The organism is Paenibacillus pinistramenti, from assembly GCF_005869875.1.
Lineage (GTDB): Bacteria > Bacillota > Bacilli > Paenibacillales > Paenibacillaceae > Fontibacillus > Fontibacillus pinistramenti.
Map to the genome: position 1 here is coordinate 1 of NZ_VAWG01000007.1, position 115,343 is coordinate 115,343.

The 115,343-nt window shown below is 54.4% G+C and carries 104 protein-coding genes, 1 pseudogene and 1 CRISPR repeat array (1 of these 106 running past the window's edge); of the genes and pseudogenes, 30 read left to right on the plus strand and 75 right to left on the minus strand.

Going from position 1 to position 115,343, the window contains the following annotated elements:
* Positions 1-7 precede the first annotated feature (7 nt).
* A CRISPR array of direct repeats spans positions 8-1,856; the repeat unit is 33 nt; unit sequence ATTTCAATCCACGCACTCCATGCGGAGTGCGAC.
* Between the two features lie 194 nt (positions 1,857-2,050).
* The 11 genes from cas2 to FCN15_RS10295 all read right to left on the minus strand — a co-directional run bounded on the left by cas2 (position 2,051) and on the right by FCN15_RS10295 (position 13,871).
* Positions 2,051-2,341 (minus strand): CRISPR-associated endonuclease Cas2, encoded by a 291-nt coding sequence (gene cas2, locus FCN15_RS10245; protein ID WP_138494918.1) that lies wholly within the window; start codon positions 2,339-2,341, stop codon positions 2,051-2,053.
* A gap of 10 nt (positions 2,342-2,351) precedes the next feature.
* Entirely contained in the window at positions 2,352-3,383 is a 1,032-nt protein-coding gene (cas1c, locus tag FCN15_RS10250) for a type I-C CRISPR-associated endonuclease Cas1c (protein WP_138494919.1), read from the minus strand.
* The gene (cas4, locus tag FCN15_RS10255) at positions 3,380-4,039 is read right to left on the minus strand and encodes a CRISPR-associated protein Cas4 (RefSeq protein WP_138495051.1); all 660 of its coding nucleotides are present in this window, start codon (positions 4,037-4,039) and stop codon (positions 3,380-3,382) included. The genes cas1c and cas4 overlap by 4 nt, the downstream gene beginning before the upstream one ends.
* Positions 4,026-4,889 carry a type I-C CRISPR-associated protein Cas7/Csd2 gene (gene cas7c, locus FCN15_RS10260; protein ID WP_138494920.1) on the minus strand — a complete coding sequence of 288 codons (864 nt, stop codon included), beginning with the start codon at positions 4,887-4,889 and terminating at the stop codon, positions 4,026-4,028. The genes cas4 and cas7c overlap by 14 nt, the downstream gene beginning before the upstream one ends.
* Positions 4,890-4,894: 5 nt before the next feature.
* On the minus strand, positions 4,895-6,775 hold the full coding sequence (gene cas8c, locus FCN15_RS10265; protein ID WP_138494921.1) for a type I-C CRISPR-associated protein Cas8c/Csd1: 1,881 nt from the start codon (positions 6,773-6,775) through the stop codon (positions 4,895-4,897).
* Positions 6,772-7,491 (minus strand): type I-C CRISPR-associated protein Cas5c, encoded by a 720-nt coding sequence (cas5c, locus tag FCN15_RS10270; RefSeq protein ID WP_138494922.1) that lies wholly within the window; start codon positions 7,489-7,491, stop codon positions 6,772-6,774. The genes cas8c and cas5c overlap by 4 nt, the downstream gene beginning before the upstream one ends.
* Positions 7,492-7,527: 36 nt before the next feature.
* Positions 7,528-9,957 (minus strand): CRISPR-associated helicase Cas3', encoded by a 2,430-nt coding sequence (gene cas3 / locus FCN15_RS10275; RefSeq protein WP_138494923.1) that lies wholly within the window; start codon positions 9,955-9,957, stop codon positions 7,528-7,530.
* Between the two features lie 374 nt (positions 9,958-10,331).
* On the minus strand, positions 10,332-11,339 hold the full coding sequence (uvsE, locus tag FCN15_RS10280) for a UV DNA damage repair endonuclease UvsE (protein WP_138494924.1): 1,008 nt from the start codon (positions 11,337-11,339) through the stop codon (positions 10,332-10,334).
* 19 nt (positions 11,340-11,358) lie between these two features.
* Positions 11,359-11,679, minus strand: coding sequence for a hypothetical protein (locus FCN15_RS10285; protein WP_138494925.1), 321 nt, complete (start codon positions 11,677-11,679; stop codon positions 11,359-11,361).
* 33 nt (positions 11,680-11,712) lie between these two features.
* Positions 11,713-12,810, minus strand: coding sequence for a D-alanine--D-alanine ligase (locus FCN15_RS10290; protein WP_138494926.1), 1,098 nt, complete (start codon positions 12,808-12,810; stop codon positions 11,713-11,715).
* Positions 12,811-12,857: 47 nt separating this feature from the next.
* Positions 12,858-13,871, minus strand: a complete 1,014-nt coding sequence (locus FCN15_RS10295) for an amidase domain-containing protein (protein WP_138494927.1) — start codon at positions 13,869-13,871, stop codon at positions 12,858-12,860.
* A 218-nt stretch (positions 13,872-14,089) separates the two neighbouring features.
* Here FCN15_RS10295 and acnA point away from each other — a divergent pair, with 218 nt between their 5' ends.
* The 3 genes from acnA to FCN15_RS10310 all read left to right on the plus strand — a co-directional run bounded on the left by acnA (position 14,090) and on the right by FCN15_RS10310 (position 18,594).
* The gene (gene acnA, locus FCN15_RS10300; RefSeq protein ID WP_138494928.1) at positions 14,090-16,807 is read left to right on the plus strand and encodes an aconitate hydratase AcnA; all 2,718 of its coding nucleotides are present in this window, start codon (positions 14,090-14,092) and stop codon (positions 16,805-16,807) included.
* Positions 16,808-17,080: 273 nt separating this feature from the next.
* Entirely contained in the window at positions 17,081-17,485 is a 405-nt protein-coding gene (locus tag FCN15_RS10305) for a GntR family transcriptional regulator (protein WP_138494929.1), read from the plus strand.
* On the plus strand, positions 17,482-18,594 hold the full coding sequence (locus tag FCN15_RS10310) for a DUF1648 domain-containing protein (RefSeq protein ID WP_138494930.1): 1,113 nt from the start codon (positions 17,482-17,484) through the stop codon (positions 18,592-18,594). The genes FCN15_RS10305 and FCN15_RS10310 overlap by 4 nt, the downstream gene beginning before the upstream one ends.
* 67 nt (positions 18,595-18,661) lie before the next feature.
* On the opposite strand, the gene FCN15_RS10315 is transcribed toward FCN15_RS10310, so the two are convergent.
* Positions 18,662-19,093 (minus strand): hypothetical protein, encoded by a 432-nt coding sequence (locus tag FCN15_RS10315; RefSeq protein ID WP_162515340.1) that lies wholly within the window; start codon positions 19,091-19,093, stop codon positions 18,662-18,664.
* Positions 19,094-19,293: 200 nt separating this feature from the next.
* Here FCN15_RS10315 and licT point away from each other — a divergent pair, with 200 nt between their 5' ends.
* The 3 genes from licT (at position 19,294) to FCN15_RS10330 (ending at position 23,700) form a co-directional block, all read left to right on the plus strand.
* Positions 19,294-20,142 (plus strand): BglG family transcription antiterminator LicT, encoded by an 849-nt coding sequence (gene licT, locus FCN15_RS10320; protein ID WP_138494932.1) that lies wholly within the window; start codon positions 19,294-19,296, stop codon positions 20,140-20,142.
* Between the two features lie 124 nt (positions 20,143-20,266).
* Positions 20,267-22,168: a beta-glucoside-specific PTS transporter subunit IIABC gene (locus tag FCN15_RS10325; protein ID WP_138494933.1), complete on the plus strand. Its 1,902-nt coding sequence runs from the start codon at positions 20,267-20,269 to the stop codon at positions 22,166-22,168.
* A gap of 89 nt (positions 22,169-22,257) precedes the next feature.
* Positions 22,258-23,700 (plus strand): glycoside hydrolase family 1 protein, encoded by a 1,443-nt coding sequence (locus FCN15_RS10330; RefSeq protein WP_138494934.1) that lies wholly within the window; start codon positions 22,258-22,260, stop codon positions 23,698-23,700.
* Between the two features lie 252 nt (positions 23,701-23,952).
* Here the strand turns inward: FCN15_RS10330 and FCN15_RS10340 are convergent, their stop codons facing one another.
* A complete protein-coding gene (locus FCN15_RS10340; protein WP_138494935.1) occupies positions 23,953-24,696 on the minus strand; it encodes an IclR family transcriptional regulator in 744 nt (247 codons plus the stop codon).
* 288 nt (positions 24,697-24,984) lie between these two features.
* On the opposite strand from FCN15_RS10340, the gene FCN15_RS10345 reads away from it, so the two are divergent.
* Together FCN15_RS10345 and FCN15_RS10350 are read left to right on the plus strand one after the other, a co-directional pair.
* Positions 24,985-25,938: an alpha/beta hydrolase gene (locus FCN15_RS10345; RefSeq protein WP_420819566.1), complete on the plus strand. Its 954-nt coding sequence runs from the start codon at positions 24,985-24,987 to the stop codon at positions 25,936-25,938.
* 84 nt (positions 25,939-26,022) lie between these two features.
* Entirely contained in the window at positions 26,023-27,252 is a 1,230-nt protein-coding gene (locus FCN15_RS10350; protein ID WP_138494937.1) for a Fe-Mn family superoxide dismutase, read from the plus strand.
* Positions 27,253-27,255: 3 nt separating this feature from the next.
* Here FCN15_RS10350 and FCN15_RS10355 read toward each other — a convergent pair whose 3' ends face one another.
* The 5 genes from FCN15_RS10355 to FCN15_RS10375 form a co-directional block, all read right to left on the minus strand.
* Positions 27,256-28,065 (minus strand): lipoate--protein ligase family protein, encoded by an 810-nt coding sequence (locus FCN15_RS10355; RefSeq protein WP_238996616.1) that lies wholly within the window; start codon positions 28,063-28,065, stop codon positions 27,256-27,258.
* Between the two features lie 109 nt (positions 28,066-28,174).
* Positions 28,175-28,768, minus strand: coding sequence for a GTP cyclohydrolase I FolE (gene folE, locus FCN15_RS10360; RefSeq protein ID WP_138494939.1), 594 nt, complete (start codon positions 28,766-28,768; stop codon positions 28,175-28,177).
* 45 nt (positions 28,769-28,813) lie between these two features.
* A complete protein-coding gene (locus FCN15_RS10365; protein WP_138494940.1) occupies positions 28,814-29,059 on the minus strand; it encodes a YneF family protein in 246 nt (81 codons plus the stop codon).
* A 129-nt stretch (positions 29,060-29,188) separates the two neighbouring features.
* Positions 29,189-30,997: a tRNA epoxyqueuosine(34) reductase QueG gene (queG, locus tag FCN15_RS10370; RefSeq protein WP_138494941.1), complete on the minus strand. Its 1,809-nt coding sequence runs from the start codon at positions 30,995-30,997 to the stop codon at positions 29,189-29,191.
* Between the two features lie 74 nt (positions 30,998-31,071).
* Positions 31,072-31,506: a GNAT family N-acetyltransferase gene (locus tag FCN15_RS10375; protein WP_138494942.1), complete on the minus strand. Its 435-nt coding sequence runs from the start codon at positions 31,504-31,506 to the stop codon at positions 31,072-31,074.
* A 488-nt stretch (positions 31,507-31,994) separates the two neighbouring features.
* Here FCN15_RS10375 and FCN15_RS10380 point away from each other — a divergent pair, with 488 nt between their 5' ends.
* Positions 31,995-32,606 carry a superoxide dismutase gene (locus FCN15_RS10380; protein WP_138494943.1) on the plus strand — a complete coding sequence of 204 codons (612 nt, stop codon included), beginning with the start codon at positions 31,995-31,997 and terminating at the stop codon, positions 32,604-32,606.
* Between the two features lie 131 nt (positions 32,607-32,737).
* Here FCN15_RS10380 and mutY read toward each other — a convergent pair whose 3' ends face one another.
* From mutY to FCN15_RS19180, 3 genes are all read right to left on the minus strand, one after another.
* Positions 32,738-33,976 carry an A/G-specific adenine glycosylase gene (mutY, locus tag FCN15_RS10385; RefSeq protein ID WP_138494944.1) on the minus strand — a complete coding sequence of 413 codons (1,239 nt, stop codon included), beginning with the start codon at positions 33,974-33,976 and terminating at the stop codon, positions 32,738-32,740.
* A gap of 37 nt (positions 33,977-34,013) precedes the next feature.
* On the minus strand, positions 34,014-34,409 hold the full coding sequence (gene acpS, locus FCN15_RS10390; protein ID WP_138494945.1) for a holo-ACP synthase: 396 nt from the start codon (positions 34,407-34,409) through the stop codon (positions 34,014-34,016).
* 76 nt (positions 34,410-34,485) lie between these two features.
* Positions 34,486-34,683 carry a hypothetical protein gene (locus FCN15_RS19180; RefSeq protein WP_162515341.1) on the minus strand — a complete coding sequence of 66 codons (198 nt, stop codon included), beginning with the start codon at positions 34,681-34,683 and terminating at the stop codon, positions 34,486-34,488.
* Here FCN15_RS19180 and FCN15_RS10395 point away from each other — a divergent pair.
* A complete protein-coding gene (locus tag FCN15_RS10395) occupies positions 34,682-35,611 on the plus strand; it encodes an AraC family transcriptional regulator (RefSeq protein ID WP_162515342.1) in 930 nt (309 codons plus the stop codon). The genes FCN15_RS19180 and FCN15_RS10395 overlap by 2 nt on opposite strands.
* A gap of 122 nt (positions 35,612-35,733) precedes the next feature.
* Here the strand turns inward: FCN15_RS10395 and nadE are convergent, their stop codons facing one another.
* The 3 genes from nadE to FCN15_RS10410 form a co-directional block, all read right to left on the minus strand.
* Entirely contained in the window at positions 35,734-36,543 is an 810-nt protein-coding gene (gene nadE / locus FCN15_RS10400) for an ammonia-dependent NAD(+) synthetase (RefSeq protein ID WP_138494947.1), read from the minus strand.
* A 118-nt stretch (positions 36,544-36,661) separates the two neighbouring features.
* Positions 36,662-37,096 (minus strand): BrxA/BrxB family bacilliredoxin, encoded by a 435-nt coding sequence (locus FCN15_RS10405; protein ID WP_138494948.1) that lies wholly within the window; start codon positions 37,094-37,096, stop codon positions 36,662-36,664.
* Positions 37,097-37,216: 120 nt separating this feature from the next.
* Positions 37,217-38,923 carry a two-component system sensor histidine kinase NtrB gene (locus FCN15_RS10410; RefSeq protein WP_138494949.1) on the minus strand — a complete coding sequence of 569 codons (1,707 nt, stop codon included), beginning with the start codon at positions 38,921-38,923 and terminating at the stop codon, positions 37,217-37,219.
* 261 nt (positions 38,924-39,184) lie between these two features.
* On the opposite strand from FCN15_RS10410, the gene FCN15_RS10415 reads away from it, so the two are divergent.
* Entirely contained in the window at positions 39,185-40,465 is a 1,281-nt protein-coding gene (locus tag FCN15_RS10415; protein ID WP_138494950.1) for a BaiN/RdsA family NAD(P)/FAD-dependent oxidoreductase, read from the plus strand.
* Positions 40,466-40,587: 122 nt separating this feature from the next.
* Complete coding sequence (locus FCN15_RS10420; RefSeq protein WP_138494951.1) at positions 40,588-40,812, plus strand: hypothetical protein; 225 nt, start codon at positions 40,588-40,590, stop codon at positions 40,810-40,812.
* 12 nt (positions 40,813-40,824) lie between these two features.
* Here FCN15_RS10420 and FCN15_RS10425 read toward each other — a convergent pair whose 3' ends face one another.
* The gene (locus FCN15_RS10425) at positions 40,825-42,216 is read right to left on the minus strand and encodes an MFS transporter (protein WP_138494952.1); all 1,392 of its coding nucleotides are present in this window, start codon (positions 42,214-42,216) and stop codon (positions 40,825-40,827) included.
* Positions 42,217-42,478: 262 nt separating this feature from the next.
* On the opposite strand from FCN15_RS10425, the gene FCN15_RS10430 reads away from it, so the two are divergent.
* Positions 42,479-42,946 carry a MarR family winged helix-turn-helix transcriptional regulator gene (locus FCN15_RS10430; RefSeq protein WP_138494953.1) on the plus strand — a complete coding sequence of 156 codons (468 nt, stop codon included), beginning with the start codon at positions 42,479-42,481 and terminating at the stop codon, positions 42,944-42,946.
* A 169-nt stretch (positions 42,947-43,115) separates the two neighbouring features.
* On the opposite strand, the gene FCN15_RS19305 is transcribed toward FCN15_RS10430, so the two are convergent.
* The 6 genes from FCN15_RS19305 to FCN15_RS10455 all read right to left on the minus strand — a co-directional run bounded on the left by FCN15_RS19305 (position 43,116) and on the right by FCN15_RS10455 (position 47,627).
* A complete protein-coding gene (locus tag FCN15_RS19305; protein ID WP_203232123.1) occupies positions 43,116-43,292 on the minus strand; it encodes a hypothetical protein in 177 nt (58 codons plus the stop codon).
* Between the two features lie 22 nt (positions 43,293-43,314).
* Positions 43,315-43,659: a hypothetical protein gene (locus tag FCN15_RS10435; protein ID WP_138494954.1), complete on the minus strand. Its 345-nt coding sequence runs from the start codon at positions 43,657-43,659 to the stop codon at positions 43,315-43,317.
* Between the two features lie 54 nt (positions 43,660-43,713).
* On the minus strand, positions 43,714-45,381 hold the full coding sequence (locus FCN15_RS10440) for an ABC transporter ATP-binding protein (RefSeq protein WP_138494955.1): 1,668 nt from the start codon (positions 45,379-45,381) through the stop codon (positions 43,714-43,716).
* A gap of 1 nt (position 45,382) precedes the next feature.
* Positions 45,383-45,994, minus strand: coding sequence for an ECF transporter S component (locus FCN15_RS10445; RefSeq protein ID WP_138494956.1), 612 nt, complete (start codon positions 45,992-45,994; stop codon positions 45,383-45,385).
* 137 nt (positions 45,995-46,131) lie between these two features.
* A complete protein-coding gene (locus tag FCN15_RS10450) occupies positions 46,132-47,046 on the minus strand; it encodes an energy-coupling factor transporter transmembrane component T family protein (RefSeq protein WP_138494957.1) in 915 nt (304 codons plus the stop codon).
* Between the two features lie 2 nt (positions 47,047-47,048).
* A complete protein-coding gene (locus FCN15_RS10455) occupies positions 47,049-47,627 on the minus strand; it encodes a GNAT family N-acetyltransferase (RefSeq protein ID WP_138494958.1) in 579 nt (192 codons plus the stop codon).
* A 422-nt stretch (positions 47,628-48,049) separates the two neighbouring features.
* Here FCN15_RS10455 and FCN15_RS10460 point away from each other — a divergent pair, with 422 nt between their 5' ends.
* On the plus strand, positions 48,050-49,108 hold the full coding sequence (locus tag FCN15_RS10460; RefSeq protein WP_138494959.1) for an alpha/beta hydrolase: 1,059 nt from the start codon (positions 48,050-48,052) through the stop codon (positions 49,106-49,108).
* A 248-nt stretch (positions 49,109-49,356) separates the two neighbouring features.
* Here the strand turns inward: FCN15_RS10460 and FCN15_RS10465 are convergent, their stop codons facing one another.
* Positions 49,357-49,587 (minus strand): aspartyl-phosphate phosphatase Spo0E family protein, encoded by a 231-nt coding sequence (locus tag FCN15_RS10465; RefSeq protein ID WP_138494960.1) that lies wholly within the window; start codon positions 49,585-49,587, stop codon positions 49,357-49,359.
* 213 nt (positions 49,588-49,800) lie between these two features.
* On the minus strand, positions 49,801-50,112 hold the full coding sequence (locus tag FCN15_RS10470) for a hypothetical protein (RefSeq protein WP_138494961.1): 312 nt from the start codon (positions 50,110-50,112) through the stop codon (positions 49,801-49,803).
* A gap of 193 nt (positions 50,113-50,305) precedes the next feature.
* On the opposite strand from FCN15_RS10470, the gene FCN15_RS10475 reads away from it, so the two are divergent.
* Complete coding sequence (locus tag FCN15_RS10475) at positions 50,306-50,794, plus strand: GAF domain-containing protein (RefSeq protein ID WP_138495052.1); 489 nt, start codon at positions 50,306-50,308, stop codon at positions 50,792-50,794.
* A 58-nt stretch (positions 50,795-50,852) separates the two neighbouring features.
* Here FCN15_RS10475 and FCN15_RS10480 read toward each other — a convergent pair whose 3' ends face one another.
* Positions 50,853-52,847 (minus strand): endonuclease MutS2, encoded by a 1,995-nt coding sequence (locus FCN15_RS10480; RefSeq protein ID WP_138494962.1) that lies wholly within the window; start codon positions 52,845-52,847, stop codon positions 50,853-50,855.
* Positions 52,848-52,895: 48 nt separating this feature from the next.
* Here FCN15_RS10480 and FCN15_RS10485 point away from each other — a divergent pair, with 48 nt between their 5' ends.
* The 5 genes from FCN15_RS10485 (at position 52,896) to FCN15_RS10505 (ending at position 58,064) form a co-directional block, all read left to right on the plus strand.
* Positions 52,896-53,084 (plus strand): hypothetical protein, encoded by a 189-nt coding sequence (locus FCN15_RS10485; RefSeq protein WP_138494963.1) that lies wholly within the window; start codon positions 52,896-52,898, stop codon positions 53,082-53,084.
* Between the two features lie 394 nt (positions 53,085-53,478).
* Positions 53,479-55,326 (plus strand): LTA synthase family protein, encoded by a 1,848-nt coding sequence (locus FCN15_RS10490; protein ID WP_138495053.1) that lies wholly within the window; start codon positions 53,479-53,481, stop codon positions 55,324-55,326.
* 269 nt (positions 55,327-55,595) lie between these two features.
* Positions 55,596-56,510 carry an oxygen-dependent tRNA uridine(34) hydroxylase TrhO gene (gene trhO / locus FCN15_RS10495; protein ID WP_138494964.1) on the plus strand — a complete coding sequence of 305 codons (915 nt, stop codon included), beginning with the start codon at positions 55,596-55,598 and terminating at the stop codon, positions 56,508-56,510.
* A 2-nt stretch (positions 56,511-56,512) separates the two neighbouring features.
* Entirely contained in the window at positions 56,513-57,208 is a 696-nt protein-coding gene (locus FCN15_RS10500; RefSeq protein WP_338044372.1) for a helix-turn-helix transcriptional regulator, read from the plus strand.
* 247 nt (positions 57,209-57,455) lie between these two features.
* Positions 57,456-58,064, plus strand: a complete 609-nt coding sequence (locus FCN15_RS10505; protein WP_138494965.1) for a superoxide dismutase — start codon at positions 57,456-57,458, stop codon at positions 58,062-58,064.
* A 112-nt stretch (positions 58,065-58,176) separates the two neighbouring features.
* Here the strand turns inward: FCN15_RS10505 and FCN15_RS10510 are convergent, their stop codons facing one another.
* The 8 genes from FCN15_RS10510 to FCN15_RS10545 form a co-directional block, all read right to left on the minus strand.
* Positions 58,177-59,268: a glycoside hydrolase family 18 protein gene (locus FCN15_RS10510; RefSeq protein ID WP_138494966.1), complete on the minus strand. Its 1,092-nt coding sequence runs from the start codon at positions 59,266-59,268 to the stop codon at positions 58,177-58,179.
* A 24-nt stretch (positions 59,269-59,292) separates the two neighbouring features.
* Positions 59,293-62,109 carry a transglutaminase domain-containing protein gene (locus FCN15_RS10515; protein WP_138494967.1) on the minus strand — a complete coding sequence of 939 codons (2,817 nt, stop codon included), beginning with the start codon at positions 62,107-62,109 and terminating at the stop codon, positions 59,293-59,295.
* Between the two features lie 5 nt (positions 62,110-62,114).
* On the minus strand, positions 62,115-63,155 hold the full coding sequence (locus tag FCN15_RS10520; protein ID WP_138494968.1) for a carbohydrate-binding family 9-like protein: 1,041 nt from the start codon (positions 63,153-63,155) through the stop codon (positions 62,115-62,117).
* A 27-nt stretch (positions 63,156-63,182) separates the two neighbouring features.
* A complete protein-coding gene (locus tag FCN15_RS10525) occupies positions 63,183-64,583 on the minus strand; it encodes an alpha-L-fucosidase (protein WP_138494969.1) in 1,401 nt (466 codons plus the stop codon).
* Between the two features lie 153 nt (positions 64,584-64,736).
* Positions 64,737-65,969, minus strand: coding sequence for an alpha-L-fucosidase (locus FCN15_RS10530; protein ID WP_138495055.1), 1,233 nt, complete (start codon positions 65,967-65,969; stop codon positions 64,737-64,739).
* 177 nt (positions 65,970-66,146) lie between these two features.
* Positions 66,147-67,769, minus strand: a complete 1,623-nt coding sequence (locus FCN15_RS10535) for an extracellular solute-binding protein (protein WP_138494970.1) — start codon at positions 67,767-67,769, stop codon at positions 66,147-66,149.
* 35 nt (positions 67,770-67,804) lie between these two features.
* Positions 67,805-68,710: a carbohydrate ABC transporter permease gene (locus FCN15_RS10540; RefSeq protein WP_138494971.1), complete on the minus strand. Its 906-nt coding sequence runs from the start codon at positions 68,708-68,710 to the stop codon at positions 67,805-67,807.
* A gap of 19 nt (positions 68,711-68,729) precedes the next feature.
* Positions 68,730-69,674 carry an ABC transporter permease gene (locus tag FCN15_RS10545; RefSeq protein ID WP_238996628.1) on the minus strand — a complete coding sequence of 315 codons (945 nt, stop codon included), beginning with the start codon at positions 69,672-69,674 and terminating at the stop codon, positions 68,730-68,732.
* 526 nt (positions 69,675-70,200) lie between these two features.
* Here FCN15_RS10545 and FCN15_RS10550 point away from each other — a divergent pair.
* On the plus strand, positions 70,201-72,531 hold the full coding sequence (locus FCN15_RS10550) for a helix-turn-helix domain-containing protein (protein ID WP_138494973.1): 2,331 nt from the start codon (positions 70,201-70,203) through the stop codon (positions 72,529-72,531).
* A 109-nt stretch (positions 72,532-72,640) separates the two neighbouring features.
* Here the strand turns inward: FCN15_RS10550 and FCN15_RS10555 are convergent, their stop codons facing one another.
* The 5 genes from FCN15_RS10555 to FCN15_RS10575 all read right to left on the minus strand — a co-directional run bounded on the left by FCN15_RS10555 (position 72,641) and on the right by FCN15_RS10575 (position 78,086).
* Positions 72,641-73,525: an ABC transporter permease gene (locus tag FCN15_RS10555; protein ID WP_138494974.1), complete on the minus strand. Its 885-nt coding sequence runs from the start codon at positions 73,523-73,525 to the stop codon at positions 72,641-72,643.
* Positions 73,522-74,466, minus strand: a complete 945-nt coding sequence (locus FCN15_RS10560; RefSeq protein ID WP_138494975.1) for an ABC transporter ATP-binding protein — start codon at positions 74,464-74,466, stop codon at positions 73,522-73,524. Before FCN15_RS10560 ends, FCN15_RS10555 begins: the two co-directional genes overlap by 4 nt.
* On the minus strand, positions 74,463-75,824 hold the full coding sequence (locus FCN15_RS10565; RefSeq protein WP_162515343.1) for a hypothetical protein: 1,362 nt from the start codon (positions 75,822-75,824) through the stop codon (positions 74,463-74,465). Before FCN15_RS10565 ends, FCN15_RS10560 begins: the two co-directional genes overlap by 4 nt.
* Before the next feature lie 12 nt (positions 75,825-75,836).
* On the minus strand, positions 75,837-76,397 hold the full coding sequence (locus tag FCN15_RS10570; protein ID WP_238996617.1) for a sigma-70 family RNA polymerase sigma factor: 561 nt from the start codon (positions 76,395-76,397) through the stop codon (positions 75,837-75,839).
* Positions 76,398-76,661: 264 nt separating this feature from the next.
* Positions 76,662-78,086 carry an MATE family efflux transporter gene (locus FCN15_RS10575; RefSeq protein ID WP_138494978.1) on the minus strand — a complete coding sequence of 475 codons (1,425 nt, stop codon included), beginning with the start codon at positions 78,084-78,086 and terminating at the stop codon, positions 76,662-76,664.
* Positions 78,087-78,249: 163 nt separating this feature from the next.
* Between FCN15_RS10575 and FCN15_RS10580 the strand changes: the two genes are divergently transcribed.
* The 3 genes from FCN15_RS10580 to FCN15_RS10590 all read left to right on the plus strand — a co-directional run bounded on the left by FCN15_RS10580 (position 78,250) and on the right by FCN15_RS10590 (position 80,495).
* Positions 78,250-79,128, plus strand: a complete 879-nt coding sequence (locus FCN15_RS10580) for a helix-turn-helix transcriptional regulator (RefSeq protein WP_138494979.1) — start codon at positions 78,250-78,252, stop codon at positions 79,126-79,128.
* A 177-nt stretch (positions 79,129-79,305) separates the two neighbouring features.
* On the plus strand, positions 79,306-79,749 hold the full coding sequence (locus FCN15_RS10585) for an SH3 domain-containing protein (protein WP_138494980.1): 444 nt from the start codon (positions 79,306-79,308) through the stop codon (positions 79,747-79,749).
* Positions 79,750-79,787: 38 nt separating this feature from the next.
* Positions 79,788-80,495, plus strand: a complete 708-nt coding sequence (locus FCN15_RS10590; RefSeq protein ID WP_138494981.1) for an AIM24 family protein — start codon at positions 79,788-79,790, stop codon at positions 80,493-80,495.
* 67 nt (positions 80,496-80,562) lie between these two features.
* On the opposite strand, the gene FCN15_RS10595 is transcribed toward FCN15_RS10590, so the two are convergent.
* The 10 genes and pseudogenes from FCN15_RS10595 to FCN15_RS10640 form a co-directional block, all read right to left on the minus strand.
* Entirely contained in the window at positions 80,563-81,375 is an 813-nt protein-coding gene (locus FCN15_RS10595) for a PP2C family serine/threonine-protein phosphatase (RefSeq protein WP_138494982.1), read from the minus strand.
* Positions 81,376-81,482: 107 nt separating this feature from the next.
* On the minus strand, positions 81,483-82,040 hold the full coding sequence (locus FCN15_RS10600; protein WP_138495056.1) for a DEAD/DEAH box helicase family protein: 558 nt from the start codon (positions 82,038-82,040) through the stop codon (positions 81,483-81,485).
* Position 82,041: 1 nt separating this feature from the next.
* The gene (locus tag FCN15_RS10605) at positions 82,042-82,854 is read right to left on the minus strand and encodes an alpha/beta fold hydrolase (RefSeq protein WP_138494983.1); all 813 of its coding nucleotides are present in this window, start codon (positions 82,852-82,854) and stop codon (positions 82,042-82,044) included.
* Positions 82,855-83,008: 154 nt separating this feature from the next.
* Complete coding sequence (locus FCN15_RS10610) at positions 83,009-83,344, minus strand: GNAT family N-acetyltransferase (RefSeq protein WP_138494984.1); 336 nt, start codon at positions 83,342-83,344, stop codon at positions 83,009-83,011.
* Positions 83,345-83,429: 85 nt separating this feature from the next.
* Positions 83,430-83,885 (minus strand): HAD family hydrolase, encoded by a 456-nt coding sequence (locus tag FCN15_RS10615; RefSeq protein ID WP_138494985.1) that lies wholly within the window; start codon positions 83,883-83,885, stop codon positions 83,430-83,432.
* Positions 83,882-84,391, minus strand: a complete 510-nt coding sequence (locus FCN15_RS10620; RefSeq protein WP_138494986.1) for a P-loop NTPase family protein — start codon at positions 84,389-84,391, stop codon at positions 83,882-83,884. The genes FCN15_RS10615 and FCN15_RS10620 overlap by 4 nt, the downstream gene beginning before the upstream one ends.
* 125 nt (positions 84,392-84,516) lie before the next feature.
* The gene (locus FCN15_RS10625; RefSeq protein ID WP_138494987.1) at positions 84,517-85,104 is read right to left on the minus strand and encodes a GNAT family N-acetyltransferase; all 588 of its coding nucleotides are present in this window, start codon (positions 85,102-85,104) and stop codon (positions 84,517-84,519) included.
* Positions 85,105-85,186: 82 nt separating this feature from the next.
* Positions 85,187-85,792, minus strand: a complete 606-nt coding sequence (locus FCN15_RS10630; protein ID WP_138494988.1) for a histidine phosphatase family protein — start codon at positions 85,790-85,792, stop codon at positions 85,187-85,189.
* 70 nt (positions 85,793-85,862) lie between these two features.
* Positions 85,863-86,114, minus strand: a pseudogene (locus tag FCN15_RS10635) (GrpB family protein); the annotation flags it as partial.
* A gap of 388 nt (positions 86,115-86,502) precedes the next feature.
* Positions 86,503-87,618 (minus strand): phosphodiester glycosidase family protein, encoded by a 1,116-nt coding sequence (locus tag FCN15_RS10640; protein ID WP_138494990.1) that lies wholly within the window; start codon positions 87,616-87,618, stop codon positions 86,503-86,505.
* A 244-nt stretch (positions 87,619-87,862) separates the two neighbouring features.
* Here FCN15_RS10640 and FCN15_RS10645 point away from each other — a divergent pair, with 244 nt between their 5' ends.
* Entirely contained in the window at positions 87,863-89,200 is a 1,338-nt protein-coding gene (locus FCN15_RS10645) for a 5'-deoxyadenosine deaminase (RefSeq protein ID WP_138494991.1), read from the plus strand.
* 108 nt (positions 89,201-89,308) lie between these two features.
* Here the strand turns inward: FCN15_RS10645 and FCN15_RS10650 are convergent, their stop codons facing one another.
* From FCN15_RS10650 to FCN15_RS10675, 6 genes are all read right to left on the minus strand, one after another.
* The gene (locus FCN15_RS10650) at positions 89,309-90,763 is read right to left on the minus strand and encodes a SulP family inorganic anion transporter (RefSeq protein ID WP_138494992.1); all 1,455 of its coding nucleotides are present in this window, start codon (positions 90,761-90,763) and stop codon (positions 89,309-89,311) included.
* A gap of 138 nt (positions 90,764-90,901) precedes the next feature.
* Positions 90,902-91,372 carry a GNAT family N-acetyltransferase gene (locus tag FCN15_RS10655; RefSeq protein ID WP_138494993.1) on the minus strand — a complete coding sequence of 157 codons (471 nt, stop codon included), beginning with the start codon at positions 91,370-91,372 and terminating at the stop codon, positions 90,902-90,904.
* Positions 91,373-91,513: 141 nt separating this feature from the next.
* The gene (locus FCN15_RS10660; protein WP_238996619.1) at positions 91,514-91,939 is read right to left on the minus strand and encodes a universal stress protein; all 426 of its coding nucleotides are present in this window, start codon (positions 91,937-91,939) and stop codon (positions 91,514-91,516) included.
* 93 nt (positions 91,940-92,032) lie between these two features.
* A complete protein-coding gene (locus FCN15_RS10665; protein WP_138494994.1) occupies positions 92,033-93,244 on the minus strand; it encodes an MFS transporter in 1,212 nt (403 codons plus the stop codon).
* An 80-nt stretch (positions 93,245-93,324) separates the two neighbouring features.
* Positions 93,325-93,768: a MerR family transcriptional regulator gene (locus FCN15_RS10670; protein ID WP_138494995.1), complete on the minus strand. Its 444-nt coding sequence runs from the start codon at positions 93,766-93,768 to the stop codon at positions 93,325-93,327.
* Positions 93,769-94,098: 330 nt separating this feature from the next.
* A complete protein-coding gene (locus FCN15_RS10675; RefSeq protein ID WP_138494996.1) occupies positions 94,099-96,018 on the minus strand; it encodes a bifunctional 2',3'-cyclic-nucleotide 2'-phosphodiesterase/3'-nucleotidase in 1,920 nt (639 codons plus the stop codon).
* Between the two features lie 292 nt (positions 96,019-96,310).
* Here FCN15_RS10675 and FCN15_RS10680 point away from each other — a divergent pair, with 292 nt between their 5' ends.
* The 4 genes from FCN15_RS10680 to phnE (FCN15_RS10695) all read left to right on the plus strand — a co-directional run bounded on the left by FCN15_RS10680 (position 96,311) and on the right by phnE (FCN15_RS10695) (position 99,775).
* Positions 96,311-97,234 (plus strand): phosphate/phosphite/phosphonate ABC transporter substrate-binding protein, encoded by a 924-nt coding sequence (locus tag FCN15_RS10680; RefSeq protein WP_138495058.1) that lies wholly within the window; start codon positions 96,311-96,313, stop codon positions 97,232-97,234.
* 152 nt (positions 97,235-97,386) lie between these two features.
* Positions 97,387-98,157 carry a phosphonate ABC transporter ATP-binding protein gene (phnC, locus tag FCN15_RS10685; RefSeq protein WP_138494997.1) on the plus strand — a complete coding sequence of 257 codons (771 nt, stop codon included), beginning with the start codon at positions 97,387-97,389 and terminating at the stop codon, positions 98,155-98,157.
* A gap of 101 nt (positions 98,158-98,258) precedes the next feature.
* On the plus strand, positions 98,259-98,984 hold the full coding sequence (phnE, locus tag FCN15_RS10690; RefSeq protein ID WP_238996630.1) for a phosphonate ABC transporter, permease protein PhnE: 726 nt from the start codon (positions 98,259-98,261) through the stop codon (positions 98,982-98,984).
* Positions 98,981-99,775, plus strand: coding sequence for a phosphonate ABC transporter, permease protein PhnE (phnE, locus tag FCN15_RS10695; RefSeq protein ID WP_138494999.1), 795 nt, complete (start codon positions 98,981-98,983; stop codon positions 99,773-99,775). The genes phnE (FCN15_RS10690) and phnE (FCN15_RS10695) overlap by 4 nt, the downstream gene beginning before the upstream one ends.
* A 174-nt stretch (positions 99,776-99,949) precedes the next feature.
* Here the strand turns inward: phnE (FCN15_RS10695) and FCN15_RS10700 are convergent, their stop codons facing one another.
* The 4 genes from FCN15_RS10700 to FCN15_RS10715 form a co-directional block, all read right to left on the minus strand.
* Positions 99,950-100,585 carry an NUDIX hydrolase gene (locus FCN15_RS10700; RefSeq protein WP_138495000.1) on the minus strand — a complete coding sequence of 212 codons (636 nt, stop codon included), beginning with the start codon at positions 100,583-100,585 and terminating at the stop codon, positions 99,950-99,952.
* A 34-nt stretch (positions 100,586-100,619) separates the two neighbouring features.
* On the minus strand, positions 100,620-102,587 hold the full coding sequence (locus FCN15_RS10705) for an ATP-dependent DNA helicase (RefSeq protein ID WP_138495001.1): 1,968 nt from the start codon (positions 102,585-102,587) through the stop codon (positions 100,620-100,622).
* A gap of 96 nt (positions 102,588-102,683) precedes the next feature.
* Positions 102,684-104,420, minus strand: coding sequence for a glycerol-3-phosphate dehydrogenase/oxidase (locus FCN15_RS10710; protein WP_138495002.1), 1,737 nt, complete (start codon positions 104,418-104,420; stop codon positions 102,684-102,686).
* Between the two features lie 261 nt (positions 104,421-104,681).
* On the minus strand, positions 104,682-105,254 hold the full coding sequence (locus FCN15_RS10715; RefSeq protein ID WP_138495059.1) for a glycerol-3-phosphate responsive antiterminator: 573 nt from the start codon (positions 105,252-105,254) through the stop codon (positions 104,682-104,684).
* A gap of 200 nt (positions 105,255-105,454) precedes the next feature.
* Here FCN15_RS10715 and FCN15_RS10720 point away from each other — a divergent pair, with 200 nt between their 5' ends.
* Complete coding sequence (locus FCN15_RS10720) at positions 105,455-106,579, plus strand: NADH:flavin oxidoreductase (RefSeq protein WP_138495003.1); 1,125 nt, start codon at positions 105,455-105,457, stop codon at positions 106,577-106,579.
* A 143-nt stretch (positions 106,580-106,722) separates the two neighbouring features.
* Here the strand turns inward: FCN15_RS10720 and FCN15_RS10725 are convergent, their stop codons facing one another.
* The 8 genes from FCN15_RS10725 to FCN15_RS10760 all read right to left on the minus strand — a co-directional run.
* On the minus strand, positions 106,723-107,379 hold the full coding sequence (locus FCN15_RS10725; RefSeq protein ID WP_138495004.1) for a ThuA domain-containing protein: 657 nt from the start codon (positions 107,377-107,379) through the stop codon (positions 106,723-106,725).
* A gap of 66 nt (positions 107,380-107,445) precedes the next feature.
* Positions 107,446-108,171 carry an SDR family NAD(P)-dependent oxidoreductase gene (locus FCN15_RS10730; RefSeq protein ID WP_138495005.1) on the minus strand — a complete coding sequence of 242 codons (726 nt, stop codon included), beginning with the start codon at positions 108,169-108,171 and terminating at the stop codon, positions 107,446-107,448.
* A gap of 119 nt (positions 108,172-108,290) precedes the next feature.
* Positions 108,291-109,271 (minus strand): aldo/keto reductase, encoded by a 981-nt coding sequence (locus FCN15_RS10735; RefSeq protein ID WP_138495006.1) that lies wholly within the window; start codon positions 109,269-109,271, stop codon positions 108,291-108,293.
* A gap of 157 nt (positions 109,272-109,428) precedes the next feature.
* On the minus strand, positions 109,429-111,102 hold the full coding sequence (locus FCN15_RS10740; RefSeq protein ID WP_138495007.1) for an ABC1 kinase family protein: 1,674 nt from the start codon (positions 111,100-111,102) through the stop codon (positions 109,429-109,431).
* Between the two features lie 65 nt (positions 111,103-111,167).
* Positions 111,168-111,569: a phasin family protein gene (locus tag FCN15_RS10745; protein WP_203232125.1), complete on the minus strand. Its 402-nt coding sequence runs from the start codon at positions 111,567-111,569 to the stop codon at positions 111,168-111,170.
* 147 nt (positions 111,570-111,716) lie between these two features.
* The gene (locus FCN15_RS10750) at positions 111,717-112,430 is read right to left on the minus strand and encodes a copper homeostasis protein CutC (protein WP_138495008.1); all 714 of its coding nucleotides are present in this window, start codon (positions 112,428-112,430) and stop codon (positions 111,717-111,719) included.
* Positions 112,431-112,557: 127 nt separating this feature from the next.
* Positions 112,558-113,613, minus strand: coding sequence for a glycoside hydrolase family 53 protein (locus FCN15_RS10755; RefSeq protein ID WP_138495009.1), 1,056 nt, complete (start codon positions 113,611-113,613; stop codon positions 112,558-112,560).
* A 266-nt stretch (positions 113,614-113,879) separates the two neighbouring features.
* Positions 113,880-115,343 carry the 3' portion of a beta-galactosidase gene (locus FCN15_RS10760; RefSeq protein ID WP_138495010.1) on the minus strand. It continues 612 nt past the right edge of the window, so the window shows 1,464 of its 2,076 coding nt (coding positions 613-2,076); its start codon lies beyond the right edge, outside the window; it ends in the stop codon at positions 113,880-113,882.

A 115,343-nucleotide genomic window follows, 5' to 3' on the forward strand; every position in this document is an offset into this window, starting at 1 on the left:
CACCGCCTTTTCAATCCACGCACTCCATGCGGAGTGCGACTATCTATAAACGTGAGTTAGTTTTTGAATACATGATTTCAATCCACGCACTCCATGCGGAGTGCGACCTTTTTCCAGTTTTTTGGTGCTCGATGGCAAGAATTTCAATCCACGCACTCCATGCGGAGTGCGACTCTATTGCAAGATTAGAGAACGCTATAAGTAAAGAAATTTCAATCCACGCACTCCATGCGGAGTGCGACTGCATGAACGGATAGTCAGGGACAAGGCGCTGATGCATTTCAATCCACGCACTCCATGCGGAGTGCGACATACAGCCCTCCGCTTAAAGGGGAAGAAGGGGTAATTTCAATCCACGCACTCCATGCGGAGTGCGACAAATAACAGCCATCTGCCTGTCCCCCTTTAGTCAAATTTCAATCCACGCACTCCATGCGGAGTGCGACGGTTATCGGGACCGGTACTTCACACCAGGAGCTAAATTTCAATCCACGCACTCCATGCGGAGTGCGACAAAAGGCGGGATTACGCAGCGGCGGATCGATGTGAATTTCAATCCACGCACTCCATGCGGAGTGCGACAAGGAGATAATAATCATGACAGTAAACTTTGAAGATTTCAATCCACGCACTCCATGCGGAGTGCGACATTTTTCCGGCCAACCTGCCAATATGCCTTTCGATTTCAATCCACGCACTCCATGCGGAGTGCGACATCCGTCACCAGCGAGAAGTGGGCGGCAAAATCGACATTTCAATCCACGCACTCCATGCGGAGTGCGACGGCGTAACGTGATCGTTCCGCTTAAACGGATGCTATTTCAATCCACGCACTCCATGCGGAGTGCGACATCGCGTATTGCTGGCCAACAAATGCCCCCGATATTTCAATCCACGCACTCCATGCGGAGTGCGACTCGCTGAGCACATCACCAGCTACAATAAGTCCAGCGATTTCAATCCACGCACTCCATGCGGAGTGCGACGTTGGTAGCACCGTCAGGCCATTTTGCTATCCGCATATTTCAATCCACGCACTCCATGCGGAGTGCGACTTGCATTCTTTTTTATAATCTGGGCTTCCTCTGCTATTTCAATCCACGCACTCCATGCGGAGTGCGACGACCCCCACGATTAAAAATGCGTCGCGGATCGAGATTTCAATCCACGCACTCCATGCGGAGTGCGACCGAGTCCGTTATTGACGAGGCGAACATCTGGCTATTTCAATCCACGCACTCCATGCGGAGTGCGACGTTGATAACATGCAGTTAACCTATGCCCAGAATATTTCAATCCACGCACTCCATGCGGAGTGCGACACGAAAAGCACCGGTTAGGGTTATAAATACAAGCCATTTCAATCCACGCACTCCATGCGGAGTGCGACGTTTTGCCTGGATTAAAGTCCTCCCAAGCTTTCTATTTCAATCCACGCACTCCATGCGGAGTGCGACTCTTTTCCGCAGCTGCCGCATAAGGTAAAAATCATTTCAATCCACGCACTCCATGCGGAGTGCGACTCGCATGGCACTGGGATAAGCAAGGGGAGAAAAAATTTCAATCCACGCACTCCATGCGGAGTGCGACATGAGACCAATCATTTTTAGAGGTAAAAGCATTATTTCAATCCACGCACTCCATGCGGAGTGCGACTTGACAATATTAAAATGATAATGTCCAGGTGAATATTTCAATCCACGCACTCCATGCGGAGTGCGACGGCTGCAAATTCCGGCCGCGCATCCACCGGCCAATTTCAATCCACGCACTCCATGCGGAGTGCGACGATCAGTGCTTGTATGCCAAGCAATCGCCGCAAGATTTCAATCCACGCACTCCATGCGGAGTGCGACAGCGAAAATAGCTCGAATCAATCCATTAATAAGATCGTTCTCCTATATTTTCGTTATAATCCATACTTATTACATATGAGATTGTACTTTTTTTACTTGTATCCCTCATACGATTCGGTTTATTCCGACAAATTCTGAGGTGCGAATGAACCGGAGAAATCATGGGAGCTTCACATTCGCACCAGATTTTTCTCTTATAGAATTAGAGGGCCTTCCATATCATACGAGCTTTTTGCACCCACATGTTCAACTTTGGTTTTGTATTTATCACCTAATTTATAGTAGCGTATGCTATCTGTGGTTTCGTCGATGATAGCTTCAAGTTCAAACCTGAGACGGCGGAATTCAGTAGCGTCCAGAATACATTCAAAGACAGAATTTTGCACTCTTTGACCGTAATTCAAACATTTCTTGGACACCTGGCTGAGCCGTCTTCTGCCTTCTCTGCTTGTTGTACTGACATCATACGTAATCAAGACCAGCATTGTAAATCACCTACTTCCATAGAAAAGGCGGGTACTCGTCCAAATCACCGCGTATATATCGTGCTAACAAGATTGCTTGGGAGTAAGGTACAAGCCCCCAGGAAATACTCTCGTTCAGATACGGATGAGTGATTTTCTCCTGTTTGCGTTCCTGCCACGCCTGCAGCACTTGCTTTCTTGCCGAGTCCTCCATGATGACTGCACCATTTTCTTTCTGGTAAAAGCCCTTGCCGGTTATCAGCCGCTTATTAATTAAAGAAATAACAAACCGGTCGGCAATAACACTCCTCAGCTCCTCCATCAGATCCAGCGCAAGCGAAGCCCGGCCGGGCCTGTCCCTGTGCAAAAATCCTACATAGGGGTCAAGTCCAACTGCTTCTAAAGCAGCTTGAGTATCATGGGATAACAGCGTGTAGACAAAGGACAGCAGGGCATTAACATTATCAAGAGGAGGCCGCTTATTACGTCCACGGAAGAAGAACTCTTCCTTCTGCTGTAAAATCAGTTCATCCAGTACCGAAAAATATTGAACTGCAGCAGACCCTTCCAATCCCCGCAGCTGCTCCAGATCTTCCGCCTTTTGGACTAGCTTCATGGTTTCGGTCAGAGATGCCGTGACCCGTTTGATCCGCTCTACATCCATCCGAAGGGCGTGATCTCGGGTGGCACGCTCTAGGACCCATTTGCTGTTGAACATTTTTCCCAGGATCATATTCCTTGAAATTAATGAACTTCTCAGCTCGTTATCTGAAATACGGTACTGCTCTTTCCTCAGAATCACATTCCCTTTGCTTTCCCCGACCACGCGGGCCAGAAAACGTCCTGTCCGGGTCATAAACGTGAGGGCGATATTTCGCTCTGCACAAGCCCCCATTAATGCAGGACTCGCCCCGGTATACCCAAACGTACATACCCCTTCCAAATTATGAAGCGGAAAGCGCCCCAGAATGCTGTCTTCATTTTTAATGACAATATTCTCTCCATCTAAATGAAGATACGAATCCGGAGTCGTGACGAACAGCGTATTCAGCAGCTTCTTCATTCCTTTAACCTGCCTTCAATGTAACTGGATACCGGTCTGCGCTGCATAAGCTCCGGGAGACAGACCAGATTTAAAGAACAGCTCTGACAGTGGCGCCCCGTTTTAACCTTTGGGGTATAGCGTCTATCAAAATGCTGGTGCATTTCGAGAATGATGCGTTCAACCTGCTCACGATCCGTTTGAGTCACGGGTAACTCTACCCGGTGTTTAATCTCGTTATAATACAGAAATCCGTGGGAAACGTGGCAAGCAAGCATTTCTTCCAGACATATCACCTGAGCAATGAGCTGAGAACGGTCGGAATCATCCCGCTTAGGTTTGCCCCGCTTATATTCAACCGGGACAGGAAGGTAAAGACCTTCCTCCCCGGCAAGCGGTATTCCAGCAGGATCGCGAATGAACTCTACAACATCACAGATTCCAGTGATTCCTAATCTTCGGGAGTGAACCGGTAAAGCCCGTACGACCAGCTTATCCCCTCTCTTCTCTCGAAGAATGGGGTTATCAGCAACCCGGTGAACATGGCTCCCCTCCAGGGTTCGTACATTTTCAGCCCACTGCTGCTCAATATGAATTAAAGCCCACTGCCTGCGGCAAAAGTTAAAATGCTGGATGCCGGACAGCATCAAATAGTCGTCTTCGTTATATTCCGTCAATGACTTCAACCTGCAAACCTTCTAATGGATACAGCTCGACTGCATAATCCTCAAAGGCTTTAGGTTCTTCGCTTCTTGCCTTAATCACAAGGGAGCGGTGTACTTTGGCAGAGGAATACTGCCCCAGCTTGGAGGCATGTTCCCACCAATACACTTTGTGCACTTCCATACTTCCATCGGGTCTGGCCGAAGAAGCATCATTTTCAAATAAGGTCACGAGTGCCTGCTTCAGCTTCTCAGCATCTTCATTACTGAATCCGGTCTTCTCTGCCAATTGGGTGTTGATGCTTCCATAGAAGACATACAGGCCGTAATCTACCCGGTGCTTCATGCCCATCGTGTCCGAGCCCCGGTCTTTGCCGGGTTCAGAATTGACGCTTTTCGTAATCTGCATGCTGGTAATATCAATAGGCTGAATGCTCGTCGCAGTGTGGATCGAAACAGGTCCTCTGACTCCAACGGATACACCTGCACCCTTGTCAGAGCTCTTGAAGGCGAATACCTGGCCAAAGCTGCGAACATCGACCCATGCTTCACAGGCCACACGCGCGAATTCATCACTTGAGCTTGTTTTGGATTTCAAAATCTTGTTCAACTCTGCATTTGCATCAGCACGCTCTCTTAAGCTTCCGTACTCATCATCCTTGCGGTCATTGGACTGGACGAAGACAGCTTCTCCCATGTCCTGAAGACGATTCCGAATTTTCCGTTTGATCGCCACATCTGAAATTTCCCCGTGTCCATCATAGTTTTGACGCGGACGATTCCCATTCAGAGGATCGCCATTGGGATTGGCATTTTTGACGGACAAGACAACAGCAAAATCAATTTTGTGATCCAGAGCAGACATTATTTTCACTCCTCAGCAGTCGTATTTTCATTGGAATCTTTCTTCTGATAAAGCTCATGTCTTTGGCTGTAAAAACCTAATAAATATTTTCCGGACAGCGGACGGTTATTAAAATCTTCCACTTTGAATTTAGAAGCTATTTCATCAATGATTTTAGATAAATACACAGCCTTGCTTCCCAGCCGTGCCTGGTAAGGCTGCAGGCTCTTTTGGATGGTCATCCAGGTTCTTTCCGGATGCATGGAGAAGGAATTCATATAACGAATAGCATTGCTGGAGCGTGTCTCTTCCCCTAAAGCCCTTCTTTCCAATACATCTGCGACCGCTAACAGCCGGCCAAATAAATAACTTCGGTCATTGGTTTCTGTATCGAGTGCCAACTTCAAGCCCTCCTCCCGATTAATCAGCGCGCAAGTGATACTTAACGTCTTTTCCCATTCCCATTTCTCTAAAGCTACCGGATTTGAAGCACGCTGGATGGCGCTTGTCACAATATCCCGCGGTATTGGCGTATCGTCTACAATGCAAGGAAGCATCCGTTCCATCAGACCTTTGACCAGCTTCTCATTTGCCCGGGGACCGTAGGCTGCGAATGCAATGTCTTTTGTAGCTGGCGCACCCCACAAGAAGACTGCTTCCTGGTTATTTCTTTGATAACGCTGCTGCCAGACACAGGTGGAATGCCACTTCTTGAGCTTGTCCAAATAAAGGTCCTTATCCATATTGCGGTAATAAAGGACACCCATACGCCCCGTTGTCGCCGAGTCCAGCACCATGATATTGACATCGGACTTCGAGGATAGATCGCTGCGGTATCCATCCAGGGCTTTGTCTACTTCAAGCGCAAAAGGCTGATTAGTGTTTGATTTGACTACTGTTCTGGCAGGTGATGCTGTATTGATTGCAAAGCTGTCCTCGGTCGGATCGGGAATATACAGCGCATCATTTCCCCAAACCAGAAATACCCGCTGATCAATCACTTTCCCCTGGCGGTTAATGAGCCATTTCAAGGCATTATGAGCCTTCTGGGAGACTTCATAGCTGATGCTGGCCGCTTCATTGCTTTGGGTAAAACGCCCGCGATACGTAAATCCGCTGGAATCGTTGGCCGATATGAGCTTGGCCTTGTCCGCCGAATTCCGGATCTTGTTCGCATGTTTATCCGTAGCAGGCAGCTGCTTTCCGGTGACGTAGCAAATATCTTCATTGCCGAGCAGCTCCTGATAGAAGCCGATAAAGGAGTCGTACATCTCCTGGTCTTTCCATACAGCAGTCAAGATTTCATCTGGTGAATATACATTAAAACGAACAAAGGCACTTTCCTGCCCTCCGGCAACTACAGCGAAGATAGCCGGTTTTTCCGAGGCTGAGGGACCATCCTTTTTATCCCATTTATCAAGCAGCCTGCCATTTGCATCCACGCAGAGGATCCGATGATCTACTAAATCCTGAATCAGCCGGCCTTGGCTCAGGTAGTTAAAGATGCTCTTCACTTTTGGGACTGCATACGGCGATCCCGCCCATTCTTCTAACTGCTTGATATAGGCTAAGAAGGATTCTTTATCTGCAGAGGAACCGGCATACTCAGAATAGTCACCTGCGACATACACCAATTTGTCGTGCAGCGGATAAGGCGAAATAACCTTTCCCGCCCGGCTGGCGGATTTCTCCGTGCATGGAATCAGCGTGCTTGCGTCACTTTTATCGACGACCTTCGCAGAGTGAAAGCGCCCATCCTGCGTAACGGCTACTTCAATATGGGCATTTTGTGTCGTATGGGAGACCGGCAGTAAAGTAAACTCCTGATCGTTATACTTCTTCTCAATTTCACCAACCCGGTCCAGATTGGATTCATAGGTCTTATACAGATTTAACAACCAGCTCATGCATTCTCACCCTCTTCCAATTGAGCCAAACATTCATCGGCTGATTCCACATTGGTATGATCAAAATGTTTAGGTTTCATATCAGTGATCCTGCGGACTTGACTGCACTCTTCAGGCCGGATGAAATCAATAACGCCGTTGCGCATAACCGGACTCCATAAACGGACTTCCATCTGATCCCTGCCTGTCTCGTCGGGATAATTAATGCCGTGCACCATATTTCCTAAATAAATGTCGCCGTATTTGTCATAGAATCCTTCGCCTGATCCAAATTCACAAGGTTCTACATACGCCTGGCATTCTCTTGTTCCCAGAAAAATATCCCGGCGCCCGCCGGCCCGAAGACACCGCAGCATGATATTGTGATGCTTGTGTTCATTACGGTCATGGGCGAGGTCAGGCCGGTGCATATTAAATTCAAAATGCGCCCTGACCTGGTAGCTCACATCCTTGAGATACGTATAGTTGGCAAGCGTATTCCCGCCTCCATATTCAATAGGGCGCACTCCCTTGGACTCCATCCGTATCGGATTCATCACCCGGATCGAATCTACTACCATCAGCAGCGTCGGTTTCCAATAAATGCTCTCTACAATTCCTTTAACAGCCTGGTATGTGGGAACTTGATAGGTCAGCTTCTCGCCGCCAAGCTTGGTAAGCGGATCAGTAAACAGGGCATAGGCGCCTTGAACTTGAAACTCGATTGAATTTCGCATTTTCTCACCTCCTTCCCCGTGCAGAAGAAATTCAATCTAACAGATACTCAGATCAAATCCGCTGTCATTCTCAAGATCCAGTCCGAACTCTTTGCTGTATGCGCCTTCTTTAAGCACCAGAACCCTGCCATCCAGACAGCTTTCCAGGCCCCCATTGGCATCTAATTGACTTAATTCGTGGTTAAATAATGGAATGCTGTATTGCTGGGACCCCTTTAACAGCATGGAGAGTTCACGGATCCCTTTCTCACCGTTCAACTCCGCAATGAGTTCTCTCCCCTTCGCACCGTAAGGAACAAGGACGGTCGTCGTTTGGCTGTCGATCACCTGAAAATGTTCAGCCGCTGTTTTGTAGCTGTTTGTCAAAAATAAGGGAATCGGCGACTGATGCTTACTGTAATAGGCTTGAAAATAGGAATCTTCATCGGCTTTGCTGCCTGACAGAAGCTCGATCAAGTTCTTATGCAGCTTGGGAACGAAGTAGTCAAGATCGCTATTAAAGGCTGTATAGAACTCTTTAAAATATCGTTCCATCGCCTGAACCGATAACAGATGGCCTCCATGACTGGCGGTCTCCCGTTTAAGATCCAGCAAAATTTTCTTGGCGATTTCCTTGCCCCGCTTAATCTCCTTGAGATGCTTCAGATTCTCTTCCGCATGGTCAATAACGTAAACCTGTCTAAGCTCCTGCTCCCCGTGCCGGTTGCATCGGCCTGCCGCTTGGGCAATGGAATCCAGTCCAGCCAGAGAACGAATCACACATTCAAAGCTTACATCGACTCCCGCCTCGATTAACTGGGTGCTGATGCACAGGATTTTGTTCCCCTGGATCAAGTGATCGCGAATTTCATCCAGCAGATCCTTACGGTGGGCAGGGCACATGGACGTGCTTAAATGATAGACAGGAATGTCTGATCCGGCTTCTTTTACCATTTGGTACAGCTGTTTAACAACCGTCTTCGTATTCAGTATGACAAGCACACTGTTAACTTCCTCAAACCGGTCAAGGATGAAATCACACAGCTGCCTGTTATTGAAGGTTTGATCAGCAGCCTGATCCACAATTTCCACCCGTTTGAAAGCATCTACGACGTTAGGGAGATCCTCAATGATCTCGGCTTTCGATGGCAGATGAAGCTTATGCTCGACATAGTCCAAAGCAGGCTGGGTAGCCGTACAGAGCAGCAGGCTGGAATTCCCGTAGACAGACAGAAAATTCAGAGCTTCATTAAACAGCGAAACACAGGAAACTGGTACCTTTTGAACCTCGTCAAAGATAAGAACGGACTCGCACAAGTTATGCAGACGCCTGATATTGCGGCTCCCCTTGGCATAGAAGACATTCAGAAACTGGACCATGGTTGTAAAAATCACCGGAGAGTCCCAATTGTCCTTGGCGAGCCGCAGCTTCTGCCGGACGTTAATGAGGCCATCCTCTTGTTCATCGTTCATATCATGATCTTCAACGACATTGGAGTGATGCTCCAGCAGGCGGGCATCATCTTGAATGATTCTGCGGACTTCAGCCGCATTCTGCTCAATAATCGTGGTGTAAGGGACGACGTAAATGATGCGCTTCTTGCCATAGGTGACTGCATGCTTTAAGGCGTAGCGCAGACTGGCCAGCGTTTTCCCGCCCCCGGTTGGGATGGAGAGGGTATAAATCCCGGAAGGCTGTTCGGCAAAACGATCGCACTGCGCGGACATTTCCTGTCTTAAACGGTTGATTGGCGTGTCATGGCCGTCCTTTTGCAAAGCGTTCACTTTATCCATTAAGCGGTCATAGTATACAGAAAAGAGCTTGGCCTGCTGAAGCGGTGCTTCATCCGCAGTGTTCTCTTCAAACTGGCGCGTGTTTGTCCGGTCGGCATCAATCAAGGCACTGAAAATGAATTTGGACAGGAACATGAGTTTCTTTTCCGATGATGAACCCGGATCTTTCGCCATATACGCCTCCAGCTCAGCGGCTGCCCGCTGGACATAGGCATCGAGCTCCTGCCTGGTTATGACTTGTTCAAAGAAACATTTCTCCGCATGTTCAAACTCTTCCAACTCAGTGTCCCTTACGCGTCTTAAATAGCTTGATTGAAGCTCCGGATTCAGAAAATCCTGGAGGTAGGCGTGATGCGAGATGATCGCATTGCCTACAATTTCGGCGAGCAGCCCCTTATAACGCTCTATCTTGCCTTGGTGGTACAAGTTATACAGCAGCTTCCCGCCAGCCGTGGAATGGTCTACACTCCCTCTTCTTGGGGGAGCGTCGGGATTAGCCACCGCTTCAAGCAGATAATTCCTAAACGCTTCCGTGTACTTCCCCATGTCGTGCAGCATTCCGGCCAAGCCAGCAATATGAGACACACCCAGTTTGGCTCCAAAGGATTCCGCCAAGGCCCTTACTCCGAGCAGATGCTCCTCAACGGTCTGCTGCTGCTGATCGGAAGCCCGGATATGCGCGATATACCCCATCCTTTCTCCTCCTCATGACCCGAAGTTAGATAGAAACCGACTTTTTTTTCCTATTTTCTTCCCTATTTTCTTTCCTATTTTCTTTCCTGTTTCCCTCACTATTGGAAGCCCTTTCAATTAAACATACTGACCCCTTCTAGTTCTAACAACATAGTGATAGGGTTAAAAGACCTATAAGTTAAAATTCTCCAATTCTCCGCTTGATTCCTCCTTAATTTTACAATTTTCACTATTTAGAAAAACTTTGTCGCCGCACAAAAGAACACAATAGAATACAAAAGGAACGGTTAACGTAAAAAAAGAGCCCGAGCAGCCCCACGGCCTGCTCAGACTCTTAGATCCCGTTCCTTATTTCATTCGAGCCCATCAATCACTCAAGGCAAAATCCGGACGGACGCCTTATCCAGCACTTCAACGCCGTCCCCGCTGTATTTCCCAAGCTCGTCCATCAGCGCAAACAATGCGCCGTCTTTGAGCTTCGCCTCCAGCATGACATCCACCGCATCCGTCCCCGGAGCAATACGCCGGAGGAAATCAAGCAGCGGCCCCGCCTCCACCCCGTCCGCATGGCTGCGGCGGTCGGTTTCGCTCTTGGGGCTCGAGGCGTGGATCTTCGGCGGCAGCGGCCGGTCAGCCGGAGAATCAGCCTGGGCATAGTCTGAGTCCCAGGTCCGCAGTACCCGCGGCCACAGCTCGGCCGGAGCTTCTCCCTGGTTATTCACCCACTGGTGGTGAATGTCCAGCACCATCGGCAGGCCCAGCCGCTCGCACATCTCAAGCGTCTCGACCGCGTCGAACGTCTTGTCATCGTTCTCAAGCGTCAAGCGGCGCTTGAACACCTCCGGCAGATTTCGCACGGCCTCTGCGAAACGTTCGCCCGCCGCCAGCTTGTCCCCGTAGGCTCCGCCAATATGGATGTTGTTCTTCGCCCGGCAGTCCAGCCCCATCGCTTCCAGCATCGACACATGGTACTGCAGGTCGCGCACCGAGCTCTCCAGCACCTCCGGACGGGGCGTGCTCAGCACGGTAAAGTGGTCCGGATGGAAGGACAGGCGCATCTTGTGCTCCTTCGCATAGTCGCCGACCTCCCGGAAGGAATCCGTAAGCGCAGCAAACGGATTCCAGTCCGCCAGATCCTGGTGGGTCGCCAAGGGAATGAGCTTGGAGGTCAGCCGGTAAACCTGAATATCGTTGTACATGCAGTGCTTAAGCAGCCTCAGCGTGTTGTGCAGGTTCCCGGCCGCGATCTGCTCCAGCTTGCGGAGCCCTGCTTCCCGGTCGGCAAGCTTCGCAAAGCTCTTCATGGTCATGGTCTTGGAAGGCGAAACGCCCTTCATGACTTCCGCCGTTGACATCGCTACAAATCCGAAACGGACAATCATAAGCCGCACCCGCTATACATCAGGCATGCGCCTCGCCAAAGAACATTTCATAAGCAAGTGCAGTCTGAACCCGCGATTCCTCTTCGGTCAGCTCGCGGATGAGCTGAAGCTCCACTTCCGTGACCTCGTGGCCCTGGAAGTTAATCTCCGCAATGCAGCCGGTGATCTTCACGATCGCTGCGGCGCGGTTGTCCGGCGTATAAGCGATGACCTTCTGTCCGGTCGGGAAGACCCGCAGACCCGATTTTGTCATTTTGCAGCGGCCGTATTCCAACAGATCATAAAATTCCTGCTCATTCTTGAATTTACATACGGAATTGAATTCAGTCTGGAACCCCATGGACGACTCCCTCTCTAGCCTGTGAATGTGAGCTTATTGTACGCCGTTCTCAAAATCCAGATTCTGACGCGCCTCAAACCGCTGAACCGCAAGCTCGATCAGACGATCCAGCAGCGCGGTGTAAGACATGCCGGTCTCGCGCCACAGTAACGGATACATGCTGAACGGCGTAAAGCCAGGCATCGTATTTACTTCATTAATAAGAAGCTCCCCGGTGTCTCTGCGGAGGAAGAAATCCGCACGGCACAAACCGCTTCCCTCTATAGACTTAAACGCTTTGACCCCAAGCTCACGCACCCGCTCCGCAACTTCTGTATCGAGCTGGGCCGGAATAATCATCTGCGACTTGCCGTCGAGATACTTGGCCGAGTAATCATAATATTCACTGGAAGACACAATTTCACCCGGCACGGAAGGCAAAGGCTCATCATTTCCTAATATCCCCACTTCAATTTCGCGCGCATCCACAAATTCCTCTACAACCACCTTCAGGTCATAACGGAGCGCATGCTCAACCGCCCGGATCAGCTCTTCACGGCTGGATGCCTTGGAAATGCCGACGCTCGAGCCCAGATTGGCCGGCTTAACAAAGCAAGGATATCCCAGCTCGCTCTCCACATGCTGAATGTGGTCATGGCTGTTGTTCGCCCATGAAGCTGCCGTGAAATAGCAGAATTTGCACTGCGCAAGACCGGCATCCGCAAACAGCTTCTTCATGACGGCTTTATCCATGCCTGCTGCGGAAGCCAGAACACCCGCGCCGACATAAGGCAGGTTCGCCATTTCAAACAGTCCTTGAATCGTGCCGTCCTCCCCATTTGTACCGTGAAGCAGCGGAAAAATAACGTCCAGCTCTCTGCCGCCGCCGCCCAAGCCTTTAAACAGCAGCTCAACAGCCGCAGAGGTATCCCCTGCTTCCTGCTCAAGCTTTAAGCGTTCAACTGAAGCAAGCGGAGCCGAAAGGCGTCCGCCCACTCTCCATTCACCCTTTTTCGTAATGAAAAAAGGAATGATCTCGTATTTCTCGTAATCAAAAGCGTTCATGACAGCCAAAGCTGTTTGCAGCGATACCTCGTGTTCGCCCGATTTACCGCCATATACAAGTCCGACGGTCATTTTGTCCTGTCCCATGATTTACCTCTCTTCATCTATTGTCTGTCTGTCTCGCTAGTATAGAATCAGAACCGGTCCGCAATGTGAAAAAAACGGTATCTCGTGCTCTCCGTCCAGGCGTACGAATCCTTGTAATCCCAGTATCTGTGGCGGCTGCTTACTGTATGCGCGTTGACGAGCGGCATTCCGCCGGCGTCAAAGGCCGTCACAATCGTACTGTGCTGGTAAGCGCCGTCGCCGTCCCAGTCGTAAATGATCACATCGCCCAGCTCAAGCTGCTCCGCACGATCCACAAGTTCGGCCCGCAGACTGGAACGGCTCGAACTAAGGTAACGTTCAAGACTGCCGGCCACCGACCAGCTGTAGCTCCAGCCCTCCTGGCCGCCGATGTAACCTTTGTACCACCAGCCCGATTCTCTTTTCCCAGTATAGTTTATTGGCGCTCCGCCTGCAAAGAGACATTGGGAAATGAAATTCGTGCAGTCCACCTCAAAACCGGTGAACTCCGGATTATAAGCATCCCACCATTCATCTGCATATCTGGCGGCATCTTCCCTGCGGTATACAGGCCCTCTCGGAATCCCGCCGGCGCCGAGCACCTCCCGGTTCAAATAGGGCCCTCGTCTGTCCAGCCTGTGAGGCGTATCCCCAGGCAGGCCGCTGCCGGGATAAGCCCCTGCAAGCACCGGATTACGCTCCGGAACCAGCTGGGTCACAGTCTCGATCAGCCAGTCAGAACCGCTGCGGACGAGATGCAGACGCTGATGGTCGAGCCGGTCCTCCCGGTGCTTGACCCCGGATTTCTCATAATAGATCTTCCGCCGCAGCTGCAGCTCGACCTCCACTTCACCCGGCGTTTCCACAGGGTCGCCCACCAGCTTGGCTTTCGTTTCACTGCGGAGCGGGGATGCGCCGCGCTCCTGGTACCATTTTTCCATCCGTAATTTACGCTCTCCCCGGCGCAGCAGGTAATCGAGATCCGTCACCACCGTCTGCCCGCCGCGCGGCCGGTAGTCCACCTCGTCCTGATTCTGCTGTAAAATATAGGTTGAGAGCACATTTTTCCACTCATCTGCCATCCTTATTCCCCTCCTGTTCCCGCATCGCTTCCTGTACCGCTTAATGCCTCTCTTCCTGCTTCTCTTTCCTGCATCATTCCAATAGATATGCAGGAAAAATAGGCAATATGAGCATTAAAAAGTGCTTTACGAGCCTTAACCAAGGAAGTATACTTAAGGCATAAGATAAATTTTGAAATGTGGTTTCACAGAATGAAACTCGGGAGGAACGAATTATTATGCCGCTTAACAATCAGTTCTCCGCCCTCCGCAGTCTTGAAGTCGGAGGCAAAACCTACCGTTACTATGATTTGAAAAACCTGGAGGCGCAAGGTTTAGGCAGCGTTTCCAAACTTCCTTTTTCCATTAAAGTGCTGCTTGAAGCAGCGATCCGCCAGTACGACGGACGGGCGATCACAGACGAACACGTCAAGCAAATCGCCGGCTGGGCAGAAGGCCGCGATGACAAGGAAATTCCTTTTATTCCTGCGCGTATCGTCCTTCAGGACTTTACAGGCGTGCCTGTCGTTGTTGACCTTGCGGCCATGCGCGATACGGTGAAGAAGGCCGGCGGCGATCCGAAGCAGATCAACCCGCTCGTTCCTGTCGATCTCGTTATTGACCACTCCGTTATGGTCGATGCTTTCGGCACGCCGGAAGCGCTTGAATACAACATGAAGGTTGAATTTGAACGGAACGAAGAACGCTACCGGTTCCTGCGCTGGGCGCAGACAGCGTTTAACAACTTCCGGGCTGTGCCGCCTGCTACAGGTATCGTTCACCAGGTGAACCTGGAATATCTGGCATCCGTTGCAGCTACCAAAACCATAGACGGCGAAACCGTCGTATTCCCGGATTCCCTCGTCGGCACCGACTCCCACACCACCATGATCAACGGCCTTGGCGTTGTAGGCTGGGGTGTAGGCGGAATCGAAGCGGAGGCCGGCATGCTCGGGCAGCCGCTCTATTTTGTAACCCCTGAAGTCATCGGCTTCAAGCTGACCGGCAGCCTGGCAGAAGGCGCTACGGCTACCGACCTTGCGCTCACTGTTACACAGATGCTTCGCAAGAAGGGCGTTGTCGGCAAATTCGTCGAGTTCTATGGCCCGGGTCTGGCCAACATCAGCCTGGCTGACCGCGCAACCGTCGCCAACATGGCACCGGAATACGGCGCTACAATCGGCTACTTCCCGGTAGATAACGAAACGCTGAACTATCTGCGCAGCACCGGCCGCACCGATGAGCAGGTAGCGCTTGTTGAGGCTTACTACAAAGCCCAGGGCATGTTCCGCACGAGCGACACCGAGGATCCGCAGTTTACCGATCTGATCGAGCTTGACCTTGCATCCGTAGTGCCAAGCTTGGCCGGACCGAAGCGTCCGCAGGACCGCATCGAGCTCAGCAATATGAAGGAGAACTTCAACAGCATCATCCGCACGCCTGTCGATAAAGGCGGATACGGCCTCAGCGATGAGAAGATCGCCGAGAAGGTTGCGGTCAAGCATCCGGACGGCCGGGAAACAGTTCTCGGTACCGGCGCTGTCGTTATCGCGGCGATCACGAGCTGTACGAACACTTCGAACCCAAGCGTTATGCTGGGCGCAGGCCTGCTGGCCAAGAAAGCTGTTGAGCGCGGCCTGACCAAACCGGCCTACGTGAAGAGCAGCTTGACACCAGGCTCCCTTGTCGTTACGCAGTACCTGGAGAAAGCCGGCCTGATCGCGCCGCTGGAGCAGCTTGGCTTCCACGTTGCCGGTTATGGCTGTGCAACTTGTATCGGCAACTCCGGCCCGCTGCCTGACGAAGTCAGCGCGGCTATCGCCGACAACGACCTGACGGTCGCTGCTGTTCTGTCCGGCAACCGGAACTTCGAAGGCCGCGTCCATGCCCAGGTCAAAGCGAACTATCTGGCTTCTCCGCCGCTTGTAGTAGCTTATGCTCTGGCAGGAACGGTTAACATCGACCTGCAGAACGATCCGCTCGGCTACGACCAGGCAGGCGAACCGGTCTATCTGAAGGACATCTGGCCTTCTTCCGAGGAGATCAAACGAGCAGTCAGCCTGTCCGTCAGCCCGGAAATGTTCCGCAGCAAATACGAAAATGTCTTTACACAGAACGAACGCTGGAACTCCATCCCTGTGCCGGAAGGCGAGCTGTACGAATGGGATGAGAAATCCACTTATATCGCCAACCCGCCGTTCTTCGAACACATTGCGGACGGCCTGAAGGATATCGGTGAAATCCGCAAAGCCCGTGTTCTGGCCCTGCTCGGCGATTCCGTTACAACCGACCATATCTCGCCTGCAGGCAATATTTCGCCAAGCAGCCCGGCCGGCCTCTATCTGACCGAGCATGGCGTAGACCGCAAGGACTTCAACTCCTACGGGTCCCGCCGCGGCAACCACGATGTTATGATGCGCGGTACATTCGCCAACATCCGGATCCGGAACCAGGTGGCTCCAGGCACAGAAGGCGGCGTGACGAAATATCTGCCGACTGATGAAGTCATGTCCATCTATGACGCTTCGATGAAATATCAGAACGAAGGCAACAACCTCGTTGTCATCGCCGGCAAGGAATACGGCACAGGCAGCTCCCGTGACTGGGCGGCCAAAGGCACTTACCTGCTTGGCGTGAAAGCCGTCATCGCCGAAAGCTTTGAACGGATTCACCGCAGCAACCTGGTCGGCATGGGCGTGCTTCCGCTTCAGTTCCAGGAAGGCTCCAGCTGGCAAGCCCTTGGCATCGACGGCACAGAAACGTTCGATATTCTCGGCCTCAGTAATGACGTGAAGCCGGGCGAAACCCTGACTGTTGTTGCTACACGGACAGATGGCACTCAATTCGAGTTCCCTGCCATTGCCCGCCTCGACAGCATGGTGGATGTCGACTACTACCATAACGGCGGCATCCTGCAAACCGTCCTGCGTCAAATGATTCAGGTTGGTGTGAACTAATTGTCTATTATAAAAGTACACATGTAAGTAATGTACAAATGTAAGTAATGTACAAATGAAAGTTCATTTACAGAGACCTCTGACAGCTGCCGCATGGCTGTCGGGGGTCTCTTGTTGCTTTTTATGCCGTTCTTCGCCACTCCCGTCTTCCGCCCCGTCCTTAATCGCGTCTGCCCGGGGCCTCTCCCCTATTTTATCTGTCCCTTTACATCTCCTGTTTTAACTGTTATATTTGTAGTATAACAGCTATACGAAAGGACGGTGATCCTCGTCATGATTATTCAGCTTGATATGCAGTCCGACGTTCCGATTTACACCCAGCTCATGAACCAGATTGTTGAAGGCATTGCCGGCGGCAGCCTGAAGCCCGGCGAAGCCCTCCCCTCTGTGCGGAGCCTCGCCTCGGATATCGGTGTGAATCTGCACACGGTTAACAAAGCCTATACCCTGCTCAAGCAGGAGGGATATATTCAGATTCACAGGCAGAAAGGTGTCGTCGTTCAGCCTGACGGCCTGCCCGGCCTGACGCCGGAATTTCTGGCCAAACAGCAGGAGCAGCTGCGCCCGGTTATCGCCGAATCGATTTTGCGAGGAATGAATTTAAGCGACTTGCTGGAGCAAGTGAAGAAGCTTTATGAACAAATTTCCCCCTCGTCCGGAAAGGAGTCCATGCCATGACATTCGCTAATCTTCTGCTTGTCTGCCTGATCTTTGTACCGATTATGGTCATGCAGGTTGCCCTGCCCTATTTGACCCGGAAGACCGTCAGCTTCGGCATCACCATCAGTGAAGAGGTCTGGAGGAGCCCGCAAGTGGCCCGCATGCGGAAAAGTTATGCGCAGCTCAGCCTTCTGCTGTGCCTGATCTTCGGTGCCGCCTTCATTGCCGCCGCCCTGCAGGGGGATGATGATCTCTTCGCGGCAGGCATCGTTGGATTGACCTTCGCTATTCTGATCGGCACCTTCCTGCTGCATCTCTATTTTTACGGCAAAATGAAAGCACTCAAGGCTTCGCTCCCTGCCCAGCCTAAACCGGATAAATCCGCTATGTCCATCGATACCTCTTTCCGGAAGCAAAAGCTCGTCATGTCCGCAAAATGGTACCTGATTCACCTGGTGCTCATTATCGCCTGCGCGGTGTTCGCCTTGGCACACTATGATAATCTGCCGGACCGGATTCCGATGCATTACGATCTTCAGGGACATGTCGACCGGATGGGAACCAAGTCGATCCGCCTGCTGCTGCTGCCAAACCTGCTTCAGCTGTTCATTACAGGCCTGCTCCTGTTCATCAACAGCATCATTTATAAATCCAAGCAGCAGCTGAACCCGGCCAATCCGGAGGCCTCCTCCCGGAACAATGCGGCTTTCCGCCGGCGCTGGTCGCTGTTCAACTTCTTTATGAGCCTGATGCTCGTCCTGCTCTTCTTCTTTATGCAGCTCACCATGATCTACAGCATCAACCCGAAATGGGTCGGGCCTATAGCTCTGCTTGTGCCGATCCTGATCGTGGCCGGTTCCATCTGGCTGTCCTTCTCCACCGGACAAAGCGGCAACCGGATCTCCAGGGAAACCCCGCAGGACGGCAATCCGTCAGCAGCGCCGCTGGATGACGACCGCTTCTGGAAGCTTGGCGGCAGCACGTACTACAACCCGAACGACCCTTCTGTGTTTATTGAAAAAAGAGTCGGCATCGGCTGGACCGTCAACTTCGCCCGCCCGATGGCCTGGGTGTTTGTGCTTGCTCCGCTTGCCATTATTGCGCTGCTGATTATTTTTACTTCCTGAAGCAGACGAAAAAATAAAGGGACTGGATGAAACCTCCAGCCCCTTTTCGCTTTAAACCAAGCTTAGCTTACTCAGATGGCAGACCGCTGCTTCTTGACCCTTTTAACTCCATCGTAATGGCCTCCGCTTCCTCCCGGTTTGCTGCCGGGGCACTGATGATAAGCGGTGAATCCTGCGCATCATCCAGGGAAGTCAGCTGTTTATACAGCTCCGGGTCCGTAATTTCCAATGATACCTTTAGATCTGCCGAATCGAACAAAATTTGGCCGATAACCTTTCTGTCGCTCCCCTTATAAGTGACCAAGCCTGAACCGGGGGAAAAAAGGACGGGATCAAACCGGTATTGCTCCGCCAAAGTAAGCGATCCCTTGAAGCTGTTCTTTGTCCGGTTATATTGTCCCTGCAGCGAGAATTCGACTTCTTGGCTAACGCTGTTCCCATACATAAAAGCAGCATTGCTGATGCGGATCTCCTGAGCCGGTTTTGAGCAGCTTGTCAATAATATGTCCGTGTATAGCGGTCTCCCGGCTAATTCGAACCCGGATTATTTTTCGGACAGGACCCTTGCAATATCGAAAATAGGGTGCTATCCTTAAGTAAGCGTATACAGAACGGGTTGTTACTGTTAGATCAGGCAAAACCGTAACCTTTCGCAGGTTGGGTTTTGTCTTTTTTTTGTTGAGTAAAGAGGGTGACGTCTTGAAGATCAAGAAAATATTGAACAATAATGCAGTCGTAGCGTCCAAAGACGGCCAGGAAGTGATCGTGATCGGACGCGGAGTCGCCTACAACAAACGAGTCAGTGATGAAGTCAGCGAAGAGACGATCGAGAAGATTTTTACTCCGGAAAATGAAGAAATGAACAGCAAGTACAAAGCGCTTATCGCGGATATGCCGATCGAATATTTGCAGCTGTCCGAGCGGATTATCGCTTATGCGACGCTGAAGCTGGGGAAGAAGCTGAACGAAAGCCTCTACATCCACCTGACGGATCATATCCATTTTGCGGTGGAGCGGACGAACAACGGGCTGACCATCAAGAACGGCCTGCTCTGGGAGACCAAGCAGCTGTACAAGGAAGAATACGAAATCGGGCTTGAAGCGCTGAACATGATTTTGGAGCAGTTTGGCGTGATTCTTCCCGAGGACGAAGCCGGTTTCCTCGCACTGCATATCGTTAATGCCGAGATGAATGAAGAAATGCCTGTCGTCAAGAAGATGACGAAGATTATGCAGGAGATTTTGACCATCATCAAGTATCATTTCAAGGTCGAATTTGACGAGGATTCGCTGAGCTATTACCGGTTCATTACCCATCTGAAATTTTTCGCGCAGCGGCTCGTCAAGGGCACGCATTACAACCGCGACCAGTTCGAGGATATGCTATCGGTCGTCCGCGGGAAATATGCGGGGTCCTACGAATGCGCCTTGAAGATCCGCAAGTTCGTCGAGAACCAGTACAGCTATCAGCTGTCAGACGAAGAATTGATGTACCTGACGATCCACATTCAGCGGGTCGTTCATAAGAAAGATTCACAAACCATTTAGGGTGTTACCGCAAGGGCAAGCCTGAATTGAACCGCAGGGGTTCGATTTGGGCTTTTTTTGTACCCTTTTTACCTGATTCATTTGCTTAATACGTCAACACGTATCCAATAAGGAGGCATTTCCGATGAAATATGAAGAACTCGCGCATGAGATTGTGAAGCTGGTCGGCGGACGCGAAAATGTAAACGGGCTGGTTCACTGCGCAACCCGGCTCCGCTTCACTTTGAAAGATGATTCCAAAGCAGACAAGGAAGCGCTGCTCGGCACCAAGGGAGTGCTGACCGCCCAGTCGGCCGGAGGTGAATTCCAGGTCGTTATCGGCCCCCATGTATCCGAGGTCTATGAGACCATTCTGGCCCGTGAAGGCGTTCGCGGTGCTGGAGGAACCGGAGACGCGGCGGGCGCGGGCAAGCCGAAGGAGAAGCTGTCCAACCGGATCTTCGGTGTGATCTCCGGCAGCTTTGTGCCGCTGCTCGGCGCGATGGCCGGTTCCGGCATGCTGAAGGCGCTGCTCATTATTCTGGTTCAGGCCGGCGCGCTCACCGAACAAAGCTCTACGTACCTTATTCTTCAAGCGGCGGCGAACGCGGTGTTCTACTTCCTGCCGATCTTCCTCGGCATTACGCTGGCAACGACGCTTGGAGCCAACGGTTATGTAGGCGGGGTCATTGGCGCAGCGCTGCTTGAGCCGAACCTGACCGGGCTGGCATCGTTCAAAGGAGCCGTGACGTTCCTCAGCATTCCGGTTACAGTCGCCGATTACTCGTCGACGGTATTCCCGGTCTTTATCGCCGTATGCTTCTATGCCCTGCTGAACAAGCTCCTGAAAAAGATTATTCACCGGAATGTGCAGCTGTTCCTCGTTCCCATGCTCTGCCTGCTGATCATCGTGCCGCTGACGGTACTCGTATTTGGACCATTTGGCGTTTATGCCGGCAATGCGATCGCTTCGGCGGTTACGTTCCTTGCCGATAAGAGCGGCTGGCTGGCCGGCCTCGTTCTGGGCGGAAGCTGGATGTTCCTGACGCTGCTAGGCATTCACAACGGAATCATTCCGATCATCATTCAAAATCTGGGCAAAGGCGGCGATCCGCTGAGCGCCATGTTTGCAACCGCCGTATTCGCAGAGATGGGTCTGGCTGTAGGCATCCTGCTGCGTACCAAGGACAAAACGACCCGCACGCTGGCAAGCTCGACTGCCATTCCGGGACTGCTGGCCGGCGTGACGGAGCCGATCATCTACGGCTTCATCCTTCGTTACAAGCGCACGATTCCGTATGTTGTTATCGCAGGCGCCATCGGCGGTGCAATCTCAGGCGGACTTGGCAGTAAATCGGTTGCTTTCGCGTTCCCGAGCATTTTCTCGATTCCGGTCTTCACTCCGCTGGCCCCTTACGTAATCGGAATTACCGTTTCGTTTGTGCTGGCCGCAGTGCTGGTGTACTTCTTTGGTTATGAAGACAAGAAACAGCTGAAAGCCGCTGCCGCGGCTGATTTGGCTGATGGTACTGGGGCTGCTGGTTCCGGCTCCGCTCAGGAAGCCCAGTCCGGTGCCGCTGTTAACGCCAGCAAGCAGGAAACGGTGCTCAGCCCGCTGTCCGGTACGGTTAAGCCGCTGAGCAGTGTCAGCGACGGGGCTTTCGCCTCCGGCGCCATGGGACAGGGACTGGCCATTGAGCCGGATGCCGGGGAAGTGACCTCGCCGGTGAACGGCATTGTCACGAACGTCTTCCCTTCCAAACACGCCATCGGAATCACATCCGACAGCGGCGCGGAAATTCTGATTCATGTCGGCATTAATACCGTGAAGCTGAAAGGCGAGCATTTTACGGCAGTAGTCGAACAGGGTGCCCGGGTATCGGCCGGTGATCTCCTGCTGCGCTTCGAGCTTGAGAAGATCCGCGAAGCCGGATTTGAAACGATCACCCCGGTTATCGTTACGAATCCCGATCAGTATCTGGATATCCTCACAACGGAGCAAAAGCAGGTCGGCGCTGCCGATAAGCTGATGACGATTCTTTTTTAAAAATCAGCTGCTAACGATTCTTGACCAGACATTTAATTCAGACATTAATTCAGACATTTGATCCAAACACTATTTAAGGAGATGACAATATGACAGCTGCAACGTTTCCCGAGAATTTCCTGTGGGGAGGTGCGGTGGCGGCCAACCAGGTGGAAGGCGCGTACCGCGAGGGCGGCAAAGGGCTGAGCACGGCAGATGTGCTCCCCCCTGCTTCCGCCCGCTTCAAGCTTCTGTTTCACGGCAAAGGCGAAATTCCGCAAATCGAGCCGGGCACTTTTTACCCGTCGCACGAAGGGATCGACTTCTATCACCGGTACAAGGAGGATATCGCCCTGTTTGCCGAAATGGGCTTCAAAGTGTTCCGGACTTCGGTCGCCTGGACGAGAATTTTCCCGAATGGCGATGACGAAGCTCCGAATGAGGAAGGTTTGAAGTTCTACGACAATGTGATCGACGAGCTGCTGAAGCACGGCATTGAGCCGCTGCTTACGATCTCCCACTTCGACATGCCGCTTGCCCTGCTGGAGAACTACGGCGGCTGGCGCAATCGTGAGCTGGTTAAGCTGTATGAACGGTACGCCCGAACACTGTTTGAACGCTACAAAGGCAAAGTGAAATACTGGATTACGTTTAACGAGATCAACATGCTGGCGCATATTCCGTTTATCAGCGGGGGAATTGTCATTGCGGAAGGTGAAAATAAAGCTCAGGCCGTCTACCAGTCCGCGCACCATCAATTTCTTGCAAGCGCACTGGCCGTCAAGGCGGCGCGGGAGCTGAGGCCGGAGGCGATGATCGGCTGCATGGTGGCAGGCGGCGCGACCTATCCCCTCACCTCCAAACCCGAGGATTCGCTTGAAGCGATGGAGCACGACCGGATCACCCAGCTGTTTACGGACGTAATGGTGAAGGGCAGCTACCCGTACTACGCTGCGGACTTTTTCCGGAAAAAGAACGTCCAGCTGCAAACCGAGCCGGAGGACGCGGAGCTGCTGCGCCGGTACACGGTTGATTTCATCTCGTTCAGCTATTATACAAGCACGGCGGTCAGCAGCGATCCGGAGCATCCTGACAAGGCGTCAGGCAACCTGTTCGGCGGGGTCGTCAATCCATATCTGAAAGCAAGCGACTGGGGCTGGCAGATTGATCCGCTCGGCCTGCGCTATGCGCTGCACCAGCTGTACGAGCGTTACGGGAAACCGCTGTTCATTGTGGAGAACGGTCTCGGCGCGTCGGATGTGCTGGAGCCGGGGGATGTCGTGAACGACGACTACCGGATTGATTACCTGAACCGGCACCTGGCCGAAGCCCGGAAGGCGATTGAGGAAGGCGTCGAGCTGATCGGCTACACGAGCTGGGGCTGCATCGACCTGATCAGCGCTTCCACAGGCGAGATGAAGAAGCGTTACGGCTACATCTATGTCGACCGCGATAATGACGGAAGCGGCAGCCTGAGACGGGTGCGGAAGAAGAGCTTCCACTGGTATAAACAGGTGATTGCTACCAACGGCGCTTCTTTAAGCGAAGAATAAGGTTTGATCTTGGGCTCACTCTCTGATACTGATACGCCCTTTTGAAAAAAAACCTAAACCCATGCAGATACCATTCAAACGCAAAAATCAAACGCAAAAATTAAAAAGCTGCGCAGCAGGCCTTACGGCCCATGCGCAGCTTTTTGTTGTCCGGCTTCTTGTTGTCCGGCTTCTTGTTGTCCGGTTTCTTGTTGTCCGGTTTCTTGTAGTCCGGCTTGTATCTTATTTCTTTCGGGATGAGTTTATTCTTTATTACGGCAGCATATAACCCATTTCCCGCGCCGCTCCGGCCAGGACCGGGCCCAGCTCCTCCAGCTTCTCCCGGTTCAGCCGGCTGACCGGGCCGGATACGGAAAGGGCCGCAGCCAGCTGGCCGGAACGTCCGAAGATCGGCGCGGCCACCGCCGAGGCCCCGGGCTCCCGCTCTTCGTAGCTGGTCGCGTAGCCCTTCTCCCGGATCTCCTCCATCTGCCGGAGATACCCGTCCTTGTCTATGACCGGCGGCCAGTCCGGGCAGCCCAGCAGCCCCTCTATAAAGTCCTCCCCTGCAAAGGCTACAAGCACCTTGCTGGAGGCGCCGACGTACAGCGGCAGCCGGGCGCCTACGGGCGCTACCCGGCGGATGGCCTGATTGCTCTGCACCGCCTGAATCCGGAGACGGTCATTACCGTCCCGCAAGTAGAGACTCACCGTTTCGCCCAGCGTATCCCGCAGCTTCTCCATGCCCGGCAGCAGCAGCACTGCCGGGTCGTCATTGTGCGCCAAGTGGGCGGACAGCTCCCAAATCTTCATCCCCAGCCGGTATTTGTCCGTCGCGTTGTCCCGGATGACGAAGCCCCGCTCCTCGAGCGTGGTCAGCAGCCGGTGCACCGTGCTTTTGTGCAGGGCAATCTCCGCCGCAATCTCCGTCAGGCCCATTTCCTCCGATTTGGTAAAACACATCAATATATCAAGCGCTCTCTCTACAGCGCGGACCGTCAGCTTCCGGTCTTCCATCTCCTCGCCCTCCGTTTCATACTATGAAACATGGTTACATAAATTATAAACGTAACCGGCAAATCCGTCCATAAGACATACATCCTTCCAAATACCTATTCCTCATTGACTTTGCCGTTCCCCCAGCTTACGATTACTAATATCTGAAACGCATAAAGCGCTTTTATTCGACATTTCCCAGATGTCTTCGATTGCTTATCGGCCAAGGAGGGCAGTATGAATAAAACCGCAGACCAAGGCGAACTCGCCGGCCGGGAAGCGGGCATGAAATCAAGCCCGCCAGCGGAGATGGCACATGTTCTCTCACCAAGACGAATCAAATTCAGGCATATTCTGATCTCATTAGGAATGTCGGTCCTGTTTTTCTTTATATTCTGCTTTATTGTCCTGCACGGCTTTATTGCGTGGGTCTTATCGAATCCTACCGTTGCGCCGCTGTATTCCAATCCGAAGCTTGCCAAGAATATGGAATACGAGGATGTCTCCTTTCAGGCGCTCGACAACAGCCGCACCATGCACGGCTGGTACATTCCCGCAGCAGGCTCGAATAAAACCATTGTCTTCAGCCACGGATACGGAGCAAACCGCGAGGAAACCTGGATTCCGATGTATGACCTGGCCCATTTCGCCCACCAGCTGAACTTTAATGTGCTCATGTTTGATTACGGCTTCGCCGCCCAGAACAGCAAAGAAGTCGCTACCGGCGGCAAGAAGGAGGCCCAGCAGCTGCTCGGCGCCATTCAGTACGTGAAGCAGAAGGGCGCGAAGGAAATCGTCGTCTGGGGCTTCTCCATGGGCGCCGGAACCGCTCTGCAGGCCGGGCTTAAGACGCATGACGTCAGCGCCATGATTCTGGACAGCACTTTCCTGCTCGAGCCGGATACGCTGTACCACAATCTCAAGCAGCAGCTGCCGCTGCCGGAGCATCCTTCACTGGAAATACTGGAGGTGCTGCTGCCGGTGCTGAACGGAACAAGCCTGCGGCAGATTCCGTATCCTGAGGTGAAGAAGGAGGACTATCCTTTTCCCATTTATTTCATCCACGGTACTGAAGACGAGAAAGCCCCTTATCCAATTGCGGAGAAACTTGCCGCCAACCAGACGAGCCCGATCTCCGGCGTCTGGATTGTGCAGGGCGCGCATCACGAGCTGATCTTCCGGGAGCATTCCCGGGAATACCTGCGGCGGGTTTCGACTTTTCTAGCCCAGGTCAACGCATCCTTGAGCCAGGCCGCCAAATAAATTCCATAAGCTCCGGTAATGAGTCAACCCCTTCCAAGCATAATTCTGAAATATGAACCTATGCCGGAAGGGGTTTTATTATCCATGTTATTTATTTATGGCCCTTACCTGCCGATCCGCGTACTGGAGGAAATCCGGTTCTGGAAGCAGCAGGAGAAAGAGCATGTTGATGTCATAAAAGCCATTGTCCCGTCTCTCGAGGCCGTCTATGTCAAACTGCTGGATGATTGGGCAAAAGTATTCAGCGATACGGAAGCCGCAGCCGATTCCCTGCTGCAGTATGCGCTCTCCGCTCCCGCACATGCGCCGCTGAGCCCGGAGCTGGTCAGGCAGACGGAACGCCTGCTGGCCGCTTCCTTCCGCCAGTCCCAGGAATGGATCCGCCAGCTGGACGCCATTCTGCACCAGTCCCAGGCCGTTCAAGCCGTTCCTTTGGCCAAGGTTGTCCTGCTCCATATCATCCGGGAATCGGAATATTTCCTCGCTGTGCTGGAGACGCTCAATCAGCCCGGCCTGATCTCCCAGGCGGCTTCCAAGGTTCCGCCTGCGCCCGACCCTTATCATCACCAGCCCAAACCAGGTATCGAATTTTATTCCCGCAAGCTGGAGCAGAGCCTGACGCGGGAGGCGGAGGAGCAGGCCTCAGCGGAGGCGGCTTTGTCGCCGGGACAGCGGAACAAGGACGGTGCCGTTCCGATCGGCGGTCATCAGCTGCCGCCGCTGCCTTACCCGTATAACGGACTGGAGCCCTATATTGATGAAGCCACGGTACGGATTCACCATGACAAGCACCACCAGACTTATGTAGATGACCTCAACAAAGCGGAGAAGAAGCTGGAGGAAGCCCGCCAGTCCGGTGATTTCGATCTGATCAAACACTGGGAGCGCGAGCTTGCCTTTAACGGGGCCGGCCATTATCTGCATACGATCTATTGGGATACGATGAATCCAAAAGGCGGCGGCAGCCCGAGCGGCGCCCTTCTGGAGCAGATCAGCCGGGATTTTGGCAGCTTCGAAGCCTTCAAGGCCCAATTCTCGAAAGCTGCGGAGAAGGTGGAGGGCGGCGGCTGGGCCATTCTCGTCTGGAGCCCGCGGGCCCGCAGGCTGGAGATCCTGCAGGCCGAGAAGCACCAGAACCTGTCCCAGTGGGATGTCGTGCCCCTGCTGCCGCTTGATGTCTGGGAGCATTCCTATTACCTCAAGCATCAGAACAAACGGGCGGACTATATCAAGGACTGGTGGAACGTCGTTTATTGGCCTGCCGTGCTGGAGCGCTTCAAGCAAGCCCGCCAGCTTCAATGGACGCCTTATTAAGGCTCAGCCGTCATATTTCCGGCGCATGCCGGCCTTCAGCTCCTCGAGGATGCCGGCTGGCACCGCAAGCCGGGCCAGCGCCTCCGGCGCGGCCTCGGCGGCGCCGAACCGCTGCATCGCGGTCTGCTTCAGCGATGCGGTAAAAGCTTCGGCGGAAGGAACGCCGGCCAGCTCCTGCAGGCTGGCCATTGTTCCGCCTCTCACAACCGGGAAGCCCTCCTGCTGTCCGCAGGAGGCTTCCTCATAGAAATGGCGGACAAGCCCCGCCATTTCATCGCCCTGACCGCTTACGATCACGAAAGCGGTCAGGATGTACGCCTTCAGCTGGCGGCGCTGCGCAATGCCGCAGAACTTCCGGCCGCCGATGCTGATGTCGTAGTCGCCGGGACAGAAGGCCCCGGCGATTTCGCCGGCAGCGGCGGCCCCTGACCACGGCTGCACCGCGCCGCGGATAAACCCGGCCATCCGGGCAAAATCACGGTGAATGTTCAGATCCCCTGCCGCATGCGGCAGGATGATCGACACATTCACAACTCCCGGATGCAGCACTACGGCTGCGCCGCCGGACGGTCTGACGCAGACCGACCAGCCCTCGCTCCGCAGCCGCTCCATGGCTGCCGGCGCCCCCGGCAGCCTCCGGTCACGCAGGCCGAGCACCATGGCCTGCGGGTGCCGCCATAGATGAAGCAGCGGCGGCCCGCCTTCGCCGACTAATCTGCAGTAATATTCCTCCCTGGCAAAGTGGTCCAGGATATCCTCTCCCTGCAGCAGCGGGGCTTCAACGATGATCATTTCTTCAGGCAGCTCGCTCATGCCGCTCATCACATCACAACCTTTCCTTCCTCTTTCATTCTGCTCTTTCGTATGTAATAAAAAAAGGCCCTGCCCAAAAGGCAGGACCTCCTTCCGCCTGCCGGAAGTATTAATCCCTGATCAAAGATAAGAATTCCGAACGCGATGCCGGATCTGTACGGAAGGTGCCGCGAACGGCTGACGTAATTGTTCTGCTGCCGGGCTTCTTCACGCCCCGGGAGCACATGCACAAGTGTTCGCCTTCCACTACAACCATAACGCCCTGCGGCTTAAGCACCTCGTCCATCAGATCCGCGATCTGTGAGGTGATGCGTTCCTGCACCTGCAGCCGGCGGGTCACCGCCTCAACCAGACGGGCAAGCTTGCTGAGTCCCGCGATATGACCGCTTGGGATATAGCCGATGTGCACTTTGCCAAAGAAAGGCGCCATATGGTGCTCACATTGACTGTAGTACACGATATCCTTCACGATAACCAGTTCCTCATGATTCTCCTCGAACGTCACGCCGAGCACCTCACGGGGATCGACTTCATAGCCTGCAAAAATCTCTTCGTACATCCGGGTTACCCGGGCCGGAGTATCCAGCAGGCCTTCGCGTTCCACATCCTCGCCAATCAGCTTCAGAATCTCGCGGATATGATCCTCGATTTTTTCACGGTTCCTGCTTACCTGTGTGTTCAAATAATCTTTAACGCCTGCCATCACTGTCCCCCCTTTTCTCGTCATTCCTAAAAGAACAAAGCGGTATTATTTATTTTTCTTCCGGCCTGCTCCAGGCTTCGGCATTTGATGCTGCTGTTTCTTCATCATCTGCTGCGCACGCTGCATTTGTTTGCCGTTCAGGTTATACCCCATTTGTTTAGCCATTTGCTGCAGCATCTGCGGATCGTTCTGCATCTTGGTCAGCTGCTTCCGGAGATAGAAGACCCCGATTGCAAAACCGCCGGCCAGACCGACGATCAGTGTAAGAATTGGAATAATAATATTCCACATGGATAAGCCACCCCTGTATTATTCAAAATTCATAGTTGTACCGGGCATTTGTGCCGGGCACTAGATTTTATAATAGCATTCTTTGTCCAGCCGTAGCAAATGCAAATTAAGCCTGATTCCCCTCGGAGTTCAATTCCTCTGCCGCTCTATAGCGAGCAGGCTTTCCTTAACGCCAATGCCCCCGGCGTAGCCGGTCATTGCGCCGTTTGCACCCACAATCCGGTGGCAGGGAACAATGACGGGAACCGGGTTGCGGTTGTTCGCGCCGCCTACTGCCCGGACCGCTTTAGGCTGGCCGATCTGTTCGGCAATCGTCTTGTAGGACGCCGTCTGTCCGTATGGTACCTGAAGCAGCGCCTCCCACACCTTGAGCTGGAACGGGGTGCCTTTGAGATCAAGCTTCAGGTCAAAGGCCGTCCGTCTGCCCGCAAAATAATCGCCGAGCTGCTCCAGGCACTCCTTGAGCTCCGCGGAAGAACGCACAAGGCTAACGCCCGGCATATATTTGGCCGCCCACTTCTGTCTTGATTCACCGGTGGCTTCAGCGCCCCCAAATTGGATCAGGCAAATGCCCGCGGCGCTTCCGGCAACCGTCAGCAGCCCGATGGGCGAAGACATTTCTTCATAAAAAAGGGCTCCGCCTGCTTCCCGGGTCAGCTCTTCAGTACGTTGTCCAGCAGGCTGATCCATACTTTGTTCAGTAAGCTCCCGCTCAGCCGCTTCCCGCAGCTTCGCTTCGGCTTCTCTAATATAAGTCAGCACCATCTCATCACACTCCTTCTCCAGCGCCTGATTGATCGCTTCCAACGCCTCTTCTCCTCCAATCCGGCTGATCGCCCATGCCGCTGTTCCCCGGAGCTCCGGTCTCGGATCGTGAAGCAGCACTTCCATTAATTTCGGCAGGGCAGCACGGTCTTTAAAGTTGCCGAGCGCAATGACCGCATTGCGCTGGATCGGCTTCTTGCCGCGCCAGGCGGCCGCGGTCGGCCCAAAGCGGTCTTTGAAGTCCCGGTTGCTGATGTCAAGCAGCGGCTGCAGCAGCGGTTTAGCAATTTCCGGGTCAGGCTGGAGCTCCAGACGGTGGTCCCAGTGCTTGCCCCGGTTCTTCGGGCAGACCATCTGGCACGTATCACATCCGTACAAGCGGTTGCCGATCTTGAGCATAAACTCTTCGCTGAGAAAGCCTTTGGTCTGAGTCAAAAAGGATACGCAGCGCTGGGCATTCAGCATCCCGCCGCCGAGCAGCGCTCCTGTCGGACAGGCGTCCAGGCATTTGGTGCACTCTCCGCAGTCTTCGAGAACCGGCGGGTCCGGTTCAAAGGGCAGGTCTGTAATCATTTCGCCGAGATAGATCCAGGAGCCCCAGTCCGGCGAGATGATCAGTCCATTTTTCCCGGCAAAACCGATTCCCGCCCGCTCGGCCACCGCCCTGTCATTCAGCACCCCGGTGTCGACCATGCTCTCAATCCGGACGTCCGGCACCCGCTCTTTAATGAAAGCGGCCAGCTTGTCCATCGCTTCGCGCAGAACGGTATGATAATCCCTGCCCCAGGCCGACCGTGCCAAAATGCCCCGCGTTCTGCCCGGCTCCGATTTCGGCGGGTTGACCATCTTGGAGGGATAAGCCACTGCGACGGCAATAATGGATCTGGCTTCGGCCATCGTCAGCTTGGGATCCACCCGTTTATCTATATCTTTCTCCTCAAATCCGGATTCATAGCCTTTAGCCCTGATCTCCTCCAGAATCGGCTTCAGCGACAGAAAGGGATCTGCCGTCGTAAAGCCGACCTGGTCAATCCCGAGCCCGGAGGCCGCGGATTTGATCTCTTCCTTCAGCCATCCCCAGTCCTCAGCAGGTGTTGTATTCTTTTGTTCACGGGGATTATGCACGTTCAATCCGGTCACCTCTTTAAAGTAAGCATAATAATAGAAAAGCATATCTCCCCGCCCTTTGCAACGGCATGGAAGATATGCTCTATTAATTGTAAAATCAGGTATTGGCGTTCTTCATTTTATCTCAGCACAGAATGGACTGCGGCAATACTCAGCTTCTGGAAAGCTTCCAGCATCCGGCCTGCGTACCCCATTGCTTCATAAAGCGGCATAGCAGCCTTGTTATGTTCATCGCCTGCAATCATGATGCTGCTCACATTGCGCTGCTGGAACCGCTGCTCCATAGCCTGTACAAGAGCTTTCCCTACACCGCGCCGGCGGTGTTCAGGATGAACGGCAACCCGGTAAATGCAGCCCAGGTTCTGGTCAATCGTTCCGATTAACGCACCGATAATTCCCTCTTCCTCTTCCACAACCATAATCAGTTCTGAATCGAAAGACAATTGTCTTGCAAAAGCACGTCTGGTGTCTTCGTAACATTCTTCAGACAATGAAACCTGCAATAGGTCTGTCACCTTGGTGACATCGCTCAACTGAAAGGAACGAACGCGCATGCTTCTAATCTCCCTCTTCTTGTGCATGATAGATTTATGTAAAAATACAGGACGACCTTTACACAAATCAGAACCGGAAATCGTGACAAAAACCGATAAATATCGGTGTCTATAGTAATTAAACCATACTTATCTCCCGATTACACGCTTTTTCTTCTGAAAGCGCTTTATATTAAACGCTTACATTTTCTGTGAGGATTAACTCGATGTTAATAAAGGAATTGGCGGAAAAATACGGCTTTTACACTCTATTAACATTGGGATAACAAAGGTGATCAGCGGCGGGGCAACCAGCTGCGAAGCTGCATTTTTTTCTGCGGGGAAAAAGGCAGTCAGCGCCTCTAAATGGTTTGGATTTCCTGAAATTTGGTTAATATAATGAAGGCCTTTTTTCCAGATATGGATATCCGGCCGCTCTGGGGACGCCTGCCTAAGGCACGCTCCTTGAGAGTTAATCAACCTATTCCAAAGCTCAGGAGGTATTCGCAATGGCTTATGAATTACCGGCACTTCCTTATCCTGCAAACGCACTTGAACCTCACATTGACGAGCAGACGATGAATATTCACCACGACCGCCATCACAATACGTACGTAACGAACCTGAATAATGCACTCGAAAGCGCACCCGAGCTGCAGAGCAAAAGCGTCGAAGAGCTGATCGCAAATCTTGGCACGGTTCCGGAAAATATCCGCACAGCCGTCCGCAACAACGGCGGCGGCCATGCCAACCACTCCCTGTTCTGGACTGTGATCGGTCCAAACGGCGGCGGAGCGCCGACCGGCGAGGTAGCCGCAGCAATCGACAGCGATTTGGGCGGCTACGACAAATTCAAGGAGGAGTTCACCAAAGCGGCTACGACGCGCTTCGGCAGCGGCTGGGCGTGGCTGGTCGTAGGCAAGGACGGCAAGCTGGCCGTAACCAGCACACCGAACCAGGACAGCCCGCTGATGGAAGGCCTGACGCCGATCCTCGGCCTTGACGTTTGGGAGCACGCCTACTATCTGAAGTACCAGAACAAACGCCCGGATTACATCGCAGCCTTCTGGAATGTGATCAACTGGGATGAAGTGAACAAGCGTTATCTCGCGGCGAAATAAGCCTGCTTGGAAGCGGGAACGCGTATGCGGCTGAGCGTATGCGGCATAATAAGGAAGGCCCTCATCTCCTGTGGATGAGGGCCTTTCCTGTATGTCGATCGCCGAGATGATCTCGGGCTTATCCGATAGCTCTAAAGCTCTTCCCCGCTCTCTTCCTGCTCATCGAAATAGTGATTCAGAATCCGCAGGAAGACGTTGGGGAACGCCAGCTCTTCCATATCCTCGCGCGTAATCCAGCGCGAGGGGGAGGGCGGCGTAAGGGCAGGGGCAGCAGAGCCGCCCGCGGGGCTGCTGTCCCCCCGGCCTCCGCCGCCGGCTTCATAGGCCGCGCCTGCTTCCGCGGCCATCAGCCCCAGGGAAGCGTCACACGCTTCAGCCTGCTGGAACCTGAACACGCGCAGGTTCCAGTGGATATGGCTGAAGGTGTGCTCCGCTTCCATATAAAGGCCGAGCGGCCGGGCCGGAAGCCCTTCGGCCGCAAGGGCGGCGGCCAGCCGGTCCATCGCCGGACCTTCCGGCAGGCCGCCGCCTTCCCCTGGCTGGTCCTCCGCAGCCAGGACATGGGGCAGCTCCCACATGCGTGCGAGCAGCCCCGAGGCCGCGCGCTGACGCACCAGCACGCGGCCGGCCTGCGCGCCGGTCCCCTCGACCAAAGCCGCCAGCCTGAACTCCGGGCGCGGCTTCTTCGCTTTGGTCTTGACCGGCAGCTGCGCTTCCATGCCGGCGATCCGCGCCTGGCAGTGCTCCATCACCGGGCAGGTGAGGCAGTGCGGCGACTTCGGCGTGCAAACCAGCGCGCCAAGCTCCATCAGCGCCTGATTGAAGTCGGACGCCCTTCCCTCCGGGATCAGCCGCGCTGCCAGCGCCTCCATCTTCACGCGTGCTGCCGGCTTGGCGATGTCATCCTCAAGCAGGAAATAGCGGGACAATACCCGCATGACATTTCCGTCGACCGCCGGCTCCGGCTGGCCGAAGGCGATGCTGAGGATGGCACCGGCCGTGTACGGCCCAACTCCTTTTAAAGCTGAAACAGATGCTTTGTCGTCCGGCACCCTGCCTCCATGCAGCTCCACTACCTGCCGGGCAGCTGCCTGCAGATTGCGGGCACGGGAATAATACCCCAGCCCTTCCCAGCATTTCAGCACTTCTTCCTCCGGGGCCAGGGCGAGATCCGTCAAGGTGGGAAACCGTTCAATAAACCGTTGAAAATAAGGAATGACCGTATCCACCCTGGTCTGCTGCAGCATAATCTCCGATACCCAGATATAATAAGGGTCCCGCTGTCTGCGCCAAGGCAGATCCCGTTTGGCGGTCTCATACCAGTCCAGCAATTTATGACTGAAATACTGCTCTATATTCGTTTCGGACACTCTGTCTGTTCGCTCCCTTTGATGATAATCTTGCATGCTAACGCTGCTCCACCACACAGAAGGCTGAAGCCAGGCTGCGTTCATGCGTAATGCTGATATGAATGTTGAAAAGCTCCCGGCCGCTCTCGCCCCATCCGAGCCTTGCCCAGGCCGCCGCGCTGAGCGCAGCCGATGGTTTGCCCGAGGCATCGGGCAGAATTTCTATATCCTCAAAGCCCAGCTTGCTTCCGATCCCGCAGCCGAAAGCTTTGGACACCGCTTCCTTCGCCGCAAATCTGCCGGCCGCAAATTCGGCCGTTCTGCCGGCCGCTCCCGGCAGCGCACGCTCGGCTGGCGTCAGTATCCGCTCCAGAAAGCGGCCGCCCGAGCTGCGCTGCAGAATTGTTCCCATCCGCGCAATCTCGACCACATCATGGCCAATCCCATATATCAAATCCAGCACTTCCTCCCAGAACCGGCATCCACGCACGCAGTCCAGATAAATAAGTCAACCTTCCGCAATCTACGCTTCATTGTAGCAGGACAAACCGGGGGATGCGAGCCCCCGCAGGGCGCATGGTATAATTAACCAACAGATTTTTCCCGAGGCTTTGGTCGCCTTGCGCAGCCTTGAACAGACAGCCTGAAACCGTATCAGCAAAAATCGTCAAGAAGCCGCCTTCCTCTTCTTCTATACTAGAACCATGACCGGTCTGGAGGATGTTCATGAACAACAAAGCGATTATACAGGGCATCATCAACTACATCGAGAGCCATTTATCGGATGAGCTGACGCTCAGACGGCTTGCGGAGCTGGCGCATTATTCGGAGTACCATTTTCACCGGTTGTTTCAATTCTTTACCGGTATGACAGTCATGTGCTACATCCGCAGCAGGCGGCTGGTCCGGGCTGCTTCCCTGATCAGGGAGACCGACCGCAAGCTGCTGGATATTGCGCTGGAATGCGGCTTCCAGAGCCCGGAGACCTTCTCGCGCAACTTCCGCAAAGCCTTCGGCATCATGCCGTCCGACCTGCGCAGAAACGAAGCTGCCGTCACGCTGCCTCACGCCCTGCTTGCACTGCCTTCCCCCATAAATCTGATGGCGGCCGCCAAAGACGGCCGGCTGTCCCGCGATTGGAGAGATTGGAATATGGATTATAAGCTCGTCACTTTGCCGGCTTCCCGTATCATCGGCTACCGGATCGAAACCACCGTGGATAACTCGCAGAACAACAAGGACATCCCCGCCTTCTGGCAGCACTACATGAAAAATAAGCTGTGGGAGAACATCCCCGGCAAGCTCCGGAACGTTGAGCTCGGCGTCTGCACGGAAAGTACCGAAGACGGCAGGTTCGGTTATGTAATCGGCTATGAGGCAGCTCCCGGAACGGCAGTTCCGGACGGCCTGGTGGAATATCATCTTCCGGAGCACGAATATGCCGTATTTACGACCCCTGAGGCGGATGCGGACCAGTTCACGGATACGATTCAAAACACCTGGAATTACATTTTCAGCGAATGGTTCTCTTCCTCCGGGTTTGAGCATGCCAAGGCGCCCGAGATTGAATGGTATGACGAGCGCTGCATGACCGAGACCGGCAAGCAAATGGACATTTATGTTCCGGTTAAGCCTGCCGCCAATACGGTCAGCTGAGTCCGAACGGTCAACTGAGTCCAAGCGGTCGCTTTCATACACTTGATCAAGCCGGCGGCAGCGCCCGCATTAAAAAAAGCTTCCCGCATAATTGCCGGGAAGCTTTTCACCTTTTTATTCAATTAAATCCCTGGAATGGTGCTCCGCTTGTGCTCTGTCCGCTTATAGAAGCTCTCCAGGATTTCTTTGGCCTTCGGATTGATCTCCTTGCCCTCCAGATAATCACTGTTGTCGTCGTAGCTTACGCCGAGCTCTCCCTCGTCGGTTTGGCCTTCCCAAAGTCCGGCAGTCGGGGCCTTATCCAGCACGGACTGCGGAACACCCACATACGCAGCGACCTGACGGATTTGGCGTTTATTGAGGGAACTGAGCGGTGTAATGTCAACGGCGCCGTCGCCCCATTTGGTGTAGAAGCCGGTCAGCGCCTCGGAAGCATGGTCTGTGCCGACAACGAGCAGATGAAGCTCAAAGGCAAGAGCGTACTGCGCTACCATCCGCATCCGGGCTTTAATGTTGCCTTTGCCCTGGTAGGTCATATGACGGGACTGGCCGAGCTTCTTCAACCCATGCTCCACCTCCAGCGCCACTTCATCGACGGCTTCCTGAATATTGGTCTCCGCCACGTTCTTCAGGTTAAATTTCTCCGCCACAGCGTAGCTGTCCTGGATATCTACCTGCTCTCCGTACGGCTGGAAGACTCCCAGCGTGATATATTCCTCGCCTTGTTCAGCCGTCAGCTCGTCAGTAGCCTGTTTGCAAAGGGCCACAGCTACTGCGCTGTCAATGCCGCCGCTGATGGCAATCAGCAGCCCCTTCGTATTGGAGCGGGTTACATATTCTTTGAGAAAATCAACACGTTTGCGTACTTCAGCTGCCGGGTCAATGCTTGGCTTCACGCCCAGCTTCTCAATAATCTCCTGCTGCAAGCTCATTACGGCTCACTCCTTATCCTTATCATTAAGTGTATATGTATAACTTAACGCCCTGCCGCAGCATGAAACAGAGATCATGCAGAGGGCAGGGCGCATTATGATATTCAAGGCAGTTTATTTATTTGCAGAAACGATCGAAGGCCGCTGTCAGGTCACTTGCAATTTCAAGCGCAGAGTGGTCTTCAATTTGATGACGCTCGATAAAATGAACGAGCTCTCCGTCTTTCATCAAGGCTACGGATGGAGAAGACGGCGGGTACGGAGCGAAATATTCGCGCGCTTTCGCAGTGGCTTCTTTATCCTGTCCGGCGAACACGGTATAGAGCTGGTCCGGCACAACACTATGCTGCAGCGCCTCCACTACTCCCGGACGTGCCTGGCCTGCGGCGCAGCCGCACACCGAATTCACGACTACCAGAGCCGTACCCTTCATGGAGGAGAACTTCTCTTCCACTTCATCAGGGGTGCGCAGCTCTTGAATTCCGGCAGAGGTCAACTCGTCTCTCATCGGTTGAACCATATCTCTCATATATTGGTCAAAAGACATTGCCATTTCAATATCACTCCTTATGCTTGGCTTGCCATACTCCGGCAAAGTTTTATTTTGCCGATTCTATTTTATTATACCTTCATAAAAGAGGAAATCAACTCATCCATCCTCTTACAGCAGGGCTCAGTTTGGCCGGCCCGGATCGGGGAAAAGAACCGCGAACGTCGTACCGACGCCAACCTCGGATTCGACGCTCACCCGGCCGTTGTGACGTTCCACAATGCTTTTGCAGAGCGCCAGGCCAAGCCCTGTCCCCTTCGCTTTCGTCGTAAAGAACGGCTGGAACAGATTCTCCCGCTTGTTCGGCGGGATGCCCGGCCCGGTGTCGCTGACCAGCAGCTCAACGCCTGCCGCAACCTTCCGCGTCTCCAGCGTTAGCAGCCCCTTGTCCTCCATGGCCTCCATGCCGTTGCGGCACAGGTTAAGGATAAGCTGCTTGATTTCTTTCGGATTCAGCTCCAGCAGCGGAACTTCCTCGTCCAGCTTCACCTCGATGCTCTGTCCCCTTAAGTTGGCGTCCGCCCATAATAAAGGGGTCAGTTCGTGGATGATGGCATCCAGCGAGGTCGGTTCCTTCCGGACAGGCCGGTTCTGGGCCAGCGACAAGAAGTCGTTGATAATTCCGTTCGCGCGGTCCAGCTCTTCCAGTACAATCCGGTAATAATGGTCCAGGGAATCGGGACTCTTCTCCCTCATCAGCTGCAGAAAGCCCCGCACCACGGCCATCGGGTTCCGGATTTCGTGCGTAATCCCGGCCGCCATCTGCCCTACCAGGCTCAGACGGTCCACGTGCCTGAGCTCAAGCCGCAGGGTCTCCAGCTCCGTAATATCCTGCACCACGACGACTGCCCCGATCGCTTCATCAGAATGCCTTTTGAGGATAGGGGAAATACTGGTAAACAGAGTGGTGTCCTGAATCTGAACCAGCTCGCTCACGGGGGATTGACTCCTTATCAGCGCTGCAAGCCCGTCCTGCAGCTGCTTGGTCTTGATCTGCAGGGATTCCAGCACCGGCTCCAGCGGAAGCCCCAGCAAATCTCTGCCTGAGGCGCCCGGGTCCGTTTGGCGGAGCAGCTTCAGGAAGGTCTGGTTCAGCATGGTAACGCGGCCCTCCCGGTCCAGCAGCACCACTGAAAGAGGCGCGGCGTCCATCATCTGCTGCATCTTCTCCTCTTCCCGGTAATACCGGCTGGACAATGCTTCGACTTGAAGGCGACTCTTATGCTTATCTAATGTATCTTCAATAATATAAACCAGAATAATTCCCGCCACGATCATGAGCAGTATATTGGAATAGAGCGCAAAAGCTAAAGAAGAGTGATTTGCCAAGCTCTCCTTATGTAAATAAAAAGGGGATGTTGCCGACAGCAGTGAACCGACTAAAATAAATATAGCCAGCATGCCTGACTTCCCTGTGCGGGTCAATACAAGAAACCTGGTTCGCGACATCAGCACGAGCGGGAAGATCAGCAATCCCGTGTCCAGCAGAAAATTCGATAAGGTCCAAAACTCCTGAAAAACCGTGAATAAGACGAGCTGCAGCACGGCCAGAACAGCCGAATAAGCGAACTTCTCATATAGCATAGCTGTAAAGAGAGGGACCATTCCATAGGACAGCGGAATAATACCGAAAAGTTCTGTGGTGTATATGGAGGAGAAAATCATACTTATCGCACAGGTTACCGCCAGTACAACGTGATAGCCTCTTTGCCTGTCCAGTCCAGGTTCTCTCAGGAACAAGGCATCTGCCCTCTCAAACAGCAGCGGGAACAAGATTCCCGGCGTCAGAGCGAGCAGAAACAGAAACAGCATTTCCTGAACTGCGCTCAATAATTATCCCTCCTTAAACGGGATGTATAGACACCTATTCAATTGAATTAAAGCACAAGCGACAATATTTTACAATAATACTTACTCCAGAAGACAGGAAAATTAACAAAGGCTGCTTTATCCAGGCGTGGTTGTTATTATAGCTGTCAGGGTTGACTTTATCCGGGTTATTTGGAACCATCTAATCAGATCATCAAAGTTTGCCGGACTGGCCGAATTGGTCTTCAGGATGGCTACACTTCAACAAGGAAAGGATTATGTATGAATAAATACGATGTAATCGTGATCGGGGGAGGCCCCTCAGGGCTTATGTCTTCCATAGCAGCCGCGGAGCAGGGGGCATCGGTCCTTCTGCTTGATAAAGGAGACAAGCTGGGCCGGAAGCTTGGCATTTCCGGCGGCGGCCGCTGCAATGTAACCAACGCTAAAGATACGGATGAACTGATCCGGTTTATTCCCGGAAACGGCCGTTTCTTATATAGTTCACTTAACCGATTCGGAAGCTCCGAAATCATAGACTTTTTCGAAGGCTTGGGGATCCGGCTGAAGGAAGAGGATAACGGCAGAATGTTCCCCGTATCGGACAAGGCCAAGACGGTGGTGGAAGCCCTGATTGGCAAAGCTTCGGCCTTGGGGGTGGAGATGCGCGTGAACTCTCCTGTAAAAAGCCTATTATACGGCGAAGAGGGCATCCAGGGCGTAAAGCTGCAGGATGGCGCGGAAATCGGCGCTGCTGCCGTTATCGTGGCTACAGGCGGCCGCTCCGTCCCTCACACCGGCTCTACGGGAGATGGCTACCCTTGGGCGGAAGCCGCCGGCCATACGATAACCGAGCTTTATCCGACAGAGGTTCCGATCACTTCGGCAGAAGCTTTTATCCAAAACAGGGAGCTGCAGGGCCTGTCGCTTCGCGACGTCGAGCTTGCGGTGCTGGACCCTAAAGGCAAGAAGGTTATCGCGCACCGCGGGGATATGATCTTCACGCATTTTGGAGTATCCGGCCCCATCGCGCTGCGCTGCAGCCAGTTTATCCGCCAGGTCCGCAGAAAGCACCGCATTCCGGAGGTGACGCTGGCGATTGACCTGTTCCCTGACCGCTCTCCGGATGAAGCCGGCTCCTGGCTGCGCGGGCTCGTTCAGGCGGAGCCGAAGAAGACGCTGAAGAACGTCCTTAAAGGCACCATTCCCGAGCGGCTGCTGCCTGTTTTGTTCAAGAAAGCGGAGCTTTCGCCGGATACGACCTTCGAGCATCTGCCGAAGGAGCCGTGGCAGGCGTTTGCAGCTGCCGTAAAATCTTTCCGCCTCCAGGCCAGCGGCACCCGGCCGTTTGAAGAGGCCTTCGTGACCGGCGGCGGCGTCCATTTGAAGGAAATCGACCCCGGCACGATGCAGTCGAAGCTGATGCCCGGCCTCTATTTCTGCGGGGAGATCCTCGATGTCCACGGCTATACCGGCGGCTATAACATTACCGCAGCGTTCTCAACCGGACATGCGGCCGGCGCCCACGCCGGGGAAGCGGCTTTGAGCCGGGGGCGGGGATAACCTCTCCCCGGCCCGCTTCTTTCCCCTATTCTTTCCCCTATTCTTTTCCCTCTTCTTCCTTTCTTCCTTTTTTCCCTTCCCCTGCCTTAAATCCGCCATGCTCACGATCTCTCCCGCGCGTTATGGCGCAGCTGAATGATAAAAGCGATCCCGGCATCCGCAAAAGGCAGGATGCCGGGATCGCTTTTATGGCGGTGCTTTTTCCGGTGCGGTTAGGCGCGGTTAGTCCGGTCAGACGATCAATCCGGTCAGACGATCAATCCGGTCAGACGATCAATCCGGTCAGACGGTCAGCCCGGTCAGACGGTCAGCCCGGTCAGACGGTCAGCACGAACGGCTTGACCTGAGGCTGGATCTGCTTAACCTGCATGCCCCGGAACGGCTGCTGCAGCCTTCTCTCCCTCCAGCTTAACTGCAGCCATTTGATCTTTCTTCAGAATAACCGCTTTGCCGCCCAGCAGCACGAGGCCCAGCAGAGCGACCAGCATCCCCGAGATTTTAAACGCCGTGAAAGCACCGAAGGCGGTAACCAGATAGCCGCCGATCAACGGCCCGACGAGGGAAGCGGAGGATATAACGCTGTTGACCGTGCCAAACACGCGGCCTGTCAGCCGTTCCGGTGTCCGTTTCTGCAGCTCCGTCTGGAAGGGAATGAAGGTCATGCCTGCCCCAAGCCCTACAACCATAAAGGAGAGAATCATTTCCGCCATTCCGGTCCAGCTGCTGAAATCGCCATACTGGGCAAGCAGGCTGGCCAGATAGAACACAACGCCCATCAAGGCCGAGCCAAATCCCATCTTGGCCAGCGGCGACCAGGATTTCAGCAGGCGGACGATGACGGCAGCAGCAAGGGTGCCGACGCCGCTTAACGCGATGCACCAGCCCAGCATGTCGTCCGGCACATTCGGAATCTCACGGAACAAGACGACCGTCTGCGAATCCGCAATCTGCAGAACCGCCAGCACCAGCGCCAGCGCAGCCAGTCCATAGGCGATTACAGGAATAGCGGCGATGGTCCGCAGACCGCCGGCCAGTTCGCTCAGGAAGCTCTGCCTGCTCTTGCCGGCATCCGCTTCTCTGCCCAAATGCTGCGCCCGGCCGGACTCTCCTGCCCCGGGCAGCGCCAGCTGGCTGCGCACAGGCACCCGGAATAAGAATAAAGCTGAAATCAGGAAGGTTAACGCGTTCAGCATAAAGCAGGCCTGAAGGCCAAAGAGAGCGGTCAGCAGGCCGCCAAGGGCGGGACCGGCGATTTTGCAGCTCTGCTCGATAATGGCGCTGTAGGATACGGCCTGCTCCAGCTGTGCGCGGGGGACGATTTCCTTGATCTTGCCGCTTTTGGCAGGCCCGAACATGACGTCAAAGGCGCTCTTGGCAATCAGCAGCAGATACAGCTGCCACAGCTCCTGGACAAAAGCCATTCCAAGCACCACAAAAATCCGGATCAAATCCGCCCAGATCATGATCTTCTTGCGCTCAACCCTGTCGGCCAGCATGCCTGCGAGCGGCCCGCCGATCAGCACGGGGAGCAGCATGCACAGCGTGACGCCTGTTATCTGCCATGGGGTAGCATCCCATTTTAATCCGACCAAGGTCAAAATCGCCAGAATCGTCAGCCATTCGCCGAGATTGGACACGATCTGCGAGCCCAGCAGCGATAAGTATTTGCGGTTTTTGAGCAGCGGCTCCGCAGCCAGACTGCCTTCCGGTGCATGGCCTCCTGCCGAACTGTCATCATTAGCGGTATTCATCCGAAAATCCACTCCCGTTTGATTGATATCCCCATTGTAGGAAGATTTCGGAAAGTATCCATCCGTCCGGGGGCGGATTTGGCGGGACCTGGAGGCTGTATTTTTACACCGTCTGAAGCTAGAAGGTCTGTGAAAAAATATTTAGCCCAAATTGTGATAAATTATATTTTTCCAACCCGGGGCTCTGAATTAAGATACAGGTACAAAAGCTCTAACAACCTTTGTTCAATTAAGGGAAAACTTTAAATAAGGCGGGATTAACATGTTGAAAACTGAGGAGCAACAAGCGGAATTGTCTCTGCATTTGTACAGGGTCCTTGCAAAGTCTTTCAAAAGCGTGAACGAGCATGCCGTAACGGCCAGCAAGCTTCAGGGCTTTAACCCTACGGCTTTTTCCGTGCTGGAGGTTCTGTACTACAAAGGGCCGCAGCCGATTCAGCAGATCGGGGCCAAGCTCCTGCTTCAAAGCGGAAATGTTACGTATGTAATAGACAAGCTGGAAGCCGGGGGACTGCTGCACCGCACTCCTTGTGCGCGCGACCGGCGCGTGATTTTTGCTGAATTGACGCCAAAAGGCAAAGAGCTGATGGATCAGCTGTATCCTGAATTCGAGGACCGGATTGACCACGCCCTGAGCGGCCTGAACGACAGTGAGAAGAAAGTGATGATCGAGCTGCTCAAGAAGATGGGTATGGAAGCCGAGAAGCTGCCGCCCCTGCCCCGCAAATAAGACTGCGAATAAGACTGCAAATAGACTGCTGCCTGCCGCCAGGCCAGACCACATCTCTGACTGACGGGCTGCAGGACCTGCTGATCTGCTAAAAAAAATCCTCCGGACTTTGAGATCCGAAGGATTTTTCCGTTATTTTCCGCTAAATGAGCGGGGTTAAGCCTTTCAATCAGGAATGCGACGGGTCCAGATCGGTGTTCTTGTCCCGGTGCTCGCTGGTGATGTGCCTGCGGTCATTGCGGTCCTGATTGAGCTGCTGGGCATGATGGCTGTTCACTGCGGTGATCTCCAGCGCTTCCACTTCGTTCTGCAGATTCTTGTCGACTCCGCCTTTGGCTTTGGTCATGATGGGTCTCCTTTGCTCCAGTTTAGGAAGGATCGGTAACGTTATGCAGCACTTGGGCGCATTCATGGATATGGCGTCTGTAGTCGTTGACCAGCTCCTTAACCGTAGCGTTATGCTCGTCGATGGAGCGTCCGGCCTTCTCGACGTCGAGCAGCGCCACGTTTACCTCTCTCGTATCCTCATAAGTGCATCTGAAGTCCAATCCATACATTTGATGGCCTGCGGCATTAATGTGCACGCAGATTGCCTGCGGGTTCGCGTTATCCGCCAGAACCTTCATGGAATCGCCGGGCCCGAGCATTTTGGGCAGCTGCTCCTGCCAGGCCTGAACGAGCGTATGCTGATCCATTTGCAGCGGTTTATCCAATATATCCACCTCCCCTTTTTCTATAAAATGCGGAGAGGCGGCTGATTTTATGCGTCAGCGCAGCCGGCCCTTATCCAGCTGAAACCTTATATCGGCATATTCGTTAAAAAGCTCCGGCTCATGCGTAATGAGCAGCAGTCCTGCGCCTTCATCCGCCGCCTGGCGGCAAAGCCGGGCGAGCAGGCCGGCCGAGGCAAAGTCCGTCCCTGCTGTCGGTTCATCGAGCACATACAGAAGCTTGGGAACCATAAACTGGACAACCGCGCCCAGCAGACGCTGCTCACCGCCGCTGAGCAGATAAGGGGACAAGTACGCCTTTGAGGAAAGCCCCGCCTCCCTGAGCAGCAGTCCTGCCCGCTCCAGATACGGCTTCAGCGCAGGCTGCTCCTGCGCCCATTCCAAGCGGCTCCCCGCATCCCCCTGCCACTGCTTCGGCACGCGGAGCTTCAGCAGAGACAGCGGCTCAAAGAGCATCTCCTCCAGCACGCTTCCGGTCACAAACTGATGCGCAGGCTCCTGAAAAACATAGCCAACATGGCGGGCAAGCTGCGCCGCCTTCATCCGGCCGATGTCCATCCCGTCCAGGAACAGCATGCCTTTGGGTGCCCGAAGCAGGCCGATCAGCAGGCGGGACAGCGTAGTCTTGCCGGACCCGTTCTCGCCGCAGAGCAGCCCCATCTGCCCCGCGCCAAGGTGCAGGCTCACGCCCCTGAGCGCCTCAGCGCCCGAAGGGTACTGGAAGCGCAGGCCGCGCAGCTCCAGCAGCCGGTCTGCCGGGGTAGCGGCTGAGGGGGGCTGCGGCGGCGGCGAGGATGCAGGTGCGGATGATGGCGGCGGCGATGAGTCCAGCGAGGGTGCAGCTGGCGAGGACGGCGGCGGCGAGAACGGTGAGGATGCCGGCTTGGCCGAGGGCCGTGACGCCGTTGGTGACGGCGATCGCGGCGGCGATGCCGAGGATGCCGACGGCGGCGCAGCCGGAAGCACGCCGAGCGCGGCGAGGCGGGCGCGGGCCTCCCCGCTGCGCAGCAGCACGGCGGGCGTGCCCTCCAGCACGGCACGCCCGCCGTCCAGCACGACCAGCCGCTGCGCCGCGGCGGCGGCTGCGTCGATCCGGGCCGACACCGTAATGACGGTGCGGCCCGCGGCGCTCAGCCTGTCCAGCAGGCTGAGCAGCTGCTGCTGCGCGGCTTTGTCGAGCCGCGCGAAGGGATCGTCCAGCACCACGATAGGCGTGTGCATGGACAAAACAGCTCCGGCGGCGGCGCGCTGCCGCTGGCCGCCGGACAGCTCGTGAACCCGGCTGTGCCGGAGCGGCACCAGGTTCACGCCGCGCAGCACCTCTTCGACCCGCTGCCTGATCTCCTCTGGCGGCACCTGCATATTTTCCGGACCGAAGGCGATTTCGTCCTCCACAATCCCCTGGACCAGCTGGGCGTCAGGATCCTGAAACAAGGCGCTGATGACCTCTGCCCTGCCGGCAGTTCCAGCCATGGCGGGGTCAATGCCCCCAACCCGGATCCCGCCAGTCAGGCCGTCCTTCCCGGCATGCGGGAGCTGTCCGGTCAGCAGCTGAAGCAGCGTGGATTTGCCGCTGCCGCTTCGTCCGGCGATATGGACTCTTTCACCCGCCCGGATATGCAGAGAAAGGCCGTCCAGAATGAACGGCCCCTCTCTATTGTAAGAGTAAGTAACGTCTTCAACGCTGATTTCTCCGCGGTTCATATCAGGCCCCTTCGCGTTTGGCCGCTGCAAAACGAAGCAGCAGTCCCGATTTCACCAGCCCTGTGCCGAGCCACTTTGTCAGCAGGCCGCAAAGAACGGCTCCGCTCAGTATCCGCACAACCAAAGCGATGAGCAGCACGCTGGTATCCCACTTCGTATAGCCGAACATGTGGGCCGCGACATAGAACCAGATCGGCACGAGCGCCGCGCCGGCGCCCATCAGTACCCCGAGATTCCATTTCCGGTAGCGTGTCAGCGCAAAATATACCTCTGCGACGACCAGATAACAGGCCGCAGCCGCAAAGCAGGAGGCGATTCCGTAAGCCGAGCCCATAAAGGCCTGCACGACGCCGCCGATGCCGTATGTAATAAGCGCGGTCCCGGGTTTGCGGATAATATAAACCGCCAGCAGACCGTAGACCATGTATAAACCGGTTGTGGTGGAGGTGGCGATCGGCCCGCCGAGGCTGTTAAGCAGCTGGTTGACCTGAGACAAATACACCGTCATGACGGCATTTGCAGCCGCCAGCATCGCCATAAGGACGATATCCAGAGTTGTAAACCGGGCAAAAAATGATTGAGAAGATGGCTGATTGCTCAAAGATTGATTCATAATGCGCCTCCCGTTTTCCAATTGTTAACCACTGCGTATAATTTAGGTTAACAATCAAGAGGCGTCAAGACCTATTTTTTAAAATTCAAAGGAATTCGGAAATCTCCCCGTGGAAAAAGACAAGCCCGTCATACGGCTCATACGACGGACCAAAACCCGATTGTGGCTGCCAAACCGCAAATCGCAGCACTTAAACCCCAGCGCGAAAGCGTGATTTCATGCAGAAAAGTCCTTTGTTCATAGGCCCCGAAGCCTTTCACATCCATCGCCCCGGCAGTCTGCTGCACCCGGCGCACGGAGGCTGTGAACAGCCCGCCCGCCAAACGGCGCATCCGCGCAATCCGCTCCTTCAGCCCCTCCGGCGGACGGCCGCTCCGGATAGCCGAGGCTGCTGCAGCTACTCTTCCTTCCTGCTCAAGGAGAGGGATAAAGGCAAGCGCAACGGAAATGCCGAAGGCAAGCCGGTAAGGAACCCTAAACCAGCGGGCCAGCATATATATAAAATCCCTGGGCTCGGTTGTCTCAATATAGATCATCGAGGATAGAAACAGCACGCCCAGCCGCAAAGCAACGGTCAGGCCGTCCTCCACACCGCCTGAGGTTATCTCAACCGGACCGATTCCGGCGTATAATCTGCCCGAGGGAGACGCAAGCACCGTCAGCACAAACAGCGGCACGGCAAACAGGGCGATGACCGCCATTTTTGAAGCGGTATTCCTGAGCGGCATCCGCGCCAGCCAGAACGAGGCCGCCCACAGGAGGCCCAATAATACCGCCGAAGCCAGCGGCCGGCTGATGTGAACGGCAAGCGCAGCGGCGCAGAGCAGCATAATCAGCTTGCTGAGCGGGTCCGTCCGGGACAATAGGGAGCGTTCAGCGGCATTTCTTCTGTCTCCCGGTCCGCTCTGACCGGCAGCGTTCATCGGCAATTTTTCACCTGATTCCTGGTCCGGTGTCTTGTCCGGTGTCTTGTCCGGTGCCTGATGCAGCCCTCGGTGCGATGCCTGATTCTGATTCAGCTGAGTTAAATCCGAATCTGCAGCCCTCGTCATTTTTAATCAACCTCCCGTTCCCGTTCCCATTCCCTGCGAAGGAGGGAGAATATGAATAAATCTACAAACCGGTCCCCGTCCTTCTGATACTCCCGGAGCAGCCCTTCACGGCTGAAGCCCAGCTTCTGCAGAAGGGAGATGGAGGCGGTATTTTCCGGAAAAGTCAGGGCTTCAATCCGGTTCAGCCCCATCGTTTCAAAGCCAAACCTGAACATGGCCTCGAGCGCTTCAAACATATAGCCCTGCTGCCAGTATTCACGGCCGAGCTCATAGCCGATCTCCGCGCGGTACGTACCCGACAGCTGCCAGGTATTATATCCGCAGCTCCCGATCAGCCTCCCGGTTGATTTGACCTCAATGCCCCAGCGGAGGGTATCCTCCGTCTCGGCCAGCAGGTTGAGCCACCGGATCATTTCCTGCGTGTCTGCGGCATCCGCAAAAGGAGGCACGTTCATAAATTTGACGACCTCCGGATCGCTCCAGTATTTGTACAGCTGCTCCGCATCGGATTCTTCCAGCCGGCGCAGCACCAGCCGCGTACTCTCAAGCACCGGGATTTGTCCGTTACAGCGATACTCCATATCAGCGGCGCTCCTTTACTTAAGACTGCTATTGCAAATTCAAACATATACAGGGACGGCACGTCAAAGGGTGAAAATCTGATGACTGTAGAATGTCGCCAATCCTCTGCGGCTTTGTTACAATAGTTAAAAAGTCCAAGGCTTGGCAGCCCATGGACTGAAGAAAATTCCGGCGCCTTGAAGCCGCCGCTGATCCGCATCAAATTCCGCAACAAATTCCGATCTTTGTCTGCACCTGTACCTGAGTCTGCTCCTGCATCTGCTCCTGTAACTGCACCTATGTCTGTCCCAATATCTGTACCAATGTCTGTACCTAATGCTGCATCCGGCACCGCAAAGAACGGTCAAAATACGTGAAATAAAGTTCCTTATTTTGGGCATGAATATGTGATGAGCTTGTGAGAATAAAGGGGGATTGTTCTATGATTGCCGCCATCGCCGCCGTTTGCCTGATTGCCCTCTGGCTGTTAATCAGCGGAATTACCCGCTACGCGTTTCGTATGGTCACCCAAATGCGCCTGTACCGTTATCCCGACGAGAGCCTGCTTGACTACCTGCTCAGAACAGGCCTGTTTACCAAGGAAAAATATGATTCGATGGCGTCAAGAGAAGTCCAGACCACCTCTGCCGACGGCCTAATGCTGAACGCGCAGCTGTTCCATCCTTATCCAAATTCGGACAAATGGGTCATCATCGTCCACGGCTATACGATGTCTCTGCGCTCTTCTCTCGAATTCGGGGCTATGTTCGAAGAGAAAGGGTTCAACCTGCTGCTGATCGACCAGCGCAGACACGGAAAGAGCCAGGGCAAATACACCACCTACGGCTTCCGGGAAAAATATGATCTGCAGGCCTGGGTACACTGGCTGCACGCCCATTACGGGCCTGACATCCGAATCGGCCTGCACGGCCAGTCTCTTGGCGGAGGCACGGTTCTGGAATATCTGAGCATAGCCGACCCGGCTGTCAAATTCGCCGTAGTCGACTGTCCCTATTCCGATCTGCACAAGCTTATCCGCTACCAGGTGACCAAGATCGCCCGGCTGCCGGCCTTTCCTTTTATCCGCCTGCTGAACCGGAAGCTGCAGGCCAAAGCCGGATTCCGGCTTGAGCAGGTAAGTCCCATTCAATCCGTGCAGCAGTCCAGGCTGCCTGTGCTCTTCATCCACGGCACGAGCGACCGCTACGTTCCGCCGTCCATGAGCCAGGAGATGTATGAAGCCAAGCCGGGGCCCAAACGCCTTGTCCTGATTCAGGGAGCCACCCATGCTACCTCCTACCCGACCGATCCCAAACGCTACAAACAGGAGCTTCAGTCCTTTGCGGAGGAATGCCTTGAGGAGGATCGCCTGATGGCCGATAAAGCCGGGAAAGCGGAGAAGGCCGGTAAGGAGGCACTGGCCGAAACGGGAACCGGCGGAAAGCCTTGTGTGGCTGCAGTCCAGCAGGCCTGGCAGACCCGCACCCAGCTGGAAGGCTGAAGGAAGCCGGTGCGGTAAGCCCAGCGTCAGCCGGCCTGCCCGCTTCCGCAGCTGACAGCGGGCAGGCCGGAAGCTCAGGCAGCACAAGAACCTGCGGCCGTTAGATGCGCCGCAGGTCTTTTACCGCCCGATTCCCTGTCTGGGTCCGGACGTTGTGAATCTATTCTTTTCCGTATTCCATACTTTGCTCGAATCCCCTCAAGCAGTCAAACCAGCTTCCCCGTAAACTTCTATATGTATCCAAACGATTAATGTTCAAGACCAGTCCTGCGTTCCACCTTCATCTGTCTTTGGGCAAGGACGATATACTTATCCAGACGCTGACTCAGTTCCAAAACAATATCACTGGTGAATCCGCTGGTTGCCGAAACCTCAACGAGTTCTCTTCTCAGGCTTTCAATTATGCAGTTCAAATCCTCGCTGACCCGGCTCTTGTACCTATTCGGCTGAAATGCGGAATAAGGGGTCTGGGCAGTCATGATTCATCCCTCCCTTCCTAAATGGACTTGCCTCCTCCTAATTATAAACGCTTATGCCAAAAAATCACTTTTCCCGAGATAAAAAAAATATAAAGCACCCCGCACGGAGTGCTTTTGGTATTCCGAGCCCCGATTTCCGGGCCTTCCGGTTCTTCCAGGCCATCCGGTTCCCCCGGGCCTTCCTGCTTATTTTCCGATGTTTATTCCGCTCTGTTATTTCCCGCTGTTCAGGGCGGCTGTTTGCGATTCCTCGCCCTCAAGAACAGAGCTGCTGAGCTCAGCCAGCGCTGACTGGATTTCCTTCAGCTCCTCAATACCGGCTCCTGTAATAGAAAAAAGATCGTCATGTGGGGTCAAAAAGTTGTCTTCTACCAGCTTCTCCAGCTCCAGCTTCACTTCGCGCTCTCCAATCCGGTAGCCGCGGCGTTCCAGTGCCAAAAGGGTATCGTTAACTTTCAAATCCTCCTCTTTGGCATCGTGAAGCATTTGAATGCGAATGAACAAATTCTGAATATCAGCCCGCATGATCCGGCTCCTTTCCCTATGGCTTCATTATGACAACTATTACCCTCTGGAGTCAGTCAGGAAACATTCTCCTTTAAAGTCCGGACAGCGGCCGGGGATGATAGGACAGCACTTTTCCGCAAGGTTGACAGACCCTGCAAACCTGTATAGTGTTTACTATTACAGGTTACATTTCGAAAGTGAGGGATTGATGATGTTTCATGCTGCAGCTCCAGCCGGCGACCGCGGGCAGGTCTATGAATCTGCTTTAGGACAGCTTAAAGGCCTCATTTATGATGAGCCCAGCGTAATAGCCAATTTAGCCAACGCCTCCGCTCTGCTTAACTTTACCCTGCAGGATATTAACTGGGCGGGTTTTTATTTATATGACGGACAAGAGCTTGTACTCGGCCCTTTCCAGGGGCTTCCCGCCTGCATCCGCATCCCGCTTGGACGCGGGGTCTGCGGAACCTCCGCACAGAACCGCGAAACGGTTGTAGTGGAGGATGTGAACCTGTTCCCGGGCCACATCGCCTGCGACGCGGCGTCCAACAGTGAGATTGTGGTGCCGATTGTGCAGGACGGCAGACTGATTGGCGTGCTGGATATCGACAGTCCGCTGAAAGGCCGGTTTGACGAAACGGACAAACACTTCCTTGAAGCCTTTGTACAGGTGCTGGTCGAGCACGTTAAGTTTGATTGAGTAAAAAGAATACCCGCTCCGGCGTTTGCCGGGGCGGGATTTTTTGTGCCAAGGGCTCCTATTCGCTTTCTTTAATAATGGCTCTTCCTTCCACATGCCGTTTGCCGAACTGCTTCTTCAGCTTGCGGTGCTCCTTGGATTCAAAGACGATATCCAGGTCATAATCTTCCCCGGGGTACAGCTCACTCCGGCTGATATAGGGCTTCAGGCGTTTATGGCTGATTGTCATCTTCTGCTTCTGCACCTGAACGCCGAGCATCCCCCGGCTGTCCTCCAAAGCGCAGATAATGCCCACTCTGTTCAGCGAGGTCACCCATACGGCATCTCCCACCTGAAATGGGAGTCTGCCCTGCTTCTCCTCCACCGGGGCTTCATCCCCTGAACCGGCTGCGGCCGGAACTTCTTCCTGGGCTTCCGGCGGACTGCCTGCCTCTGACCCAAAATGGCTCCCGTCAGTCCGGTCAGACACCATTTCTTCATCCCGAAGCTTCTCTCCGGGGACAACCGCCTGCCCGCTTCCATCCGCAGCCGGCCGCTGCATCAGCTCGCGCGACCGCCGGACGACTCCTTCGCTCATGCCGAGCCGCCGGGCGATTTCAAGCGCGTAGCTCTGTCCTGCTTCACCGAGGGTGAGCCGGTACAGCGGCTTCAGAGACACCGGATCAAATTCCATCCGGGCGTTGCGGAACCCCGGCGTTCTCGCCGCAAACTCCTTCAGGCCGTTAAAATGGGTGGTCACCGCGATAACCGCCCCCTTGGCCCCAAGCTCCTCCAGAATGGCGATGGATAATGCCATGCCCTCCGCCGGATCGGTCCCTGCCGCCAGCTCATCAATCAGCATAAGACTTGCGCTGTCGGCTGTCTCCAGCATCTGCGCCAGGCTGGCAATCTGCGCGGAGAAGGTGCTTAGAGACTGCTCCAGGCTCTGTCCGTCGCCGATGACGGCTCTGATGTTCCGGAATACCGCAAGACAAGAGCCCTCCTCCACCGGTACAAGCAGCCCGGACTGGGCCATTAAAGTCAGAAGGCCTATCGTCTTCAGCACGACCGTTTTCCCGCCGGTGTTGGGCCCTGTAATGATCATCCCTTTGGCTGAGCCTCCAAGTGTGACATCAAGCGGCACCATGGACTGCAGCAGCTTGGGGTGTCTCCCTCCTGTGATGCGAATCATGCCCTCCCGGTTGAGCGGAACGTTCCGCCCGCCGATGGCCGCGCCGTATTTTCCCTTGGCAAAAATAAAATCATACATCCCCGTAATCTCGATGTTCTGCTTGAGCTGTGCTGCCGAGGATTCCAGAAGCGCCGACAGCATCGCCAGAATTTTCGCCTCCTCTTTGGCTTCTTCACCGGCCAGCATATTAAGCTCAAACTGCATGGATGAAATTTCATCGGGCTCGACGAAGACGGTCTGCCCGCTCGTGGATTGATCCAGCACCGTCCCTTTGACCTGCCGGTAATATTCTTTCTTCACCGGAATCACATAGCGTCCGTCGCGGGTGCTGACGAGGTGCTCCTGCAGAATGGAGCTGTACTTGGACAGAACAGTCTGCATCCGTTTCTGTATACGTTCCTTCAGCGTATCCATCTTGCGGCGGACCTTCTCCAGCTCTCTGCTGGCGCTGCTCTCAATCCGGCCATGGCGGATACAGCGGCTGATCTCGCTTTGAAGCTGCTGCTCTTCATATAAAGACAGCGCGTAGGAAGCGATGACTGGCGCGAGCTCATTTTTGCCTGCCATGTACTTCTTCAGCTGGCCGCAGCTGTGCAGAAACTGGCTGACTGCAGTGAAATCCTGCTCGCCGAACAAATAGCCGCTGCCGAGCAGGGAGACGACAAATTCAATCCCTTCAAGCGAAGGAAGCGGGACGCTTGCTCCTTTCATAAGAATGGCCGCCGCTTCTGCCGTCTCAGCCAGCCTGCGCCCGGCGTTCTCCAGCTGCGTCTCCGGAGCAAGCGCGGCCGCTCTCCGGCGTCCTTCATAAGAAACCGCGTACCGCGCCACTTCCTGCACTACCTCTTCGTAACCAAGTGTCTGCAGCGTTTGCTGATCCATGTGCCGTAATCCTCCTTTAATGTTCGACAAATAAAAAAAGGGCAGAGAATGAACGAATTCATTCCCTGCCCCTTTAAACCTCAAGCTTATGAATGGGGTACAGCCCTGCACCTAAATCCAGCCCTGCAAAAAGACAAAAAAACCGTGCTGCAAAGACAGCACGGTTTGCCGGATGGATTCCCCAATGATCATAAGCCGCTAATAGGCGACAATGATGCTCCGTGTGTTCTTAACTAATTTCAGGATGAATTCGGGCATAGGAAAGCCAGGCTTCCTTCATCGAACTCATCGTTATGAAATTGCTTAGTTAAGAACGTTCACCGTCATCAAAATCTCTCCCATTCAGTAGGTTACCGTAACTGTACCAATTCCTCCCTGCAGCGTCAATAGGCGGAAACCTGTATAGCCATTTATTCCAATTCTTTTCCATTCCCAGAAGTTAACAGGCGCTGCAGCCTGTTTTCAGCGAATAAAGCTGATCTTCTGCCCTTTTACGTATGATTTGAACGTTTAATGACGCTAACGCTCATTTTATTGTCATTCCCATTTGAAGTATGATAGATGTATTGTTTTTTTATTCTTTTTGGAAAGGCAGGTTACCCAAGTGTTATTACAAAACCGTCTCTTCAAGATGCTCAGCGGCCTGAAAGTGTTCTGGATATTCTCCCTGATCATGATTGTGAAGAGTTATTTAGCATGGACGGCTGTCTTTGACGGAATCCCTCCGTTGTCCCCGATCCTGAAGGAGGTTCCCTTCGTCTGGATCACGTTCTGTCTGGTTGAATACTTTGCCTCCAAACGCAAAATGTTATATTACCTGATCGTCAATCTTCTGCTTACAGGGCTATTCTTTGCGGTCATTATTTATCACAAATACTACGGGGTCATTGTAACCTATCATGCGCTGCAGCAGGTGAATCAGGTCACCGCCGTCAGCAACAGCGTGTTCTCCCTGCTTGCCCCGTATTATCTGCTGATCTTCCTTGATATTGTAGTGATCGGCATTTATCTGATCTACCGGCTTCGTGTCCGCAAGCGGCTGGGCATCAGAGCGCAGGCGCCGCGGCGCACAAACAGAGCGCTGGTATCCGCAGTTATCGTGCTTTCTCTGGCGCTGTGCCTCGTCAACACCTGGCCAAACCGGGCGAGCATGAACGAGATCAGAAAAGCGGAAGCGATGGGCATTCTGAATTACGAAGCCTACACGCTCTTGTCCAGCAAGAAAGAGAACTTAGTGGACAGCAACCAAATCACCCAGGACACCATTGATAAGCTGAAAGGCGTCTCGGGCCTAGAGAACCCCGTCTACTTTGGCAAAGCCAAAGGCAAGAACCTGATCATCATTCAAATGGAATCGCTGCAAAATTTCCTCATCAATCTAAAGATTGACGGACAGGAAATTACGCCGAACCTGAACAAGCTGGCGAGTGAAAGTCTTTATTTTCCAAACTTCTACCAAATGGTAGGCCAGGGGAACACTTCGGATGCGGAGTTTGTAGTGAACACCTCCTTCTATATTCCGCCGAATGAGGCGGCAACGCAGAATTATCCGGACAAACAGCTGCCCAGCCTGCCGAAGCTGCTCCAGGCGAATAACTACGATACCGCAACGTTCCATACGAATATCGTAGAGTTCTGGAACCGCGGCGAGCTGTACAAAGCGCTGGGCTGGAACCGCTACTATGACCAGGAATTCTATGGCACTGACAACACTGTATTTTTCGGGCCGGTAGATGAAGTTCTGTATAAAAAGACTTTGCCTGAACTGCAAAAAATGGATGCGGCTGACCAGCCGTTCTATGCCCAAGTCATTTCCATGACGGCGCATCATCCTTTTACCATTCCGCATGAGCTGGATAAAATCCAGCTGCCGGAGCGCTACCAGGACACCATGGTCGGCGACTATATCCGTTCGCAGAACTATGCCGACTGGGCGCTGGGGCAGTTCATCCAGGAGCTCAAGGATACCGGCATCTGGGATAACAGTGTCATTATGCTGTACGGCGACCATCAGGGGCTGCCGAAATACTCTCTGACCAATGCCGAGATGGACCTGATGGAGGAAATTTACGGCCACCCTTACGGCAACCTGGATATGATCAACATTCCACTGATCGTTTCCGTTCCAGGAGTGGAGCCGCAGGTCATCGACCATGTCGGCGGCGAAGTGGACATTTTGCCTACAGCAGCCAATCTGCTGGGCGTGTCCCTGGACAATCAGATTCATTTTGGCGAAGACATCCTGAATCAGTCCTATAATCTCCTGCCGGAGCGCTATTACCTGCCGTCAGGCTCATTCCTGAACAACAAGGCGCTGTTCGTACCGGGCGTCTGGTACAGTGACGGCGAAGAAACGCCGCTGGCAAAGGACAGCGCTGCGCAGGCGCTGACGAGCGAAGACGAGTACGAACGGGCGCTGAAGCTGCTGCAGCTGTCAGACAGCTATGTGAAGCAGCTGCCGGACCGTACGGACAAGTAAGCTGCACTTCTCTTCACTTTTGCACTTATCAATTATCCGCTCATCATGTATCTGCTTATCATGTATCTGCTCATCATGGGAACGTTCGAATGCTGCGAAGGCGGCAGCCGGACGTTCTTCTTTTTATATGAATGGATGGAGCGGCTGCCAATTTTACACTTATTAAACTTAAACGTTGACTATCTATATTTATTGTCATAAAATCGTTCATTATCACTTCAAGAGCAAGATCTAACAGGATAAAGAACAAGAATAAGGAGCCAAACATTTTGACTAATTCAGCTTACCGTGTGTTGTTATATTATAAATTCGTCCGGATCGAGGATCCTGCGGCCTTTACCGCCGAGCATCTGCAGTACTGCAAAGACCTTGGCCTCAAAGGGCGCATCCTGATTGCCGCGGAAGGCATTAACGGGACTGTGTCCGGCACCTGGGAACAGACCGAGCAGTATATGAATGACCTGCGCAGCAACCCGCTGTTCGCAGATATTGTTATTAAAATCGACGAAGCCGAGGGCCATGCCTTCAAAAAAATGTTCGTCCGCCACAAGCAGGAGCTTGTCACCTTCCGCTACGAGAAGCCGCTTGATCCGAATACGAAGTTTGGCAACCGCCTTTCTCCGAAAGAATTTTACGAGCAGCTGCAGCAGGAAGACGTAGTCGTCATCGACGGGCGCAACGATTATGAATATGAAATCGGCCATTTCCGCGGGGCAATCCGCCCGGATGTGGAGTCCTTCCGCGAATTTCCGGATTGGATCAGAGCCAACATGAGCCAGTTCAAGGACAAGAAGGTGCTGACCTACTGCACCGGCGGCATCCGCTGTGAGAAGCTGACCGGCTTCCTGATTGACGAGGGCTTCCAGGATGTCAACCAGCTTGAAGGCGGCATTGTCACCTACGGCAAGGATTCTGAGGTGCAGGGCCGTTTGTTTGATGGAAAATGTTATGTCTTCGACGAGCGGATCTCCGTGCCGATTAACCGGACGGAAGAGGACGTCGTGATCGCCGAGTGCTACCACTGCGGCAAGACGCATGACCGCTATATCAACTGCCCGACCTGCAACCTGCAGCATGTCTGCTGCGAGGAATGCGAAGAGACGCATCACAACTTCTGCTCTTCCGAATGCCGGGAGCATGCGCCTGCAGATTACATTTATGAGAAGACGGGGGTTTCTCTTTGAACATGATGAAAGAACTGCCGACTCGCGAGCATCTGCTCCATCTGCTGAAGACCCGCGGGCCCTTAACGGCTAAGGAAATGTCGGCCGAGCTTCGCATTACCGAAATGGCGGTGCGCCGCCACCTCGGAACGCTTGAGCGCGACGGGCTCATCGAGCCGCGCCTCCAGCGGCAGACGATGGGCCGTCCTACGTCCGTTTATGCGCTGACGGAGGAAGCGGAGAGCTTGTTCCCAAAGACGTATCATAAAGTAGCTTTGGATCTGCTCGGCGAGCTCGCTGAAGAGGCCGGACCTGACATGGTGAACCGCCTGTTCGAGCGCCGCAAGCTGAAGCTGATGCGCAGCTATGAGCCGAGAATGGCCGGCGAGGACCTTCGCGGCAAGGTCCGGCTGCTCGCCGAAATGCAGAATGACGGCGGCTATATGGCGGAATGCGAGGAAATGGATAACGGACAGTTTATTCTGAAAGAATATAATTGTCCAATTTATCAGGTTGCGAATACCTACAATCAGGCCTGCAGCTGTGAGCTGGAGCTGTTTCAGTCCCTGCTCGGGACGGACGTGCAGCGGACCGAATGCCTGGCCAAGGGCGGCAGCTGCTGCACGTATGTCATCTCGCAGGAGGCCCCTGCGGATTCGGCGGAAGCAGGAAGTACCGGGGATGCCGGGATTGCTGGAGGCAGCGGGAAGCAGGGGTAAGACCGAGCTGCCGCGGCGATCAGAAGCAGCGGTAAACCCCGGCTGCGGCGGCCGGAAACAGGAGTAAGACCGAGCTGCGGCTGCACCGATCAGAAGCAGCTTCATGACGGAGCCCGGCCGCGGCCGGGCCCGGAGCTGCCCGTGAAACCCCAACTTATGATACATATTTGTTGACTAAGTTGGAAAACTTTTTTACAATGGCAGATGTAAGTAAGTTTGAACCCACTTTTAAGGAGGAATTTTAATCATGGCTCATCAATTGCCAGCATTGCCTTACCCAGCTAACGCTCTGGAACCTCATATCGACGAAACGACTATGAACATTCACCACGACCGTCACCATAATACATATGTGACTAACCTGAACGCTGCTTTGGAGAGCGCTCCTGAGCTGCAGGACAAATCCGTTGAAGAGCTGATTGCTAACCTGGACGCTGTTCCTGAAAGCATCCGCACAGCTGTCCGCAACAACGGCGGCGGCCATGCGAACCACTCCCTGTTCTGGGAAGTGATCGGACCAAACGCCGGCGGCGCTCCTAAAGGCAACGTTGCTGCTGCGATCGACAGCGAGCTTGGCGGCTTCGACAAGTTCAAAGAAGATTTCACTAAAGCAGCTACTACACGCTTCGGCAGCGGCTGGGCCTGGTTGTCCGTGAAAGACGGCAAACTGGTGGTTTCCAGCACACCTAACCAAGACAGCCCAATCATGGAAGGTGCTACACCAATCCTTGGTCTGGACGTTTGGGAGCATGCTTACTACCTGAACTACCAAAACAAACGCCCTGACTACATCGGAGCTTTCTGGAACGTAGTGAACTGGGACGAAGTTGAGAAGCGCTACAACGCTGCGAAGTAATTAAAGAGCCCTGCAGGCTGCGGCTGAATAAGCCGTAGACCGGGTATAGTAAAAACTCCTCTTCCGGATTTCGGGAGAGGAGTTTTTTTGCGTTATTTTACAGGAAACCATTCTAGTTAGAAACGGGACTGCTCTGAGGGGAAACTGCCCGGTGGATGGCGTCCAGCAGGGTGCGGCCAGGGTCGCATTTATATTCCCAGAACATGATTCCGCCCAGCCCCTGCTCCTTGATGTATTCACATTTGCAGGTGATCGACTGCTCATCGTCATAGGTGATGAACGTGCTCCCATTGAACAGATACGGCGCTTTGGCTTCATCGTCCCAGTAACGGAGGTAGCCATTTTTGCCGATGTATTCAGCCTCCAGCTCACCGTAATCCGGTCCGTAGCCGCCGAAGCTCCCGGTCATCTGGCAGAGGCCGTGGTTGTTGTCCGGAACGTCCTTCCACATCCGGGAGTAAAAAGCCGCGCCCAGCAGCAGCTTCTCCTTCGGCACGCCTGCCCGGATAAACATCTGGGCGGAAGCGTGGGCGCTGATCCGGAACAGGTCTCCGGTGGCGGTATATAAATTGGTATGATGCCCGGTCAGCGTCTGAAAGCCGCCGCGCATGTCGTAGGTCATCAGCTGAACATAATCCAGGTACCGCGCAGCCTGATCCATTTCCGTGCCGTCCAGGTAATACTGGTCCGCTCCGGCGGCGATGGTCAGGAGGTAATGGCTTCCGTCCTTCCGCCCTTGTTCGTCCAGCCCTTCACGGATTGCTGCAAGCAGCAGCGTGAAGTTTGTCTTGTCCGCAGGACTCGACGCGATGCCGGCTTCCGGGTAGCAGGGATACTCCCAGTCCAGGTCAATGCCGTCGATGGCATAGTTCTCCACGACTTTGACGGCCGATTTCGCCATCCGGCTTCTGCCTTCAGACGTGGAAGCCGCCTCCGAGAAGCCCCCGGCGCTCCAGCCGCCGACGGACAGAAGGATGGTTAAGTCCGGATTCATCTTTTTCAGGTCCGGCAGCTGCTCAAGGCTGATCAGATGTGCGGTCTGGATCTCATCGTCCTTGACGTGTCCGAAGGCGATATTCAAATGCGTCAGCTTCAGGGCATCCTCCCGGCTAAGGGATGAAATATCCCGGTCGCCGACGTAGCCGACAACACGGCAAGGGGGGATGCCTGGCTGTGGTTGTAGCGGGTTGTTTTCCTGTTCCATGATTCTGTCTCCCTCTCTTTCCGCTTAGTTGGATTGCGGTTGGATGCCTGTAAGCACTCCTAGCGCTTCTTTCCCGCTGCCCGGCTTATAGCCGGATTCCCGGTAACGGATGCGGCATTCGCCGTCCAGCACAAATAGATGCGGATAACCAGCGCTGCCGAGCGGGACTGCTGCTGCAAAAGCCTGCAGGGCTGAGCCATCTTGGTCAAGCACAAAGGCTGCAGTTGACGGCAGGTCCGGGTAAGAGGAAGCATTCAAGCTGCTGCCCTCCCCGGCCGCATCCGGCTCTCCTATCACAAAAATCACCGGTGCCCCGCAAAGCTCAAAAGCTTCCGCCAGCTCCGAGGTTTCCCGCAGCAGATGTTTGGTCGGCTCCCGCTCTGGTTCCAGGAAAGCAACCAGTGCGCCTCTGGTCTGGCTAGTATTTGTGCTGCTGCTGATACCCGTGCTTGTGCTGGTGCCGTTATGGCTTAGGCCGCTGACCGCTTCAGCAAGCGTAAATGTGCTGCCGTCTGCTCCTTCAAACCGCGTCTGCGGCTCCGCCTGTCCCAGCACCGGAATCTCTTGGTCCGGCTGCTGGAACGTAATCGGCACGGCCGTCTCCCGGCCCGGCAGAACCTCAAAATAAGCGAACCGGCCAAGCACGGTGCCGTCTTTGAGCCGGATGCCGGTGGTCATCCGGTATTGGCCGGCCTCTGCTTCCAGCGGGCCGTCGTAGAAATCCTTTTTCGCGTGGGGGTAGACCAGGGTTTTGTAGCTCCCGTTCTCCAGCCTGGCAAGGGTGAAGTTCTCCCCGTAAGAGGGTTCCGGCGCAGTTGAATTTGAGGGTTCCGGCGCAGCTGATTTTGGGGGTTCCGGCGCAGCATTCTGCCCGCCTTGAGAATCTCTGTCCACAATCCCGTCCGCATACTGAAGAAACCGGATGCTCCCCGCTCCGTCGATCCCGGCCGGCTGCTGGCTGGTCCGCGGATGTCCGTCAAACTCCACGTTATGCCAGCCGTTCTCATCTTTGAACTGCGGGTACAGCTCGCTTGGATGAAGTCTGGCCGGAATGCCGAGACTGCGGCAGACCGCCACAAAGCAAAGATCAACGGAGACAGAGTCCCCCTTCTTCAGCGCAAAGGTGCCGGAAGGGGCCGCTTTGCCGCGCAGGTGGGTCAGTTCGTCCCGGATTTCCCATTCGCGGTTCAGCCGCTCGGCCAGGGCGAAAGGATTTTTGCGGAAGGCGGCAGTCTCCTCATCGGTAAAAGCGCTGCGAATCGCCTTGCGGTAAGGCATCAGCATCTCAAACAGCACCCTTGGCCGCAGAATATACCGGATAAAGCTTTCCTCTTCCTCTGCGTCAGCGTCTGCGTCAGCGTCTGCTTCTGCCTCCCCGCTCAGAACAAGCAAAGCTCCCTCCAAATGATCCTTCAGCACCTCCCGCCCGGTGTCGGTCAGATCCTTGTCATTCAGCGCCTCCAGCAGATTCAGCGGCCATACGCCGTGCTCAAGAGAATATTCCTCCAGAAACAGGGCGATCTCGCGGCTGTTCCCGCGGGCTTTCTGCAGCACGCTCCATACGCGGTCCTCCGGCAGCTTCAGCCCCCGGGCAAGCTCCGCCGCGTCGGCTTCGCTCATAAAGCCGGCCTCATAAGCGGCCCGGAAGGCGGCCCCTTCAGCCACCCGCTCCTCGTGGCGCCTCTTCGCTTCCCCGGTCAGCGGTTCCCGCTCGGGGTCCGGGATTTCCGGAGGCGGCACCAGGGTGAAGTCCTCCGACCCCAGCGGCTGGCCTGTCTGATCCAGCACGACTTCTAACCGGCTGGCCCCCTCAGCTGTTAACTGAATCTGCCCCCAAGCCTCCTCATGGACAGCGCGGACAAGGAGCTCGCCAAAGCCTGTCTTGAAGCTGGCTTCCCCCTGTCCGTCTGTCTTCAGCTGGGCAAGGGGAAAGAGCTCCGCATAATTATAGAGCTGGAACTGCACCTCGGCGCCCGTAACCGCTGCACCTGCAGCATCCTTGACGCAGACCGTGATGATCCGGGTAGGCGCATAATTATCGAGCAGATTTATTTCCGTATGCCACTGGTCGGAATAGGTAATAGCCTCCGGCCCTCCATACTGGGCGGGCACGCGGGAATGCACCAGCATGGCCCGCCGCGCCGGGCCGCTGAACCAGCCCTGATCCAGCCGCGCTTCCGGCTCACAGGCGCCGATGTAGTGCCATGTGCCGTCCGCCCAGGCCTCGACCCAGGCGTGGTTGTCGTCACAGTGCGCCCACCTTGGGGTGTAGCACTGCCGGGCCGGAATGCCGATGCTGCGCAGAGCGGCGACAGCCAGCGTGGACTCTTCGCCGCAGCGTCCCCTTGCATTGCGGATCATGCCGAGCGGCGAGAGCGTTCTGGCGTCGCTGCCGGTGTAGGTCGCTTTTTCATAACACCAGTAATTAGTCTCAAGAATCGCCTCCTCCATCGGCAGTCCCTGAACACGGGGAGCGAGCTCCTCGTAAATCACTCCGCGGTAGTCCTCGATATTCTCATTGTTCACCCGGTAAGGCAGCACAAAATGCAGAAAGACAGAATCCGGAATCCGGCTGCCCCAACCGGTCTGCTGCCGGGCCGCAAGGGCGTGGCGGACATGAGAGAGGAACAAAGCACCGTCATAATCGGCCATATCGTTAAGCGGCATGTAGGCATACAGAAACCGAAGCGCAAAACGCTCTTCGGGCGTAAGCGGCTCATCAAAAATGCCAAACAGCTCCTGCCTGCGCGCGGCGCCGATTTCAAGCTTTTCCTTAAACCGCTGCTCCATGTTCTCCAGCTCCTGTTCACTCAGCGCAAACACCGGGGTTTGCAATTCCATGCGGCTCACTCCCTCCACAATTTTCCGTCCTCACGAATATAAAAAGTCCCCGTTCCATCCGCCGACGGCGCGGAAATCTGGAACAAACGGCTTGTGAGCTCAATGCGCGGCTGAATCCGCTGAACCTCCTCCAGAAAACCGTCTGCAAGCAGGGCTAGATCACCTGAAAAAGCTCCCGTCTCCGCAAACACGCTGCGCTGGCGGTAATAAAGGCGTCTCAAATTCCACTTGATGGATTCATCCTCGGGAATTTCAAACGGCCCGGGGCCTTCCTGCTCCGCCGTGAACACGACGTACCCCCACAGCTCCGGATAGTGCATGTTGATCAGCCCCTGCGGCGACCAGACCCAGTTATCCTCCGGATACGGCCTGCCGGTATCGGGATTGAGCACTTTTTCATACCGGCCGTCCCGGACCTCCGTCCTCCACTCCACCCGCGAGAAGTTCACACGCCAGTGCTGCCCGGGTTCCGGCGGTGCCGGGGCTTGTTCTCCCGCACACTCCTTCAATGCAGACCACGGCATGGCGACCTCCACGCTCCACATCCGGTTTGCCGCGCCCGGGTTGTTCAATTCCCCGTCAATATAGACGGCGGTCTGCAGCCCTTGAATATCCCAGCCGTTGACCGGCGGCCCCCCGTCCCGGTAGGGCTTGACGAGCAGCAGATCCCAAACCGTATTCAGCGCGTTGATCTCGAACTCGTAATACTGATGGCTGTCGCCGTCCGGATCAATGAAGATTTCAAAGTCGTTATCGTAAAAAATAACCGAATCCCGCTCCGTCAGCGTCGCCCAGATCTGATCCTCCATCAGCTCGGCCCCAAAGTAAAAATATTCCTCGTCCCACAGCATCTTGACCCGGGTGCGCTTGGCCGGCTTCGGGCGGAGATCGCCTTCAATATCTACAAAATCGTCCGTCCACTCGGCCTGCTCCCAAAAAGGCTTATCCAGCCGCCCGTCCAGCGCAGGCTTCCCGGCCGCTCTGCGGCACAGGTAATGCTTGGGTGCAAACGTCAAATTGGGCTCCGGCACTCCGCTTAAGTGCATCTGCTCTCCTCCCTTCGTTCATTCCTCTTATTGGATCCGGAAAACATGCGCAATCGGGGCTTCACCGCTTCTGAGGCCTTCCGGAAGCACAACTTCAATCCCGCCGCCCGCTGCGCTGAATTCCAGATTGTCCGGCCCGCCGATCAGATCGACGCGCTGCGCATCCGGCTTCACCGGAAGCAGCAGGCGGTCCGGGATGGGCGACTGCTCATTTGGATAGAGGTGAATCGCATAAACCGTATCGCCTTTGCGCGTAAACCGCAGGTCGCCCGCCGAATAAGGCTCGCAGATCCGCGTGCCGTAAATGGCTTCCCCGTTGACCTTCAGCCAGGCGCCGAGCCCCTTCATGCCGGCAATTGCACCCTTCGGCAGTCTGCCGTCCGGCTGCGGGCCGACGTTCAAGGCCAGGTTGCCGCCTTTGGCCACGATCTCCACCAGCAGGTGAACGAGCTGCCGCGGGGATTTGTATTTGTCCTCAAAGCCGAAGGAGAAGGAGGTTCCGAGGGTAATGCAGCTCTCCCACGGCACCTGCATCGGTTGCTCCGGCAGCGTCTGCTCCGGCGTGATCAGATTCTCGTAAGGTCCCCCGACTGTGCGGTCGGCCGTCAGCAGCCAAGGCTGAACTTGGCGGGCCTTCTCCACCACCTCGCCCAGCCGGATGTTCTGGCCGCGGCGCCCATTCACCCAGCCGGCATCCAGCCAGAGCACGTCAATCCGCCCGTACCGGGTCATCAGCTCCATGATCTGGTCGTGCGTAAACTGGACGAACTGCTCCCACAGCCAAGGGTATTTATCCGGGTCATACGAAGGGCCGCGCCACATGTGGCTTCCTCTCTCCATGCCCGGCGCCCAGTAGTACGGCGTATGCCAATCCGCTTTGGAAAAATAAGCCGAAATCGCAAGTCCCCTGGACCGGAAAGCGTCAAACAGCTCCCTGCAGATATCGGCATATTGGTGCGTGTGGAACGGACATTCCGGCCCCGTGATCCGGTAATCGGTCGTATGGGTATCCCACATGCAGAAGCCGTCATGGTGCTTGGTCGTGAACGTCAAATATTTGAAGCCGCTCTCTGCTGCAAGCTCCGCCCACAGCTCCGGCTGGAAGCGGATGGGGTTAAAGGTCTTGTTCAGCGCAAAATACTCCCGCTTCAGCTCCTCGCCGTCTACGCCCCAGTCAATATCGTTCCTGGCCCAGTCGGCGTCGCCGTCGCTGAGCGCCCAGGATTCCACCAGCCCGAGCTGGGAATACGGGCCCCAGTGCATCATCAGGCCAAGCTTCTGGTCTTTGAACCATTCCAGCCGCTCGAGCAGCAGCGGGTCTTCCGGCTTCACCCAGTCGCGTTCGCTGCTGTAGTTATGGACGCCTTCCTGGACGGCGGGCTCCTCCTGTAGAGCTGGTTCGGCTTCTGTTGTCTTTAAATCGCTCATGAATGTCCCTCCTGAAAAAAATGTCTGCTGATGCTAACTTCAGCGGAAGCTCCGATGCTTAATGTTCCGCGGGGGATCCCATGCTGGCGATAGCTCCGATGCCGATGGTTCTTACGGCCGCTGTTGTATCCGGATGCCTGCCAATCCAGCCAGCTACTCCCCCCACTCCACCTCCAGCTCGATCACGGTGTCGATGTCGTCATCGGATTCGGCGCCGGGGAGGTGGATGAAGGCGCCGCCGGCGGTGTCCGAATACTGCTCCGCCATCCAGGGGGTCGTGACCTGGAGCTCGGAGCCGTCTGACAGCAGCCTGGCGCGTTTAATCCGGTCCTTGAGGCCGGCAAAATAAACCGGGCCGATGCCGCGGTCAAAGACATGGGCGTACAGCAGATTCCCTTTCCGGGTGTACCTGCCCCATTCCGGCTTGGGAAGGTCTGCGGCGGTGCAGCCGTAGATGCTGTCCCCGTTCCGGGCCATCCAGCGGCCTATTTTGCCGAGTACATGAAGGGAAGCCTCCGGGATTTCGCCTTTGGCGTCCGGGCCGACATTGAGCAGCAGGTTGCCGTTCTTGCTGACACATTCCACCAGAGCCCGGATGACCTGACGGGCGGATTTGGTATTGCGGTCGCCCGCATGATACCCCCAGTTGTCGTTCAGCGTGATGCAGGCCTCCCACGGGAGGGGCTGCCCGAGCTCGTTCACTACGCCGCCCGGCGGAACAATCTGCTCCGGCGAGTAGAAATCGCCGGCGTAGATTTCAGGCTCCGCCGCCTTGATGCGGCCGCCAAGCCGGTTGTCGATCAGAATGTCCGGCTGCAGGCGGCGGATCATGCGGACAAGCTCGGAGGCGTTCCATTTTTCCCCAGTCATATCGTCGTAGGAGAAGTCAAACCACATGATGTCGATGGTTCCATAGTTGGTTAGAAGCTCGCGGACCTGGCCGTGCATGTACTCCAGATAACGCTCGAATTGCTGCAGTTTACCGCGGAAAGCTTCATTACTCCGCATCGGGTGAATCCGGTCGCCGAACGCGGGATAGTCCTCATGGTGCCAGTCGATAAGCGAATAATAAAAGCCCACACCAAGCCCTTCCTCCCGGAAGGCATCGGCAAACTCCCGCACCAGATCGCGCCCCGCCGGCGTGTTCGTCGCTTTATAATCCGTAAGCTTGCTGTCAAAGAGACAGAAGCCGTCATGATGCTTGGTTGTAAGAACGGCGTATTTCTGGCCGGCTGCTTTGGCCGCCTTCGCCCACTCTTTCGGGTTATAGCGGACCGGATTAAATTCGCGGAAGTACGGCTCATACTGTTCATTGCTGATCTGCTCATGGCTTCTGACCCATTCGCCCCGGGCCGGAATGGCATACAGTCCCCAATGGATAAACATGCCGAAGCGATCATCCCGAAATCGGGCCGTACGGCTCCATCTGTCGTCCAAAACGGTTCACCTCTCTAATGAAAAAGGGGGGTCTCCCCCCCCTCACTCTGATTCTGTACTCTGATTCTGTACTCTGATTCTGTATAGATTATCAGGCATCAGGCTGTGCTTGCCTTAAAGTCCGGCTTACTGGTTCTGGTTCCAGCGGTCATAAGCCGTCTGGTAAACCTCGCGCACCTTGTCTGCGCCCATTTTTTGCAGCTGGCTTACGTATTTATCCCAGTTGGACAGCGGCTCCTGGCCGGTTACAAACTTCGCTTCCATTTGCGTCACGTAAGTTCTCAGGTCGGACAGCAGTGCGGAAACCTCGGTCTGCTCGTCGTTGGTGAGATAAACGTTCGGGAACGGAACCTTGCCGATCGGCACAAGCTTCTGTTCATTCTGCTCTTGAATCCAATCGTCGAAATCGGATCGGAGACCGTTGGTCATTTCTGCCAGGTTCACACCAGGCGTCAGGATGCCGTAGTTAGGCGTAATTGTGCCGCGGTATTCCTCGCGGTCGCCGCCGCCCGGCACCGGCAGCCATTCTTTTTCATGCGTAGCTTCGTCTTTATATTTCCAGAGCGTGCCTTCAGGACCTTGTGTCCAGAGTGTTGCACCTTCATAACTGTATTGGTAATCGATCCAGCGCATTGTGGCTTCCGGATTTTTATTGTTCTTCGTAATCGCGAACGTGCCGTTTGCAGACATGCCCGGATGTTTGCCGTATACCGGCGTACCCGCGATTTCGCTGGATACCGGCGTCATCATCGGATCGTCTTCGCTTGGCTCACCGCCGAGCGTGAAGTAAGCCATGTAGTCGCTGAACAGCAGCACCTGGTTGTTTTTCCCTTTGGCTTTCTTCTGGTCGTCGGTTTGCGAGAAGGTTTCATGATCCAGCAGGTCTTCATTCCACAAGCGGTTCATGAAGGTCAAATAACCTTTGTAGCCTTCCTCCTGCGGCGAATAGTGGACTTTTCCATCCTTATCCGCATAAATCTCGGTATCGTACATGCCCCAGAAGCCGAAGAAATACATGCGCAGATCGTCAAGCTTTACGGAAGTGAGCGGAATTTCGTCCGCTTTGCCGTTGCCGTTCGGGTCCTCTTCCTTCACGCGTTTGAGGAGCGTGTACAGCTCTTCGGTCGTTTTTGGCTCGCTGGCGCCAAGCGCTTTCAGGAACTTGCCGTTATACCACATCGGGCCGCGGTACCAGACCGCTGCGGTGTCAATGAAAGGCAGGGCGTAAATATGGCCGTCCGTTGTGGTGATATTTTTGCGGATGTTCGGATTCTCGTCGAGAATCTTCTTCAGGTTTGGCGCATAGTTGTCAATTAGATCCTCCAGCGGAACCAGCACGCCCTGGCTGCCGTATGTCACCTGCTCGGCCGGAGTCAGAGCTGCGGCATAGAGCATATCCGGCAGGTCACCGCTGGCAAATACGAGGTTTTTCTTGGTATCAAAGCTGTCGAGCGGAGCTGTCTGGAATTCGACTTTGATGTTGGATAGCTTCTCCATCGCCTGGACAACAGGCATCTTGCTCCAGTCTGCCATACCCGAATCCGGAGCGAACATCGTTAAGGTGATTTGCTTGTCGACAATCGGGAATCCGTCTTTCTTCACTTCGCTGGCGGTTGCGGAAGAATCCGAGCCGCCGCCGCTGGCAGCACCTTCAGCTGTCTTGTCATTTGACGAGCCGCAGGCTGACAGCAAGGATACAAGCAGGATAAGACTAAGCATGAGCGCCCCTCTTTTTTGCAGCTTTTGCATAAACGTACCTCCTATTTGTATTATCTATGGCAAAATCAGCCCTTAACGGAGCCAATCATGACACCTTGCACAAAGTAACGCTGCAGAAACGGATACACGATGATGACCGGCAGGGTCGAAACGATGATGACTGCATATTTGACCAGCGCAGCCACCTCCGCTTTGTTGTTGAGTGCTGTTGCCGTAGCAGAGTTTAACGCGCCTGACTCGGCAGACATCTCCTGCAGCACCAGAATCTGGCGCAGCACCAGCTGAAGCGGATATTTGGCATCATCGTTCAAATAAATCATCGCCGAAAAATAGTTGTTCCAATGGGCCACCCCAAAGAACAGGGCCATAACGGCCAGTATGGAGCTGGACAGCGGCAGAACGATTTGAAAGAACAGCCGGAAGTTGCTGCAGCCGTCGATCTCCGCGGCCTCCTGAATCTCTTTGGGAATAGAGCTCTGGAAGAAGGTGCGGCAGACAATCAGATTCCAGATGGAGGTTGCCCCCGGCAGAATCAGCGCCCACATGCTGTTCACCAGCCCCAGATTCTTCACAAGCAGGTAAGTCGGGACAAGCCCGCCGCCAAAGAACATCGTGACCATGAACACCGCCATAAAGAAGTTGCGGCCCACAAAATCCTTCCGGCTCAGCGCATAAGCGGCCGGGATGGTTACCGCCAGGTTAACCAGGGTTCCTACTACGGTATATAGAATCGTATTGCCGTAGCCGACCCAGATTTGGGTATCGCGGAACACCCGCTGATAACCCTCAAGGGTGAAGCCTTTCGGCCACAGCCACATCTCCCCGGAGGACACATAGCTCGGTTTACTGAAAGATGCGCTGAAGATGTAAATGACTGGGTACGCTACGACAACGAAAGCAATAGCAAGAAAGATATAGTTGCAGGCCAGAAAAATTCGGTCCCGTTTGGTCTCTTTGATCGCTGAAATCACTGTTCCTCACCCCCTCTTTCTACCACAAGCTGTTCTCGCTGGTCCGCCGTACAATCTGGTTCACCAGGATCAGCAGGATCGCATTGACTACCGAGTTAAACAGACCAACCGCCGTCGAGAAGCTGTACTGCGCATCCAGCAGACCTGAACGGTATACAAAAGTTGAAATGACATCGGAAGCTTCCATGTTGAGCGGATTTTGCAGCAGCAGGATCTTCTCGAAGCCAACCCCGAGCAGACTGCCCATGTTCAAAATCAGCAGGATCGTTATCGTCGGAATAATGGTAGGGATGTTAATGTGCCGGATGCGCTGGAAGCGGGAAGCCCCGTCCAGAATTGCCGCCTCATGCAGACCGGGATCGACGCTGGTCAAAGCAGCCAGGTAGATGATCGTCCCCCATCCCGCACTCTGCCAGACATCCGAGAGCACGTACATCGTCTTGAACCATCTCGGGTCGGTCAGGAAATCAGGCGCCTGTAAGCCGAATGCTTCAATGATATTCACGATCATGCCCGACGAAGGTGAAAGGAACGTAATGATCATGCCCGCCATAACAACCATCGAAATAAAGTGCGGCGCATACGTTACCGTCTGAACCGTACGTTTGAACAGACCGTCTTTGACCTCGTTAAAGGCAAGCGCCAGAATGATCGGAATCGGAAAGCCCACCACCAGGCCATACAAGCTGATACTCAAGGTGTTCCACAGCAGGTCCCAGAAGTAATAGGAATTAAAGAAACGAACGAAATGGTCAAATCCGACCCACTTGCTTCCCCAAATACCGTCTACCGGGACAAAATTCTTGAATGCGATTTGAATCCCGTACATTGGAATGTAGCTGAAAATGATGATGCTTAGAAAAGCCGGGGCGATAAACACATACAGCTGCCAATTGCGGAGAATGTTCCGCCAGGTTTTGCTTTTTGCTTGTTCGGTACGGATAACGGGAGCTGGAGCTTCCATTACTGCTTGCGCGCCTTCCTTCATCATCCCACTCCTTTCTGGTTGCCTTTCTGGTCACTTTCTGGTCAATAGATAGCTTTCCATCTGTAAGAATGCCTGACACCCTAATGTGTTCTAATGGTTTCGCGGATCCTTACATTCCGGTTTTGTTAAGCCGGTGTTAGCCGGTTGTTAACACGAAGTCTATAGAACGCTGTCCATTTCGTAAATATGTAGTTTTGGCCTTCTTCACCAGACAGGGGGGCGATTTTGACAGTTTTAATGTCACTAAACATAACCTGACCAGTGACCCTATTCGGAAAAGAATATGTATTTTTTGCTTCAAAAATTGACTGTAAACGCATACAATAAAGATAACACGAGTCTAGCTATGTAGGGTTTATGTTACGGTATCTGCTCGGTTCGGAAAAGCTTCCATCAAAAATGACACATTGGACACCCCAATAGAAGTTGTTTATACGCCTTGCTTTATGCTGGAAACTCTATTACATTTTTATTTAAAAATAGTGACAAGGGGGAAATGGAAATGAAGCTCAACTACTTCAAATCACGTTTGTTCCTAAAGTACATTTCGTCCTACTTGTTAATCCTGATGCTTCCTCTCGCGCTGCTGACTGTCATCATCTATAACAGTGCGGTTAACAATCTCCGCGGGGAAATTGAACAATCTCACCTTAATCAGCTGAACCAGACCAAATCCAATGTGGATCATCTCGTCCAGCAGCTCTACGATATTGCCTCCCGTGTCTCCTATGACGAGCAGTTGACCCGCTACCAGGCCCATGACCCCTACTATGGCAGATACGCCATTAATGCCCTCGAAAATTACAAATCAGCCAATTCGCTGATTCATGAAATGTTTCTTTATTTTCACAATGACAACAGCATCTTCTCGCCCTCCGGAATGTCCGGACTTCAGGTGTTTACAGATAAGTTCAGCTTCCGGAACTGGGACAGCGAAAGCGTGCTTCAGGATTTGAATGAAGTGAAGTTCCCTTCTGTACGTCCTGTAACTCTCGCAGGCAAGAACGGCTCCTTAAACCAGTCCATGCTTGCTTTTCTTGTGCCTATTACTCCGAACAGTCCGAACCCTCATGGAACCTTGATGTTTCTGGTGAAAGAGTCCGAGCTTACTGCGCTGATTAATTCGATCCTGGGAAATTATCAGGGCTCTTCGTTTATTTTTGATAACAACGGCCAGGTCCTGGCCTCCAATTACAACCATGAAGGAGCACTGTCTGAGCCGGATTTGAAATCTTTAACCTCGTTAACGCCGGGTATTCACAGCATCCGTCTGGGCGGAGAGGCCAATTCCGTCGTCTCTGTAAAGTCCGGGCAAAACGGCTGGGAGTTTGTAACCCTGATGCAGAGCTCCCAGTTCTTCAGCAGTGTCCTTCATATCCGAAGCCTGATCCTGATGATCTTCTTCGCCGTCCTTGCGGCCGGTTCGCTGGCTGCACTGCTGCTGGCCCGTAAGCAATACAACCCGATCTTTGATCTCGTCCAGTTTGCCAATTCCAAAGGGGATCAGGCTGCGGAGCAGATTCTGCACCACCCTGGCAGCGGAAAAAATGAGCTGGACCGCATAAAATCCGCTCTGCATGAATACAGCTCCCGCGCGGATCTGCAGGAGCCGTATGCCCGGAATCATTTTCTGCTGATGCTGCTGAAATATGGCAATCTGGAGAGCCTGCCGCCGGAATTGGCTAAGTCGATCAAGCTTCATTTTAAAGGCAGCAGGCATGTTGTCATCGTAGCCGGCCGCAGCATGCTGGGGGAAGGCTCCTCCGGACTGTCAAACGGGCAGTCGGTTATCTCGGCTCTCTGCGCTTCCGATTTCGGCGAGTATAACGCCTGCGTTCACTGCGTGGAGCTGCCAAAACCGGATCAGATCGCGCTGATTGTCAGCTTTAATCCCTTCGTGGAAACCTCCGAACAGGACCAGGTACGCCTTATCGCCCAGGCCATTCAAGAACGGATCAGCTCTGCCTTTGAACTTCATTCGTACATGGGGGTTGGAAGCAGCTATGACAGCCCTGGCCAGCTGAACCAGTCGTTCATTGAGGCCTGCTCGGCCTTTGATTCCCGGGTATCCGCCGGGGACGGCAGCATCACGTTCTTTGAAGAGCTTGCGGAATCGCCCATCGAGGCCGGCTGGATCTCCAAGAATCTGCTGCTTAAGCTGTCCCAAAGCTTGAAGCAGGGCAGCTATACCGTAGCCGTCCAGACCGTAGACGAAGCGGTCCGGGATCTGCAGCAGGCCGGCTTCTGCCTGAAGCTGGCGCGGTGCGTCTATTTTGATATCGTGAACACCATCATCAAAACCGGGCTTGAGCTTGGCGTCAGCCATCTTGTCAGAGACATTCCCCCTGTGGAAACCCTGCAGTCTGCCGGCGAATTGTCCCTACAATTGAGGGCGCTCTGCTCCCGCATCTGCCTCTGGGTCGAGCAGAACGAGAAGAAAGAAGAACATTCGCTCATGGATGAGATCATCAGCTATATCGACAGCAGCTACATGGACCATGCGCTGAGCCTGGAATCCATCTCCAGCAAATATTCGATCTCGGTGTCCCATTTCAGCCGTTCCTTTAAAGAGTCGGCGGGCACCAATTTCGTCCAATATATCTGGCAGAAGAGAATCGCCGATGCGATCCACAAGCTGACCACGACCAACGAGCCGCTGAAGGACATCATTCTGACGGTCGGTTACCAGGATACGCCAAACTTTATCCGCAAGTTCAAGAAGGAGACCGGCCATACGCCCGGCCAGTACCGGAAGCTCTTTTCCCAGAAGGGAGAGGCCGTCAAAGCAGCTAATGCCGTTAAAGCCGTTAAGGGCGAGCAAATCCAGGCATAAAAATACCCCCTGCCCGGCAGCCGCGGCAGCCTTGAAGGCCGGCGCTGCGGGCGAGGGGGATTTTAATGGAGCAGAACGTTCTTCCAGTTTGGCGGGAACTTGCCCCGCCCTACAAATCCTTCTTCTGAAACCGCCACATCCCCAGCAGGAACGCAGCCAGCGTATAGAATAAAGCATACCAAAGGAAGGCGGGAGCCGGCGCCGATCCAATGCCAAACAGGGGAAGCGGCCCGCCGTTTGCGCCCATGTTAAAGAGGTCTTGAATATAGGAAAAATTATACAGACGATCCATCATAGCCCGCTGAATACCGTCGGCAGGCATGGCCAGGGACAGCAGTCCGGAGATTGTCGTTAAAGAATGGCCGACCTTCTCATTCAGCGAGCCCAGCTGGGAAGAGACCTTGTCGATCATGCCGCCAAGCCATCCCCCGCCGTACAGCATGGTCATAAACACGCCGTTGCCGATTCCGGAGAAGAATCCGGAGCCGAGCATCGATACCGAGACCAGCAGCGGCACCACGGAGGCAAACAGCAGATAGGCCGATACCAAAGCCCCGAAGTTCTTCGGCACCCCCGCATGAATTCCGGCTATGACCATAATGGAGCTAAACAGAATAAGCGCATAAGCAAGCCCGAAGGTGACATAACCCAGCCAGCGTCCGGCGTACCACTGCCAGCGCGGGACCGGGCGCGGCATCATCGCCTGCATAATGCCCTGCTCGGCTTCCCCGGAGATGACCGAAGACGAGCTGAAGATGGACAGAAATGCGATCACGAAGGAACCAAAGAAGAAGCCCAGTCCGACGATAAACAAGCCCATGCTGAATTTCTCAAACAGCGCTGCTCCAGAGCCGCCATTTGCTTCCGTCTCGCCGCCGATGGCTGCGGCAATAAACCAAAAGGCGACCAGAAAGGCAAGGGTCATCAAAATGGTCAGCAGCAGAACCCGCTTGCGCAGCAGCTCCTTCCACGTTAATCGAAGAATGATGCTCATTCTTTCTCCCCCCTGTGGCTTTTTCCGGTCAGCTCGGCAACAAACCATTCCTCCAGCCGGGTTCTGGTGCGTACACTTTCGTACAGCGTCATCCCCAGGTCAAGGATTAGCGCATGAAGCCAGCCGGCCTGCTCCTCATGCGCAAGCTCCGCTTCCAGCTCCGCCGATCCATCCGGTGCCGCCGTAATCATCCTGATCGGCAGTCCCGTCTCCTCCCGCAGCCAGTCCAGCATGGATGGGGCGAACCCGCCCACCTTGATCCGCCACAACGGACGCTGCCGCAGCACATCCTCCACTCTGCCCTGCTGGAGCACCTCTCCATTATTCAGCAGCGCAACCCGGTCGCAGATCGATTCAACATCCTCCATCAGGTGGGAGTTCAGGAAGATGGTCTTCCCCTCGGCCTTCCATTCACGAAGAAGCTGCCGGACCTCGCTGCGGCCGATCGGGTCCATCGCCGAGGACGGCTCGTCCAGGAACAGGATCTTCGGATCGCTGACGAGCGCGCAGGCAAGTCCAAGCCGCTGCTGCATGCCTTTGGAGTAATTCTTGACCCGGTCGCGGGAACGCAGACCGATTCCGACCTGGTCCAGCAGCCGGGGAATTCTTTGGCCCGCTTCACTGCGGGTCAAACCGCAAAGCCGGGCATGCAGGCGCACGACCTCTTCACCGGTCAGCCATTCCTGATACCGGTAGAGCTCCGGCAGATAGCCTATGTATCTCCGGGCCGCAATACTGCCGACCGGTTCCCCAAACAGGGAAGCCCGACCTTCCGTAGGGAAGATCAGGCCGACAAGCATTTTTACAAAAGTGCTTTTACCTGCGCCGTTAGGGCCGAGGAAGCCAAAGGCTTCCCCTTCCTGCACCGTGATGGACACATCGCGGCACCCCCGGCCGTTCTCATATTGTTTCGTTAACCTTTCGGTCTGTATGGCTGTCACGCTTGAACCAACTCCTGCAGTTTGGTGCGGAACTCCTTCTCGGCATCCGCCTGGTGATTGTCTGAGTTAATGTAAGAGCTGTAATCATACAGGACACCGTCCTTTACCCAGATCGCTTCCAGCATCTTAGCGTCCGTGTAGGAACGCGTATTCAGCAGAACCTGAGTGCCCTCCACTGTAATCTTCTCGGTTTGGACACCGCTCTCGGTAAATACCGGCAGCGGCATTTCTCCTGTGGACAGCAGCTGACTGGACTGCAGGCTGTTCTTCAGCTGCTCCGGAAGGAGCGGGAACTGGAGCACCGCCTCAAGCGCTTCCTGCACGTCGGCCGTATCGTCAATGGAGACCTTTGGCACCTTCATTTCCATTAAGCTGGCGGTCATGTTCTCCCCATCAAGCGGCACAGTATAGTTCACCGCAGGGGCCGTATCCAGCGTAATGGTCTTCCCGTCAATACTTGCCGGAAACAGCTTGCTCGCTCCAAGCTGCTTCATGGCCTTGTTAATCTCCTCCACATTCAGCTTCAAGCTCAGCTTGCTGCTCGGGCTTACATAGATATGCTCCTGCTTACCCACAAGAGATGCAGGAGGTGCTTTGATACCCGCTGCTTCAGCTGCCTCTTCTACCGTCAAATCTCCATAATCCTGACCTGTCTCCACCGTAAAAGTACCAAACCGGTTGATCTCTTTCTCCGAAATTCCGGATTGGAACACGGAGTTAAACAGCTGCTCCATATCCTGATCGTTGACCTCTGTCACCTGCTCCATCCGGAACTGGCCGACAATGGAGGCAATGGCCTGGTTGCCCACGGGCGTAAGGATAACCGCTGCGGCGACCGCCGCCGCCACGGCTGCAGCCGTCCATCTGCGCGCTCTTCTGCCGCGCCGGGTGCGGGCTGCTGACAAGCCTGCAGAAGCGGCTGCGGGAGCCTGACCTTGATCTGCTGCTGTCTTGGAGAATGCGGAATCGCCCAATACCGGGCTCAATTCCGGGCTCAATTCCGGGCTCAATTTTCGGCTCAATTCCGGGCCCGTGTCCGAATCCGCTGCTAAGCCCGCTTCTGAGCCCTCTGCCCCGCCCAGCTTCTCCTGTGCCAAAACTGCCCCGGCCTCTTCCTGTGCGGAAGCCCGGATTCCGCCCTGGCGGTCCAGCTGAACCCAGAAATTCTGGTGCGCCTCCTGTTCCTGCCCCTGCTCCTGCTCCTGCTCCAGTTCCAGTTCCAGAACAGCCATCAGCCGCTCCCAGGCCGCATCCGTTACTTCTATGCTCCGAACCTTGTCTGTACCTTCAATTGATCTTGTCATCTCTTTCATCTCATTCGTCTTATTCATCTTGTCCATCTCTTTCATCTTGTCCATCCCTTCTGCCCGTTATTTCGTCAAAGCGCCTGTCTGTATGGAGCGCCCCTGATCCGCTCTTCTGTCCGCCGGATCTGCGGCGCACTTCCGCAGCCGCTCCGTCGCCCTCGCCAGCAGTGTGCCGACTACAGGCTGCCTTACCGAGAGCTCCCTCGCAATTTCCGCATAGCTGTATCCCGAATAACGCAGCAGCAAGGCCCTGCGGTCGCGTTCGGGCAGCTGCTCCAGCCAGCCGCGCACCTGCTCCTGATCGAGCTGACGCATCAGCTCTTCCTCGCCGGACGGGCTTGCCGCGCCCTCCGCTTCCATCAGCAGCTCCTGCTTCTCCGTCAGCTTCCGCTGTCTGGCCGAGCTGCCCATATAATCATAAGCCAGCCGGGTGGCTACCCGGTGCAGCCATGCACCTACCGAATCCAATTGGTCCGGCGGCTGGCGGTACATTTTCAAGAACGTTTCCTGCGCCAAATCCTCCGCTATCGCCTTGTCGCCCAGCAGGCCTGTAAGCTTGCGCAGCACCGCCGGGTAATGCTCGTAAAATAGTTTCTTAAACGTTGCCGATTCCGGAATCGTCAAAGGTTCCAGCCTCCTTTCTTGCCGCAGCTGTATAGAAGACGGACGCCGGGAGGAAAATGTATCAGTCCGGCGGAAAGATTTTATGAACAAGCTTGAAACGCGTTTAACTGGTGGTCCGCAAACTCCCGTTACAAATCGTGCATCTCGTAAAAAAGGCATCCTCCACTTTCGTGAAGAATGCCTCTCTCACCGCTGCAGAAGGAGCAGGCCTTCCGCATTTTCGCCTTCCCTATTAACCGGCAATTATTCCGCATTAACCTGCGCTTATTCCGCCGAAAAAACGGCCCCCGCCGGCGCTCCGGCCTTACCGGACCAGCTCTCCCGCTTCAGCCCGGCCGACTCGCGCTCCAGCTCCATTTCCTTCATGCGGAGCCGCTTACGGCCTCTCCAGCGGAAGAACGCGAAGACTCCGCGGGTGTATTCGTCCGCAATCATAAAGCTGTAGATCGCCGTAATCCCCCAGGCGGCCGAGACGCCGAACAGGTAGGAGCCGCCGACCGCGACCGTCCACATGACGATCAGCGAGACGATCATCGTATACCTGGAATCGCCTACGGCATTCAGCGAGTTGCCGAGCGCCATGTTGAGCATTTTTCCCGGCTGCAGCAGCACATTCAGCCACAGCAGCGACTCGGCGATGTTCAGGATGACCGGGTCATCGGTGAACAGCGACAGCATGCTCCGCCCGAAGAGAACCAGAAGCAGCGCGTTGACGGTAACCAGCGGAAGCCCGATGGCCAGCCCTTTATAGGACGCTTTGTAGGCTTCCTTCGTCCGGCCTCCGCCGAACAGATGGGCAACCTGAATCTGCAGGGCCAGGGCCACCGAGAAACCAAGCAGGAAGCAGAACGATTCCAGCGTGTTCATATAAGTCCGTGCAGCCAGATCCTTCGCGCCGAGAATCGCCAGGAAGGCGAAGATCACCAGCTGCGAGAAAAACCAGCTTGCCGAGTTGACCCCAAGCGGCCAGCCGATGTCCATGATTTCTTTAAAGAGTCTGCGGCTGAACAGCCGGAGGTCTTTAAAGGTGATTTTTCGGCAGAAGGCATTCAGGAAGAAGATAAACAGCACGATGCACGCCAGCAGGCGGCTTGTAACCGTCGAAACCCCAACCCCGGCCAGACCGGCCTCCGGAAAGCCGAATTTGCCGAAAATAAAGCAGTAGTTCAGCGAGATATGCACCAGGTTCATGCCGACCGCAATCAGCATGGGCGCTTTCGTGTTGCCTGTGCTGCGGATTTCGGTGCTTAACACCGCGATCAGCGCGGTCAGGATCATCCCCCCGCCGACGATGGAGATGTAGATTTTGCCGAGGGACATCAATTCATCCGGAAGCTGCAAAATCCGGGCGATCGGCCCTGGAAAAGCAATCAGCACGACGCTCAGAACGAGACCGATCAGCGCAGTGGCCTTCAGCCCGATGATGCCGACCGTCCGCGCCTCCTCCTCTTTGGCCGAGCCGATCTTCTGGGCAATCAGGATGCCCGCCCCGCTCGCCACCGTCACGAACAGGGTCGTCAGCGCGTTAAACAGCTGGTTCGAGAAGCCGACAACCGCTACCGCATCGTCAGACAGATGGCTGACCATCAGCGTATCGACCGCGCCCAGCAGAAACTGCAGAAACTGCTCGATAAATATCGGCCAGGCGAGCATCCATAAAGAGAATTTATGGGATGATTCTTTTTTCAACTTTACAACCTCCCGAAGGGAAAGAAAGGGAATTGCCCATTTCTTCATCACATTTTTGTCTGAAACAAATTATAGATGGTATACTGGATTGGAACTATCATTATTACAACCTAAAGTTTCATTTTTCCAACCATATCGGACCCCAGGTAAAGGATGGATTTATATGCCAATGCTGCAGTTTACCGTTCCGCCGCTGCCCCATTTTATCGCCTGTGATCATGGGCTGCTGCCCGCAGGCTCCAGGCATGCCAGCAGACGGAATATAGATGTATTCGACCTGCTGTTTGTCACAAAGGGCTGCATTTATATCGGTGAGGACGGGCTGGATTACGAGGCTGCCGCCGGGGACTGCCTGATCCTGCTGCCGGACCGCTACCACTACTCCACCGCTGAATGTGCGGAGGATACCAGCTATTACTGGCTGCATTTTCAGACGACCGGCAGCTGGAATCAGGTGGAGAGCCTGCCGCAGTACCGGATGAGTCATCCGCTGTCTGACGGGCCGGTTTTTCTGTCGACCATGGCCATAACCTCTTTCAGCCAGCTGATTCCGCAGTACGTCCACCTGCCCCAGCCCGGCAAGTTCGGCGATGTGCTGGAGGAGCTGACGCTGCTCGGCAAGTCCCTGCACCTGACCGGCAGCCGCTTCAAGCAGCAGCTTCTGTTCCAGGAGCTGCTCCGCCAGCTGGCCGATTCCGCCGCCGGCGAAACGCCCTCCGCGCAGACGGTCTGCGCCGAGCGGGCCGCCGCCTTTCTGCGTGAGCATTACCGGGACGAGGTGACCGCCAAAGCGCTGGGCGAAAGCATTAATTTTCACCCTGTCTATATCGCCCGCTGCATGCAGAAGGTGTTCGGCTGCTCGCCCGCCGCTTATCTGCTGCGCTACCGGCTGGAGCGCTCCAAGCTGCTGCTTCAGCAGACGGACCTGTCCGTCGCGCGGATCGCTGAAGAGGTCGGCTTCAATCAGGCCGCTTACTTCACCTCCTGCTTCGTGAAATATGAAGGCGTGTCGCCGCGCAGGTACAGACAGCGGTTCGCCTGATTTTTGTTGGATATAGTGCGTAATTTGTCAAATAAAACAGGCCTTTTCAGCAACTTTATGTCAGAAACAAACGTAATAACAGATAGAAGAAGGCATGTCCGTCATGGGCGCCGTAGTTGGCGTCATGTGCCTATGGGCGGCCTGCCTCCGCTTTTTTTGAAAGGAGTGTATCAGCGAATGAAACCAGGCAAAACGCTCGTCGTCCGCTCCCTGTTCTCTTTGATCCTGCTCTTATCCGGTTTATGGGTCTTCAATTTGAATGCTCCCGCCGCCAAGGCGAGCTATTTCGATGATGTATATAATGGGATTAAAAGCTTCTCCGAGGTCCCGGTTCAAATTAACGAGCTCCAGGAAAGCTATGATAAAGCTACCCAGCAGCTGCAGGATACGCAGAGCACGCTGGAGACTTACCGGCAGCAAAGCGAGGAACTGGCCGCCCAGAATGAACAGCTCTCCGAGCAGAACCGCCAGCTGGCCGCAACCGTACAGACGCTGGAAGCCGCGAGCGAAGCCCGGGAAGCCACGTCCCATAAGCTCCGTGTGATGCTGTATACGGCACTCGGCCTCTTTGCCGGGTATTTCGTATTCAAGCGGGTCGTCCGCGTGATGCTGCGCAAGTAAGCAAAGCCAAATAAATTTTCCATTTAGGAGGACAAGCCTTGGACATCCGTTTTGAGACGGACACGCTGCAGGCGTTAGGTGAAGCGGCAACCTTCCGGATCCAGGAAGGCGAAACCGTGCATGTGCTCCACCCCGGCCAAATTATCGCCTACCGCGGTCCCTCGGCGGGCCGGGCCGACCGGCTGATGGACGTCAAAGGGATGTACCGCAAGCGGAAGCTGATCCGTGCTGACCTGAAAGGGCCCAGCGAATTCATTGCGGCCCTGCCGCCGGGTTACAGCCTGAAGCCTCTGCAGCTGAAAGCCGGGAGCGATCTGCTGTACGACTACAAGCACCTCTTCTACTATACCGACGGCGTGACGATGCAGAGCCGGATTCTGAATGTCAAAAATATGCTCATCACCCGCGACGCGGTTAAAATGAAATTCTCCGGCCAGGGGCAGATCGGCCTGCTGACCGAGGGTCATGTCGTCGAAGCCGGACTCCATCCTGCGGAGCCGCTGTATGTGCAGGCCAGCAGCGTCATCGCTTATCCGGAGAACGCCCGGATGGAGCTTGCCGTCTACGGCAACCACCTGGCCAGCCAGCATATGAGCTACCACTGGAAAATAACAGGCGAAGGCTCCGTCCTGCTGCAGGCCGGCCGCGAAAGCAGCCGCAAGCTGGAGGACAACCTCCAGGACGAGAGCTTGTTCAAGCGGATTTTGCGGGAAGTGATTCCGTTCGGGGGCGTGTTTATTAAGTAGGAACGGAAGGTAAACGAAGCGAAACGAAGCGAAACGAAGCGAAGTGACCCGGCCTTGGATTGTGATCTTAGGCCGGGTCGTTTAATTTATCTGAATCGGACGGGGATTGGGCTTGTTCTTTATTAAGATACTTCCAGCAGACTAAAGTTGCACTGTCGCGCGCGCTTTCTTTTACTAAATGATCAAATATCGAACGTAACCCCGCCTCTGCATCTTCTCCCTGGACTATGGCGTTATACAAGTTGCGGTAGTCGCTGTAGAACTCATCATCCGTATCTAATACCCCGTCTGTAAGAAGTACGATGTAATTCGTCCCCTGTCTCAATTGCCTTCTCCCGGCAGTGTAACAAGGTACAGACAAGTCAAAGGTATTCACTTGCCCAACCCACTCATAGAATTGCCTCTGATTTAACCCATACTGATTAAACTTTGCCAAGTCTGGATGGAATAATAAGGCCATACAATCCCCTATCGAAAACCACCACAAATAGGCTCCCCGCTGAAAGCAAAATAAGCAGGACGTCTCTCCAGTTAAATTACGGCACTTGTCTTTAAATTCAGCATCCATAACCTTGTTAAGGAAGTAGGGTTCCAGCTCCAGAAAGGCATTATTAGAATTAAAAATAGAAATCAAGTCATCCTTATTGTCATTAAGCAGCCTAATTATAAGTTCAGCACTTTGTGAACTGTTGTGTGCATCTAACAGTGCGCAAAATGTCCACGAATTCTCCTCGTTTTGAAGTATAAATAAGGCATCTTCATTTTTCTGGGCGCCGTTAATTGAACTGCCTCCAAAATGACCGATGTGTACATTTCCACCAGCTGTAACAGAAACTTCATCCAGAAATGGCTGAACTCTGCCTATCCATTCATATTCCATGGCCCCTGCTCCCCCCGACTTCAGTCAGCAGATTATATATTTTCTCTTGTGTTTGGGCTGATTCACCCTTTTAGACTTCATCATTATTGATCGTTGAAACTCCTGTTTTACAAATTGAATGTTTCTTTGATCCGCGCTGCAGCTTCTTCCGCACTTAAATTGGTGTTATTAATTCTCAAATAATTTTCTCTTAAAATTTCCCCGGAGTGCGAGTTGAGCCTGTGTCTTTCCATCGTTTTTCTCAATTCTTGTTCAGATCGTTCAATATCTCGTTTGCTCGGCTTCTGCTCAAGCCGGAAAGGAGTTGAATTACGTGCCAGTCTTTCGTTAAGGTCAGCTTCTAATTCAACAAAATAAATCTCTGCCCCTTTTGACTCAAAAATATCGCAGGTTTGCTTCACAAAATTCCAATCCTCCTGAAGATCAAAACCCCAAACATAGGTAAAAATCAGACCATACTGGCTGCTATTTGAAAAAGATTCAAAAAACTCTCTTCGCAAAAGGTTAACCAGCCTCCACGTTTCCCCTCCAAATCCAAAGAACGGGTGAAACAACTCAATCGACTGGTGATTGTGAAATAATTTTAGCTCAGTGATCTTCGTGAGCTCATGACCCACTGTCATTTTTCCGACGGCCTGGGGCCCAAATAATAAAATGAATTTGATGTTAATCCCCCCTGGCTTCAAAATTGAGAATTTCCATAACTGCTTTAACAACGATTTCCGGATGTTCAAAATGGATATTATGATAGGAATCCTGAGCGATAATCTGTCTGGTATTTGGTGAGAGCTTGGTAAGCTTCTGCTGGCCCTCTTTCCAGGACTCGTTCATTTTTCCTGCCGTTAAAACGGTAATAGGAATATCCTTATTTATTCCTTGATCTTTTACCATCCTGCAGCTGACTATTATACTCATATATTTCTTATACAAAGCTTCATAAGCATTTCTTCTGAAACCGAGAGGCTTAAACGTGAGCGGTAACGATCTATTCCATACCGGACGATTTATAAACCGGGTAATTCCAGGAATGGAGAACAAATAACCCAGTCTATATGATTTCAAGTACCGGGTATATTCTCGCCGCCATCTTTCATCAATATATTCGGGTAAAAATTGATACTCATTTGTTGAATCTACCAATATTAAACCCGATACTTCCTTAGGATAGAGTTGGGCAAACAGCCTCATATTTAGACCGCCAAACGAGTGGCCTACAAGGATGTAGGAAGGTTCAAGATTAAGCTGTTTCAGCAGATCTCTTAAATCCTCCACGATTTCTTTGCTTGTCGCAGATCCTCTATTTTTATAACTCCAACCGTAACCTGCCCTGTCATAAGCTACTGTAGCAGCATGTTTTGATAACTCAGATTGTATGTGACTCCAGTCTAGTGAACAGCTTCCCAGACCAGAATCAAACACTACTGTTTGGTCCGCCTCACCTTGAACAACGGCATGCAGCGTATGTTTACCGACTTTAATCCTTTACCTGGGAGGGTCATTTTTTTCAGTTCGCTGATCTCTCTAATTCCCTGGTAGATCGACAGCGGAAAGAGCAGTCCCGCAAGGACGCTTCGAACAGTAGGAAGTATCATTGGATCCGTTCCTTTTATTTGTTATTTTTCAACTTAGCTGATTACCAGCTGATATAGCCTGATTTCTTCAAGATTTTATAGGTCATCGGATTTAGCTCCCCAATGCTTTTATTCCGGCGGCTCTCGTGGACGATTATATTTTCAATTAATCCATAGGGTCTCATCCCATGCAGAGCTTGAAGGCATATGTTCAGGGTTACTGTCCCTAAAATCTCGCCGTCTTCCTCATACACCAGCAGAAAATTTCTAGAGTCGGCTCTGATCAATTCTGTTTGCTCTTCTGAGACATTCATTTTCTTACTGTTTGGAACCAGCATCTTATAAAGCGCAAATAACTGCTCCCTATCTCTTCCCTCTGCTTCCCGAATCAACTCCATCTACTCTCACCCCGCATCCACCTCAAATATCGAATCCACAATAATCGGAAGATTGTTCCTGACCGATACTAATGGATGGATTTTACTAGAAATTTGAATGAGCTTCCCTTGATCCGTCAGTAAAATATTCAGCCCTGCTCCGTACCTCTGAAGCAGTCCAATCAGAACCCTTACTTCCAGAGATGATGATTTTCGTTGGGCTGTACTGTCCGAGTTCTTCCAGCGTCTTAACTTCCGGTCGCCCCCGGACCTGACTCAGAGTCTTCTCGTCATATTCTCTCAGGCTATACCATTTGTCCTCCACCTCTATGCTGAGGTCCACCTCCGGATCGAGCCTGACACAGTATATGAATGAACTAATTCTATGTATGCTTTGCGGCAGCAACTCCATCACAGCCCTGGGAGGACGAGCCGTTGCGATGATGATTTTTACTCCTGCCTTAGCCGCCTTCAATATTATTTGCGTGCTCCTCTCCGAGACAGCTTTACTGGAGTTCAACAAGGTGCCATCCAAATCCAGAACGCAGGCTTTATAGTTCACTGGTTCACCCCGTTCGATTTTTCTAATGCCAATTTTGTACGGTCAGTCAGCCTTATAAGTTTGTGCTTAAAGCAGCCTAGCTTTTGTTCAAAGTCATTTCTCTTGTTCTCAAAATCGCTGGTCCATCTGTACATCATCTTTAACATTTGAAGGTCGGGTTTATAGTGGGATTTTTCCAGCCTTAATACTTGTTTTAGAAACCTCGTAAATATTCTTACTCTTCGCTTCCACAAAGGCGGGTCAAGGAAAATGATTGTATCAGCCATATCATATAGAAATTGATACGAACCTCTGTCCGTTCCTTCAAAAATCCACTGTCCGGTACGGTCGATCCCTTTAATCACTTCCGCAAGTTCTGCCGGAGTGCGTTTCCTTCTTCCTTCAGCCGTCTGATAGTGAACAAGGCAATCAAGCTCGTACCAAGGCAGGCCCAACTGCTCTGACAAACATTTTGCAAGTGTAGTTTTGCCGCTGGCGACAATTCCGACGATGAAGATTTTGTTCATATGGCTTTCGTGTCTCCATTCATCCTTCTAATTCAGTTATGTTCTTGATAATAGTATTCGAGCCCGTGCTTATCGCCAAGGCAAAAAATGTGATTCCCTTCCCGCTTAAAATCTCCCAAACTATCTTAGCCTTGGCTCCCGTCTTGAAAGCAAGCTATGAAGTCACTCCTTAAGATGGAATACAATTTCTGGTCTAGGAACTGCCCCTTAATCTTTAATTGCTTTCTTAGTAAGCCTTCAAACTGCATTCCGAGCTTCTCCATAACCTTAAAAGATCCAGGATTATTATAATTACATCTCGCTTCAATGCGGTTTAAACCAAGCTCCATAAATCCATATTCTATAATCATTTTTGTGGCTTCTGTAATAATTCCTTGGCTCCAGTAATCGCTTGAGAGCACATAACCAAGCTCAGCCTTCTCGTGTTCTTGGTCAATTTTAATTAAGCCTGTTCTTCCGATTAATCTCCCCGTCGACTTATGTATAATTCCCCAGTGAAAAGCCTCCCTTTTCCGATACTTTTCTAAAACACCTTGAATATAATTGATAGAATCTTCTATAACAGTATGTCTAGCCCATATTGTTTGAGCGGTAACCTCTGCATTTGAAGCAACACGAAAATAATCTTCAGCATCAGCTAGTGAAAGCTTCCTGAGCAATAACCTATCCGTTTCGAAATTAGGAGATTGATAGAATAACTTCTCTATTTCCATGATTAATCATCCTCGTTATATATTTGAGTTGGTGCTAATTGTTACGCTTATAATCCAACAGGATGAGGCTGTCAAAGCCCACTTACAGTTTCAAATGTTCTATGTCCGCGAAGCCTTCAAGCATAAAGAGTCCATTTTTATATTGAAGTTTGGTAATGGAGCATTCAGAGACTAAACTGCTTTGGTTATCGACAAAATTTGGATGAAATTCATTTAATACACGCTGAGAACAAGAATTCACCAGGTAATCGGTTATTAATCCCCCGTGGGTAACCATCACAATATTACTGCCTGGGGAAGAGTCATCTCCTATTTCCTTTAATAATAATGAGAGTCTTTCAGATGCCTGTCTTGCTGAATCTCCCACTGGCGGTAAATAGTCAGGCTCATGCGTACACCTCTCCCACATTTCTACGAACTCTTCAAAGGTTTGACCAGGCAAGTCTCCCCAGTTTGCGCGTTCTCGTAATCGGTTATCAATTCTTATTGTTGATCCTGATTGCAGAGCAATATATTGTGCGGTCTCCACCGCTCTTCGGAGCGGGCTTGAAAGGATTTCTGCAACATGTATTCTTGAAAAATAATGCGCTGTTAATTGTGCTTGTCTGATCCCTTCCGGAGTGATCGAAACATCGCCCACTACTTTTTCTTTTATTCCATGTCTAACCAGAAAAATGTGTACACTCATGCGTGAGGTCCTCCAATATTCTACGAGTACACTACTTTTAAATACCTAAAAGAATATTTTTAATACTGGTTCATATGTCGCAGTCTCGCTGTTTTTTAGCTCTCATCATAATCTCCCAAACAATTGGAGTTTTGGCCTCCACGTAGAGTTCTCTTTGATCCCTGTATTGATCTGCTAATTCAATCTTGGCCTCGGCATACCGGTCTCTATCGTCTTTATGGGTCCTTAAATAATCGCGAAACAGTAAATGGAATTGTTCAGACCAGCTGCCTGTTTGCCTTACATGAATATGGGTTCTTCTCATCCCGGACGTTTCTCTGAAATACCTTTTGGTAAGGTGTGATCAAAATTGGGGTTCGCAGAACCTTAAAAATATTCGGCCAATTTTCGTTGTAAGGCTCAATAATCACTGGATCCTTCACCACAATTACCGCAATTCTTGAATTTAGTTTAAGGATAGCTCTTCGGTTCTTCATCCATTTAAAAATGTGTCGGCTGTACAATCGGCTTGGATGGGGGTTATCCCTTCAAGTAAAGAGGACAAAAAACCCACCTTCGGCGCGGAAACCTTGGGGTGGGTCTTTACTTTCTCTTGTTGTTATTTTCGAAGGGAAACCACGCCCACCCAAGATTCAATTACACTTCCTCATTCTACCATATTATCCCATCCTAATATAGAACGAATGTTCGAATCTGAGTGATAGATTTTCCTATTTCTTCCCGCCGTCAATTTCCTTCGGATCGAGCCCCTGCCAAATGTTTGGCACGGTTACATTCTCCGGATCGTCAAATACGAGAAAAGCTGTCGGCAGGTACCGCTCGCCGTACTGCGAAGACGGCTTGTTCACGATCCCGCCGTACTTGACGAGCACGGTCGAGGACCCGCCGTCCAGATTGGCGGCGATGACCGCGCCGTGCTCGAGCATGATATTCTGCACGTCGTACAGGTCCGCGCCGATGCTGTAGCCCGGCTGGCGTCCGTCGATGACGACGAACAGGATCGCGCCGTCGGCGCGCTGCCCCATCGCGGTGCGCGGGGCGATACCCCAGCCGTCCTTATGGCTGTTGATCTGACCTTTGCCGTTCACGATAATCCGCGGCTGGAAGGTGACCGCCTCCTGCACGTTCATTTCGCTGAGCTCACTCAGCGAGTAGTGGCCGGCGATCATTTTCCCCTGCTTGTCGATGCCGACAATCTGGGTGGAGGTGCTGCTGCCCAGCCCATTGTAGTACAGCTTGCCCTGGGAGATCACGACGCCGATCGGCTTAAAGCCGTTGCCCTTCCAGTTCGGGTCGTCGAAGCCCCCGGCATTGACCCCGGCGATGGCGCCGAGCCTATTCACCATGCTCGAAACCTTCTCGCCCTTCCCCACCGTGTCGGGTACGCCAAGACGGATCTTGGTCGGATCATTGACCGTCATAATGTAGCCTTTGTAGCTATTGCCGGAGATCGGCTCGATTTCGACCAGCGGCTTCTGCTGATTCTCCACGGGAGCGGGGATGCTGATCGTGTGGGTGTCTTTTTCCGTCCCCATCTGCTCAAATTTCTCGTTGTATTCCGCCACCCGCTTCTTCAGCTCGTCTTCGCCGATAATGTATTTCGCCCACTTCCGGTGCTGGGTCGTGATGAGCGTATCCGCGGCCAGATAGCGGAAGCTTTCGCCTGAGTTGGTGAAGAACAGCCAGCACACGCCGATAATCGCCAGTATTAATAAGCTGATCACCGTCCGGTATATCAATCGGAACCATCCGAATTTTTTCTTCTTCTTGGTCTTCTTCCTGCCCGCCCGCGCAGCCTGACGTTTAGGCAGCTCTGTCTGTGCCATGAGACGGTCTCCCTCTTTTCCCTGAAATCTTTATGAAAAATCTTTATGAAATAACCATCAACAACTTCCATAATAGACGAAAAACCGTCGCTGAAAGTTTCATTTTCTTCACCACGGACCTCCCGGGTCAGCCGCGGCATAAAAATGTGTTATGAGCCTGATATGTAATTCTCATTATTCAACGGGCGGAATTTCCGGGATAATCTGGAATAAGCTATTTACCGCAGCAGGGAGGAGATTGCTCATGGAGAGATTGCTGATTAGAAACGCAGAGATCATAACGATGAACGCCACGGAGGAGATCCTGCAGGGGGACATCTGGATTGAGAACGGCATGATTGCCGCCATCGGCAGGCAGCTGAATCCTCCCGGCCCCTATCGGGTGCTGGACGCCTCCGGCCGGACCGTCATTCCCGGCTTCATCCAGACGCACATCCATTTATGCCAGACCCTGTTCCGCGGCCGTGGAGATGATCTGGAACTGATGGACTGGCTGAAACGCCGCATTTGGCCGCTCGAGGCGGCCCATGACGAGGAATCGGTCTATTACTCCGCCCTGCTCGGCATCGGGGAGCTGATCTCCAGCGGCACGACGACCATCGTGGACATGGAGACCGTTAACCATACCGGCTCAGCCATGCAGGCGATTGCCGAAAGCGGCATCCGCGCTCTATCGGGTAAAGTCATGATGGACCGCAAGGACGCAGACATCCCGCTTCCTCTGCAGGAGGATACCCTCGCTTCCCTGCAGGAAAGCGTGGACTTGCTCGAGCGGTGGAACGGATATGACGGCGGGCGGATCCGGTACGCTTTTTCCCCGCGGTTTGTCGTGTCCTGCACCGAGCATCTGCTGACGGAAGTCCGCGATTTATCCGCCAAATACGGGGTTATGGTTCACACCCACGCTTCGGAGAATCTTGGCGAAATCGAGATTGTCCAGGCTGCGACCGGCATGCGGAACGTGGTCTATCTCGACCATATCGGACTGGCTAACGAGCGGCTGATCCTTGCCCACTGCATCTGGCTGGACGAAGAGGAGAAGCGGATTCTGCATGACCGCAAAGTGCGGGTCAGCCACTGTCCCGGCTCCAATCTGAAGCTGGCCTCCGGCATCGCCGAAACTCCGGACCTGCTGGCCCGCGATATCTCCGTCAGTCTTGGCGCGGACGGCGCTCCCTGCAACAACAACCTCGACATGTTTAACGAAATGCGGCTTGCGGCTCTCATTCAGAAGCCCCATCACGGCCCTACTGTCATGGATGCGCGCACGGTCTTCCGGATGGCGACCATCGGCGGCGCCAAGGCCGTTGGCATGGAGAAGGAGATCGGCAGCATCGAGGTCGGCAAGAAGGCGGACCTTGCGATCCTTAACCTCATGAATTTTCATACCTTCCCTTCCTATGATGTTGACCCTATTTCGCGCATCGTCTACTCCGCCACCCGGGCAGATGTGGAGACCACGATTGTCGGCGGCAAAATCCTCATGGACAAAGGCCTTATGACCACGCTGGACAAATCCATTGTGCTGCGTGAGGCGGATAACAGCATCAAGCGGCTGATGAAGCGGAGCGTACTGGTTTAAATAGGATTGGATAACGGCAAAAAGGTGCTTTCCGCAATTTGAATGCGGAAGCACCTTTGTTTATTTTTGCAGACGGGGAACTGCATCTCCCATCTTCCCAGTTTAAGCTTAATGCCCGCCCGCAGGGGCGAGCCCGATCCGGTCGACGAGCGCCTTGCTCTCCTCATTGAGCCCTTTGATGGTGACCTTTTTACCGAGCTGAGCGTATTTTTCGATAACCCGGGCTATGCCTTTAACAGCTGACTGATCCCAGATATGGGTTCTGGAAAAGTCTATTACGATCCGGTCCGGATCATCACCCGCCTGAAAATGGTTCACAAAATGATGCATCGTGCCAAAGAACATCTGGCCGGTAACGGTGTAGACTTTGGCTCCGTCTTCTCCGGCGGACGCGGTCAGGCGGACAACGGCCATTTTCCAGGCGAATACAACCGAGCTCAGCACCACGCCTGCGGCTACGCCAATGGATAAATTGTCTGTCGCGACCACCACGATCACCGTCACAATCATCACGATGGCGTCCGGCAGCGGGATTTTATTCAACGTTGTTAAGGACTTCCAGTCAAATGTACCGATACACACCATAATCATGACGCCTACCAGCGCCGCCATCGGGATCTGCTTGACGATATCCCCCAGCAGCACGAGCAGAATCATCAGGAAGACGCCCGACACCAGGGTCGAGAGCCGGGTTCTGCCGCCCGACTTGATATTGATCATGGACTGCCCGATCATTGCGCAGCCGCCCATGCCGCCGAACAGGCCTGTAACGATATTCGCCATGCCCTGCCCGCGCATTTCACGATTTTTATTGCTGGCCGTGTCCGTCAGGTCGTCAATGAGCATCGCGGTCATGAGCGACTCCAGCAGTCCTACGAAAGCCATGGACACCGAATAAGGCAGAATAATCATAAACGTATCCCAGGTAACAGGAATATCCGGCAAATGAAAGACAGGCAGATCGCGGGTCAGCGCCCCCATATCTCCTACTTTATAAACGTTTAGATGAAGCGAAATCGTCAGAATCGACACGACAATGATTGCCGCAAGCGCCGGCGGAACGGCTTTGGTTATTTTGGGCACGATATAGATAATGACAAGCGTCAGCGCGACAAGCGCGTACATGATCCAGCCCTGGCCTTTAAAATGCGTGAGCTGCGCCATAAAGATCAGTATCGCCAGCGCATTCACAAATCCCGTCATAACCGGCTGCGGCACAAAGGTGATGAACCGGCCCAGCTTGAGCGCCCCCAATATAATCTGGAAGATCCCGGCCAGCACCGCAGCTGCAAACAAATATTCAACCCCGTAGTCCTTCACAAGTCCCGTCACCAGCAGCGCAATCGCGCCGGTTGCAGCCGAGATCATCCCGGGTCTGCCGCCGGCCAGGGAAATGATAACCGCCATCGTAATAGAGGCGTACAAGCCGGCCATCGGGCTGACACCCGCCACAATTGAAAAAGCGATCGCCTCGGGAATCAGCGCGAGCGCCACGGTCATGCCTGAAAGGAGATCCGCCCGTGTATTTGAGAACCAGTGTCTCTTAAGCTGTGAAAATAACAATGAACAAAATTCCTCCTTGTGTATCAAATAAAATAGCAGACTCCCGGTTTCGGCCGTTTTGTCTGCGATTGCTGCTTTATTGTATAACGGGCATCCTCTTTGCCATTCTCTTTATCATTCTCTTTATCATTCTCTTATCTATACTAGACGCTCATATATGATAATTTCCCGTCCGTCTTCCTTTTTATTGGAAGCTATCGGTTTGAAGCCCTGCATCATCCAGAAGTGATGCGCCGGTTCATTGCCGACCGCAACGCCAATCCGGACACGGGGCACCTTCCGCTCCTGCATGACCGCAAGAAACATTTCCAGCGTCTGTCTGCCAAGCCCCTTCCCCTGCCACGATTTGCCGATCAGCAGCAGCCCGAGCCAGGTCTGTCCATCCTGGGGGTTCTCCATCAGAAATTCGAGAATGCCGATTCGTTCGTCATTGTGGAGGACAAAATATCGTTCCGTTCCCAGCCCTTCAGAGTCGTAGATCTCTTCAAGCGCTTCCTTCAGATCAATAATTTCCTTGCCCCTGGTTATTTTATTGAAATACGGGTCCGAATTGATAAGCTCCATCTCCGCACGGACCTGTCCGCTCTTTATCCTCTCTAAAGTTACCATTGGTGTCTGTCTCCTCGATTTTACTGCCTATCATTTTAACCCAGAAATCGATTTACTTCTATAGTGAAAAAGAAAGAACCCGCCCTTCTTCGACAAATTAAGCCGAAAATGGACGGATTCCCCAGCCTTCCGAGCTGTTCCTTATTTAACAATCGTAACCGGACAGGACGCGTGCTGAATGACATAATGGCTCACGGAACCGATCAGCAGCTCCGAGACGAGACCGAGCCCTCGCGTACCCATAACGATCAAATCAGCCTGTTCCTGTTCAGCAGATTTGCAGATGATTTTACCGGGATCACCGTGTCTGACGATTGTGCTGCAGCTGCCTGCGGGCAGACCGGCAAGCGCCTCCCGGACCGGAATCAGCATCTCCTCCCCTTCTCTGGCGATCTGTTCATCCAGCTCCACACCGACAGGAGGCTCGTTAATTGAAATATCAGGATTGACATGAAGGACGGTCAGCTTCGGCGCTTCAGCCAGGCTGAGCACAAGCTGCTTCGCATGGGAGAGCGCTCTGAGCGCATGCTCCGAGCCGTCATACGGCACCAGGAGATGTTTAAACATGGAGATCACTCCTTTATGGGGTTAGGATAAGCGTGCTTTTCTATGCTAATGAACTTCTATGTTAATGAACTTTAATGTTAATGAACTTTAATGTTAATGGGCTTCAATGTTGATGCCCCGCAGGTGACGGCCGCGCGCAACCAGGACCACTACGGCCACAAGCACCATGGCGCCGCCAAACCAGAAAGGCAGCTCCGCCGTGTACCATTCAGACAATTTGCCGGCCAGCCAAGGCGATACCGCCCCGCCCAGGAAGCGGACAAAGCTGTAAGCTGCAGATGCGGTCGAACGCTCCACAGGCGCTGCCTGCATAACGGCTGTCGTAATCAGCGTGTTGTTGATGCCTAGGAACAGACCCGCGATAATAACCGCCACAATGACCGTATTCGGAGAGTGGTTAATGGTACCGACCGCCATAACTCCCAGATCAACCGCAAACAAGGTCAGCATCCAGCCGATGGAAGGAACCAGGTTAAAGCGCTGCTGGATTCTTGGCGCAATGAAGACCGAGGACAAGGCCAGCAGAACCCCCCAGCCGAAGAAGACATAACCCAAGCCATGTTCATCCAGATTCATTACATAAGGAGAATAAGCCATCAAGGTAAAGAAGCCGAAATTGTACAAGAAGGCTACGATCCCCAGCGTCAGCAGGGACGGATAAGCCAGCGCCTTGAACGGATCCTTCAGCGATGTGCGGCTGGCCGCCTTCTTCACCTTAGGGAGCATGAAGAGCACAAACAGGAAGCCGAGCAGCATCAGCACACTCACGCCGAAGAACGGGCCGCGCCAGGAAATGGAGCCCAGCTCGCCGCCCAGCAGCGGACCAACGGAAATCCCCAGCCCAAGCGCCGCTTCATATAAAATAATGGCTTTGGCCGTGCCGGATGTCGAGAAGCCGACAATGGCGGACAAGGCCGTCGCGATAAACAAAGCATTCCCGAGTCCCCAGCCTGCACGGAAGCCGACGATCTGGCCGATCGTATCCGAGTACCCGCCGAGCCCCGAGAAAATAACGATAAGAATCATGCCGATCAGCAGCGTCCATTTAATGCCAATCCGGCTCGACACGACACCGGTAATCAGCATCGCCAGGCCTGTCACCAGGTTATAGCTCGTAAACAGCAGGGACACCTGGCTCTTGCTGGCATGCAGCTGTTCGGCAATGGCCGGCAGAATCGGGTCTACCAGACCAAGTCCCATGAAGGAAATAACGCAGGCAAAAGCAACAGCCCAAACGGCTTTGGGCTGTGATAACATGCCGGATCGCTTATGAAGCTCACCGGACTGCTGTGGTTCTGATTTCATGTCTCCAACCTCCAAAATAGATACTATAGTCATTCGCAATAGAAGCTATATTCATGCTTTATTCGTGCTGTATTCATGCTTTACTGATTCCCGTCCTGCTGCAGCTTCGTCAGCGCGTCTCTAACCATCTTCTGAAACTGCTCCAGGTCCTCCTGAAATCCCCGGATATTCTCGATCTTCTGCTCCATCAAAGCAAGCTGCTCCGACACCGTCCGGTCGATTTCGGTTAATTTATCTGTGCGTTCATCCGGACTTAACTGGTTCATCTTCTCCATGTACGCCTGCCGCTGCCCACGCAGCGCTTCGGCGTATTTGACATACTGCTGAAGCTCCTGAAGCGAGAAGCCCAGGACCTCCCTCGCACTCACAATCTTCTTGAGGAGATCAATATCGTTCTGGCTGTAGAGCCGAATCCCGCCATCGCTCCGCTGCGGGGGCGGAAGCAGGCCGATTTCCTCATAATACCGGATCGTCCTCTTGGTAAGGCCGCATTCTCTGGCAACTTCGTCAATTTTGAAAAACATCCCTCACGTCTCCCTTCTTGGTTAAGATTCCCCTCCATTCATTTTGAATGCATAATAAATTGTTATACTATCACTTCTTATTTATGTAAAATATTATATATGTGTGTAACGTTAACGTCAACGTTAACTTTTCGCGAACATCATAAGGTGGAGGTCCGTTTGTGCTCGGGAGGCTCCGAGACGAACGTTGCTCTCATCGCTGCGCTTGTCCGCAATCCTTCGTCTCTCCGCTGGCTTCAGCAAAATTCCTACCTATTTTAAAAAAATAGCCCGGCTCCAGCCAAGCGATACATCGCTTGGGCTGGAGCCGGGCTTTAATTATCCCCTACATCACCGCCGCTTCAACCGGTTCAAATCCACGCGGAATTTGGCGAAGCCTGCTTCATTTATTCCTTCAAACTGCAGTCCTTCCCACTCTTCCGCAGCCTCTGCCGCTTTGGGAGAAGTCAGGAAGGTCACCGCCGGATTTCCGCCGGGCGGAAGCAGCCGCCAGTTGCCGTCCGCATAAGGCGTGATGGTCCCCGTGTCCCTAATATAATTCGTAAGCACCTGCCGGTTCTCTTCCGTGGTGGCAAGCACGATCCGCTGTCCGCCCGGATTCGCCAGCTCGGACGAGAACGCCCGGTAGCTGTTGGTCGCAACGATGAAGGTTTGCTCCGGATCGACCGGATGTCCTTCAAAGGTCAGCGACGCAATGCGGCTGGATTCAGGATGGATCAGCCTGCCGGAGGCGTCATATCTCGCCGGCTTCGTAATATCGATTTCATATTCGATTCCGTCGATGATATCGAAATTAAAGCTCGGATATTCCGGGTCGATCAGCGGCTGCTCTTCAGCCCGCTCCGGATCGATCTGCCTAAACAATCCCGCCGCCCATTCCAGCCATTCCTTGATCTCGGCGCCGTTTAGACGCAGCGCATGCAGCGTGTTCGGATAGTTGTACAGATCCGCAAGGTGCTTGATCGCAAGCCCGCCTGCCGGAATGCTTGTAAAATGGTCCGGACCGTATCGCCCGCCTGTCTTGAACGGCGCGGATGCCGCCAGCACCGGCATTCCCTCATAGACCGTTCCCTCCAGCTGCTTCCGGGTATACTCCCGCTGCGCGTCGTTGATCAGCTGCACAGAGCTGTCGTCCGCGATCAGCGAGAAATAGCTGTGGATCGGCCCAGTCGTCTGCCCAACCGGCCCGCGGATGTAAGCCAGCGTCTCCGCATGGCTGTCCGCCAGCACCCTCGCCAGTCCCTCGTCCGGCTCTGCCAGCAGCCTGCCTGAGGCGGCGTCGTATATCGGCCTGCACTCGGCTCTGCCGCCTGCGGCCCGCCATTTTCCATCCTGCAGCTCCAGCTCAAGGTCAATCACGCCAAGGTATTCACCCGCATATCCGGGCTCGACTGCCGGGATGCCGTACAGCGTCCCGCGCTTGTTGTCCACGCCTGTCCGTCCTTCGAAATAAGGGCCCGGAAACAGCTTGTGCGCATGTCCGAAAATAATCGCATCCACATCCGGCATCCGGCCGAAGTGGAGCGCAGCATTTTCCATAAACGGAGTCTCCGGCACCTCTTCATATCCGGCATGGACCATAGCGATGACAATTTCCGCACCCTGGCGCTTCATCACCGGAATCCACTCCCGCGCGGCTTCCAGCATGTCCCGGACCTGCGCCCTGCCTTCAAGGTGGCCCTTGTCCCACTGCATAATCTGCGGCGGAACGAAGCCGATCAGTCCGATCCTGACGAAGCTCTCCGAGCCGTCCTCACACAGGAGACGCTTATCCAGCAAAATATACGGCTCAAACATCGGCTTCCCGGTCCCGGGATCAACAATGTTCGCATTTGTATAAGGGAAATCAGCCATTTTCAGGCAGGCCTGAAGGTATTCCAGCCCGTAATTAAATTCATGATTGCCGAGCGTACCGGCGTCGTAGCCCAAATCATTCATGGCCTTAAATACAGGGTGAACGGCTTGTTCTGCGGCTTTCTGCGCTTCGTAATCTCCCATAGGGGAGCCCTGCAGAATGTCCCCGTTGTCCAGCAGCAGGCTGCTGGGCACCTCCGCCCTGGCCTGGCGGATCAGTCCCGCCGTATAGACAAGCCCGCTGCGCTCCGTCGCCTGGTCCCTGTAATAATCATAGCCCAGCAACTGCATATGCACGTCCGTTGTCGCCATAATCCGAAGCCTGGCTTGTGCTGCTGCAGGCCGCTCCGTGCGCTCTGCGCTGACTGCTGGCCGGTTCTGTGTTTCACTCCTCATTGGTTCTCCCTCCCGCCGCCTTCACGCCTTTCTCTTCCTACCTATCTCTTCATGCCTATCTATATAAGCCAAGATTCTCTTTAGATTGTACAAAAGCTTATTTTACCAGAAATAATTCTATGTAAAATCCCTCTTCCAAACCAGCTGTCTTATAAAATATTTTTTACCTAATTATTACAAAAGCTGTACTTCCCGTTTACCAACTAATTCACTATACTGTTTAAAATACGTAATAGAGGAATTCTTAGGAATCCCTTAATTACAAACAAAAACTCTTTAGGGGGAAACCATGTTGTTGAAAAAAGCTCTAGCAGTATGTATGGCACTTGCTGTAACAGCGAGCCTTGCCGCCTGCGGCAGCAAAGATGATGCCGGCAGTTCTTATGTACCGAAAGAATTAACCGTTCAATTCGTACCTTCCCAGAACGCAGACACCCTTGAAGCCAAAGCCAAACCGCTGGAGAAGCTGCTAGGTGACAAGCTCGGAATTTCGGTAAAAGTCTCCGTATCCCCCGACTACAACACAATCGTGGAAGCCATGGCCTCCAAACAGGTGGACGTAGGATTCCTGCCTCCAAACGCTTACGTGCTGGCGCATGACAACAAGAATGCCGCAGATCTTCTGCTCCAGGCTCAGCGCTACGGCATTGTAGATGACACCGGCGAATCCACAACAGAGAAGGTCAACTTCTATAAATCAGAAATTCTGGTGCTGAAGGATTCCCCAATCCAAACGCTTGAAGACTTGAAAGGCAAAAAGATCGGCTGGCAGGACGTTACTTCCTCCGCTGGTTATGTCTTCCCTGCTGCCGAGCTGAAGAAAGCCGGAGTCGACCCGGACAAAGACGTTGAAGGCGTAACAATTAAAGGCCACGACCAGGCTGTACTGGCGCTTCTGAACGGTCAGGTTGATGCTGTAGCCGTCTTCCAGGACGCCCGCAATACCGTTAAGAAAGATATTCCTGACGTGTTCGACAAGACACGCGTTATCCACTATACCGCCAAGATTCCTAACGACACCATCAGCGTGCGCACCGATATGGATCAAGCCTGGAAGGACAAAATCGCTCAGGCATTCATCGACATCGGCAACGATCCTGAAGGGCAGAAGATCATCCAGGACATCTACACGCACGTAGGTTATGAAAAAGGCGACGACAAGAACTTCGATCCGGTCCGCGAATATGCGAAAGAGGTAGGACAGGAGATCAAGTAATAGAGGCAGCAAGCGGGGCTTTGAATAAAATTACCAAGCAAAGTTTCGCGATTCAGTTCATGGGGCAGCACCGTCCTAAACAGGCGGTGTTGTTTTCTATTCTACTACGGCGTACAGCCGCTAATCCAAGCAGAAAGTTGGAAGATATGGACATGATTGAATTCCGGAATGTAAGCAAGAGATATGCGAATGGCACCGTTGGGCTGAATAATGTGAATCTGAAAATTAACGAAGGAGAAATGGTCGTGATCGTCGGCCTTTCCGGGGCCGGAAAGTCAACGCTGCTGCGGACGATCAACAAGCTGCACGACACTACCTCCGGGGAAATCCTGATCGGCGGCAAGTCCGTGACGGCTGCCAGGGGCCGGGAGCTGCGCCTTATCCGCCGCGGCATCGGCATGATTTTTCAAAGCTTTAATTTGGTCAAACGCTCCACCGTGCTCCGCAACGTCTTGTCCGGCCGCGTAGGCTACCACTCCACCCTCCGCACCGTATTCGGCCTGTTCCCGAGGCATGACATCGAGCTGGCGCTGGATGCCTTGAGCCGGGTTAATATCCGTGAAAAAGCTTTCTCCCGGGCCGACCAGCTCTCCGGCGGACAGCAGCAGCGCGTCTCCATCGCGCGGGCGCTTGCACAGGAAGCGAAGATCATTTTGGCTGATGAGCCCGTCGCCTCCCTCGACCCTTTGACGACCCGCCAGGTAATGGATGATCTGAAGCGGATCAACCAGGAGCTGAGCATAACGACGATCGTGAACCTGCACCACATCGACCTGGCCCGGGAGTATGCGACCCGTATTATCGGCATGCGCGCCGGCGAAATTGTGTTTGACGGCAGGCCCGAGGAAGCCACCGACGAGGCTTTTGCCCATATCTACGGCCGGTCAATCTTTGAGGCCGAGCTGCTGGGAGCAGAGTCATGAACAGTCCGGCCGCTCCAACTCCAACTCCAACTCCAACTCCAAACCAGGCGCCCCGTCCCCTGCCGGTGCCGCCGGGCCGCTACAAACGGTATGCCGCCTGGATGGTCGGCATCGTCCTGTTTGTTATCTGCTGCTACCAGGTCGAAGTGACGCCGATCAAGCTGATGAACGGCATCCCCGAGATGGGCAAGCTGATCGGCGAGATGTTCCCGCCGGACTGGAGTTATTTTCCGACGATATGGGAACCGATGATTCAAACCGTGCAGATTGCCATCATGGGCACCACGCTCGGCGCAATCCTCGCCATTCCGGTCGCCCTGCTCTGTGCGAATAACATTGTAACGGCCAAAGCCGTGACGATTCCGGTCCGGATTATTCTGAACCTCGTCAGAACGATCCCTGATCTGCTGTTTGCTTCCATATTTGTAGCCGTATTTGGCATCGGTCCCTTTGCCGGTATGCTGGCGCTGATGTTCTTCTCGTTCGGCCTGATCGCCAAGCTGACCTTCGAAGCGATTGAAGCCATTGATCCGGGGCCGATTGAAGCGATGACCGCTGTCGGCGCAAACAAAATCAAGATTATCGCTTTCGGTGTGGTGCCGCAGATTCTGCCTTATTTTGTGTCTTATCTGCTCTATACGTTTGAAGTCAATGTCCGCGCGGCTTCCGTGCTGGGGCTTGTCGGCGCAGGAGGCATCGGCCTGCTGCTCGACCGTTCGCTCGGCTTGTTCCGCTACGACCGGGCCTGCATTATCATCCTGCTCACCCTGGCCATCGTGCTGGTCATTGATTACGCAAGCAACGTGGTACGGAGGAAACTGCTATGAATGAAAAAATGCCTAAACCGCTGCTCTTCCGTGTTCAATTCTGGCTGATCGCCATCCTTATTATCGCGGTTTATGTCTGGGCGTTCCTGGGCATGGATTTTGCCGGTATTCAGTCTACGGCCAAGACCGTTACGCTCTCGATTCTGAAGGGCTTTGCGCATCCCGACTGGTCCTTCGTCCATATGGAAGGCGGCGAGGATCTGCTCTCCGGCCTGCTGGAGACCCTCATCATCTCCCTGCTCGGCACGGTGGTGTCCGCCTTTGTCTGTATCCCGTTCGCCTTCTGGGCTTCCGCCAATATGAGCAGGGGCTGGGCGGCCTCCGGCACGGGAAAAATCGTCCTGACGATTATCCGCGTCATCCCCGAGCTGATCGTAGCGATCCTGTTCGTTAAAGCGGTCGGCCCAGGGGCCTTCGCCGGGGTGCTCGCACTCGGCATCCACTCTATCGGGATGCTCGCAAAGCTGTATTCCGAAACAATCGAAACGATTGATCCCGGCCCGTCGGAGGCTTTGACTGCAAGCGGCGCCAACCGGTTTCAGGTGCTGGTGTTCGCCGTGCTGCCGCAGGTCATCCCGCAGTTCCTCTCCTATTCGATCTACCGTTTCGAAATCAATATGCGCTCTGCCACCACTCTTGGTCTCGTAGGCGCGGGCGGCATTGGCACGGCGCTGATCTTCGCGCTCCAGACCCGCAACTGGAGCCGGGTGGCGATCATTCTTTACGGAATCATCGTACTCATCACGATCACCGACCTGATCTCCGGCTGGCTGCGGAAGAAGATTGTGTGAGCTTGATCTGCTTCATTTGCTTGCTGCTTTATGGCACAAGACCACCTTGGGCGGATGCCCCTGGTGGTCTTGTTATTTTTACAAGGATAATGTCACGCCAAAGCCAACAACAGCCCGTCCAACGATGGACGGACTGCTCCATGGTTAGCGGGCTGCTGCAATTGTTCTTCTCTTCTACAAGGCTTCAGCCGCTTCAAACAGCAGCTTGTAATACGCTTCCGAATTCGGCGTGAAATCCTCCAGCGTGAAGCGTTCGGCCGCCGGGTACAGCTTGTCCTGCACGCGGTCATGCCGGATGCCGCTTCTCGCCTCCACCTCTGCAAGCTCCCCGCTGAGCAGCGCCTTGTAATCCTTCAGACCGATTCTGAACAGCCCGGAGATCTCGCTCCTCTGAAAAGGGTACTCCGCAAGCGGCAGGCTGCTTTCATAGACATAGACGTGATTGAACTCCCGGTCGGTCAGCTCCGCGGAAATGAAGCTCTCCTGGGCAACGGTGCCGCAGTAGTGCAGGTCCTCCGGATTCACCGCAATGCCCAGCTCCTCCTCCAGCTCGCGGATGCCGTCCGCCGGCGTTTCTCCGGCCAGCAGGTGTCCCGCGCAGGAAATGTCCAGCTTGCCAGGGAAGGTCTCTTTATCCTCCGCCCGCAGCTGGAACAGGAGTCCCGGGTCCGCCGGGTCCGTTTGCCTGTCGATCAACCAGCACTGAAACGTCTGGTGCCACAGCCCTTCCGCATGAACCTGTCTGCGGCTTGCACTGCCGGTCCGCTCCAGCTGTTCTGTAAAAGTATCCAGCATTTCTTCAGATGCCAAAGAAATCCCTCCCTTATTCTGCGGCAAGCTCAAGCTAGAGCCAGTGCCGGAGTGCGGTTCCTTCCTGGAGCCTGGTCAGCTCCACGCCTGCCGGCAGCACTGCCCGTATATATTCCTCCACCGGATGGTTGTCCGGGTCAGCCATAACAGTCACTATTCCCTGATCCGCGCTGGAGCGGATTAACCGCCCGATCCCCTGCTTCAAGCGGAGCTGCATGTAAGGCAGATCCACCTCTTCGAAAGGCGAAGACGCTTCGGCGCGCTTGGCCGCAAAGACAGGGTCATTCGGCGGATAAGGCAGGGACCAGATGATTACATTCGAAAGCGAAGGGCCCGGAATGTCCAGGCCTTCCCACAGCCGGACTGCGCACAGGACGCTGTGCTCGTCTCTTTGGAAGCCCGCGATCAGATGGCTGATTTCGCGGTCGCCCTCGGCCAGCAGCGCAAGCCCCATCTGCTCCAGCACCGGAGCTGCAGCCTGCTTGAACAGCCGCAGCTCCTCCTGCGTGCGGAACAGCACGAGAGCCCGGCCATTCGTATGCCGGATCAGCCGGAGGGCGAGCTCCGCTTTGTCCTCAAAGCTTGCTGGCAGCGGCTCCGGAAGATAAGCGGTCATCCGGTTCTCGTAATCATACGGCGAGTCCACTGTGAAGGAGAGATAATTGTTCATCCCCAGGCTGTCGGCCATATACGAAAAAGATTTCTCCACGGACATCGTCGCAGACGAGAAAAGTATCGGCATGCGCTGGCTGAAGACCCGCTCCTCCAGCACCTGCTTGACGTTGCGCGGCATGACGGACAGCGTCAGGCCGTCCGCCTCTTCAGCCGCCCAGCAGATCAGGGCGCCGGACTCCTCGAACAGCCGCAGCGCGATACCCATCATCTCCAGATGCTCCTCCACGATCCGCAGCTGGTAGCTCTCAATCGTGTACAGCTCCGCCTCAAAGACCAGCTCCTCTTCGATCCGGCTGATCAGGCTGCGCAGCCGGTGAACCTCCCGCAGCAAGCCCGGATTCAGCTCGATGCTCATCCGGTCCGAGCCCGGTACCCTGCGGCTCTGGCGGCGGAGCACTGCAAACATCCGCTCGCTCTGCATAATGGCCTCGTCGATGAGCACAGCCAGCGTTTCGCGGATTTCATTTTGCAGCAGCCGGGTAATCAGCTCTTCAAAGATCACATGCTTCATCCGGTAGCCGAGCGCTTTCATCGCGGCGGATTCCAGCAGATGGCCCTCGTCAAAGACAACCGCGCAGTGCTCAGGCAGCAGCGGCAGCTGCCCCTCCCGCTTGCGCGCTTCATAGGTCCAGACATGCTCCATGTAATAATCGTGGGAGCAGATGATCAGGTCCGCCGATTTGCGGTAGTGGTCGCGCGACAGCGTCTGCCCGCAGCGGTGGCGCATCTCGCACGCGAAGCAGTCCTGGAACGAATCCCAGTTCACCCGGCTCCACTGCGCGTCGCTCATCTCCGGATAATCCTTGCGGTCCCCGTAAGGATGGAATTCCTGCATTCCATTATGCGCATGCACGAAATCCGGGATGGTCGCGTACAAATCGGCAAGCTGGAAGGCATCGTCCGGCTGCTGCTGCGCCCGGTCCAGCTTCTTCAGACACAGATACTGATCCGGCGATTTGGCCAGTCTGGCATCGATCTCGAGGCCCAGATGCCGCGTAAGCTTGGCGATATCGCCTTCCGGCTTGACCAGCTGCTCAATGAGCGACTCGTCCGCGCAGGCAATCACCGCCGGCTTGCGGGTGTAGCGGGCATAGCAAATGCTGTACAGCAGGTAGACGAGCGTTTTCCCCGTTCCAACACCCGCTTCGGCGAAGATCGGCATTTTATCGGCAAAAGCCCGCTCCACCTGGTACGCCATATAAATCTGCTCGTCGCGGACTTCAAATCCGGCTTCGGGCAGCACATCATAAAATACATCCCCGATCCATTCGCCAGCCTGCTCAATAAACGGACGGGACGGATCATATTCAAAAGGGTAACGGCTCACTTAATTGTCCTACCTCCAAGGCGATCTAACATTAGACTCAAAAGCCCATTATCCCATGCGGCAAGTTAAAATACAATGGCCGGCAGGACAGCTTCATCAGCCCGCCTGCACGGCCTCCCGCATCAAACGCTCCAGCTCGGCCGCGTATTTCTCGGCAAGACCGCTGCTCCAGCCGAAATAGTGCGCCATGGCTCCGGTCACCGCCTCTTTCCATTTCGCTGCCTGCGCAATATCAAAGAACAGCCAGCCCGTACGGCGGATGAGAAAATCCTCCGGCTTCACCGCCATCTCCTGCTCCAGCGCATAACGGAGCCGCGCAGCCACGGCTAAAGGCAGGCCGAAGCGCTCTGCCCACTCCTGCACCGCAGGGTCAGCCGCATAGGCATAAACCGCTCCGGCATTGGAGCCGTAGAAGGCGGCAATCCCGCGGGATTCCTCAGCAGAGAGGCCGGCCTGGACTCCTGCTTCTATTGTTGCCGATACATAAGCTTCGAAACCGGCTGAACCGCCGACCTCTCCGCCTGAGACCGGAATCTCCTTTGTCTGGCAGGCCGTCTTCACCGTTCTGCCCGCCAGCTTGTTCTCAGCGGTCAGGCGCCGGACGACGTCGTCCACCACGTTCTCCGCCATTTTGCGGTAGCCTGTCAGCTTGCCGCCTGCGATGGAGATCAGCCCCGAAGGGGAGTGAAAAATCTCGTCCCGCCGCGAAATTTCCGAAGGGCCTTTGCCCTCCTGCTGGATCAGCGGACGCAGTCCCGCCCAGCTGGATTCAATATCGCCGTCCGTCAGCTTCAGCTCCGGAAACATAAAGTTCGCAGCATCAAGCAGATATTCCCGGTCCTCAGCCGTTGTCAGCGGATGCGCGGTATCGCCTTTGTAATTCGTATCCGTTGTGCCGAAATACGTCTTGCCCGCCCGTGGTATCGCAAAGACCATCCGGCCGTCCGGGGTATCGAAATAAACCGCCTGCCGCAGCGGAAAGCGGCTTTGGTCGAACACAAGATGAACCCCTTTGGTGAGGCGCAGCGTTTTGCCCGATTTGGACTGGTCCAGCTCGCGGATGCCGTCCACCCACGGGCCTGCCGCGTTCACCATTTTGGCCGCCTTAATCACATAGGTTTCTCCGCCTCCGCCTAACTGGTCACGGACCTTGACGCCTGTCAGCAGGCCGTTTCCGTCATACACAAGCTCTTCAACCTTCGCGTAATTCACCGCCCGGGCGCCAAATTCCACCGCCTTCTTCATCACTTCCATCGTCAGCCGGGCGTCGTCGGTCCGGTACTCCACATAATAACCACCGCCCAGCAGGCCGTCCTGCTTGAGAAGCGGCTCTTTGCGCAGCGTCTGCTCCGCGCTCAGCATGGAGCGCCGCTCGGACTTCTTCACCCCTGCCAGAAAATCATACACCCGCAGCCCGAGCGAGGTGGAGAACTTGCCGAACGTCCCGCCCTTGTAGATCGGCAGCAGCATCCACTCCGGGGTGGTCACATGGGGCCCGTTCTCATATACGATCGCCCGTTCTTTTCCGACTTCAGCCACCACGCCGATTTCGAGCTGCTTCAAGTAGCGGAGCCCGCCATGCACCAGCTTGGTGGAGCGGCTGGAAGTACCGGCCGCAAAATCCTGCATCTCCACAAGTCCCGTTCTCAGCCCCCGGCTGGCCGCGTCCAGCGCGATCCCGGCGCCCGTAATTCCCCCTCCGATCACCAGAAGATCGAGCGGCCCTCTCTCCAGCTGCTGCAGCACCTCACGGCGTCTGACCGCCGAAAACTCCGTGCCGGAATGTACTTCAGAATGTCCTGGACCCTGTACCTGTTGTACCTGATGATTCATGAAAAAGACCTCCTTCTGCTTGTATGGGCTGCGCAAGCCGGGGCATTGAAGAATCAGACCGCTGCCTCCGGCCGGCAAAAAAGAAAAAACCACGAACAGCGCCTCGAACCTTCGGTTCAGGCAGCTTCTTCGTGGTTTCTCCATGTCTCCAACCCGTATCAACTTGTTACGATGATTGTAACACATAAACGGAAAAGGATGCGATTAAATTGCGATTCTTCCTTTACAAATCCTTCACTGACCTTGAAGTCCTTCACTTGCCTATCCATCCTGCTCCCGCCCGAGCCCCGTGTCCCACAGCTCCTGCCGCGAGGTCGTGATTGCCACTGCGCCGGCTGATAAAGCTGCATTCACTTCGGCGGCGCTGCGGATGAAGCCTCCCGCAATAATCGGAACGCCGGCCCGCTGCTTTACTTCTTCGATTAAAGAAGGAACGATCCCCGGCAGCACTTCGATGTAGTCGGGGCGGACTTTTTCAAATAAAGCGAAGCTGTTCTCAAGCGCCCCCGAATCAATTAGAAAAATCCGCTGAACAGCAATCAGCTTGTTCTGTTTGGCCTTCTGCACGACGCTTGACCGCGTCGAGATCAGCCCCGCCGGGCGGACGGCCTGGCATAAATATTCCGCCGCGTACTCGTCGTTCTTCAATTCATCCACCAGATCGGCATGGAGCAGCACCTTCTTGCCTGCCTTCTCAGCCAGCTCGATCATGGGGCGCAGCCGGGCAAGCCTGCCGCCGAGCAGGACGATATAAACATACGGCGAATCGAGCAGCTTCTCCAGCTCCCTGCCCGTCTTAACCGCCGGAAGTATCTTTTGTGAGCCAAAGAGCATCCAGGTCAGCCATCCTTCCTTATGATAAGCCTGTCCTCTGCGGCGCAGAGGAATAGCAGCCATTTGTCCTCTCCCATTATATAACAGGATCAAGGGTACACTTTAGGCGAATTTGCTTTCTTCACGCAAAGAGGTAAAATTTTCTTGGATGCCGTACAGCGGCCTCATCCTATTTCAACTATATTCAGGAGGCGAATTCCTTGAGTGAACATTCTCAGCAATCGAAATCTCTGGAAGCTTTGTTTGAGCCTTGTACGATAAACAGCCTGACCTTCCCGACGCGTATTGTAATGGCGCCGATGACCCGGGCTTTCTCCCCGAACGGCGTTCCGGGACCGGACGTTGCCGCGTACTACCGCCGGCGCGCCGAGAACGGCGTTGGCCTGATCATTACCGAAGGCACGCTGGTTAACCATCCCGCTGCAGGAGACACCTTGAACGTGCCTTTCTTCTACGGCGAGGAAGCCTTGAACGGCTGGGCCGAGGTTGTCCGACAGGTGCATGAGGCTGGCGGCAAAATTTTTCCGCAGCTCTGGCATGTCGGCATGTCCCGCCAGAAAGGCGCCGGGCCTAATCCCGAAGCTCTGCCGATCGGCCCTTCCGGCCTGGATCTGCAGGGGAACCCGTCCACCGAACCGATGACCGAAGACGAGATCGCCCAGGTGATCCAGGCCTTTGCGGACGCGGCGGCAGATGCCAAGCGCATCGGCTTTGACGGCGTGGAAATCCACGGGGCACACGGCTATCTGATCGACCAGTTCCTGTGGGAGCGGACCAACCGCCGCGAAGACCGCTATGGAGGCAGCATGATGAAGCGGGCCCAGTTCGCCATTGACGTTGTTAAGGCTGTACGCGCTGCGGTAGGACCGGACTATCCGGTGACCCTGCGCATCTCCCAGTGGAAGATGAGCGATTACAGCGCGAAGCTGGCAGCCACGCCGGACGAGCTCGGCCAGCTTGTAAATGCTTTGGCGGGTGCGGGCGTCGATATTTTCGACTGCTCGACACGCCGCTTCTGGGAGACGGAATTCGAGGGCTCGGACCTCAATCTGGCAGGCTGGGTGAAGAAGCTGACCGGCAAACCAACCATTACCGTCGGTTCCGTCGGCCTTGACCGGGAGTTCACCGCTACCTTTACGGAAGGCAACAATGCCGGCACGAAAGACATTCAGGAGCTGGTTGAGCGGCTGGACCGAGGAGATTTTGATCTTGTGGCCGTGGGACGCGCGCTGCTTCTTGACCCGCAGTGGGCCGCGAAGGTCCGTGAAGGCCGGATGGACGAGCTCCAGACGTTCTCGCCTGAAGCGCTTCAGACCTTATCCTGATCTCTTAACAGATGGAAATAAATAAGGAAGCAGATAAATAAAGCAGCAGAAAAAGCCCAGGTTCCCGGAGCCCGTCCTGTTTAGGACCGGTCCGCGGAATTTGGGCTTTTCTGTTATTTTGCCGGCACCTCTGCACTTCCGGGCTAGAGCAGCCCGGCCGCCCAGCACGCGCCCCTCAAAATCCACTGCTGGTAGATTTCGTTCCGGAAGGAAGGCAGATGATGGCCCGGCATGAGAAAAACAACCCGGCCAAGGCCATACCTTCTGGCCCACGCAGCGGGCCAGTCCCGGTCCTCATGCCGGTAAGTCAGCAGTACCTGAAGCTCCGCCAGAAGGTCGAGCTCGAACCGGTACGGCTCTTCATCCATCCGGAAGCCGGGCAGTCCGGCACTCAACTGGCCGGCATTCGGCTGCCCCGCCTCAGCCTCAGCGGGCTGAAATTCCAGGGCTGTATACGGGGGATGACCCGTAAACTTCCCGCCAATCAGCTGCGCCAGCTCCGGGGAGGCCTGCAGGGATATGCCGCTGTGCAGCACCAGCAGCCCGCCGCCCCCGGCGACAAACTGCAGCAGGCCTGCGGCTTCGCCGGGCTCCGGCGCGGTATCCCAGCTGTCCGTGTAGGAGATACAGAGGCCGTAGTCCGGCTGCTTCAGCCGGTCAGCCGTCAGCCTGCCGCGGTCCTCGCTGGCCTCAACCGTAAATTCCGGCGCCAAAATTCCCTCCAGCGTCTCCTGCACCGCATGCAGCGGATGGTACGGGGCACGTTCATTGTCGCCCAGCAGCAGCGTTCGAACAGCCATTGTAACACCTCTCCCGATTAATAATAGATCCTGCCGTTACCAGCACATCGTTTACCCGTTCATCGGCTACCAGTTCATCGGCTTGCCGGTATAGTCCACCAAGCACAACCGCTCCTGCTTAAAGCCAGGCAGCAGGAACCGGTCGGCCAGCCCGAGAATCGCAGCCGCGGACTCGTCAGCCGTCAGATCGGCTTCTGTATTGAAATACCCGTTCATGTACGTCCGGACCCAGCCGGGATGGACGAGAAGCACTTTGCCGCCCTGCGGGGCGATCTGGTTATACACCAGCTTCGACTGCATATTAAGCGCCGACTTTGACATGCAGTACGCGAACCAGCTGTCGCGGCTGCTGTCTTCGACGCTGCCTGCCTCCGAGGAGATGTTCACGAGCAGCCGGCCTTCTCCCTTCAGCAGATGGCCGGTCAGCGCGTTCGTGACCCGCAGCGTTCCCAGCGTGTTCACATTGAACACCCGCTGAATGTCTTCGAAGTCCAGCTCGTCTTCTACAGTTGCTTCGATCCCGCCCAGAATGGCGGCCGCGTTAATGACCAGCTCCAGCCTGTCCGTCACGGCTGACACCTGCTCCGCCGCCTTCCGGACGCTGTCTCCGCTGCCGATGTCCAGCGGAACAAGCAGGAGCGAGTCTCCCTGCGCCTGCTTCAATTCCGCGAGCTCTGTCCACTCCGGCATGTACTGCCCGGCAAACACGGTAAACCCCCGGGCGATCAGTCCTTTGACCAGCGCCAGCCCTAAACCGCGGTCGGCGCCTGTAACGAATGCATACCTGCTCAAACGGCTTCACCCTTCCGTAATAGGCTCAAAGGCTCTTCCTTCCATCCGCTTCAATTCCGGCTTTCGGCTAACGAATTCCAGCTGACACTCCCGCTGCAGGCCTTCCCGGACTTCATTCATTACCACGCATAAGCTTCCGGAGCGGCTCCGCCCGGCCCCGGGAAGATGCGGTCCAGCTCATCCAGCGTCGCCTGATCCAGCTTGATCTCTACGGCGCGCAGCGTATTCTCCAGCTGCTCAATCGTTCTCGGCCCGATAATCGGCGCCGTAATCGCCGGATTCGCCAGCAGCCAGGCCAGCGCCACATTCGCTTGGGACTCACCCAGCTCGTCACACAGCTTCGCGTACTGCTCCAGCTGCCCGCGGTGGCGCTCGATGCCCTCTTTGCCCTGGCTGGTGCGCGTGCCTTTCTCCGCCTTCAGCGCGCTGCCGCCAAGCAGGCCGCCGGCCAGCGGGCTCCATACGACAACGCCCAGACCGTAGTCCTGGGCTGCAGGCAGCACCTCCAGCTCCGCATTGCGGTTGACCAGGTTGTACAAATGCTGCTCGCTGACGAGCCCCATGAAGTTCCGCTTCTCTGCAGCCGCCTGGGCTTTGGCCAAATGCCAGCCCGCAAAATTGCTGGAACCGATGTAATCGACCTTGCCCTGGTTCACCATGGCTTCAAATCCGCCCCACAGCTCTTCCCACGGTGTCCGGCGGTCGATATGGTGCATCTGGTAAAGCTCGATATGGTCTGTCTGCAGACGGCGCAGCGAGCCTTCAAGGTGCCGGCGGATCTTGTACAAGGACAAGCCGCGTTCATCGTTCGGCCCGTCATTTGCGTCATTCATCTGGCCGTGCACTTTGGTCGCCAGAACCACTTTTTCACGGCGTCCGCCGCCCTGCGCAAACCATCTGCCGATGATTGTTTCGGTCAGGCCGGCATTTTCGCCCCAGCCGTAGATGTTCGCGGTATCAAAGAACGTAATTCCGGCATCGAGTGCAGCGTCCATGATGCGGAAGGCGTCTTTTTCATCCGTTGCCACACCAAAATTCATCGTGCCAAGGCACAGCGTGCTTACCTTCATGCCTGTTCGTCCCAGATACGTATATTCCATAACTAACACACTCCTCTTAGTCAAATGTATGAAAAATGAATGCGTTTACCCTATACTATTTTAGTAAAAATAGAAGCCCCATGCTATATAGAATGTAAGCAGCAGGTGGACAACGTTATACACAGCTGTTCAAAGCCGCTGCTTTGAATCCTGCCCCCTAGAACCTCCCCGACCGGAAGATCGCATAAACCAGCCAGAAGACCAGCAGGCCCGAGATGATCAGCCCGATCTCAATGACCGGAAAATTCCACAAAATCGACTGCTGGCTGCTCAGCGCAGAAGCGATAATCAGCCCCGTCATCAGAATGCTGAAGGACAGCAGCACGATGCTGAAGGACAGCCTGTTGCTGACCCGGTCCAGCCGGCGCAGGAAGCTGTTCAGCTCCGGCGCGCTGAGCTCGACCCGGATTTTGCCCTTCTTGACCAGCCCGCTTAACACCTTGATGTTCTTGGGCACATCGGTAAGCAGGTCCCAGTAGTCCGGAATTTTATCCGACCACTTCCTGAAGACGTTCACCGGATTGATGCGTTCCTTCAGGAGACGGACCCCATAAGGCTCGGCAATGTCAAAGATGCTGATCTCCGGATCAAGCGCTGTCACCACGCCTTCCATCGTCAGCAGCGCTTTGCCCACCAGCGTCAGCTCGGAAGGAAGGACAATCCGGTGACGGAATGCCACCTTGAACAGATCATTGACGGCTTCCCCCAGCCGGACCTTGCTTAGCGGCACGTTGTAATATTTCTCGCGGAGCTGCTCGACGTCGTCAAACAGCCTTGCTTCATCCGCATCTTCCGGCACAATCCCCATGGCCGAGATCGCCCGCAGAATTCCCTTGGAGCTTTGGTTCCGGAGGGAAATGACCATCGTCGCAAAATGCTGCTTCATACCCGGCGACAGCCTCCCGGCCATGCCAAAATCCAGCATCGCCAGCTCGCCGCCCGGCAGCACCAGGAAATTGCCCGGATGCGGATCGCCGTGAAAGAACCCTTCCACCAGAATCTGGTGGAACATCAGGGAGGCGATGCGCCTTGCCAATTCCCTGCGGTCCACGCCGGCCGCGTTCAGCCGCTTCGTATCCGACAGCTTGATGCCGGTGAGAAACTCCATCGTCAGCACCCGGCGGGTGCAGTATTCCCAGTGCAGCCCCGGAACCCTTACCTTTATTTGTCCGCTTGGGGCGTTCTGGGCGGCAATCTTCTCGCCGTTCCTGGCTTCCAGCGTGTAGTCCAGCTCCTCTGTCAGCACCTTGGCAATTTCATCGGCAACCTCCCTGAGCCGGTACCGCTTGGCCCATTCCAGCCGGTCTTCGGCCGCGCGGGCCAGCTCCAGCAGAATGTCCAGATCGATGCGCATCATTTTGTCCACGTCCGGACGCTGCACCTTGACTGCTACTCTGGCGCCGTCAGGCAGCACGGCTTCATGCACCTGGCCGATGGACGCAGCGGCCAGCGGTACCCGGGAGAAGTCGAGGAACAGCTCCTCGATGCTTGCCCCAAGCTCCTCCTCCACGATGGCGGCAGCCTCTTCATAGGAGAAGGGGGGCACGTGGTCCTGGAGCTTCTCCAGCTCTTCAACAATATCAGCCGGAAGCAGGTCCGGCCGGGTGCTGGCGATCTGGCCGATTTTGATGTAGGTGGGTCCGAGCTCCTCCAGAATCAGGCGCACCCGTTCACCGCGGGTTTTGGAAGGGGCGGCCTCCTTTTTCCCGATAAAAGGCAGCTGCTCCGGAAAACCCAGCTCATGAGCAATATACCCAAAGCCGTTCCGGACCAGCGCCGCAGCAATCTGCCGGTACCGGAGAAGGTGCCTGACGCGTCTCCCTGCCTTCATCCTGTCCCCTCCTCCGTTTGTTTCCTGTTTGTATCCTTATATCCTTATATCCGTTTCATCCGTTCCTATGGCTGGCTGTCCGTCTTGGGCTGCTCCTCAGCTGCCTGCTGAACCGGGCTGTCCGCATGCTCCGCCGATGCAGTCCCCTGGCTTCCCAAAGGCTCCTTGGTCTGCCCGAAGACCTTCAGTTCAAGCTCCTCAATCCGTTTCAGCAATTCCTCTGCCTGCTCCTTGGTGACATAGTTGTGAGCACCGGTCAGCTTCTTAACGCGCTCATTCACCATGGCTTCCAAATTCCGCTTCGCTTCCTGACCCTTTGCTACAAGATCATTGACAACATCCGAAGATTCGCTGCGGGTAAGCTCGCCTTTCTTGACCAGCTCATCTACCGCTTTCTCGATTTGCTCCTTGCTCTGCGCCGCTACTCCAAGCCCAAGTGAAACCGCTCTGCTAAACAGATCTTTCATGGTATTGGCTCCCTTCGCTCTGATCTTGATTTATGATCCTGATGTAGGATCTTGGTGTAGAATCTTGATTTGTGGTCTTGTTTTATTTTACCACTTTTGGGAGGATACATTCGAGCTGCCGCATCTTCTGCGAATTATCGGCCAGCATCACCGCCCGGCTATTTCCCGCAGGCGGCCGGCAAGCTCACTCAACCGTACAGGATCAATCGGCTTAAGCCCATCCCCGCCGCAGCGCACCGCCGTTCCAAAATGAACCTCCTCCACGCCCGTCTCCCGCACAAAATCGCCAATGCCCTGAGCGGTTAATCCGTGCCCGGCGAGAATCGTAAGATTTCTTCCAGACCGCTTCGCCTGCTCTGTCCTTCTCACCAGCTCTCTAAGAACCGGGACCGCCTGCGGCGCCGGCTTCGGCCCCCCGGACGTCAAGATCCGGTTCACCTGCGGATACTGCTGCAGCACTTCAAGCCCTTCCAAGAGATTGGAGAGCTCATCAAAAGCCCGGTGGAACGTCACGTTCATCCCTTCCGTCAGCGGCAGCCAGCGCTCCAGTGCCGCCTGATCGATTTGGCCATCCGAGGTCAAGGCTCCAATCACAATACCCGCGGCCCCTGCGTCCTTAATCGCCCTGATCTCCTCCGCCATGACCGCTTGATCGGCTTCGTCGTACACAAAAGAGCGGCTGTGCGGCCGGACCATCACATGCACCGGAATCCGGACTGTCCTCACGGCCTGCCTGACCATGCCGATCCCCGGCGTCAGTCCGCCTTCGGTAATTGCCGTTATCAGCTCAATCCGGTCTGCCCCGTTTTGTTCAGCAATGATGGCGTCTTCTACACAGGCTGCAATGATTTCGAGCAGCATTTGTGCACCTCTTCTCCCATTAGGATGAACTGCCGTTATTCTATGAAAAAGTATAGCACAGCAAAGGGGACCCCCATAAACCGAGAGTCCCCTGCTGGCTTTCTATCCCTATTCTGTTGCCTCGTCTCTAATTCAAAAAGCCCTCCAAAGCCGCCGTCGGCTTGCCGTCTGACTGCCATGCGCCCATGTTGTAGCCGCCGTTATAGCCCGGCGTAGCTTCAGGCTCCCAGTAGAAGACGCCCAGTCCATTGCCGCCCGACAGGTTGCGGACCTTCGTCTTAATGTCCGTTACAAACGACTTGGCCGCGGAGGCCTGGCTGTAATCCATGCCGATTTCGCAGATCATGACGCTTTTTCCATAGGTAGAGATCATGCTGTTCGCGTTGGCAATCGTCTGCGTCACCTTCGTGGACCAGTCCGATGCGCTCGGATACAGCGACATGCCGACAATATCAAAAGTCGCCCCGTTGCTGATCAGTCCGCCGATGTTCCACTTGAACGTGGCATTATCGTAGCCGTTCGCCAGGTGAACAATGGTCTTGGTGCTGCTGCTCACCGATTTCACGGCATTGTTGCCGGTGCTGATCAGCCAGGCGTAGTTCTTCATATTTACCGAGGCTTTGCCGTCGCTCCACAGCATGCCGTCATTCGTTTCGTTGCCGATCTGCACCCAGTCCGGCGTTACGCCCTGCGCCTTCATCGTGTTCATCACATAAACCGTATGCGACCAGACGGCATCCATCAGCTGCGTGAAGTCAAAAGTGCTCCAGGCATAAGGCTTGGTCTGCTGCCCCGGGTCCGCCCAGCTATCGCTGTAATGCAGCGTAAGCATGACGCTCATGCCTTTGTCCTTCGCCCGTTTGGCCAGTGCAGCCGCTGTCTCCGCGTTCAGGTACCCGTTGCCGTAATCGCTCATATTCGGGTTCACCCAGACGCGTATGCGGACGGAGTTGATCTGGTAGTCATTTTTGAGAATGTCCAGAATATCCCGTTTGACTCCGTTCTTATCCTTCCAGGAATAACCCTGCTTCTCCATCCCTGCGACCCAGCTGATATCCGCGCCTTTCGCAAACGAAGGTGCCGCCGCTTCCGCCTTCCATCCTCCAAGCGTCCCCAAGATCAGGGCTAGTGCCGTGATTGCCGAGCTTAAGCTGAGCAGCCACCTCTTTTGACTCTTCTTCATCCGTCCTGCATCCTCCTCGTTTAAGAATTGTAAGACAGTAATATTGTAAGCGTTTACTTAATGGTACAATATGGCATCTTTTAAAGGTTTACGGCATTTTGCCAAGCATCACGCCCAAACGTCCGGGCCAGAGAAGGAGCCAAAGTCAGAAGCAAAGTCAGAAGCGAAATCAAGCGGTTCTGTTATTCGAAAAAGAAACAGCCGCCTTCCACCGGGAAGACGGCCATGCCCTAAAAGACTATAAAATTACCAGGCTGAGCCTGAGCTTAGCCTCTGCTCCGCTTCAGCACCTTCATGCCGAAAGGCTCAAGCTGCTGAACATCGCCCACAGCCGATCCGGCCAGCAGATCCGTATAAGCCTGCCCGTCCAGCGTCACCTGCTGCGTTTCGTTCTTGAAGTTCATCAGGAACACGTAGTCGTGTTCTCCGTCGCTGCGGAGCGCAGCATTTACGCCCTCCGGCAGGTCGGTATTCAGCGCGCGGCGGATGCCGGCCTGGTCAATGATTTTTCCGTAAAAATCCTGGTAGAACGGCTCTTTGTTGCGCGACGCGATATAGTAGGCTCTGCCCTTGCCAAGCTTGTTCACCGTCAAAGCCGGACGTCCCGCGTAGAAGTCGGAACGGTAGGATGCCAGCGCCTCTGCGCCTTCCAGATGGATCAGGTCGCACAGCTCCACAGCATCATATTCCGCTGCCAAACCAAGCTCGTTGCCGGCTGCCGGCACAATTCCGTTCAAATCGCCGTCATGCAGGCCGTCCAGCTCCTCGGACCAGATGCCAAGCGTCTTGCGCAGCGGACCCGGGAAGCCTTCGAGGAAGCACAGATCCGTCTCGTTAACGATGCCGGACCAGTATGTCGCCACAAAGATTCCGCCGTTCTCTACAAACTGCTGAATCCGCTCGCCAACGCCTTCACGCACCATGTACAGCATCGGTGCTACAACTACTTTATATTTGGAGAAATCCTGATCCATATCAATAACGTCTGCCGCCACACCCTGCTCCCAGAACGGGAAGTAGTGCGCCTGCACCGTTTCTTCGTATTTCACGCCGACATTGCGCGGCCCTTGCGCGTCATTAACAGCCCAGCGGTTCTCCCAGTCGAAGATAACGGCAACCTCTGCCGGCACTCCAGTGCCTACGATTTCTTCAAGCTTCTCCAGCGATTCGCCGACCTGCTTCACATCGCCGAACACACGGGTATGCTCGTGGCCGACATGGTCAACCACCGCGCCGTGGAATTTCTCACTGGAGCCGCGGCTTTTGCGCCACTGGAAATATTGGACGGTATCCGAGCCGTGTGCTACGGCCTGCAGCGAGGACAGCAGGTGCATGCCCGGACGCTTCAGCTTGCTGACATCCTGCCAGTTCGTGAGGCTTGGTGTGCTCTCCATGAGCATCCATGGCTGGCCGCCCTTGATGGAACGGACGATGTCATGCATCATGCCAATTTTGGCCGCTTGACGGCTGTCATCATTCCCCTTGTCATGCCAGGTTGGATAGCTGTCCCAAGATACAACGTCGAGAAGATCAGCAAACTTCCAGTAGTTGAGCCCCTCGTAATACTCCATCAGGTTGGTTGTAACCGGGAGCTCCGGATTGGCCGCCTTCAGCGGGGCGATTTCATGCTTGATGAAGTCCGCCGTCTGATGCGTCACAAACCGTCGCCAGTCCAGATTCATGCCGTGCACCTGGGTTTCCCCGTGCGGAGCCGGAGACTCAACCTGACT

Excerpts from the sequence above, each read along its gene's own strand:
- cas2 (WP_138494918.1), bottom strand. The coding sequence starts at position 2,341 with ATGCTGGTCTTGATTACGTATGATGTCAGTACAACAAGCAGAGAAGGC.
- FCN15_RS10430 (WP_138494953.1), top strand. The coding sequence starts at position 42,479 with ATGTTGAAAACTGAGGAGCAACAAGCGGAATTGTCTCTGCATTTGTAC.
- queG (WP_138494941.1), bottom strand. The coding sequence starts at position 30,997 with ATGCTTTTCTATTATTATGCTTACTTTAAAGAGGTGACCGGATTGAAC.
- FCN15_RS10445 (WP_138494956.1), bottom strand. The coding sequence starts at position 45,994 with ATGAATCAATCTTTGAGCAATCAGCCATCTTCTCAATCATTTTTTGCC.
- FCN15_RS10585 (WP_138494980.1), top strand. The coding sequence starts at position 79,306 with ATGAAACCAGGCAAAACGCTCGTCGTCCGCTCCCTGTTCTCTTTGATC.
- FCN15_RS10710 (WP_138495002.1), bottom strand. The coding sequence starts at position 104,420 with ATGAATCATCAGGTACAACAGGTACAGGGTCCAGGACATTCTGAAGTA.
- FCN15_RS10535 (WP_138494970.1), bottom strand. The coding sequence starts at position 67,769 with ATGCAAAAGCTGCAAAAAAGAGGGGCGCTCATGCTTAGTCTTATCCTG.
- FCN15_RS10545 (WP_238996628.1), bottom strand. The coding sequence starts at position 69,674 with ATGGAAGCTCCAGCTCCCGTTATCCGTACCGAACAAGCAAAAAGCAAA.
- folE (WP_138494939.1), bottom strand. The coding sequence starts at position 28,768 with ATGGCAGGCGTTAAAGATTATTTGAACACACAGGTAAGCAGGAACCGT.
- cas5c (WP_138494922.1), bottom strand. The coding sequence starts at position 7,491 with ATGCGAAATTCAATCGAGTTTCAAGTTCAAGGCGCCTATGCCCTGTTT.
- FCN15_RS10515 (WP_138494967.1), bottom strand. The coding sequence starts at position 62,109 with ATGGAATTGCAAACCCCGGTGTTTGCGCTGAGTGAACAGGAGCTGGAG.
- FCN15_RS10660 (WP_238996619.1), bottom strand. The coding sequence starts at position 91,939 with ATGTTTAAACATCTCCTGGTGCCGTATGACGGCTCGGAGCATGCGCTC.
- cas8c (WP_138494921.1), bottom strand. The coding sequence starts at position 6,775 with ATGAGCTGGTTGTTAAATCTGTATAAGACCTATGAATCCAATCTGGAC.
- FCN15_RS10460 (WP_138494959.1), top strand. The coding sequence starts at position 48,050 with ATGATTGCCGCCATCGCCGCCGTTTGCCTGATTGCCCTCTGGCTGTTA.
- FCN15_RS10580 (WP_138494979.1), top strand. The coding sequence starts at position 78,250 with ATGCCAATGCTGCAGTTTACCGTTCCGCCGCTGCCCCATTTTATCGCC.
- FCN15_RS10440 (WP_138494955.1), bottom strand. The coding sequence starts at position 45,381 with ATGAACCGCGGAGAAATCAGCGTTGAAGACGTTACTTACTCTTACAAT.
- FCN15_RS10525 (WP_138494969.1), bottom strand. The coding sequence starts at position 64,583 with ATGAGCGATTTAAAGACAACAGAAGCCGAACCAGCTCTACAGGAGGAG.
- FCN15_RS10610 (WP_138494984.1), bottom strand. The coding sequence starts at position 83,344 with ATGGAGTTGATTCGGGAAGCAGAGGGAAGAGATAGGGAGCAGTTATTT.
- FCN15_RS10675 (WP_138494996.1), bottom strand. The coding sequence starts at position 96,018 with ATGAGGAGTGAAACACAGAACCGGCCAGCAGTCAGCGCAGAGCGCACG.
- FCN15_RS10325 (WP_138494933.1), top strand. The coding sequence starts at position 20,267 with ATGAAATATGAAGAACTCGCGCATGAGATTGTGAAGCTGGTCGGCGGA.
- FCN15_RS10380 (WP_138494943.1), top strand. The coding sequence starts at position 31,995 with ATGGCTTATGAATTACCGGCACTTCCTTATCCTGCAAACGCACTTGAA.
- acnA (WP_138494928.1), top strand. The coding sequence starts at position 14,090 with ATGCCGCTTAACAATCAGTTCTCCGCCCTCCGCAGTCTTGAAGTCGGA.
- FCN15_RS10480 (WP_138494962.1), bottom strand. The coding sequence starts at position 52,847 with ATGGATCAGCAAACGCTGCAGACACTTGGTTACGAAGAGGTAGTGCAG.
- FCN15_RS10655 (WP_138494993.1), bottom strand. The coding sequence starts at position 91,372 with ATGGTAACTTTAGAGAGGATAAAGAGCGGACAGGTCCGTGCGGAGATG.
- FCN15_RS10630 (WP_138494988.1), bottom strand. The coding sequence starts at position 85,792 with ATGAGTGTACACATTTTTCTGGTTAGACATGGAATAAAAGAAAAAGTA.
- FCN15_RS10345 (WP_420819566.1), top strand. The coding sequence starts at position 24,985 with ATGGCACATGTTCTCTCACCAAGACGAATCAAATTCAGGCATATTCTG.
- FCN15_RS10365 (WP_138494940.1), bottom strand. The coding sequence starts at position 29,059 with ATGTGGAATATTATTATTCCAATTCTTACACTGATCGTCGGTCTGGCC.
- FCN15_RS10415 (WP_138494950.1), top strand. The coding sequence starts at position 39,185 with ATGAATAAATACGATGTAATCGTGATCGGGGGAGGCCCCTCAGGGCTT.
- FCN15_RS10455 (WP_138494958.1), bottom strand. The coding sequence starts at position 47,627 with ATGGAGTATCGCTGTAACGGACAAATCCCGGTGCTTGAGAGTACGCGG.
- FCN15_RS10485 (WP_138494963.1), top strand. The coding sequence starts at position 52,896 with ATGAACGAATTCATTCCCTGCCCCTTTAAACCTCAAGCTTATGAATGG.
- FCN15_RS10555 (WP_138494974.1), bottom strand. The coding sequence starts at position 73,525 with ATGAGCATCATTCTTCGATTAACGTGGAAGGAGCTGCTGCGCAAGCGG.
- FCN15_RS10475 (WP_138495052.1), top strand. The coding sequence starts at position 50,306 with ATGTTTCATGCTGCAGCTCCAGCCGGCGACCGCGGGCAGGTCTATGAA.
- nadE (WP_138494947.1), bottom strand. The coding sequence starts at position 36,543 with ATGAGCTTGCAGCAGGAGATTATTGAGAAGCTGGGCGTGAAGCCAAGC.
- FCN15_RS10405 (WP_138494948.1), bottom strand. The coding sequence starts at position 37,096 with ATGGCAATGTCTTTTGACCAATATATGAGAGATATGGTTCAACCGATG.
- FCN15_RS10645 (WP_138494991.1), top strand. The coding sequence starts at position 87,863 with ATGGAGAGATTGCTGATTAGAAACGCAGAGATCATAACGATGAACGCC.
- phnE (WP_238996630.1), top strand. The coding sequence starts at position 98,259 with ATGGTCGGCATCGTCCTGTTTGTTATCTGCTGCTACCAGGTCGAAGTG.
- FCN15_RS10355 (WP_238996616.1), bottom strand. The coding sequence starts at position 28,065 with ATGAGCGAGCTGCCTGAAGAAATGATCATCGTTGAAGCCCCGCTGCTG.
- FCN15_RS10670 (WP_138494995.1), bottom strand. The coding sequence starts at position 93,768 with ATGTTTTTCAAAATTGACGAAGTTGCCAGAGAATGCGGCCTTACCAAG.
- FCN15_RS10340 (WP_138494935.1), bottom strand. The coding sequence starts at position 24,696 with ATGGAAGACCGGAAGCTGACGGTCCGCGCTGTAGAGAGAGCGCTTGAT.
- FCN15_RS10520 (WP_138494968.1), bottom strand. The coding sequence starts at position 63,155 with ATGCACTTAAGCGGAGTGCCGGAGCCCAATTTGACGTTTGCACCCAAG.
- FCN15_RS10295 (WP_138494927.1), bottom strand. The coding sequence starts at position 13,871 with ATGGCAGATGAGTGGAAAAATGTGCTCTCAACCTATATTTTACAGCAG.
- FCN15_RS10595 (WP_138494982.1), bottom strand. The coding sequence starts at position 81,375 with ATGGAATATGAATGGATAGGCAGAGTTCAGCCATTTCTGGATGAAGTT.
- cas3 (WP_138494923.1), bottom strand. The coding sequence starts at position 9,957 with ATGGGGTATATCGCGCATATCCGGGCTTCCGATCAGCAGCAGCAGACC.
- FCN15_RS10285 (WP_138494925.1), bottom strand. The coding sequence starts at position 11,679 with ATGGGGTTCCAGACTGAATTCAATTCCGTATGTAAATTCAAGAATGAG.
- FCN15_RS10665 (WP_138494994.1), bottom strand. The coding sequence starts at position 93,244 with ATGAAATCAGAACCACAGCAGTCCGGTGAGCTTCATAAGCGATCCGGC.
- FCN15_RS19180 (WP_162515341.1), bottom strand. The coding sequence starts at position 34,683 with ATGAACATCCTCCAGACCGGTCATGGTTCTAGTATAGAAGAAGAGGAA.
- FCN15_RS19305 (WP_203232123.1), bottom strand. The coding sequence starts at position 43,292 with ATGACCAAAGCCAAAGGCGGAGTCGACAAGAATCTGCAGAACGAAGTG.
- cas1c (WP_138494919.1), bottom strand. The coding sequence starts at position 3,383 with ATGAAGAAGCTGCTGAATACGCTGTTCGTCACGACTCCGGATTCGTAT.
- FCN15_RS10425 (WP_138494952.1), bottom strand. The coding sequence starts at position 42,216 with ATGAATACCGCTAATGATGACAGTTCGGCAGGAGGCCATGCACCGGAA.
- FCN15_RS10740 (WP_138495007.1), bottom strand. The coding sequence starts at position 111,102 with ATGAAGGCAGGGAGACGCGTCAGGCACCTTCTCCGGTACCGGCAGATT.
- FCN15_RS10310 (WP_138494930.1), top strand. The coding sequence starts at position 17,482 with ATGACATTCGCTAATCTTCTGCTTGTCTGCCTGATCTTTGTACCGATT.
- cas7c (WP_138494920.1), bottom strand. The coding sequence starts at position 4,889 with ATGTCTGCTCTGGATCACAAAATTGATTTTGCTGTTGTCTTGTCCGTC.
- phnE (WP_138494999.1), top strand. The coding sequence starts at position 98,981 with ATGAATGAAAAAATGCCTAAACCGCTGCTCTTCCGTGTTCAATTCTGG.
- FCN15_RS10725 (WP_138495004.1), bottom strand. The coding sequence starts at position 107,379 with ATGGCTGTTCGAACGCTGCTGCTGGGCGACAATGAACGTGCCCCGTAC.
- FCN15_RS10330 (WP_138494934.1), top strand. The coding sequence starts at position 22,258 with ATGACAGCTGCAACGTTTCCCGAGAATTTCCTGTGGGGAGGTGCGGTG.
- FCN15_RS10465 (WP_138494960.1), bottom strand. The coding sequence starts at position 49,587 with ATGACTGCCCAGACCCCTTATTCCGCATTTCAGCCGAATAGGTACAAG.
- FCN15_RS10755 (WP_138495009.1), bottom strand. The coding sequence starts at position 113,613 with ATGAAGAAGAGTCAAAAGAGGTGGCTGCTCAGCTTAAGCTCGGCAATC.
- FCN15_RS10565 (WP_162515343.1), bottom strand. The coding sequence starts at position 75,824 with ATGGACAAGATGAAAGAGATGGACAAGATGAATAAGACGAATGAGATG.
- FCN15_RS10625 (WP_138494987.1), bottom strand. The coding sequence starts at position 85,104 with ATGGAAATAGAGAAGTTATTCTATCAATCTCCTAATTTCGAAACGGAT.
- FCN15_RS10420 (WP_138494951.1), top strand. The coding sequence starts at position 40,588 with ATGGCGCAGCTGAATGATAAAAGCGATCCCGGCATCCGCAAAAGGCAG.
- FCN15_RS10450 (WP_138494957.1), bottom strand. The coding sequence starts at position 47,046 with ATGACGAGGGCTGCAGATTCGGATTTAACTCAGCTGAATCAGAATCAG.
- FCN15_RS10640 (WP_138494990.1), bottom strand. The coding sequence starts at position 87,618 with ATGGCACAGACAGAGCTGCCTAAACGTCAGGCTGCGCGGGCGGGCAGG.
- FCN15_RS10550 (WP_138494973.1), top strand. The coding sequence starts at position 70,201 with ATGAAGCTCAACTACTTCAAATCACGTTTGTTCCTAAAGTACATTTCG.
- FCN15_RS10735 (WP_138495006.1), bottom strand. The coding sequence starts at position 109,271 with ATGGAATATACGTATCTGGGACGAACAGGCATGAAGGTAAGCACGCTG.
- FCN15_RS10490 (WP_138495053.1), top strand. The coding sequence starts at position 53,479 with ATGCTCAGCGGCCTGAAAGTGTTCTGGATATTCTCCCTGATCATGATT.
- FCN15_RS10505 (WP_138494965.1), top strand. The coding sequence starts at position 57,456 with ATGGCTCATCAATTGCCAGCATTGCCTTACCCAGCTAACGCTCTGGAA.
- FCN15_RS10715 (WP_138495059.1), bottom strand. The coding sequence starts at position 105,254 with ATGCTCTTTGGCTCACAAAAGATACTTCCGGCGGTTAAGACGGGCAGG.
- FCN15_RS10395 (WP_162515342.1), top strand. The coding sequence starts at position 34,682 with ATGAACAACAAAGCGATTATACAGGGCATCATCAACTACATCGAGAGC.
- phnC (WP_138494997.1), top strand. The coding sequence starts at position 97,387 with ATGATTGAATTCCGGAATGTAAGCAAGAGATATGCGAATGGCACCGTT.
- FCN15_RS10375 (WP_138494942.1), bottom strand. The coding sequence starts at position 31,506 with ATGCGCGTTCGTTCCTTTCAGTTGAGCGATGTCACCAAGGTGACAGAC.
- FCN15_RS10500 (WP_338044372.1), top strand. The coding sequence starts at position 56,513 with ATGATGAAAGAACTGCCGACTCGCGAGCATCTGCTCCATCTGCTGAAG.
- FCN15_RS10620 (WP_138494986.1), bottom strand. The coding sequence starts at position 84,391 with ATGAACAAAATCTTCATCGTCGGAATTGTCGCCAGCGGCAAAACTACA.
- FCN15_RS10750 (WP_138495008.1), bottom strand. The coding sequence starts at position 112,430 with ATGCTGCTCGAAATCATTGCAGCCTGTGTAGAAGACGCCATCATTGCT.
- FCN15_RS10305 (WP_138494929.1), top strand. The coding sequence starts at position 17,081 with ATGATTATTCAGCTTGATATGCAGTCCGACGTTCCGATTTACACCCAG.
- uvsE (WP_138494924.1), bottom strand. The coding sequence starts at position 11,339 with ATGATTGTCCGTTTCGGATTTGTAGCGATGTCAACGGCGGAAGTCATG.
- FCN15_RS10470 (WP_138494961.1), bottom strand. The coding sequence starts at position 50,112 with ATGCGGGCTGATATTCAGAATTTGTTCATTCGCATTCAAATGCTTCAC.
- FCN15_RS10350 (WP_138494937.1), top strand. The coding sequence starts at position 26,023 with ATGTTATTTATTTATGGCCCTTACCTGCCGATCCGCGTACTGGAGGAA.
- FCN15_RS10290 (WP_138494926.1), bottom strand. The coding sequence starts at position 12,810 with ATGGGACAGGACAAAATGACCGTCGGACTTGTATATGGCGGTAAATCG.
- FCN15_RS10745 (WP_203232125.1), bottom strand. The coding sequence starts at position 111,569 with ATGAAAGATCTGTTTAGCAGAGCGGTTTCACTTGGGCTTGGAGTAGCG.
- FCN15_RS10530 (WP_138495055.1), bottom strand. The coding sequence starts at position 65,969 with ATGTTTATCCATTGGGGACTGTATGCCATTCCGGCCCGGGGCGAATGG.
- FCN15_RS10510 (WP_138494966.1), bottom strand. The coding sequence starts at position 59,268 with ATGGAACAGGAAAACAACCCGCTACAACCACAGCCAGGCATCCCCCCT.